Source organism: Kineococcus sp. R86509 (genome assembly GCF_042466365.1).
GTDB lineage: Bacteria > Actinomycetota > Actinomycetes > Actinomycetales > Kineococcaceae > Kineococcus.
In genome coordinates this window covers 228,418-343,208 of sequence record NZ_JAXHCE010000001.1, presented here as the reverse complement: position 1 = coordinate 343,208, position 114,791 = coordinate 228,418, and the positions used below count along the sequence as shown (strand labels likewise).

At 72.8% G+C, this 114,791-nt stretch carries 115 protein-coding genes (2 of these 115 only partly in view); 66 read left to right on the top strand and 49 right to left on the bottom strand.

Annotated elements, in window-relative coordinates; translation table 11 throughout:
* Positions 1-373 carry the 3' end of a dephospho-CoA kinase gene (gene coaE, locus SJY07_RS01675; protein ID WP_380156583.1) on the top strand. Its footprint begins 779 nt before the window's first position, so the window shows 373 of its 1,152 coding nt (coding positions 780-1,152); the start codon falls outside the window, past its left edge; it ends in the stop codon at positions 371-373.
* 36 nt (positions 374-409) lie between these two features.
* The gene (gene uvrB / locus SJY07_RS01670) at positions 410-2,539 is read left to right on the top strand and encodes an excinuclease ABC subunit UvrB (RefSeq protein WP_380156581.1); all 2,130 of its coding nucleotides are present in this window, start codon (positions 410-412) and stop codon (positions 2,537-2,539) included.
* On the opposite strand, the gene SJY07_RS01665 is transcribed toward uvrB, so the two are convergent.
* Positions 2,527-2,895, bottom strand: coding sequence for a DNA polymerase ligase N-terminal domain-containing protein (locus tag SJY07_RS01665; RefSeq protein WP_380156579.1), 369 nt, complete (start codon positions 2,893-2,895; stop codon positions 2,527-2,529). The genes uvrB and SJY07_RS01665 overlap by 13 nt on opposite strands.
* A gap of 25 nt (positions 2,896-2,920) precedes the next feature.
* Complete coding sequence (locus tag SJY07_RS01660) at positions 2,921-3,493, bottom strand: MarR family winged helix-turn-helix transcriptional regulator (protein ID WP_380156577.1); 573 nt, start codon at positions 3,491-3,493, stop codon at positions 2,921-2,923.
* Positions 3,494-3,716: 223 nt separating this feature from the next.
* Between SJY07_RS01660 and uvrA the strand changes: the two genes are divergently transcribed.
* The gene (gene uvrA, locus SJY07_RS01655) at positions 3,717-6,614 is read left to right on the top strand and encodes an excinuclease ABC subunit UvrA (protein WP_380156575.1); all 2,898 of its coding nucleotides are present in this window, start codon (positions 3,717-3,719) and stop codon (positions 6,612-6,614) included.
* A 352-nt stretch (positions 6,615-6,966) separates the two neighbouring features.
* Positions 6,967-8,316 (top strand): protoporphyrinogen/coproporphyrinogen oxidase, encoded by a 1,350-nt coding sequence (locus tag SJY07_RS01650; protein WP_380156573.1) that lies wholly within the window; start codon positions 6,967-6,969, stop codon positions 8,314-8,316.
* 27 nt (positions 8,317-8,343) lie between these two features.
* On the opposite strand, the gene SJY07_RS01645 is transcribed toward SJY07_RS01650, so the two are convergent.
* Positions 8,344-9,948, bottom strand: coding sequence for a methyl-accepting chemotaxis protein (locus tag SJY07_RS01645; protein WP_328295976.1), 1,605 nt, complete (start codon positions 9,946-9,948; stop codon positions 8,344-8,346).
* A gap of 192 nt (positions 9,949-10,140) precedes the next feature.
* Here SJY07_RS01645 and SJY07_RS01640 point away from each other — a divergent pair, with 192 nt between their 5' ends.
* From SJY07_RS01640 to SJY07_RS01625, 4 genes are read left to right on the top strand one after another with little or no spacing between them, the layout of a single operon-like run.
* The gene (locus SJY07_RS01640; RefSeq protein ID WP_380156571.1) at positions 10,141-11,010 is read left to right on the top strand and encodes an ABC transporter substrate-binding protein; all 870 of its coding nucleotides are present in this window, start codon (positions 10,141-10,143) and stop codon (positions 11,008-11,010) included.
* Positions 11,011-11,055: 45 nt separating this feature from the next.
* Complete coding sequence (locus SJY07_RS01635) at positions 11,056-11,415, top strand: hypothetical protein (protein WP_380156569.1); 360 nt, start codon at positions 11,056-11,058, stop codon at positions 11,413-11,415.
* Positions 11,416-11,418: 3 nt separating this feature from the next.
* Positions 11,419-11,904, top strand: coding sequence for an AAA family ATPase (locus SJY07_RS01630; RefSeq protein WP_380156567.1), 486 nt, complete (start codon positions 11,419-11,421; stop codon positions 11,902-11,904).
* Positions 11,905-11,921: 17 nt separating this feature from the next.
* A complete protein-coding gene (locus tag SJY07_RS01625) occupies positions 11,922-12,218 on the top strand; it encodes a Smr/MutS family protein (protein WP_328295980.1) in 297 nt (98 codons plus the stop codon).
* On the opposite strand, the gene wecB is transcribed toward SJY07_RS01625, so the two are convergent.
* Positions 12,196-13,377, bottom strand: a complete 1,182-nt coding sequence (gene wecB / locus SJY07_RS01620; RefSeq protein WP_380156565.1) for a non-hydrolyzing UDP-N-acetylglucosamine 2-epimerase — start codon at positions 13,375-13,377, stop codon at positions 12,196-12,198. The two genes, SJY07_RS01625 and wecB, sit on opposite strands and share 23 nt — an antisense overlap.
* A gap of 180 nt (positions 13,378-13,557) precedes the next feature.
* On the opposite strand from wecB, the gene uvrC reads away from it, so the two are divergent.
* The 9 genes from uvrC to SJY07_RS01575 all read left to right on the top strand — a co-directional run bounded on the left by uvrC (position 13,558) and on the right by SJY07_RS01575 (position 22,756).
* The gene (gene uvrC, locus SJY07_RS01615; protein WP_380156563.1) at positions 13,558-15,582 is read left to right on the top strand and encodes an excinuclease ABC subunit UvrC; all 2,025 of its coding nucleotides are present in this window, start codon (positions 13,558-13,560) and stop codon (positions 15,580-15,582) included.
* A 97-nt stretch (positions 15,583-15,679) separates the two neighbouring features.
* A complete protein-coding gene (gene rapZ, locus SJY07_RS01610) occupies positions 15,680-16,591 on the top strand; it encodes an RNase adapter RapZ (protein ID WP_328295983.1) in 912 nt (303 codons plus the stop codon).
* A gap of 53 nt (positions 16,592-16,644) precedes the next feature.
* Positions 16,645-17,670: a uridine diphosphate-N-acetylglucosamine-binding protein YvcK gene (gene yvcK / locus SJY07_RS01605; RefSeq protein WP_380162093.1), complete on the top strand. Its 1,026-nt coding sequence runs from the start codon at positions 16,645-16,647 to the stop codon at positions 17,668-17,670.
* Positions 17,671-17,773: 103 nt separating this feature from the next.
* Positions 17,774-18,754, top strand: a complete 981-nt coding sequence (whiA, locus tag SJY07_RS01600) for a DNA-binding protein WhiA (protein ID WP_328295985.1) — start codon at positions 17,774-17,776, stop codon at positions 18,752-18,754.
* A gap of 161 nt (positions 18,755-18,915) precedes the next feature.
* Complete coding sequence (gene gap / locus SJY07_RS01595; protein ID WP_380156560.1) at positions 18,916-19,920, top strand: type I glyceraldehyde-3-phosphate dehydrogenase; 1,005 nt, start codon at positions 18,916-18,918, stop codon at positions 19,918-19,920.
* Between the two features lie 89 nt (positions 19,921-20,009).
* Entirely contained in the window at positions 20,010-21,236 is a 1,227-nt protein-coding gene (locus SJY07_RS01590; protein WP_380156558.1) for a phosphoglycerate kinase, read from the top strand.
* A gap of 32 nt (positions 21,237-21,268) precedes the next feature.
* A complete protein-coding gene (gene tpiA / locus SJY07_RS01585; RefSeq protein WP_328295988.1) occupies positions 21,269-22,054 on the top strand; it encodes a triose-phosphate isomerase in 786 nt (261 codons plus the stop codon).
* A 44-nt stretch (positions 22,055-22,098) separates the two neighbouring features.
* Positions 22,099-22,350, top strand: coding sequence for a preprotein translocase subunit SecG (secG, locus tag SJY07_RS01580; RefSeq protein ID WP_328295989.1), 252 nt, complete (start codon positions 22,099-22,101; stop codon positions 22,348-22,350).
* Between the two features lie 55 nt (positions 22,351-22,405).
* Entirely contained in the window at positions 22,406-22,756 is a 351-nt protein-coding gene (locus SJY07_RS01575) for an RNA polymerase-binding protein RbpA (protein WP_328295990.1), read from the top strand.
* A 63-nt stretch (positions 22,757-22,819) separates the two neighbouring features.
* Here SJY07_RS01575 and pgl read toward each other — a convergent pair whose 3' ends face one another.
* From pgl to tkt, 5 genes are all read right to left on the bottom strand, one after another.
* The gene (gene pgl, locus SJY07_RS01570; RefSeq protein ID WP_380156555.1) at positions 22,820-23,563 is read right to left on the bottom strand and encodes a 6-phosphogluconolactonase; all 744 of its coding nucleotides are present in this window, start codon (positions 23,561-23,563) and stop codon (positions 22,820-22,822) included.
* Positions 23,560-24,714 (bottom strand): glucose-6-phosphate dehydrogenase assembly protein OpcA, encoded by a 1,155-nt coding sequence (gene opcA, locus SJY07_RS01565; protein WP_380156553.1) that lies wholly within the window; start codon positions 24,712-24,714, stop codon positions 23,560-23,562. The genes pgl and opcA overlap by 4 nt, the downstream gene beginning before the upstream one ends.
* A 22-nt stretch (positions 24,715-24,736) precedes the next feature.
* Positions 24,737-26,278 carry a glucose-6-phosphate dehydrogenase gene (gene zwf / locus SJY07_RS01560; protein ID WP_328295993.1) on the bottom strand — a complete coding sequence of 514 codons (1,542 nt, stop codon included), beginning with the start codon at positions 26,276-26,278 and terminating at the stop codon, positions 24,737-24,739.
* On the bottom strand, positions 26,275-27,396 hold the full coding sequence (gene tal, locus SJY07_RS01555) for a transaldolase (RefSeq protein ID WP_380156551.1): 1,122 nt from the start codon (positions 27,394-27,396) through the stop codon (positions 26,275-26,277). The genes zwf and tal overlap by 4 nt, the downstream gene beginning before the upstream one ends.
* 94 nt (positions 27,397-27,490) lie before the next feature.
* Positions 27,491-29,584, bottom strand: a complete 2,094-nt coding sequence (tkt, locus tag SJY07_RS01550) for a transketolase (RefSeq protein ID WP_380156549.1) — start codon at positions 29,582-29,584, stop codon at positions 27,491-27,493.
* 377 nt (positions 29,585-29,961) lie between these two features.
* Between tkt and SJY07_RS01545 the strand changes: the two genes are divergently transcribed.
* On the top strand, positions 29,962-30,960 hold the full coding sequence (locus SJY07_RS01545) for a heme o synthase (RefSeq protein ID WP_380162091.1): 999 nt from the start codon (positions 29,962-29,964) through the stop codon (positions 30,958-30,960).
* Between the two features lie 168 nt (positions 30,961-31,128).
* Here SJY07_RS01545 and SJY07_RS01540 read toward each other — a convergent pair whose 3' ends face one another.
* Both SJY07_RS01540 and SJY07_RS01535 read right to left on the bottom strand, forming a co-directional pair.
* Positions 31,129-31,893 carry an ABC transporter permease gene (locus SJY07_RS01540; protein ID WP_328295997.1) on the bottom strand — a complete coding sequence of 255 codons (765 nt, stop codon included), beginning with the start codon at positions 31,891-31,893 and terminating at the stop codon, positions 31,129-31,131.
* The gene (locus SJY07_RS01535) at positions 31,890-32,852 is read right to left on the bottom strand and encodes an ABC transporter ATP-binding protein (RefSeq protein ID WP_380156547.1); all 963 of its coding nucleotides are present in this window, start codon (positions 32,850-32,852) and stop codon (positions 31,890-31,892) included. The genes SJY07_RS01540 and SJY07_RS01535 overlap by 4 nt, the downstream gene beginning before the upstream one ends.
* Positions 32,853-33,041: 189 nt before the next feature.
* On the opposite strand from SJY07_RS01535, the gene SJY07_RS01530 reads away from it, so the two are divergent.
* The 6 genes from SJY07_RS01530 (at position 33,042) to SJY07_RS01505 (ending at position 38,477) form a co-directional block, all read left to right on the top strand.
* Positions 33,042-33,734: a helix-turn-helix transcriptional regulator gene (locus tag SJY07_RS01530; protein ID WP_380156545.1), complete on the top strand. Its 693-nt coding sequence runs from the start codon at positions 33,042-33,044 to the stop codon at positions 33,732-33,734.
* Positions 33,735-33,787: 53 nt separating this feature from the next.
* A complete protein-coding gene (gene sufB / locus SJY07_RS01525; protein ID WP_328296296.1) occupies positions 33,788-35,167 on the top strand; it encodes a Fe-S cluster assembly protein SufB in 1,380 nt (459 codons plus the stop codon).
* Entirely contained in the window at positions 35,167-36,387 is a 1,221-nt protein-coding gene (gene sufD / locus SJY07_RS01520) for a Fe-S cluster assembly protein SufD (protein ID WP_380156543.1), read from the top strand. Before sufB ends, sufD begins: the two co-directional genes overlap by 1 nt.
* Positions 36,388-37,146, top strand: a complete 759-nt coding sequence (gene sufC, locus SJY07_RS01515; RefSeq protein WP_328296001.1) for a Fe-S cluster assembly ATPase SufC — start codon at positions 36,388-36,390, stop codon at positions 37,144-37,146.
* Between the two features lie 10 nt (positions 37,147-37,156).
* Positions 37,157-37,516 (top strand): metal-sulfur cluster assembly factor, encoded by a 360-nt coding sequence (locus tag SJY07_RS01510; protein WP_380156540.1) that lies wholly within the window; start codon positions 37,157-37,159, stop codon positions 37,514-37,516.
* Positions 37,517-37,595: 79 nt separating this feature from the next.
* The gene (locus tag SJY07_RS01505) at positions 37,596-38,477 is read left to right on the top strand and encodes a patatin-like phospholipase family protein (RefSeq protein ID WP_380156538.1); all 882 of its coding nucleotides are present in this window, start codon (positions 37,596-37,598) and stop codon (positions 38,475-38,477) included.
* A 19-nt stretch (positions 38,478-38,496) separates the two neighbouring features.
* On the opposite strand, the gene SJY07_RS01500 is transcribed toward SJY07_RS01505, so the two are convergent.
* The 4 genes from SJY07_RS01500 to SJY07_RS01485 all read right to left on the bottom strand — a co-directional run bounded on the left by SJY07_RS01500 (position 38,497) and on the right by SJY07_RS01485 (position 42,178).
* The gene (locus tag SJY07_RS01500) at positions 38,497-40,080 is read right to left on the bottom strand and encodes a methyl-accepting chemotaxis protein (protein WP_380156536.1); all 1,584 of its coding nucleotides are present in this window, start codon (positions 40,078-40,080) and stop codon (positions 38,497-38,499) included.
* A 139-nt stretch (positions 40,081-40,219) separates the two neighbouring features.
* Positions 40,220-40,864, bottom strand: a complete 645-nt coding sequence (locus SJY07_RS01495) for a CbiQ family ECF transporter T component (protein WP_380156534.1) — start codon at positions 40,862-40,864, stop codon at positions 40,220-40,222.
* On the bottom strand, positions 40,861-41,553 hold the full coding sequence (locus SJY07_RS01490) for an energy-coupling factor ABC transporter ATP-binding protein (protein ID WP_380156532.1): 693 nt from the start codon (positions 41,551-41,553) through the stop codon (positions 40,861-40,863). The genes SJY07_RS01495 and SJY07_RS01490 overlap by 4 nt, the downstream gene beginning before the upstream one ends.
* A 13-nt stretch (positions 41,554-41,566) precedes the next feature.
* Positions 41,567-42,178 (bottom strand): biotin transporter BioY, encoded by a 612-nt coding sequence (locus SJY07_RS01485; protein WP_380156530.1) that lies wholly within the window; start codon positions 42,176-42,178, stop codon positions 41,567-41,569.
* A gap of 90 nt (positions 42,179-42,268) precedes the next feature.
* Here SJY07_RS01485 and SJY07_RS01480 point away from each other — a divergent pair, with 90 nt between their 5' ends.
* Positions 42,269-43,867: an ABC-F family ATP-binding cassette domain-containing protein gene (locus SJY07_RS01480; protein WP_328296008.1), complete on the top strand. Its 1,599-nt coding sequence runs from the start codon at positions 42,269-42,271 to the stop codon at positions 43,865-43,867.
* Positions 43,868-44,149: 282 nt separating this feature from the next.
* Here SJY07_RS01480 and SJY07_RS01475 read toward each other — a convergent pair whose 3' ends face one another.
* Entirely contained in the window at positions 44,150-44,296 is a 147-nt protein-coding gene (locus tag SJY07_RS01475; RefSeq protein WP_380156528.1) for a hypothetical protein, read from the bottom strand.
* Positions 44,297-44,391: 95 nt separating this feature from the next.
* Positions 44,392-44,532: a hypothetical protein gene (locus SJY07_RS01470; protein WP_380156526.1), complete on the bottom strand. Its 141-nt coding sequence runs from the start codon at positions 44,530-44,532 to the stop codon at positions 44,392-44,394.
* Between the two features lie 328 nt (positions 44,533-44,860).
* Here SJY07_RS01470 and SJY07_RS01465 point away from each other — a divergent pair, with 328 nt between their 5' ends.
* Complete coding sequence (locus tag SJY07_RS01465) at positions 44,861-45,079, top strand: helix-turn-helix domain-containing protein (protein ID WP_328296010.1); 219 nt, start codon at positions 44,861-44,863, stop codon at positions 45,077-45,079.
* Positions 45,080-45,108: 29 nt separating this feature from the next.
* Here SJY07_RS01465 and SJY07_RS01460 read toward each other — a convergent pair whose 3' ends face one another.
* From SJY07_RS01460 to SJY07_RS01445, 4 genes are all read right to left on the bottom strand, one after another.
* Complete coding sequence (locus SJY07_RS01460; protein WP_328296011.1) at positions 45,109-45,861, bottom strand: SDR family oxidoreductase; 753 nt, start codon at positions 45,859-45,861, stop codon at positions 45,109-45,111.
* Positions 45,862-45,960: 99 nt separating this feature from the next.
* Positions 45,961-46,869, bottom strand: a complete 909-nt coding sequence (locus tag SJY07_RS01455) for an SURF1 family protein (RefSeq protein WP_380156523.1) — start codon at positions 46,867-46,869, stop codon at positions 45,961-45,963.
* Positions 46,866-47,078, bottom strand: a complete 213-nt coding sequence (locus SJY07_RS01450) for a hypothetical protein (protein WP_328296013.1) — start codon at positions 47,076-47,078, stop codon at positions 46,866-46,868. Before SJY07_RS01450 ends, SJY07_RS01455 begins: the two co-directional genes overlap by 4 nt.
* Positions 47,079-47,230: 152 nt before the next feature.
* Positions 47,231-47,572 (bottom strand): DUF3099 domain-containing protein, encoded by a 342-nt coding sequence (locus SJY07_RS01445; RefSeq protein WP_380156521.1) that lies wholly within the window; start codon positions 47,570-47,572, stop codon positions 47,231-47,233.
* A 72-nt stretch (positions 47,573-47,644) separates the two neighbouring features.
* Between SJY07_RS01445 and SJY07_RS01440 the strand changes: the two genes are divergently transcribed.
* On the top strand, positions 47,645-48,376 hold the full coding sequence (locus SJY07_RS01440) for an SDR family oxidoreductase (RefSeq protein ID WP_380156519.1): 732 nt from the start codon (positions 47,645-47,647) through the stop codon (positions 48,374-48,376).
* A 101-nt stretch (positions 48,377-48,477) separates the two neighbouring features.
* On the opposite strand, the gene serB is transcribed toward SJY07_RS01440, so the two are convergent.
* Genes serB through glgC form a run of 3 tightly spaced genes read right to left on the bottom strand, consistent with a single transcriptional unit; the run spans position 48,478 to position 51,851 of the window.
* Entirely contained in the window at positions 48,478-49,728 is a 1,251-nt protein-coding gene (gene serB / locus SJY07_RS01435) for a phosphoserine phosphatase SerB (RefSeq protein ID WP_380156517.1), read from the bottom strand.
* A gap of 36 nt (positions 49,729-49,764) precedes the next feature.
* Positions 49,765-50,568 (bottom strand): LLM class F420-dependent oxidoreductase, encoded by an 804-nt coding sequence (locus SJY07_RS01430; RefSeq protein WP_328296017.1) that lies wholly within the window; start codon positions 50,566-50,568, stop codon positions 49,765-49,767.
* A 44-nt stretch (positions 50,569-50,612) separates the two neighbouring features.
* Positions 50,613-51,851: a glucose-1-phosphate adenylyltransferase gene (gene glgC / locus SJY07_RS01425; protein WP_380156514.1), complete on the bottom strand. Its 1,239-nt coding sequence runs from the start codon at positions 51,849-51,851 to the stop codon at positions 50,613-50,615.
* 59 nt (positions 51,852-51,910) lie between these two features.
* Here glgC and glgA point away from each other — a divergent pair, with 59 nt between their 5' ends.
* Positions 51,911-53,101: a glycogen synthase gene (glgA, locus tag SJY07_RS01420; RefSeq protein ID WP_328296019.1), complete on the top strand. Its 1,191-nt coding sequence runs from the start codon at positions 51,911-51,913 to the stop codon at positions 53,099-53,101.
* 13 nt (positions 53,102-53,114) lie between these two features.
* Here the strand turns inward: glgA and SJY07_RS01415 are convergent, their stop codons facing one another.
* The gene (locus tag SJY07_RS01415; RefSeq protein ID WP_380156512.1) at positions 53,115-54,053 is read right to left on the bottom strand and encodes a phosphotransferase; all 939 of its coding nucleotides are present in this window, start codon (positions 54,051-54,053) and stop codon (positions 53,115-53,117) included.
* Positions 54,054-54,106: 53 nt separating this feature from the next.
* Between SJY07_RS01415 and SJY07_RS01410 the strand changes: the two genes are divergently transcribed.
* A complete protein-coding gene (locus tag SJY07_RS01410) occupies positions 54,107-56,437 on the top strand; it encodes a DUF3376 domain-containing protein (protein ID WP_380156510.1) in 2,331 nt (776 codons plus the stop codon).
* On the opposite strand, the gene SJY07_RS01405 is transcribed toward SJY07_RS01410, so the two are convergent.
* Both SJY07_RS01405 and SJY07_RS01400 read right to left on the bottom strand, forming a co-directional pair.
* Positions 56,412-57,398, bottom strand: a complete 987-nt coding sequence (locus SJY07_RS01405) for an epimerase (protein WP_380156508.1) — start codon at positions 57,396-57,398, stop codon at positions 56,412-56,414. The two genes, SJY07_RS01410 and SJY07_RS01405, sit on opposite strands and share 26 nt — an antisense overlap.
* Positions 57,395-58,291 (bottom strand): hypothetical protein, encoded by an 897-nt coding sequence (locus tag SJY07_RS01400; RefSeq protein ID WP_380156506.1) that lies wholly within the window; start codon positions 58,289-58,291, stop codon positions 57,395-57,397. The genes SJY07_RS01405 and SJY07_RS01400 overlap by 4 nt, the downstream gene beginning before the upstream one ends.
* Before the next feature lie 71 nt (positions 58,292-58,362).
* Between SJY07_RS01400 and SJY07_RS01395 the strand changes: the two genes are divergently transcribed.
* Positions 58,363-59,442: a type III polyketide synthase gene (locus SJY07_RS01395; RefSeq protein ID WP_380156504.1), complete on the top strand. Its 1,080-nt coding sequence runs from the start codon at positions 58,363-58,365 to the stop codon at positions 59,440-59,442.
* Entirely contained in the window at positions 59,439-59,999 is a 561-nt protein-coding gene (locus SJY07_RS01390; protein WP_380156503.1) for an isoprenylcysteine carboxyl methyltransferase family protein, read from the top strand. The genes SJY07_RS01395 and SJY07_RS01390 overlap by 4 nt, the downstream gene beginning before the upstream one ends.
* Here the strand turns inward: SJY07_RS01390 and SJY07_RS01385 are convergent.
* A complete protein-coding gene (locus SJY07_RS01385; protein ID WP_380156501.1) occupies positions 59,890-61,203 on the bottom strand; it encodes an MFS transporter in 1,314 nt (437 codons plus the stop codon). The two genes, SJY07_RS01390 and SJY07_RS01385, sit on opposite strands and share 110 nt — an antisense overlap.
* A gap of 89 nt (positions 61,204-61,292) precedes the next feature.
* Complete coding sequence (locus SJY07_RS01380) at positions 61,293-62,123, bottom strand: hypothetical protein (protein WP_380156499.1); 831 nt, start codon at positions 62,121-62,123, stop codon at positions 61,293-61,295.
* A gap of 58 nt (positions 62,124-62,181) precedes the next feature.
* On the opposite strand from SJY07_RS01380, the gene SJY07_RS01375 reads away from it, so the two are divergent.
* Entirely contained in the window at positions 62,182-62,988 is an 807-nt protein-coding gene (locus SJY07_RS01375; protein ID WP_380156496.1) for an ABC transporter ATP-binding protein, read from the top strand.
* A gap of 10 nt (positions 62,989-62,998) precedes the next feature.
* On the opposite strand, the gene SJY07_RS01370 is transcribed toward SJY07_RS01375, so the two are convergent.
* Positions 62,999-63,670, bottom strand: a complete 672-nt coding sequence (locus SJY07_RS01370) for a pyridoxamine 5'-phosphate oxidase family protein (protein ID WP_328296029.1) — start codon at positions 63,668-63,670, stop codon at positions 62,999-63,001.
* A gap of 30 nt (positions 63,671-63,700) precedes the next feature.
* Positions 63,701-64,507: a phosphotransferase gene (locus SJY07_RS01365; protein WP_380156494.1), complete on the bottom strand. Its 807-nt coding sequence runs from the start codon at positions 64,505-64,507 to the stop codon at positions 63,701-63,703.
* 96 nt (positions 64,508-64,603) lie between these two features.
* Between SJY07_RS01365 and SJY07_RS01360 the strand changes: the two genes are divergently transcribed.
* Positions 64,604-65,110 carry a sigma-70 family RNA polymerase sigma factor gene (locus SJY07_RS01360; protein ID WP_328296031.1) on the top strand — a complete coding sequence of 169 codons (507 nt, stop codon included), beginning with the start codon at positions 64,604-64,606 and terminating at the stop codon, positions 65,108-65,110.
* On the top strand, positions 65,110-65,859 hold the full coding sequence (locus SJY07_RS01355) for a zf-HC2 domain-containing protein (RefSeq protein WP_380156492.1): 750 nt from the start codon (positions 65,110-65,112) through the stop codon (positions 65,857-65,859). The genes SJY07_RS01360 and SJY07_RS01355 overlap by 1 nt, the downstream gene beginning before the upstream one ends.
* On the opposite strand, the gene SJY07_RS01350 is transcribed toward SJY07_RS01355, so the two are convergent.
* The gene (locus SJY07_RS01350; RefSeq protein ID WP_380156490.1) at positions 65,846-66,961 is read right to left on the bottom strand and encodes a lytic murein transglycosylase; all 1,116 of its coding nucleotides are present in this window, start codon (positions 66,959-66,961) and stop codon (positions 65,846-65,848) included. The two genes, SJY07_RS01355 and SJY07_RS01350, sit on opposite strands and share 14 nt — an antisense overlap.
* 238 nt (positions 66,962-67,199) lie before the next feature.
* Here SJY07_RS01350 and SJY07_RS01345 point away from each other — a divergent pair, with 238 nt between their 5' ends.
* Together SJY07_RS01345 and SJY07_RS01340 are read left to right on the top strand one after the other, a co-directional pair.
* Positions 67,200-68,309 (top strand): EAL domain-containing protein, encoded by a 1,110-nt coding sequence (locus SJY07_RS01345; protein ID WP_380156489.1) that lies wholly within the window; start codon positions 67,200-67,202, stop codon positions 68,307-68,309.
* Positions 68,306-68,479: a DUF1059 domain-containing protein gene (locus SJY07_RS01340; protein ID WP_380156487.1), complete on the top strand. Its 174-nt coding sequence runs from the start codon at positions 68,306-68,308 to the stop codon at positions 68,477-68,479. Before SJY07_RS01345 ends, SJY07_RS01340 begins: the two co-directional genes overlap by 4 nt.
* Before the next feature lie 38 nt (positions 68,480-68,517).
* On the opposite strand, the gene SJY07_RS01335 is transcribed toward SJY07_RS01340, so the two are convergent.
* Positions 68,518-68,985 (bottom strand): PPOX class F420-dependent oxidoreductase, encoded by a 468-nt coding sequence (locus tag SJY07_RS01335; protein WP_328296036.1) that lies wholly within the window; start codon positions 68,983-68,985, stop codon positions 68,518-68,520.
* 132 nt (positions 68,986-69,117) lie between these two features.
* Here SJY07_RS01335 and SJY07_RS01330 point away from each other — a divergent pair, with 132 nt between their 5' ends.
* Both SJY07_RS01330 and SJY07_RS01325 read left to right on the top strand, forming a co-directional pair.
* A complete protein-coding gene (locus SJY07_RS01330) occupies positions 69,118-70,437 on the top strand; it encodes an amino acid permease (protein WP_380162088.1) in 1,320 nt (439 codons plus the stop codon).
* Complete coding sequence (locus SJY07_RS01325) at positions 70,434-70,976, top strand: hypothetical protein (protein ID WP_380156485.1); 543 nt, start codon at positions 70,434-70,436, stop codon at positions 70,974-70,976. Before SJY07_RS01330 ends, SJY07_RS01325 begins: the two co-directional genes overlap by 4 nt.
* On the opposite strand, the gene SJY07_RS01320 is transcribed toward SJY07_RS01325, so the two are convergent.
* Entirely contained in the window at positions 70,876-71,334 is a 459-nt protein-coding gene (locus tag SJY07_RS01320; protein ID WP_380156483.1) for a MarR family winged helix-turn-helix transcriptional regulator, read from the bottom strand. The genes SJY07_RS01325 and SJY07_RS01320 overlap by 101 nt on opposite strands.
* Before the next feature lie 158 nt (positions 71,335-71,492).
* Here SJY07_RS01320 and SJY07_RS01315 point away from each other — a divergent pair, with 158 nt between their 5' ends.
* Both SJY07_RS01315 and SJY07_RS01310 read left to right on the top strand, forming a co-directional pair.
* A complete protein-coding gene (locus SJY07_RS01315; protein ID WP_380162086.1) occupies positions 71,493-71,909 on the top strand; it encodes a VOC family protein in 417 nt (138 codons plus the stop codon).
* A 70-nt stretch (positions 71,910-71,979) separates the two neighbouring features.
* Positions 71,980-72,657, top strand: a complete 678-nt coding sequence (locus tag SJY07_RS01310; RefSeq protein WP_328296041.1) for a response regulator transcription factor — start codon at positions 71,980-71,982, stop codon at positions 72,655-72,657.
* Here SJY07_RS01310 and SJY07_RS01305 read toward each other — a convergent pair.
* A complete protein-coding gene (locus SJY07_RS01305; protein WP_380156480.1) occupies positions 72,630-74,036 on the bottom strand; it encodes a sensor histidine kinase in 1,407 nt (468 codons plus the stop codon). The two genes, SJY07_RS01310 and SJY07_RS01305, sit on opposite strands and share 28 nt — an antisense overlap.
* A gap of 56 nt (positions 74,037-74,092) precedes the next feature.
* Between SJY07_RS01305 and SJY07_RS01300 the strand changes: the two genes are divergently transcribed.
* Genes SJY07_RS01300 through SJY07_RS01290 form a run of 3 tightly spaced genes read left to right on the top strand, consistent with a single transcriptional unit; the run spans position 74,093 to position 77,635 of the window.
* Positions 74,093-75,229, top strand: coding sequence for an ATP-binding protein (locus SJY07_RS01300; protein ID WP_380156478.1), 1,137 nt, complete (start codon positions 74,093-74,095; stop codon positions 75,227-75,229).
* 3 nt (positions 75,230-75,232) lie between these two features.
* Complete coding sequence (locus SJY07_RS01295) at positions 75,233-77,410, top strand: VWA-like domain-containing protein (protein ID WP_380156476.1); 2,178 nt, start codon at positions 75,233-75,235, stop codon at positions 77,408-77,410.
* 51 nt (positions 77,411-77,461) lie between these two features.
* Positions 77,462-77,635, top strand: coding sequence for a hypothetical protein (locus tag SJY07_RS01290; protein WP_380156474.1), 174 nt, complete (start codon positions 77,462-77,464; stop codon positions 77,633-77,635).
* A 97-nt stretch (positions 77,636-77,732) separates the two neighbouring features.
* On the opposite strand, the gene SJY07_RS01285 is transcribed toward SJY07_RS01290, so the two are convergent.
* A complete protein-coding gene (locus SJY07_RS01285) occupies positions 77,733-78,350 on the bottom strand; it encodes a hypothetical protein (protein WP_380156472.1) in 618 nt (205 codons plus the stop codon).
* Positions 78,351-78,402: 52 nt separating this feature from the next.
* Between SJY07_RS01285 and SJY07_RS01280 the strand changes: the two genes are divergently transcribed.
* The 4 genes from SJY07_RS01280 to SJY07_RS01265 all read left to right on the top strand — a co-directional run bounded on the left by SJY07_RS01280 (position 78,403) and on the right by SJY07_RS01265 (position 83,161).
* On the top strand, positions 78,403-78,960 hold the full coding sequence (locus tag SJY07_RS01280) for a hypothetical protein (protein WP_380156471.1): 558 nt from the start codon (positions 78,403-78,405) through the stop codon (positions 78,958-78,960).
* A 22-nt stretch (positions 78,961-78,982) separates the two neighbouring features.
* Positions 78,983-80,296, top strand: coding sequence for a hypothetical protein (locus tag SJY07_RS01275; protein ID WP_380156469.1), 1,314 nt, complete (start codon positions 78,983-78,985; stop codon positions 80,294-80,296).
* A 75-nt stretch (positions 80,297-80,371) separates the two neighbouring features.
* Positions 80,372-82,255 carry an ABC transporter ATP-binding protein gene (locus SJY07_RS01270; protein WP_380156467.1) on the top strand — a complete coding sequence of 628 codons (1,884 nt, stop codon included), beginning with the start codon at positions 80,372-80,374 and terminating at the stop codon, positions 82,253-82,255.
* Between the two features lie 78 nt (positions 82,256-82,333).
* On the top strand, positions 82,334-83,161 hold the full coding sequence (locus SJY07_RS01265; protein WP_380156465.1) for a DUF4190 domain-containing protein: 828 nt from the start codon (positions 82,334-82,336) through the stop codon (positions 83,159-83,161).
* Here SJY07_RS01265 and SJY07_RS01260 read toward each other — a convergent pair.
* The 4 genes from SJY07_RS01260 to SJY07_RS01245 form a co-directional block, all read right to left on the bottom strand.
* Complete coding sequence (locus SJY07_RS01260; protein WP_328296053.1) at positions 83,127-83,570, bottom strand: MarR family winged helix-turn-helix transcriptional regulator; 444 nt, start codon at positions 83,568-83,570, stop codon at positions 83,127-83,129. The genes SJY07_RS01265 and SJY07_RS01260 overlap by 35 nt on opposite strands.
* Positions 83,554-84,657: an LLM class flavin-dependent oxidoreductase gene (locus tag SJY07_RS01255; RefSeq protein ID WP_380162084.1), complete on the bottom strand. Its 1,104-nt coding sequence runs from the start codon at positions 84,655-84,657 to the stop codon at positions 83,554-83,556. Before SJY07_RS01255 ends, SJY07_RS01260 begins: the two co-directional genes overlap by 17 nt.
* Positions 84,658-84,734: 77 nt before the next feature.
* The gene (locus SJY07_RS01250; RefSeq protein ID WP_380156463.1) at positions 84,735-86,201 is read right to left on the bottom strand and encodes an amino acid permease; all 1,467 of its coding nucleotides are present in this window, start codon (positions 86,199-86,201) and stop codon (positions 84,735-84,737) included.
* 20 nt (positions 86,202-86,221) lie between these two features.
* Positions 86,222-86,443, bottom strand: a complete 222-nt coding sequence (locus tag SJY07_RS01245) for a DUF5703 family protein (protein ID WP_328296056.1) — start codon at positions 86,441-86,443, stop codon at positions 86,222-86,224.
* Positions 86,444-86,515: 72 nt separating this feature from the next.
* Here SJY07_RS01245 and SJY07_RS01240 point away from each other — a divergent pair, with 72 nt between their 5' ends.
* From SJY07_RS01240 to SJY07_RS01200, 9 genes are all read left to right on the top strand, one after another.
* A complete protein-coding gene (locus tag SJY07_RS01240; protein WP_328296057.1) occupies positions 86,516-86,830 on the top strand; it encodes a primosomal protein in 315 nt (104 codons plus the stop codon).
* Between the two features lie 130 nt (positions 86,831-86,960).
* A complete protein-coding gene (locus tag SJY07_RS01235; RefSeq protein ID WP_380162082.1) occupies positions 86,961-87,803 on the top strand; it encodes an undecaprenyl-diphosphate phosphatase in 843 nt (280 codons plus the stop codon).
* A gap of 116 nt (positions 87,804-87,919) precedes the next feature.
* On the top strand, positions 87,920-89,251 hold the full coding sequence (locus tag SJY07_RS01230) for a glycosyltransferase family 4 protein (protein ID WP_380156460.1): 1,332 nt from the start codon (positions 87,920-87,922) through the stop codon (positions 89,249-89,251).
* Complete coding sequence (locus SJY07_RS01225; protein ID WP_328296059.1) at positions 89,242-89,916, top strand: hypothetical protein; 675 nt, start codon at positions 89,242-89,244, stop codon at positions 89,914-89,916. The genes SJY07_RS01230 and SJY07_RS01225 overlap by 10 nt, the downstream gene beginning before the upstream one ends.
* A gap of 7 nt (positions 89,917-89,923) precedes the next feature.
* The gene (locus SJY07_RS01220) at positions 89,924-90,976 is read left to right on the top strand and encodes a glycosyltransferase family 2 protein (RefSeq protein WP_380156458.1); all 1,053 of its coding nucleotides are present in this window, start codon (positions 89,924-89,926) and stop codon (positions 90,974-90,976) included.
* Positions 90,973-92,199: a hypothetical protein gene (locus tag SJY07_RS01215; protein WP_380156456.1), complete on the top strand. Its 1,227-nt coding sequence runs from the start codon at positions 90,973-90,975 to the stop codon at positions 92,197-92,199. Before SJY07_RS01220 ends, SJY07_RS01215 begins: the two co-directional genes overlap by 4 nt.
* Entirely contained in the window at positions 92,192-93,370 is a 1,179-nt protein-coding gene (locus tag SJY07_RS01210) for a CDP-alcohol phosphatidyltransferase family protein (protein WP_328296062.1), read from the top strand. Before SJY07_RS01215 ends, SJY07_RS01210 begins: the two co-directional genes overlap by 8 nt.
* On the top strand, positions 93,367-93,807 hold the full coding sequence (locus tag SJY07_RS01205) for an adenylyltransferase/cytidyltransferase family protein (protein ID WP_328296063.1): 441 nt from the start codon (positions 93,367-93,369) through the stop codon (positions 93,805-93,807). Before SJY07_RS01210 ends, SJY07_RS01205 begins: the two co-directional genes overlap by 4 nt.
* Before the next feature lie 26 nt (positions 93,808-93,833).
* On the top strand, positions 93,834-96,836 hold the full coding sequence (locus SJY07_RS01200; protein WP_380156453.1) for a LamG-like jellyroll fold domain-containing protein: 3,003 nt from the start codon (positions 93,834-93,836) through the stop codon (positions 96,834-96,836).
* Here SJY07_RS01200 and SJY07_RS01195 read toward each other — a convergent pair.
* Together SJY07_RS01195 and gmd are read right to left on the bottom strand one after the other, a co-directional pair.
* Positions 96,829-98,268 carry an oligosaccharide repeat unit polymerase gene (locus tag SJY07_RS01195; protein ID WP_380156451.1) on the bottom strand — a complete coding sequence of 480 codons (1,440 nt, stop codon included), beginning with the start codon at positions 98,266-98,268 and terminating at the stop codon, positions 96,829-96,831. The two genes, SJY07_RS01200 and SJY07_RS01195, sit on opposite strands and share 8 nt — an antisense overlap.
* A 15-nt stretch (positions 98,269-98,283) precedes the next feature.
* A complete protein-coding gene (gene gmd / locus SJY07_RS01190; RefSeq protein ID WP_380156449.1) occupies positions 98,284-99,276 on the bottom strand; it encodes a GDP-mannose 4,6-dehydratase in 993 nt (330 codons plus the stop codon).
* Positions 99,277-99,380: 104 nt separating this feature from the next.
* Between gmd and SJY07_RS01185 the strand changes: the two genes are divergently transcribed.
* The 4 genes from SJY07_RS01185 (at position 99,381) to SJY07_RS01170 (ending at position 104,387) form a co-directional block, all read left to right on the top strand.
* Positions 99,381-100,352, top strand: coding sequence for a GDP-L-fucose synthase family protein (locus SJY07_RS01185; RefSeq protein WP_380156447.1), 972 nt, complete (start codon positions 99,381-99,383; stop codon positions 100,350-100,352).
* On the top strand, positions 100,349-100,882 hold the full coding sequence (locus SJY07_RS01180) for a putative colanic acid biosynthesis acetyltransferase (protein ID WP_328296068.1): 534 nt from the start codon (positions 100,349-100,351) through the stop codon (positions 100,880-100,882). Before SJY07_RS01185 ends, SJY07_RS01180 begins: the two co-directional genes overlap by 4 nt.
* A 4-nt stretch (positions 100,883-100,886) precedes the next feature.
* Positions 100,887-102,002: a glycosyltransferase gene (locus tag SJY07_RS01175; protein WP_380156445.1), complete on the top strand. Its 1,116-nt coding sequence runs from the start codon at positions 100,887-100,889 to the stop codon at positions 102,000-102,002.
* Between the two features lie 207 nt (positions 102,003-102,209).
* On the top strand, positions 102,210-104,387 hold the full coding sequence (locus tag SJY07_RS01170) for an endo-1,3-alpha-glucanase family glycosylhydrolase (RefSeq protein WP_380156443.1): 2,178 nt from the start codon (positions 102,210-102,212) through the stop codon (positions 104,385-104,387).
* Between the two features lie 45 nt (positions 104,388-104,432).
* On the opposite strand, the gene corA is transcribed toward SJY07_RS01170, so the two are convergent.
* On the bottom strand, positions 104,433-105,428 hold the full coding sequence (gene corA / locus SJY07_RS01165; RefSeq protein ID WP_328296071.1) for a magnesium/cobalt transporter CorA: 996 nt from the start codon (positions 105,426-105,428) through the stop codon (positions 104,433-104,435).
* Positions 105,429-105,565: 137 nt separating this feature from the next.
* Between corA and SJY07_RS01160 the strand changes: the two genes are divergently transcribed.
* From SJY07_RS01160 to mshC, 4 genes are read left to right on the top strand one after another with little or no spacing between them, the layout of a single operon-like run.
* The gene (locus tag SJY07_RS01160) at positions 105,566-106,300 is read left to right on the top strand and encodes a histidine phosphatase family protein (protein ID WP_380156440.1); all 735 of its coding nucleotides are present in this window, start codon (positions 105,566-105,568) and stop codon (positions 106,298-106,300) included.
* A gap of 10 nt (positions 106,301-106,310) precedes the next feature.
* A complete protein-coding gene (locus SJY07_RS01155; RefSeq protein ID WP_328296073.1) occupies positions 106,311-106,859 on the top strand; it encodes a DUF3090 domain-containing protein in 549 nt (182 codons plus the stop codon).
* A complete protein-coding gene (locus SJY07_RS01150; RefSeq protein WP_380162080.1) occupies positions 106,856-107,704 on the top strand; it encodes an SCO1664 family protein in 849 nt (282 codons plus the stop codon). Before SJY07_RS01155 ends, SJY07_RS01150 begins: the two co-directional genes overlap by 4 nt.
* Positions 107,705-107,733: 29 nt before the next feature.
* A complete protein-coding gene (gene mshC, locus SJY07_RS01145) occupies positions 107,734-108,993 on the top strand; it encodes a cysteine--1-D-myo-inosityl 2-amino-2-deoxy-alpha-D-glucopyranoside ligase (RefSeq protein ID WP_380156438.1) in 1,260 nt (419 codons plus the stop codon).
* Between the two features lie 9 nt (positions 108,994-109,002).
* Here the strand turns inward: mshC and SJY07_RS01140 are convergent, their stop codons facing one another.
* The 6 genes from SJY07_RS01140 to SJY07_RS01115 form a co-directional block, all read right to left on the bottom strand.
* Positions 109,003-110,139, bottom strand: a complete 1,137-nt coding sequence (locus SJY07_RS01140; RefSeq protein WP_380156436.1) for a dipeptidase — start codon at positions 110,137-110,139, stop codon at positions 109,003-109,005.
* Positions 110,140-110,161: 22 nt separating this feature from the next.
* On the bottom strand, positions 110,162-110,926 hold the full coding sequence (locus SJY07_RS01135; RefSeq protein ID WP_380156434.1) for an AIM24 family protein: 765 nt from the start codon (positions 110,924-110,926) through the stop codon (positions 110,162-110,164).
* Positions 110,923-111,591, bottom strand: a complete 669-nt coding sequence (locus SJY07_RS01130; protein ID WP_380156432.1) for an AIM24 family protein — start codon at positions 111,589-111,591, stop codon at positions 110,923-110,925. The genes SJY07_RS01135 and SJY07_RS01130 overlap by 4 nt, the downstream gene beginning before the upstream one ends.
* Entirely contained in the window at positions 111,591-112,220 is a 630-nt protein-coding gene (locus SJY07_RS01125; protein ID WP_380156430.1) for an AIM24 family protein, read from the bottom strand. Before SJY07_RS01125 ends, SJY07_RS01130 begins: the two co-directional genes overlap by 1 nt.
* A gap of 111 nt (positions 112,221-112,331) precedes the next feature.
* The gene (locus tag SJY07_RS01120) at positions 112,332-112,844 is read right to left on the bottom strand and encodes a DUF805 domain-containing protein (protein WP_380156428.1); all 513 of its coding nucleotides are present in this window, start codon (positions 112,842-112,844) and stop codon (positions 112,332-112,334) included.
* Positions 112,845-112,967: 123 nt separating this feature from the next.
* Positions 112,968-113,819 (bottom strand): PAC2 family protein, encoded by an 852-nt coding sequence (locus tag SJY07_RS01115; RefSeq protein WP_328296081.1) that lies wholly within the window; start codon positions 113,817-113,819, stop codon positions 112,968-112,970.
* 37 nt (positions 113,820-113,856) lie between these two features.
* Here SJY07_RS01115 and SJY07_RS01110 point away from each other — a divergent pair, with 37 nt between their 5' ends.
* Entirely contained in the window at positions 113,857-114,549 is a 693-nt protein-coding gene (locus SJY07_RS01110) for an HAD family hydrolase (protein WP_380156426.1), read from the top strand.
* 21 nt (positions 114,550-114,570) lie between these two features.
* Positions 114,571-114,791 carry the 5' end (the start) of an alpha/beta fold hydrolase gene (locus tag SJY07_RS01105; RefSeq protein ID WP_380156424.1) on the top strand. Its footprint extends 598 nt past the window's final position, so the window shows 221 of its 819 coding nt (coding positions 1-221); the start codon lies at positions 114,571-114,573; its stop codon lies off the right edge, out of view.

The window sequence follows — 114,791 nt, the reverse complement described above, 5'->3', positions numbered from 1 at the left end:
GAAGGACGTGATCGACGTGCAGGTCGTGGTCGCCGACCTCGAGACGGCGGCCGCGGTGGCCGAGGACCTGCTCGCCGTCGGGCTGGTCCGCGAGCCCGGGCGCTGGTGGGACCGGTTGCCCGGCGGGGGCGAGGTGGACAAGGCCCTGGCCTCCAACGCCGATCCCGGCCGGGCCGTCAACTGCCACGTCCGCCCGGTCTCCTCGCCCGCCGTCGCGCACGCGCTGGCCTTCCGGGACGCGCTCCGGGCCGACGCCGGGCTGCGCGAGCGCTACGTCGCGCTCAAACGGGCCCTCGCGGCGTCCACCGGCGACACCGAGGCGTACGCCGCCGGCAAGTCCGCCTTCGTCGACGAGGTGCTCGCGCAGCGCTGAGGGGCTCGTGTCGGAGGTCCCGCCTAGGCTTCCCCCATGCGGCCGACGACAGACATCGAGCGCCGGGTGGCGCCCTTCGAGGTGGTCTCCGAGTTCTCACCCTCGGGCGACCAGCCCGCGGCCATCGCGGAGCTCGCGAAGCGGGTGAACGCGGGGGAGCAGGACGTCGTGCTCCTCGGCGCGACGGGTACCGGCAAGTCGGCGACGACGGCCTGGCTCATCGAGCAGGTCCAGCGGCCCACCCTGGTGATGGCCCCGAACAAGACCCTCGCGGCGCAGCTGGCCAACGAGTTCCGCGAACTCCTGCCCAACAACGCGGTCGAGTACTTCGTCTCCTACTACGACTACTACCAGCCCGAGGCCTACGTCCCGCAGTCGGACACCTACATCGAGAAGGACTCCTCGGTCAACGACGAGGTCGAACGGCTGCGGCACTCGGCCACCAACTCGCTGCTGACGCGGCGCGACGTCATCGTCGTGGCGTCGGTGTCGTGCATCTACGGCCTGGGCACGCCGCAGGAGTACGTCGACCGCATGGTCCCGCTCAAGGTCGGCGACACCATCGAGCGCGACGACCTGCTGCGCAAGTTCATCGTCGAGCAGTACACCCGCAACGACCTCGCCTTCACCCGGGGCACCTTCCGCGTCCGCGGGGACACCGTGGAGATCATCCCGGTGTACGAGGAGCACGCGATCCGCATCGAGTTCTTCGGCGACGAGATCGACAAGCTCTACACGCTGAACCCCCTCACCGGGGAGGTCCTGCGCGAGGAGGAGCACGTCTACATCTTCCCCGCCTCGCACTACGTGGCCGGTCCCGAACGGCTGGAACGCGCCATCGGGACGATCGAGGCCGAACTCACCGAACGCCTCGCCGAACTCGAGCAGCAGGGCAAGCTGCTCGAGGCGCAGCGGCTGCGCATGCGCACCACCTACGACATCGAGATGCTGCGCCAGGTCGGTTCCTGCTCCGGGGTGGAGAACTACTCCCGCCACTTCGACAACCGGGCCCCCGGGTCGGCGTCGAACACCCTGCTGGACTACTTCCCCGAGGACTTCCTCCTCGTCATCGACGAGTCGCACGTCACCGTCCCCCAGATCGGGGGGATGTTCGAGGGGGACATGTCCCGCAAGCGGACCCTCGTCGACTTCGGGTTCCGCCTGCCCAGCGCCATGGACAACCGGCCGTTGCGCTGGGAGGAGTTCCTCGAGCGCACCGGGCAGACGGTCTACCTCTCGGCCACCCCGGGGCAGTACGAACTCTCCCGCGGGAAGGGCGTCGTCGAGCAGATCATCCGCCCGACGGGACTCATCGACCCGCAGGTCGTGGTCAAACCCACCAAGGGCCAGATCGACGACCTGTTGCACGAGATCCGGCTGCGCACCGACAAGGACGAGCGCGTCCTCGTGACGACGCTGACGAAGAAGATGGCCGAGGACCTCACCGACTACTTCCTCGACCAGGGCGTCCGGGTCCGCTACCTGCACTCCGACATCGACACCCTGCGCCGGGTGGAACTGCTGCGGGAGCTGCGTCAGGGCGAGTACGACGTCCTCGTCGGGATCAACCTGCTGCGCGAGGGCCTCGACCTGCCCGAGGTGTCGCTGGTGGCGATCCTCGACGCCGACAAGGAGGGTTTCCTCCGCTCGGCCACCTCGCTGATCCAGACGATCGGCCGCGCCGCCCGCAACGTCTCGGGCGAGGTCCACATGTACGCCGACCGCATCACCGCCTCGATGGAGCAGGCGATCGAGGAGACGAACCGGCGCCGGGAGAAGCAGGTCGCCTACAACCTCGAACGCGGGGTCGACCCGCAGCCGCTGCGCAAGCGCATCGCCGACATCACCGACCTCATCGCCCGCGAGGACGCCGACACCGCCGACCTCCTCGCCGCTGCGAGCCAGGGCGGCAGCGGACGGTCGCAGTCGCGCGGGAAGGCCCCGACCCCGGCGAAGGGCAAGGGTCGCAAGACCGCGCAGGGCGAGACGGCGGCCCCGCGCCCGGGCATGGCCCAGGCCGACCTCGCCCAGCTCATCCAGGAACTCTCCGACCAGATGCACGGTGCCGCCGCGGAACTGCAGTTCGAGCTCGCGGCCCGGCTGCGGGACGAGGTCGGGGACCTGAAGAAGGAACTGCGGGGGATGCAGGCGGCTCAGGGCGCCTGATCCTGGTCCTTCGTGAGGTGCAGCAGGAGGTTCCTCGCCTGTGGCCCGCCGGTGCGGATCAGCGCGTATCGGCGGGTCCCCCCGCGCCCGTGCAGGGCGAAGAGGGTGCGGCGCCCGGTGCGGTCCAGCAGTTCCCACCAGCCGGTGTCGGCGATGGCCTTGTCCTCGTCGGTGTAGGTGAGGTGGGCCAGGTCGTGGTCGGGAACGGCGATCGCCAGCCGGTCGGCGGCCGGCGACGTCGGCAGCCCCTTCGGCAGCGCCCACGAGCGCAGCACCCCGTCCTCCTCCAGGCGGAGGTCGTGGTGGCGACGGGGTCTGCGGTGCTCGTGCAGGACGAAGGCCGGCCGCGGCGTCACCTCCTGCGCCACCGCGAGCGCCGCGTCAGGGCGCGCCGGGCAGGCCCGGGACGGGGGAGACGCTGCCGGTCTCGGTGAGGTGGGCCATCAGCGTCTCGCCGATCCCGCGCAACTGCTCGAGCTGGGTCGGGGAGAGCTGGTCGAAGAGATCACGCCGCACGGTCTCCACGTGGCCCGGAGCGGCCTGGGCGAGGGCGGCGAAACCCTCGTCGGTGAGGACGGCGAGGTATCCCCGGCCGTCGGTGGGGCAGGCTTCGCGACGGACCCAGCCCCGTTCCTCCATCCGGGCCACGGCGTGCGAGACGCGGCTGCGGGAGGACAACGAGGACTCCGCGAGCTCGCTCATGCGCAGCGAGCGGTCCGGGGCCTCCGAGAGGCGCACGAGCATCTCGTAGTACGTGAGGACGATCCCGGAGTCCTGCTGCAGCTGCCGGTCGAAGCGGTCCAGCAGCAGCTGCATGGTCGACAGGAACGTCCGCCAGGTCACCTGCTCGTCGTCGTCCAGCCACCGGGTGCCCTCGCCCGCCACCGGGCCCGGTTCGGCGTCCTGCGACGCGGTGGTGCTCTGGACCTCGATCAGCGTGCCGGATGGTGCCATGTCCCCAGCTTATGCAGCGCTTTCAACTACCGCGTCCGCCGATCGGTTGACCCCGAGGTGGGCGTTCGGCACGGACCGGGCCCCCGAACGCCGTCCGAACACCGCGGAGGCTCGTGTCGGAGGTGACGCCTAGGGTTGCCCCGTGGCCACTCGCTCTCCCTCTTCCAGCCCTCGTTCTCCGGGTACCCGCGCGAAGACCGCCGCCAGCGCGGCGACACGATCGGTGACCTCCGCCCGGGTGGCCAACGACCGTCTCGTCGTGCGCGGTGCCCGTGAGCACAACCTGAAGAACGTCTCCGTCGACCTGCCCCGGGACAGCCTCGTCGTCTTCACGGGCCTCTCGGGTTCGGGCAAGTCCTCGTTGGCCTTCGACACGATCTTCGCCGAGGGGCAGCGCCGCTACGTCGAGTCGCTCTCGGCCTACGCCCGCCAGTTCCTGGGCCAGATGGACAAGCCCGACGTCGACTTCATCGAGGGGCTCTCCCCGGCCGTCTCGATCGACCAGAAGTCGACCTCGCGCAACCCCCGCTCCACCGTCGGCACGATCACCGAGGTCTACGACTACCTCCGTCTGCTCTACGCCCGCGCCGGACGTCCGCACTGCCCCGTCTGCGGGGAGCCGATCGGACGCCAGACCCCGCAGCAGATCGTCGACCAGCTGCTGGAGATGGCCGAGGGCACCCGCTTCCAGGTCCTCGCCCCGATGGTGCGCGACCGCAAGGGCGAGTACGCCGACCTCTTCCGCGAGCTGCAGACCAAGGGCTTCGCCCGCGCCCGCGTCGACGGCGAGGTCGTGGCCCTCGACAACCCGCCGACGCTGCAGAAGAAGCTCAAGCACACCATCGAGGTCATCGTCGACCGCCTCGTCCTCAAGGACGGTGTGAAGCGGCGCCTCACCGACTCCGTCGAGACGGCCCTCGTCCTCTCCGCCGGACTACTGGTCGTGGACCTCGTCGACGTCGAGGGCCCCGAGGGGGAGCGTCGCTTCTCCGAGAAGATGGCCTGCCCCAACGAGCACCCGCTGGACATCGACGACATCGAACCGCGGAGCTTCTCCTTCAACGCCCCCTTCGGCGCCTGCCCGGAGTGCACCGGCATCGGCACCCAGCTCGAGGTCGACCCCGAGCTCGTCGTCCCCGACGAGGACCTCTCGCTCAACGAGGGCGCCATCGCGCCCTGGGCCAGCAGTTCCGCCGACTACTTCCAGCGGCTCATGACGGCGCTCGCGGCCGACCTCACCTTCTCGATGGACGTCCCGTGGCGGGCCCTGCCCAAGCGCGCCAAGGACGCGTTGCTGCGCGGCAAGGACCACGAGGTCCACGTCCGCTACAAGAACCGCTGGGGGCGCGAACGTTCGTACTCCACCGGCTTCGAGGGCGTCGTCGACTTCATCAAGCGCCGCCACGGCGAGACCGAGTCGGACATGAGCAAGGAGCGCTACGAGGGCTACATGCGCGAGACGCCGTGCCCGGTGTGCCACGGGGCCCGGCTCAAGCCCTCGATCCTCGCGGTGAAGGTCGGCGACCGCTCGATCTCCGAGGTCTGCGCGATGCCGCTCGACGAGTGCTCGACGTTCCTCAACGCCCTGCAGCTCTCGACGCGGGAGAAGCGGATCGCCGCGCAGGTCCTCAAGGAGATCCAGGCCCGGTTGGGGTTCCTCCTCGACGTCGGCCTCGACTACCTCTCGCTCGACCGCCCGGCGGGCACGCTCTCGGGCGGGGAGGCCCAGCGCATCCGGCTCGCGACGCAGATCGGTTCCGGCCTCGTGGGCGTCCTCTACGTCCTCGACGAGCCGAGCATCGGGCTGCACCAGCGCGACAACCGCCGCCTCATCGACACCCTGACCCGGCTGCGCGACCTGGGCAACACCCTCATCGTCGTCGAGCACGACGAGGACACCGTCCGGGTGGCCGACTGGATCGTGGACTTCGGTCCGGGGGCGGGGGAGCGCGGTGGGGAGGTCGTGCACTCGGGCGACTTCAAGGGCCTGCTGGAGAACCCGCGCTCGCTCACCGGGCAGTACCTCTCCGGGGCCCGGGCCATCGAGGTCCCCGAGCAGCGCCGCCCGATCGACCCGGGCCGCAAGCTCGTGGTCACGGGGGCACGGCAGAACAACCTGCAGGACGTCACGGTCGAGTTCCCGCTGGGCTGCCTGGTCGGTGTGACGGGGGTGTCGGGGTCGGGGAAGTCGACCCTGGTCAACGACATCCTCTACACGGTCCTGGCCAACCAGCTCAACGGTGCCCGCCGGGTCCCCGGGCGGCACAAGGCCGTCAAGGGACTCGAGCACCTCGACAAGGTCGTGCACGTCGACCAGAGCCCGATCGGGCGCACGCCGCGCTCCAACCCGGCCACCTACACCGGTGTCTTCGACCACATCCGCAAGTTGTTCGCCTCCGCCCCGGAGGCCAAGCTGCGCGGCTACCAGGCCGGCCGGTTCTCCTTCAACGTCAAGGGCGGCCGCTGCGAGGCGTGCTCCGGCGACGGGACGCTGAAGATCGAGATGAACTTCCTCCCCGACGTCTACGTCCCGTGCGAGGTCTGCCACGGTGCGCGCTACAACCGCGAGACCCTCGAGGTGCACTTCAAGGGCAAGACCATCGCCGAGGTCCTCGACATGCCCATCGAGGAGGCCAAGGACTTCTTCGCGGCCGTCCCGGCGATCTCGCGGTTCATGACGACCCTCACCGAGGTCGGTCTCGGCTACGTCCGTCTCGGGCAGCCGGCGACGACGCTGTCGGGGGGCGAGGCCCAGCGGGTGAAGCTCGCCTCGGAGCTGCAGAAGCGCTCCAACGGCCGGACGATCTACGTCCTCGACGAACCCACCACGGGTCTGCACTTCGAGGACATCCGCCGTCTGCTCGGTGTCGTGCAGGGTCTCGTCGACAAGGGCAACAGCGTCCTGGTCATCGAGCACAACCTCGACGTCATCAAGTCCGCCGACTGGCTGGTGGACATGGGCCCCGAGGGCGGCAGCGGCGGCGGCAAGGTCGTGGCCGAGGGCACTCCCGAGGACGTCGCGGCGAACCCGGACAGCTACACCGGCCAGTTCCTCGCCGAGGTGCTCAAGACCCCGACGGCAGCGACCACGACGTCGCGTCGGCGAGCCCGCGCGAGCTGAGCCCCGCCTGTGGGCGGCGGGTGATCGGGGCTGCTGAGTGCCCCGATCACCTACTCTCCGTGAAGGTCCGGTGCCCTCCTCGGCAACTGCCGGTCACCGTCGAGAACGCTTCGTGTTTCTCGCGCGCAGATCGGGGGTTTGCCGTCCCGACGGTCGTCCCGCCTGCCACACTCCTCGTGATCACGCACGGATTCCGGGGGGTCTCCGCGCGGCACCGACCTGGGGGGGGGACGTTGAACGACACCGTGACCACGAGCACCGCACCGCCGCGGGGAGCCGCGGTCGAGGGACTCCTCACCGCGGGGACCACGGATCGTCTCGGGGAGAAGCACATGGGGCAGAGGAGTACGACGTGAGCGCGCTCGTCGTGGAGGGTGTGACCGGCCGCGCCGGCACCGACCAGCCGGTCGTCGTCATCGGGGCCGGTCCCGCGGGGCTGGCCGCCGCCGAGCACCTGCTGGACGCCGGGGCCCAGGTCGTGGTCGTGGACGGCGCCCCCGAGGCCGGTGGTCTGTCCCGCTCGATCGAGTTGTGGGGCCACCGCTTCGACCTCGGCCCGCACAGCTTCCGCTCCGACGCCCACCCGGAGTCGGTGACCCGGTGGCTGGACCTCGCCGGCGCCGTCGGCGGGGTGGAACGCACCCGGGCGCGGCGATCCGCCGTCTGGCGCGGACGCGTCGTGGGTTTCCCGCCCCGTCCCGGTCAGGTCCTGCGCACCGTCGGCGCCGGAGCCGCGGCCCGCACCGCCGGTGCCCGCCTCGCCGCGACGCTGAACCGCCGCGAACCCCGCACCCCCGTCGACGCCTACCAGGCGCTCGTCGCGAGCCACGGCCGCGCCGTCGTCGAGGAACTCCTCGTCCCCCACACCCGCAAGTACCTCGGGGCCCACCCCCGCGACCTGTCCCCGGCCTTCGCCGACGAGCTGCAGGGCACCCGCCGCGGCGGGGAGCGACCCGTCGAACTCCTCACCCCGAGCGAGGGGACCGGCGCCGTCTGGGACGAGCTGGCCCGTCGGCTGCGCGCCCGCGGCGCCCGGATCCTGCTCGGCACCACCGTGACCGGACTGAGCGCCACCGACGGCCGGGTCACCGCCGTCCGGGTGCGTGACACCTCGGCCAAGTTCTCGATCGCCGCCCGTGCCGTGGTCTCCAGCGTCCCCGCGCCCGTGCTGGTGCGGTGGCTCCCCGGTACCACCGCCCCGAGCGGCCCGTCGCTGCGCAGCCGCGACACCTACCTCGTCCACCTGCTCCTCGACGGTGACGTCGGCCAGGACAGCCACCACGTCACCGCCTGCGACGAGTCGCTGCGCGTCGGGCGCCTCTCCAACACCCGGGTCTGGCGTCCCGCCGCGTTCCGCGACGAACCCCGGACCGTCCTCTGCGCGGAGTTCTGGAGCTCCGGCGACGACGACCTGTCGGCCCGGACCGACCACGAGCTCGCCCAGCTCGCCATCGCGGAACTCCCCGCCTTCGGGGTGGACCGCGGTGTCCGCGTCCTCGACCACGACGTGCTCCGCCTGCCGCGCAGCGTGCCCGTGCCGACCCGCGGCGCCGAAGCGGCTCGCGCGCAGCTCGACGTCCAGCTCGACGCGTTCTCCAACCTCGCCCGGGTCGGACGCCACGGGCGCCACGACGGGATCGGGCCGGAGGACGCGCTGCTCGCGGGCCGCAGCATCGGCGCGCACGTCCTCACCACCGTCTGACGCACCCACGCGGCAGCGGTCGGGGACTCAGACCTGGAAGCTGCGGACCGCCTCGTCGAGGCGGGCGGCCGAGCGTGCGACCTGCTCGGCCGCGTCCGCCGTGCGCTGGGCATCACCCGTCGTGCGGTTCACGTCCTGCGCCATCCCCGTGATGGACCGGGTGACGTCGCTGGACCCGGCCGCGATCTCCTCGACGTTGCGGACCATCTCCCGCGTCGTCGCGGTCTGCTCCTCCACGGCGCTCGCGATCGTCGACTGGATCGCGCTGATGCGTTCCACGACCTCGTCGATGCGCCCGATCGCGACGCTGGCCGCAGCCGCGTCCTGCTGCGCCGCAGCGATCTTCGCGACGATCGTCTCCGACGTGCGCGCCGACTCGGTGGCGAGCTCCTTCACCTCGCTGGCGACGACGGCGAACCCCTTGCCGTACTCCCCGGCGCGAGCGGCCTCGATGGTCGCGTTCAGGGCCAGCAGGTTCGTCTGCTCGGCGATGGAGGTGATGACCTTCACGATGTCGCCGATCTCCGCCGACGACCGGGCCAGGCCCTGGACCGTGCGGGCCGCGTCCCCGGACGCCGCGACGGCGTCGTGGGCGACCTGGCTGGCCTCCGTGGTCGCCGCCGCGATCTGGGCGATGGCCTGTTCCATCTCCGCGCTGGAGTCGGCGACGGAACGGATCGTCACCGAGATCTCCTCCGACGCCGCCGATCCGGCGTCGGCCTGGGACGCCGTCCCCGCGGCCCGGTCGCGCAGGTCACCGGAGACGCCGGTCAGGTCCGCCGCGGACGCCGTCAGCTCGTCGCTGGAGCGCGCGACCTGGGACAGCAGGCCCGACATCCGGTCCAGGGCGGTGTTCAACGCCAGGGTCATCCGCCCGATCTCGTCGTGACGACCCACCTCGCCGCGCTGGTCCAGGCGCCCGTCGGCCAGCGCTTCCAGCACCGTCACCGTCGCGCGCAACCGACGGCGCAACGACGTCACGACCGTGAGCGCGACCACCGCCAGCAGAGCGGCGACGACGGCGGCCGTGACCAGCGTCAGCAGCTGCGCCTTGCGCCGGGCGCCGTCCGCCGCGGTGATGGCCCCGGCGCGGGCGGTGGACGCCTGCTCGCGGATCTGCGGCAGTGCCGCGGCGACCTTCGTGGCCTGCGCGGTGAACGCGGGCACGGCCTCGCGGGCCGCGACCTGACCGGGGTCGGTGACGTCGTGGTTGGCGAGGGAGACGACCCGCTGGCCCAGCGTGACGAGCTGCTCGGACTCGGTCAGCAGCTGCTCGGCGGCTGCGCGCGTCTGCGGGTTGCCCGCCGCGGCCAGCTCGCGCAACGCGGCCCGGAGCGCGACGGCGTCGTCGCCCAGCGCGGACATCGCCGCCTGCCGGTCGGCGGCGTTCGCGGCCACCACCGACACCAGCACGTCCGCGCGCAGGGCGGCCTGCTGCGCGTCGACGGTCTCGGCCAGGGTGGCGGCCCGCTCGGCCCGCACCAGCGTGGTCCGGGCGGAGTCCTGGCCCGCGGAACCGACGAGGCCGATGGTGCCCACGGCAGCGACACCCACCAGGCCGGTGACCGCGAGCAGCGCGACCCGGGTGGCGAGACTCGTCGAACGGCGGGGGGCAGCGGTCGTGCTGGACATGCGGGGGCTCCTGACCGGTCGGTGGGGACCAGACCCCACGAGGTTCGGCATCGGCGTCCCGTCGCGGTGACTGAACCGGTTGCGCCGAGGAAGCGACACCCGAACGGGTGAACGGGCCCACCGCCCCAGCTGCCGATGGACACAGCGGGGGCCCCACCGGGCCCCTTCGTCGCCGGAGTCCGAGGAGCCACCGTGCCCGCACCGCTGTCCCGATCCCGGGCGCTCACCGCCACGCTCGTCCTCGCGGCGACCCTGCCGGTCCTGGCCGGCTGCGGGGGAGACGCCTCCGCCACCGCCCCCGCGTCGACGGTCGCGGTCGACCTCCCCCTGCTCACGCCCGGGACGCTCACGGTGGCCACCGACGCCACCTACGCCCCGATGGAGTCGATGAACGGCACCGCGTTCACCGGCGCCGACATCGACGTGGTCACCGACCTGGCCCAGCGGATGGGCCTGAAGGTGACCTTCGTCCAGACCGGCTTCGACGACCTCATCGACACCGTCGGCGCGCACCGGGCCGACCTCGTCGTCTCCTCGATGACCGACCGCGCCGCCCGCCAGGAGAAGGTGGACTTCGTCGACTACTTCATCGCCGGCAGCCAGGCCATCGCCGCGGCCGGGAACCCCCTCGGCCTGGCCGCGCCCGACACGTGGTGCGGGCACACCGCGGCCGTCAACTCCGGTACCACCAACGGCGACCTCGTCGCCGCGCAGTCCGCACTCTGCACCGCCGCCGGGAAACCCGCCGTCGCCATCGTGGACGTCCCCAACGGCAAGAGCGCGGACCGGGTCGCGGCGGGTGCCGCCGACTTCGGCGTCGAGGACTACCCCTCGGCCGCCGACCTCGTCACCACCTCGAGCGGGGCGCTCTCCCTGGCCGGGGACCCGTTGCAGGCGGCGCCCTACGGCCTGGGGTTCGCCAAGGACCGCAGCGACCTGCGCGACGCCGTCCAGGTCGCCCTTCAGCAGTCCATCGCCGCCGGCCGCTACGACGAGATCCTCAAGGCCCACGGCCTCGAGGCCGCCGCCCTGCGCACCACCGCGATCAACGGCGGCGCCTGAGGTCCGGGGCTCCGGGGCCCCGGGGGTGAGGCCTAGGCTGGGCCCGTGAACACGACGTGGTGGCGCACCCATCCGGTGGGGCAGCGGCTCCTGGCGGTCCTGGTCTGCGAGGTCCTCTACCTGGGTCTCCCGGGCCGCGGGGTCCTCGCCCTGGTCTGGTTCGCGCTGGACCTGTGGCTGCTGCACCGCATCCGGCGCAGCAGCGGTCTGGCCTGGGTCGTGCTCCTCGCCCTCTCGGTCCTCGCCGGCGGCCTGGGGGTCGCCTCGCTCGTGGTGGTGGGGTTCGGGGTCGTGGCCCTGGCCGCCGTCGTGCTGAACGTCGCCGTCGCGGTCCTGCTCCTCACCCGTCCCGTCCGCGGCTGGGTCGCCCGTTCGGGGCTGATGTCGCTCCCGGGTGAGCACTGAGCGGTGGGTGTCCGCAACGTCCTCGTCGAAGGGGTCTCCGGCAGCGGCAAGACCTCGGTCTGCCGGGAGTTGCAGCGGCGCGGTCACCACGCCGTCAACGGCGACACCGAACTCGCGTACCAGGGGGACCCGGTAACCGGTGAGCCCACGACCGGTCACACTCACGACCACCACCTGTGGCGGGTGGACGCCGTACGGGCGCTGGTCGCGGACCGGAGTACCCCGGCCACCTTCTTCTGCGGGGGCTCGCGCAACCACGCGACGTTCCTCGACCTCTTCGACGCCGTCGTCGTACTCGACCTCGACCGCGCGACCCTGATCGCCCGCCTCGCCGCGCGCGACGACGAGTTCGGCGGGCGGCCCGAGGAGCGCGAGCTCGTCCTGCGGGTGCACGCCACCGGGGAGGATCTGCCGCGCGACGCCGTCCGGATCGACGCGACGGCCCCGCTGTCGCGGGTCGTCGACGAGATCCTCCGCCACGCCGGCTGAGGCCTCATCCTGGTGGGGTGCTCTCCCTCGACCTGCACCCCGTCTTCCGCAGCGGCCGCGACATCGACAACGCCCTGCGCACGTTCCTGCTGCGGGCCGCCGCGAGCGGCGGACCGCAGGCGGAGATCGTGTGTGGCAAGGGGTCCGGGCAGCTGCGTGAGCGGGTGCTGACGTTCCTGACCCAGCCCCACGTCCGCCGGTTGCACGCGGGCGCGGCGCCCGACCCGCACAACCCGGGTCGGGTCCTGGTGCGCTTCGAGCGCGCGGTCGGTCGTCCGGTCAGTCGTCCGGTCAGTAGGGAGCGACCAGCTTGACGATCGACTCGACGATGACCCGGCTGGCCGACCCGTCGCCGTAGGGTGAGGGAACGTCCAGCAGCGCGCGCGGGTCCTCGGCCAGCGCGGAACGCACCGCGGCACCCAGGCGCAACCCGCCCGGGACCAGCGTGGCGAAGGTCCCCAGCACCTCCTGACGTTCGGTGGACCGGCGCAGCACGAGCAGCCGCTTCTTCAGGACGCTGACCTCCTCCTGCACGCCGCCGGAGTCGGAGACCACGAGGCGCGCCCGGTCCAGCAGCGTCAGGAACTCCGCCGGCGGCTGCGGCGCGATGGTCGTGAAGGCCTCGAGGAGGTCACCGAGGCCGTTGCCGCGCAGGCGGTCCAGCGTTCGCGGGTGGGCCGGGAAGACGACCTGCAGGCCCTCGGCGACGACGCCGCGCAGTTCGGCGAGGACCTGACGCAGGACGGCCGGGTTGTCGACGTTCTCCGGCTGGTGGAGCGTCAGGAGGAGGTGGTCGCCGCGGATCCCGAGGCCGGCGAGGATCCGGTCCTGCTCCTCCTGCGCCGGCAGCAGCTGCTGGACGGACTCCACCACGGTGTTCCCGGTCAGCAGGATCCGTTCGTCGGAGATCCCCTCGGCGCGCAGGTGCGCGACGGCGGCCGGGGTCGGGGCGCAGCAGAGGTCGGCCAGGTGGTCGATGGTGACGCGGTGGTGCTCCTCGGGCGTCCGCCGGTCGAAGCTGCGCAGACCGGCCTCGACGTGCACGAGCGGCAGGTCGGCGGCGTTCGCGGCCAGCGCGCCCGCCAGGGCGGCCGTCGTGTCGCCCTGCACGACGACGCAGGAGGGCCGGTGCCGCGCGAAGGTGGCGTCGAGCGCGGCCACCGCCGCCCCCAGCTGGTGACCGCGCGAGGTCCCGCCCACGCCCAGACCGAGCGGGGTGGTGGCGAAGCCGAGCTGGGCCGTGACGTCGGACCACATCGCGGCGTCGTGGTGCTGGCCGGTGTGCACGAGCAGTCCGGCCCCGCCGAGCCGGCGCACCACGTCAGCGAGCTTGATGGCCTCCGGGCGGGTGCCGAGCACGACGGCGACCGGGCCGGGAGCGTCCTCGCCGACGGGGAACCCGAGCGGTCGCCGCAGGCCCCGCGGACGCTCGGGCGCGGGGAGGTCGGCGGAGCTCATCGTCGGGGTGGCCACGTACGGACGGTAGGCCGGTGGACACCCCCGGCGAGGTGCTTCCACCGCGATCCAGCGAGAGTTCACACCAACTGCGCACCCGTTGTCGCAGAAAGTGTTCGGTCAGGAACGAAGCGTGCGTGAGGGACCACGAGGGACCACGAGGGGCCCGTGTCGGACCCGCGACCTAACCTCGTACCCGTGCCCGACCCCGCCACCTACCGCCCCAAGCCGGGGGAGATCCCGCTCGATCCCGGGGTGTACCGCTTCCGCGACCCCCAGGGCCGCGTGATCTACGTCGGCAAGGCCAAGAACCTGCGCGCCCGGCTCTCCAACTACTTCCAGGACCTCTCGGCCCTGCACCCGCGCACGATGACGATGGTCACCACCGCCGCCAGCGTCGAGTGGACCGTGGTCACCACCGAGGTCGAGGCCCTGCAGCTGGAGTACTCCTGGATCAAGGAGTTCGACCCGCGCTTCAACGTCAAGTACCGCGACGACAAGTCCTACCCCTACCTCGCCGTCACCATGGGCGAGGACGTCCCCCGGGTCCAGGTCATGCGCGGGGCCAAGCGCAAGGGCACCCGCTACTTCGGCCCCTACACCCACGCCTGGGCCATCCGCGAGACGGTCGACCTGCTGCTGCGCGTCTTCCCCGTCCGCACCTGCTCCACCGGCGTCTACAAGCGCGCCGGTCAGGTCGGACGCCCCTGCCTGCTCGGCTACATCGACAAGTGCTCCGCCCCCTGCGTCGGCAAGATCAGCCCCGAGGACCACCAGGCCCTCGCCCAGGACTTCTGCGACTTCATGGCCGGCAACACCCAGAAGTTCGTCCGCCGCACCGAACGCGAGATGAAGGTCGCCGCCGCCGACCTCGACTACGAACGCGCCGCCCGGCTGCGCGACGACCTCGGCGCCCTCGACAAGGCCCTGGAGAAGTCCGCCGTCGTCCTGCCCGACGCCACCGACGCCGACGTCTTCGCCATCGCCGACGACGAGCTCGAAGCCGCCGTCCAGGTCTTCCACGTCCGCGGCGGCCGGGTCCGGGGCCAGCGCGGCTGGATCTCCGAGAAGGTCGAGGACGTCGGCACCCCCGAACTCGTCGAACAGCTCCTGCTCCAGGTCTACGGCGGTGAGACCGGCGACGGCGTCCCCCGCGAGGTCCTCGTCCCCGAACTGCCCGCCACCGTCGAGAGCGACGTCGAGGACTGGCTCTCCGAACTGCGCGGCTCCCGGGTGGACCTGCGGGTGCCCCAGCGCGGGGACAAGCGCGCCCTGATGGAGACGGTGCAGCGCAACGCCTCCCAGGCCCTCGTCCTGCACAAGACCCGCCGCGGCGGGGACCTCACCACCCGCAGCCAGGCGCTGCAGGAGCTCCAGGAGGCCCTCGGCCTCGACGAGGCCCCGCTGCGCATCGAGTGCTACGACGTCTCCCACACCCAGGAGACCAACGTCGTCGCCTCGATGGTCGTCTTCGAGGACGGCCTGCCCAAGAAGTCCGACTACCGCCGCTTCGCCGTCCGCGGCGACGAGGGCGGCGTCGACGACACCCGCGCCATGCGCGAGGTCCTCACCCGCCGCTTCCGCCGGCTGCGCAGCGACGAGGCCGACGACGCCCGCATCACCGAGACCGACGACGGCGCCGAGATCGAGACCTCCGCCCCGGTCAGCGGGGAGGTCCTCGCCGGCATCGACCCCGACACCGGCCGCCCCCGCCGCTTCTCCTACGCCCCCAACCTCGTCGTCGTCGACGGCGGCCAGCCCCAGGTCGAGGCCGCCGCCCGGGCGCTCGCGGACGTCGGGATCGTCGACGTCGCGCTCTGCGGCCTGGCCAAGCGCCTCGAGGAGGTCTGGCTGCCGGGGGAGGCGCACCCGATCGTGCTGCCCCGCACCAGTCCCGGGTTGTTCCTGCTGCAACGGGTCCGCGACGAGGCGCACCGCTTCGCCATCACCTACCACCGCTCCAAGCGCAGCAAGGCGATGACGACCAGCGCCCTCGACGGCGTCCCCGGCCTCGGTCAGGCCCGCAAGACGGCGCTGCTGCGCCACTTCGGGTCGGTGAAGAAGCTCCGTGCCGCCTCCGCCGAGGAGGTCGCGGCCGTCCCCGGCATGGGACCGCGCACGGCGCAGGCCGTCGTCGAGGCGTTGCAGGGCGGCGGGACCCCGGTGGTCGACACCGCGGCGCAGCCCGCGGTCAACACGGCCACGGGGGAGCTCCTCGACTGACGGCCGGACCGCCTCGCTGGAACGCAGGGTGATCGGACGACAGCGACGAGTGCCAGGCTCGTCGCGGGCGACACGCCCGGGATGACAGGATGGGCGAGTGCAGGACGCGGCGGACAGTACGAGCGACGCAGGGGACGGGGAACGGCCACGCCGTCCCGAACTCCTGATCATCACCGGCATGTCGGGGGCCGGACGCTCGACCACCGGCAAGGCGCTGGAGGACCTCGGCTGGTACGTCGTCGACAACCTCCCGCCGCAGATGCTGGAACCGCTCGCGGAACTCGCCGCCCGGGCCGGGCTGACCATCCCGCGCCTCGCCGTCGTCGTCGACGTCCGCGGGCGCACGTTCTTCGCCGAGCTCACCGGGGCGCTGGCCGCCCTCGACACCCGGCACGTGTCCCCGCGGGTGCTGTTCCTCGACGCCACCGACGACGTCCTGGTGCGCCGCTTCGAATCCGTGCGCCGTCCGCACCCGCTGCAGGGCGACGACCGCATCGTCGACGGGATCGCCCGCGAACGCGCCCTCACCGGCGAACTGCGCGCCCGGGCCGACGTCGTCGTGGACTCCAGCTCCTTCAACGTCCACCAGCTCGGCGCGCTGGTCGCCTCGCTCTTCGAGGCCGACCGCGCGGAGGACCTGCGGGTCACGGTCATGAGCTTCGGGTTCAAGTACGGGACCCCCGCCGACGCCGAGCACGTCGCCGACGTCCGGTTCATCCCGAACCCGCACTGGGAACCCGAACTGCGCCCGCTCACCGGTCAGGACGCCCCCGTCTCCGAGTTCGTCCTCGCCGCCGACGGGGCCGCGACGTTCCTCGACCGCTACGAGGCCGCGCTCGCGCCGGTCTTCGACGGTTACCGGCGGGAGAACAAGCGCTACGCGACGATCGCCTTCGGCTGCACCGGCGGGAAGCACCGATCGGTCGCGATGACCGAGGAACTGGGCAAGCGGCTGCGCCGCGACGGAGTGCCGGTGCGCGTCCTGCACCGCGACCTGGGCCGGGAGTGAGCACGCTGCCCGAGCACTCGCACCCCTCGTCCACGAGCTTCCCGACCGGCCTGATCCCCACCGTCGGGGCCGTGCCGGCGACGGGTTCCCCGCCCCTCACCCCGCCCGGGGTCGGCGCGTCCGGTGCGCCCGCCGTGGTCGCCCTCGGCGGCGGCCACGGACTCTCGGCCTCGCTCTCGGCCCTGCGTCACCTCACCGACCGCCTGACCGCGGTCGTGACCGTCGCCGACGACGGCGGTTCCTCCGGGCGGTTGCGCCGGGAGCTCGGCGGCCTGCCGCCGGGTGACCTGCGGATGGCCCTCTCCGCCCTCTGCGACGACTCCGAGTGGGGCCGGACCTGGCGCGACGTGCTGCAGCACCGCTTCTCCAGCGAGGGGTCGCTGCACGGTCACGCCACCGGCAACCTGCTCATCTCGACGCTGTGGGAACTGCTCGGCGACGAGGTCGCCGGCCTGGACTGGGTGGGGCGCCTGCTCGGGGCCCGGGGCCGGGTGCTGCCGATGGCCGCGGTCCCGCTCGACATCGAGGCCGACGTCCTCGGTCTCGTCGAGGGCGCCCCGGAGGAGACGACCGCGGTCCGCGGACAGGTCGCGGTGGCCTCCACGACGGGTCGCGTCGCGAACGTCCGGCTCGTCCCCTCCGACCCGCCGGTGCGCCCCGAGGTCGTCGAGGCCATCGGGTCGGCCGACTGGGTCGTGCTCGGGCCGGGGTCGTGGTTCACCAGCGTCCTGCCGCACCTCATGGTGCCGGGGCTGCTCGCGGCCCTGACCAGCACCCGGGCCCGGACGTGCGTCACGCTGAACCTCGCCGTCCAGCCGGGGGAGACCGACGGCTTCAGCGCCGAGGCCTACCTCGAGGTCCTCGCGGCCCACGCCCCGGCGTTGGTGATCGACGCGGTCCTGGCGGACCCGGTGGCCGTCGGTGACGTGGACTCGCTGGTGCGGGTCGCGGAGGCCCTCGGTGCGGAGGTGTTGCTGCGCAGCGTGTCGATGGGTGACGGAACGCCGCGCCACGACGCGCTGCGGTTGGCCGCGGCCTACCGTGACGTCTTCTCCTCGCCCCGGTTCGCGGCGCGGTGAGGGCTGCGGTGGTAGTCGTGGAACCAGACGTGTGGACAGACGTGCGGACAGAGCAGGAACGAGGAGACTCACGCGTGGTGCGGGTGTCGGGGGAGGTCCAGTCATGGCGATGACGGCAGCGGTCAAGGACGAGCTGAGCCGGTTGCCGGTGACGACGACGGCGGCGCGCAAGGCCGAGGTGTCGGTGATGCTGCGCTTCGCCGGCGGGTTGCACATCGTGTCCGGTCGCATCGTCATCGAGGCCGAGCTCGACTCGGCCTCGATCGCGCGGCGCCTGCGACGCGACATCGCCGACGTGTTCGGGCACCCCAGCGACCTGCTGGTCGTCCAGGCGGGGGGGCTGCGCCGGGGGACCCGCTACGTGCTGCGCGTCGCGCGCGACGGGGAGTCGCTGGCCCGCCAGACGGGACTGCTCGACACCCGGGGTCGCCCGGTCCGCGGGTTGCCCTCGCACATCGTCTCCAGCTCCGCCCAGATCGCCGAGGCCGCCTGGCGTGGGGCGTTCCTGGCCCGCGGTTCGCTCACGGAACCCGGCCGCTCCGCCGCGCTCGAGGTGACCTGCCCCGGTCCGGAGGCGGCGTTGGCCCTCGTCGGTGCGGCCCGCCGCCTCGAACTGTCGGCGAAGGCCCGCGAGGTCCGCGGCGTCGACCGCGTCGTGCTGCGCGACGGCGACGCCATCAGCGCGCTGCTCACCCGCCTCGGGGCCCACGACGCGATGATGACCTGGGAGGAGCGCCGGATGCGGCGCGAGGTCCGCGCCACCGCCAACCGCCTCGCGAACTTCGACGACGCCAACCTGCGCCGCTCCGCGCGGGCCGCGGTCGCCGCGGGGGCCCGGGTGGAACGGGCGCTGGAACTGCTCGGTGACGAGATCCCCGACCACCTGCTGCAGGCCGGTCGGCTGCGCCTGGAGCACAAGCAGGCCAGCCTCGAGGAGCTGGGTCAGCTCGCCGACCCGCCCATGACCAAGGACGCGATCGCCGGCCGGATCCGGCGGCTGCTCGGCATGGCGGACAAGAAGGCCATCGAACTCGGGATCCCGGGTACGGAGTCCGGGCTCACGGCGGACATGCTCGACGCCTGAGCGCGGACCCCCGTTCACGGGGAACGTGACGCAGGCCATAAGGTCGGGGCGACGCCGCGGGGCCGCGGCGCAGCACCCGTAGGACCAGACACAGGACCGGTACCGCAAGCACGAGACGCACCAGGCCCGCCCGGTCGAGGGTGCGTCAAGGAGGAGAGCGCATGACCACTCGCGTCGGCATCAACGGATTCGGTCGCATCGGCCGCAACTTCTTCCGCGCGGCACTCGCGCAGAACGCGGACTTCGAGATCGTCGCGGTCAACGACCTCACCGACGCGAAGGCCCTGGCCCACCTGCTCAAGCACGACTCGATCCTCGGCAAGCTCGCCGAGGACGTCCGGGTCGAGGGTGACTCCATCGTCGTCGGCTCGAAGACGATCAAGGTCCTCGCCGACCGCGACCCCGCCAACCTCGGCTGGGGCGCGCTGGGCGTCGACGTCGTCGTGGAGTCCACCGGGTTCTTCACCGACGGTGAGAAGGCCAAGGCGCACCTCACCGCCGGCGCCAAGAAGGTCGTCATCTCCGCCCCGGCGACCAACAACGACGTCACCCTGGTCATGGGGGTCAACGACTCCGACTACGACGGCGCGAAGCACTCGATCATCTCGAACGCGTCCTGCACCACGAACTGCCTGGCCCCGCTGGCGAAGGTCCTCGAGGACTCCTTCGGCATCGAACGCGGTCTGATGACCACGATCCACGCCTACACCGCGGACCAGAACCTCCAGGACGGCCCGCACAAGGACCTTCGTCGCGCCCGCGCCGCGGCCCTCAACATCGTGCCGACCTCGACCGGTGCGGCCAAGGCGATCGGCCTGGTCCTGCCGCAGCTCAAGGGCAAGCTCGACGGCTACGCGCTGCGCGTCCCGGTCCCGACCGGCTCGGCGACCGACCTCACCGTCACGCTGGCCCGCGAGGTCACCGTCGACGAGGTCAACGCCGCCTACCAGGCCGCCGCGGACGGCCCGCTCAAGGGCTACCTCGTCTACTCCGACGAGCCGCTGGTCTCCACCGACATCGTCACCGACCCCGCGTCGTGCATCTACGACTCGGGCCTCACCAAGGTCAACGGCAACCAGGTCAAGGTCGTCGGCTGGTACGACAACGAGTGGGGCTACTCCAACCGCCTCGTCGACCTCGTCAAGCTCGTCGGCTCCTCGCTCTGAGGTCCTGACGCGTCGGCCCGGGCACTCGCGTCACGAGTGCCCGGGCCGTCGTCCGTCCGGACCCGGGCAGTCACGCGAAAGGAACACCCGTGAAGACGATCGACGACCTCGAGGCCCAGATCGGCGGCCTGGCCGGCAAGCGCGTCCTCGTGCGCAGCGACCTCAACGTCCCCCTCGACCAGTCCGGTGACGCTCCCGTCATCACCGACGACGGCCGCATCCGCGCCTCGGTGCCGACGCTGCGTCGTCTGCTCGACGCCGGTGCCCGCGTCGTGGTGACCGCGCACCTCGGCCGCCCGAAGGGCGCCCCCGAGGCCAAGTACTCCCTGGCGCCCGTGCACGCCCGCCTCGCCGAGCTGCTCGAGGGCGTCTCCGTCGGCTTCAGCCCCGTCACCGTGGGCCCGGAGGCCAAGGCCGCGGTCGACGCGCTCGCCGACGGCGAGCTCCTCCTCCTCGAGAACATCCGCTTCAACGCGGGCGAGACCAGCAAGGACGACGGGGAGCGCGGCGCCTTCGCCGACGAGCTCGCCGCCCTCGCCGACGCCTTCGTCTCCGACGGCTTCGGTGCGGTGCACCGCAAGCACGCCAGCGTCTACGACGTCGCGCGCCGGTTGCCGCACGCCGCCGGTGGCCTCGTCGCCACCGAGGTCGAGGTGCTGAAGCGGCTCACGACCTCCCCGGAACGGCCCTACGCCGTCGTCCTGGGCGGCTCGAAGGTCTCCGACAAGCTCGGCGTCATCGACAACCTGCTCGGGTCGCTGCTGAGCGAGGGCGATCGCCTCCTCGTCGGCGGCGGGATGGTCTTCACCTTCCTCAAGGCCCAGGGGTACGAGGTCGGGACCTCGCTGCTCGAGGCCGACCAGCTCGACCGCGTCGCGCAGTACGTGCGGACCGCGAAGGACAAGGGCGTCGAGCTCGTCCTGCCCACCGACGTCGTCGCCGCGACGGCCTTCGCCGCGGACGCCGAGCACGACGTGGTCGCGGCGGACGCCATCCCCGCCGACCGCCTGGGCCTCGACATCGGCCCCGACTCCGGCGCCGCGTTCGCCGCCCGCCTCGCCGACGCGCGCACGGTGTTCTGGAACGGCCCGATGGGCGTCTTCGAGATGGAGCCCTACGCCCACGGCACCCGCGCCGTCGCGCAGGGCATCGTCGACTCCGGCGCCTTCAGCGTCGTCGGCGGCGGGGACTCCGCGGCCGCGGTGCGCAGCCTCGGCTTCGCCGACGAGCAGTTCGGGCACATCTCCACCGGTGGTGGAGCGAGCCTGGAGTACCTGGAGGGCAAGCACCTGCCCGGCCTCGACGTCCTCGACTGACCCGCCTGAACCGACGAGACGAAGGATCGACGATGACCCGCACCCCGCTGATCGCCGGGAACTGGAAGATGACCCTGGACCACCAGCAGGGCACCCTGCTGGTCCAGAAGCTGGACTGGACGCTGAAGGACGCCAGGCACGACTACTCGGCCGTCGAGGTCGCCGTGCTGCCCTCCCACACCAGCCTGCGCACGGTGCAGACGCTGATCGAGGGGGACAAGCTGTCCCTCAAGCTCGGCGCGCAGGACGTCTCCGAGCACGACTCCGGGGCGTACACCGGTGAGGTCTCGGGCGCGATGCTCGCCAAGCTCGGCGTCGCCTACGTGGCCGTCGGGCACTCCGAGCGTCGCCAGTACCACGGCGAGGACGACGCGGTCGTGCGGACGAAGACGGCGAAGGCGCTGGCCAGCGGGCTGACCCCGATCGTCTGCGTCGGCGAGGCCCTGGAGATCCGCAAGGCCGCGCAGCACGTCGAGTTCACGGTCGGGCAGGTCACCCAGGCGCTCACCGGGCTCACCGCGGAGCAGGTCGCCGGTCTCGTGCTGGCCTACGAACCGGTCTGGGCGATCGGCACCGGCGAGGTCGCGACGCCCGAGGACGCCCAGGAGGTCTGCGCCGCGCTGCGCGCCGCCGTGGCCGAGCAGTTCGACCAGGCCACCGCGGACGCCGTGCGGGTCCTCTACGGCGGCAGCGTGAAGCCCGCGAGCATCGCGGCCATCATGAAGCAGCCCGACGTGGACGGTGCGCTGGTCGGCGGGGCCAGCACCGACGCCGGGGACTTCGCCGCGATCGTCCGCTTCCGCGACCACCCCGCGTGACGAATCTGCGGGAACACCGCCAGTGATGGCTTAGGCTGACCGGTGTGAGCGTGCTCCGCATCGTGCTGCAGGTCATCCTGGGGATCTCCAGCTTCCTCCTGACGCTGTTGATCCTCCTGCACAAGGGCAAGGGGGGTGGGCTGTCCGACATGTTCGGTGGCGGCGTGACGACGAGTCTCTCCGGCTCGAGCATGGCCGAACGGAACCTCAACCGCTTCACGGTCGGTCTGGGACTGGTCTGGTTCGCCACGATCGTCACCCTCGGCCTCGTCGAGCGGTTCACCAACGAGTTCTGACCAACCGGCACCGCAGCACGGCATCCACCGAGACTGAAGCAGGAAGAGGACCGACGTGGCAGGTGGCAACGCCATCCGGGGCAGCAGGGTCGGCGCCGGCCCCATGGGCGAAGCGGAACGCGGGGACACCGCGCCCCGCATCCGCATCTCCTACTGGTGCGCCAACGGGCACGAGACGAAGCCCAGCTTCGCCGAGGAGTCCGGGGTCGAACCGCCCGAGACCTGGGACTGCCCGCGGTGCGGGTTCCCCGCCGGCACGGACCGGGCCAACCCGCCCGCTCCGTTGAAGAACGAGCCGTACAAGACGCACCTGGCCTACGTGAAGGAACGTCGCTCCGACGCGGACGGCGAGGCCATCCTCAACGAAGCGCTCGACTCCCTGCGGGCCCGCGGTCTCATCCGCTGACCTGTCGAACGAGAGAAGGCCCCCTGCGGTTCCCGCAGGGGGCCTTCTCTCGTCCTCGGTGGTTCAGAGGTCGGAGGCTGCGGCCTCGTCGACGAGCCAGAGCGTCCGCTCGCTCCCGAAGACCCCCGCCGCGGGGGTCTCGGAGACGTCGCCGGCCGCGACCCCCCGGGCCACGGCAGCCGCCTTCTCGGCCCCGGCCGCCACGAGCCAGACCTGGCGGGCGCGGGCGATGGCCCCGAAGGTGAACGACACCCGCAACGGCGGCGGCTTCGGGGAATCCCGGACCCCGACGACGCTGGAGTCGTCGCGACCCAGCCCCGGGTGGTGCGGGAACAACGAGGCGACGTGACCGTCGGGCCCCATCCCCAGGAGCAGGACGTCGAACGCGGGCACCTCGGCCCCGCCCCCGAAGGCCAGCAGCTCGGCCGCGTAGCGGGCCGCGGCCGCGTCGAGGTCGTCCCCGTCCGGACCGTCGGTGGCCGGCGGCAGGTGCACCGTGGCCGGGTCCAGCGGCAGCGCGTCGAGCAGTGCGTCGGCGGCCTGGGTCGCGTTGCGCTCGGGGTCGCCGGCGGCGAGGAACCGTTCGTCGCTCCACCACAGGTGGACGCGGGACCAGTCGACGCTGTCGCGCGCGGGGGAGGACCCCACCGCGGCGAGCGTCTTGCCCCCGATGGTGCCGCCCGTGAGCGACACGTGCGCGATCCCGCGTTCGGCCTGGGCGTCCGCGATGGCCGCGAGCAACCGGCCGGCCGTCGCGGCGGCCAACAGGTCCGGCGTCGCGTGCCGGACGACGAGCGCCCGGGTCACGTCGTGGCCTTCTTCGCGACGGCCCGCTTGCGCGGAGCCGCCTTCCTGGCCGCCGGGGTGGGGCTGACCGGTGCCGCGAGCGTGAGGTCCCCGCTGCGTTCCGGCTCCGGCGGGGCGCCCTTCATGCTGCGCGAGACCTTGGCCGACTGCTGCTCGGCGGCGGCCTGGCGCTTCGCGGCGGCCGCCGGGGTCGAGAGCTTGCCGGCGGTCTGCGCGTCGCGGACGGACATGACCTTCTTGTTGACCTGGGGCAGGCCGTCGGCCAGGACCTCGCCGTAGACGTCGTCCGGGTCGAGACGACGCAGCTCCTCGGACAGGCAGTCCTTCACCAGTCGACGCGCCAGCGACAGCCGGCGGTCGGGCTGGCCGGGCTGGGTGAGGGTGGCGACGCTCTGCTCCGGACGGATGAGTTCCACCGCACCGGACTTGCGCTCCAACCGGACGCTCTGCACCCCGGTCCCACGCTTGGTGCGGGCCCGCACGACGGGCGCCTTGAGCTTCGCCGCGAGCCACGCCGCGAGGAGTTCGGTGCTGGGGCTGTCCGGGGCACCGGCCACCGTGATCGAGGTGACCGGCTCGTAGGGCGGCTGGTCCAGCGCGGCGGCGAGCAGCGCACGCCAGTTGGTCAGCCGCGTCCACGCCAGGTCGGTGTCACCGGCCCGGTAGCTGGTGCGGCGGGAGTCCAGCGCCTTGGCCGGGTCCCTCGCCTCCGCCGAGTCGGTGATGCGGCGCTGCGCGATGGCCCCGATGGGGTCGGTGCGCAGGTCGTCGGGCGCGGTCCCGGGCCAGTACGCCACGATCGGCGCGTCGGGCAGCAGCAGGGAGACGATGGTCGTCTCCCCGTGCTCGACGAGCGGGCCGTAGGCACGCAGCACGATGACCTCGCTCGCGCCGGCGTCGCCGCCGACGCGGATCTGGGCGTCGAGGCGGGCCGCACCGCGCTTGTTGCCGCGGGCCAGCACGAGCACCCGGCACGGGTGCTCGCGGCTGGCCTCGTTGGCCGCCGAGATGGCGTCCTCGGCGTGGGCGTCGTCGGTGATGACGACGAGGGTCAGGACCCGGCCGAGCGCGACGGCCCCGCCGGAGTCCCGCAGGTCGACCATCGCCTTGTTGATGGCGCTGGTCGACGTGCTGGGCAGGTCGATGATCACATCAGCTCCTGGTGGGTCTGGCTCACGGGCGCCGCCACTGCCGGCCGGACCGTTCGAGCATGGCGTCGGCCGAGGCGGGACCCCAGTTGCCCGACGCGTAGGGCTCGGGCTTGCCGTTCTTGGCCCAGAACTGCGTGATCGGGTCCAGGACCTTCCACGACAGTTCGACCTCGGTGTGGCTGGGGAAGAGCGGCGGGTCACCCAGCAGCACGTCGAGGATGAGGCGTTCGTAGGCCTCGGGGCTGGACTCGGTGAAGGCGTGGCCGTACCCGAAGTCCATGGTCACGTCGCGCACCTCCATGGCCGTCCCGGGGACCTTCGACCCGAACCGCATGGTGATGCCCTCGTCGGGCTGCACCCGGATCACCAGGGCGTTCTGCCCGAGTTCCTCGGTGGCGGTCTTCTCGAAGGGCAGGTGCGGGGCGCGTTTGAAGACGACCGCGATCTCGGTCACCCGGCGCCCGAGCCGCTTGCCGGCCCGCAGGTAGAACGGGACCCCCGCCCAGCGGCGGGTGTCGATCTCGAGCTCGATCGCCGCGAACGTCTCCGTCGTCGAGGTCGAGGGGATCCCGTCCTCGTCGAGGTAGCCCTTGACGAACTCCGAACCCTGCCAGCCTGAGGCGTACTGGCCCCGGGCCGTCGACTTCGCGATGTCCTTGGCCGGACGCACGGCGGAGAGGACCTTGGCCTTCTCCGCGCGCAGGTCGGCGGCGTCGAAGGAGACGGGCTCCTCCATCGCGGTCAGCGCCAGCAGCTGCAGGAGGTGGTTCTGGATGACGTCGCGGGCGGCGCCGATCCCGTCGTAGTACCCCGCGCGGCCACCGATGCCGATGTCCTCGGCCATGGTGATCTGCACGTGATCGACGTGGTTGGCGTTCCAGAGCGGCTCGAACATCTGATTGGCGAAACGCAGCGCCAGGATGTTCTGGACCGTCTCCTTGCCGAGGTAGTGGTCGATGCGGAACACCGAGTCCGGCGGGAACACGTTCTCGACGACGGCGTTCAGCTCGCGCGCCGACTTGAGGTCGTGCCCGAAGGGCTTCTCGATGACGACGCGTCGCCACTGGTCGCCGTGCTGGGCGCTCAACCCGCTGCGCGCCAACTGCTTGGCGACGACGGGGAAGAACCGCGGCGGGATCGACATGTAGAACGCGTGGTTCCCGCCGGTACCGCGGACCCGGTCGAGGTCGGCGACGGTCGTGGCGAGCTGGTCGAACGCCTCGTCGTCGTCGAACTCACCGGGGACGAACCGGAAGCCCTCGGCGAGCTGGGCCCACACGGACTCCCGGAAGGGGGTCCGGGCGTGCTGGCGCACCGAGTCGTAGACGATCTTGCCGAAGTCCTGGTCGACCCAGTCGCGACGGGCGAAACCCGTCAGCGCGAAACCGGGGGGCAGCAGGCCCCGGTTCGCCAGGTCGTAGATCGCGGGCATGAGCTTCTTGCGCGCGAGGTCACCCGTCACGCCGAACATCACCATGCCGCACGGACCGGCGATCCGCGGGAGCCGACGGTCCCGCGGATCGCGCAGCGGGTTCTCCGCGTGCGTCACCCGCGTCGGACTCACTGGGCGTCGACCTGCGTCTTCACTCGCTCCAGCTCGTCGGTGACGGTGGTGAGCAGCTCGCCCCAGCTCTTCTCGAACTTGTCGAGACCGTCGGTCTCGAGGAACTCGACGACGTCGGTGTAGGAGACGCCGAGACGCTCGAGGTCGTCGAGGACGGCCTGGGACTCGCCGTAGGAACCGCGGATGGTGTCCCCGGTGACCTCGGCGTGGTCGATGGTCGCCTCGAGCGTCTTGCCCGGCATCGTGTTCACGGTGTTCGGGGCGACGAGCCCGGTGACGTAGAGGGTGTCGGGGAGGTCGGGGTTCTTGACCCCGGTCGAGGCCCACAGCGGACGCTGCGCGCGGGCGCCGGACTCCTTGAGGACCTGCCAGCGCGGGGTCGAGAAGACCTCCTCGTAGGCCTGGTAGGCCAGGCGCGCGTTGGCGAGACCGGCCTTGGACCGCAGGGCCTTGGCCTCGTCGGTCCCGATCTCCTCGAGACGCTTGTCGATCTCGGTGTCGACGCGGGAGACGAAGAAGGAGGCGACCGACTCGATCTTGGAGATGTCGTGGCCGTTCTGCTTGGCCTGCTCGAGCCCGGTGAGGAACGCCTGCATGACGGCGCGGTAGCGGTCGAGGGAGAAGATCAGGGTCACGTTGACGCTGATGCCCTCGGAGATCGCGGTGGTGATCGCGGCGAGACCTTCGACGGTCGCGGGGATCTTGATGTAGAGGTTCTCGCGGTCGACGGCCTTCCACAGCTTGCGCGCGGAGACCTCGGTGCCGGCGGTGTCGCGCGCCTGGCGCGGGTCGACCTCGAGGGAGACGCGGCCGTCGAGCCCGTCGGTGCGGTCGAAGACCGGCTTGAGCACGTCGCACGCCTTGCGGACGTCCTCGGTGGTGATCTGGAAGACGGCTTCCTCGGTGTCGGCGCCGGCGGCGACGAGCTCCTTCACCTGGTCGGTGTAGCGGTCGCCCTTGCTCAGCGCGCTCGCGAAGATCGTCGGGTTCGAGGTGACGCCGAGGACGCCGGCCTCGACGAGGCGGCCGAGTTCACCGCCGTCGGTCAGCTCGCGGGAGAGGTCGTCCAGCCAGACCGACACGCCGTGTTCGTGCAGGGTCTCGAGGTTGTTGCTCATGAGGTGCTCCGTTCCATCGTCCACTGGGTGGGTGGGCGCCGGGACGGCGCCCGCAGAACCCCGGGGGTCGCAGGTCGCAACCCCCGGGGGTGGATCACTGCAGTCCGGCGAGGGATTCCTGCGCCGCCGAGAACACGACGTCGTCGGTCAGGCCGAACTCGCGGTAGAGCACGCCGGCGGCCGCGGAGGCGCCGTAGTGCTCGATGCTCACGATGCGACCGGCGTCGCCGGTCAGGTCGTGCCAACCCTGAGCGATGCCGGCCTCGACCGCGACGCGGGCCTTGACCTGCGGCAGCAGGACGGTGTCGCGGTAGGACTGCGGCTGCGCGTCGAACCACTCGCGGCAGGGCATCGAGACGACGCGCGTCGGGACGCCCGCCTCCTCCAGCTTGGCGCGGGCGCCGACGGCGATCTCGACCTCGGAACCGGTGGCGATGAGGATCACCGACGGCGTCGCGGTGGAGGACTCGACCAGGACGTAGGCGCCCTTGGCGGTGCCTTCGGCGCCGCCCCAGCCCTCCTGAGACCGGTCGAACGTCGGCAGGTTCTGGCGCGAGAGCGCCAGGCCGGCCGGACGGTTCGTCGTCTCGAGGATCGTCTTCCAGGCCCAGGCGGTCTCGTTGGCGTCACCGGGGCGGACGACGTCGAGGCCGGGGATGGCGCGCAGCGAGGCGAGGTGCTCGATCGGCTGGTGCGTCGGACCGTCCTCGCCGACCCCGATGGAGTCGTGCGTCCAGACGAAGGTCACCGGCAGCTGCATGATCGCGGCCAGACGCACCGGGGGGCGCATGTAGTCGCTGAAGACCATGAACGTGCCGCCGTAGGGGCGGGTGCCGCCGTGCAGCGCGATGCCGTTGAGGATCGAGCCCATGGCGTGCTCACGGATGCCGAAGTGCAGCGTGCGCCCGTAGGGGTTGCCGTCCCAGGTCTTCGTGGTGCGGTTGAGCGGCAGGAAGCTCGGCTCGCCCTTCATGGCGGTGAGGTTGGACTCGGCCAGGTCGGCCGAACCGCCCCAGAGCTCGGGGAGGGCGCTCGCGAGGGCGCTCAGTGTGTCGCCCGAGGCCTTGCGGGTCGCGACGGACTTGCCGGCCTCGAAGACGGGCAGCGCCTTCTCCCAACCGGCGGGAAGGGTGCGGGTCCGCATCCGCTCGAAGAGCTCGACGCGGTCGCCGGCGCCCTTGCGCCAGGTGTCGAACGCGCCCTGCCACTCCTCGTGCAGCGTCTTGCCGCGCTCACGGGCGGCGCGGGTGTGCGCGAGAACGTCCTCGTCGACCTGGAAGGTCTGCTCGGGATCGAAGCCGAGGACCTCCTTGGTCGCCTTGACCTCGGCCTCGCCGAGCGCGGAACCGTGGGCCTTGCCGGTGTTCTGCGCGTTGGGCGCGGGCCACGCGATCAGGGTGCGCAGCACGATGATCGAGGGCTTGGAGGTCTCGGCCTTGGCGGCCTCGATCGCGGCGTGCAGGCCGGCGACGTCCTCGGTGTAGGGACCTTCGCCGCCGTTGGTCCAGTCGATGGTCTGGACGTGCCAGCCGTAGGCCTCGTAGCGCTTGCCGGTGTCCTCGCCGAGCGCGATCGTGGTGTCGTCCTCGATGGAGATGTGGTTCGCGTCGTAGATGACGACGAGGTTGCCCAGTTCCTGGACGCCGGCGATCGCCGAGGCCTCGGAGGTGACGCCCTCCTGGATGTCACCGTCGGAGGCCAGGACGAAGATGTTGTGGTCGAACGGGCTCGTGCCCGGTGCGGCCTCGGGGTCGAACAGACCACGCTCACGACGGGCGGCCATGGCCATCCCGACGGCCGAGGCCAGACCCTGACCCAGCGGGCCGGTCGTCATCTCGACACCGGCGGTGTGCCCGTGCTCGGGGTGCGCGGGGGTCTTCGAACCCCAGGTGCGCAGCGCCTTGAGGTCGTCGATCTCCAGGCCGTAGCCGGCCAGGTACAGCTGGATGTACAGCGTCAGGCTGGAGTGCCCGCAGGACAGCACGAAGCGGTCACGACCGACCCAGTCCGGGTCGGTGGGGTCGTTCTGCAGCAGTTTCTGGAACAGCAGGTAGGCCACCGGCGCGAGGCTCATGGCGGTACCCGGGTGTCCGTTGCCGACGCGCTGCACGGCGTCCATCGCCAGGACGCGGACGGTGTCTACCGCCTTGTCGTCGAGGTCGCTCCACTCGAGGCTGGGCTGGCTCACGTGTCTCCTCCCGTGCGAACCAGCTGACCGACCAGCGCCGGGATGGCGGTGGAGGACCGGCCGTGGTCCGCTCTCTGTCTCCGTCGTTCGTCGCCACCGCGTGCGGTGCGACGTCCCGAGGCGTTCGTCTGTGTGCGGCTCCTCCGTCCCGACACGACGGGCGCGGCGGGAGGATCACCGAGAGCGAGCCTACTCGTACGGGACTCTGGCGCAGCTCGTGAGGGTGGCGCACCGGGAGTGCTCAGGGGCCTCGTGCGAGGCACCGTCGCCGACACGGGAGGCGGCGCCGCGTACGACACTGCGTAGCAGCGGCGTAAGCTCGTGCTCGCCCGTTGTCGCCTCGCCCTGAGGACACTGTGACCGTCGCCGACCCGCGTCTGACCGACGCCCCCGCGCACTCCCGGACTAGCTTGCTGGGCCGGCGCCGCAAGGGGCGTCCTCCGCGTTACCCCCGGGTGGCCGCCTACGTGGCGCTCACCAAGCCGCGCATCGTCGAGCTGCTGCTCATCACGACCATCCCGGTCATGCTCTTCGCCGCGGGTGGCCTGCCCTCCGGCTGGCTCATCCTGACGACGTTCGTCGGGGGAGCGCTGTCCGCGGGCTGCGCGAACACGCTCAACTGCTACTTCGACCGCGACATCGACGCGTTGATGAAACGCACCGAGAACCGACCGCTGGTGACGGGTCTGATCTCGCCGAACCAGGCGCTCGTCTTCGCGACGGTCCTGGGGCTCGCCTCGACGGCGATCTTCGTCGCGTTCGTCAACGTCCTCTCCGCGGCGCTGGCGCTGCTCGCGATCCTGCTCTACGTCGTGGGCTACACGCTGCTGCTGAAGCGCCGGACCTCCCAGAACATCGTCTGGGGCGGGGTCGCGGGGTGCATGCAGGTGCTCATCGGCTGGACCGCGGTGCGCGACTCCCTGGACTGGGCGCCCTTCGTGCTGTTCGGCGTGATCTTCCTCTGGACCCCGCCGCACTACTGGCCGCTCTCGGTGCGCTACCGCGAGGACTACGCCAACGCCGGTGTCCCGATGCTCCCCGTCGTCGCGAAACCCACGACGGTCTCGCGCCAGATCGTGCTCTACACGATCGCGATGGTGCTCTGCTCGTTGCTGCTGGTGCCGCTCGGGAACGCCGGTGTCGTCTACGGGGTGGCCGCGCTCGTGCTGGGCGTCGGGTTCCTGGTGCAGACGATCGGGTTGCACCGCAGGGCGACCCGCTTCGAGCGGGAGACCGGGGGGCGTGACGCCGGAACGCTGGAGCAGCTGAAGCAGATCTCCCCGATGGGGGTCTTCCACGGTTCGATCACCTACCTGACGCTGCTGTCGATCGCCGTCGCGGTCGACCCGTTCGTGAGCGTCGGCTGGCCGTTCTGAGGGCCTGACCGGACGAACGACGAGAGCCGCCGTGGACACGTCCACGGCGGCTTCGTCCGTTCTGGCGCCGCGGCTGCGGTGGGCCGGGCGGGGTGGGATCGTTGCCTCCCCGAGGACGCCTGGTGACGTCGGGGAGGCAACGATCCCGCGGGCGGGCGGGGGCCCGTCTCACTCCCAGCGGAACCAGCGCGCGCAGGCCAGGCCCGCGACGAGGCCCCACGCGGCGAGGACGAGCAGCGGGACGACGGCGACCGTGCCGGTGGCGAGAGCCTGCCGGACGGCGGTCCCCAGGGCTCCCGAGGGCAGCACCCCGGCGAACGCGCCGAGCGGGGACGGCAGCACCAGCCCGCCCCCCGCGAGCAGCAGCACCCAGACGAAGTTGGCGACGGCGAGGGTGCCTTCGGCGCGGACCGTCCCGGCCAGCAGCAGACCCAGCGACGTGAACGCCGCGACGCCGAGGAGCACGGCCGGGACGGCCGCGGCGAGGGCGGCGGCGTCGGGGGACCAGCCGAGGAACAGCGCGATGACGCCGAGCACGACGACCTGGACGACCACGACGGCCAGCACCGAGAGGACCTTCCCCACGAGCAGGCCCGAGCGCGCCAGCGGACTGGCCGCCAGCAGGCGCAGCACGCCGTTGCGCCGGTCGAACCCCGTTCCGATGGCCTGCCCGGTGAAGGCGGTGGAGACCACCGCGAGGGCCACGACACCCCCCAGGGCCAGCGCCGGGCGGTCGCCGGAGCCGAGGTCGAGGGAGGTGACGCGGGTGACCCCGACGAGCACCAGGGCCGGCAGGAGGAGGGTCAGCAGCAACTGCTCGCCGTTGCGCAACGAGACCTTGGTCTCGAACGCGGCCTGGCGCAGCACCCGGCGGGCCAGCGGCGCCGCGGTCCCGGCGGGCGTGAAGTCGAGGGTCGTGGCACCGGACGTCATCGCAGGGTCCTTCCGGTCAGGTCGAGGAAGACGTCCTCGAGCGTCCGGCGCACCGGTCCGACCCCCTCGGCGAGGACGTCGTGGGTGGCGCACCAGTTGGTCACGGTCGCCACGACCCGCGGGTCGACGTCGATGCCGCTGACCAGGTACCGGCCGGTGTCGACCTCGGAGACGTCCGCGCCGACCGGCAGCGCGCGGGCCAGGGACTCGGTGGGCAGTCCCGGCCGCGAGCGGAAGGCCAGCGAGGCGGGACCGCGGGTGAGCTCGTCGGGGGAGCCGGTGGCGACGGCCCGGCCGTGGTCGACGACGACGACGGAGTCGGCGAGGCGTTCGGCCTCCTCCATGAGGTGGGTGGTGAGCACGACCGCCACCCCCGCGGCCCGCACCTCGCGCACGACGTCCCAGACGGCGAGCCGCGCCTGCGGGTCGAGGCCGGCGCTGGGTTCGTCGAGGAAGACCAGCTCGGGCCGGCCCACGAGCGCGCAGGCCGTCGCGAGCCGCTGGCGCTGGCCGCCGGAGAGCCGGCGCACCCGAGTCCTCGCGAAGGAGGTGAGCCCGAGCCGTTCGGCGAGGGCGTCGACGTCGAGGGGGTCGGTGTGCAGCTCGGCGAGGTGGCGCAGCGCCTCCAGGGCCCCGACGCCGCTGGGCAGCCCGCCGTCCTGCAGCATCACCCCGACCCGCGGCCGCAGGGTGGCCGCGTCCGCGACCGGGTCCAGTCCGAGGACGCGGACGGTGCCGGAGTCGGCGCGCTGCAGCCCCTCGCAGATGCCGACCGTCGTCGTCTTGCCCGCCCCGTTCGGGCCGAGCAGGGCCGTCACGCGACCGCGTTCGGCGCGGAAGGACAGGCCGTCGAGCACGGCGGGGCCGCCGGGGTAGGTCTTGCGCAGGTCGCTCACCTCGACGGCCGCGTCCTTGCGGAAGTCGCCCAGGGTCAGGGGTGAGGGGGAGCCGATCGCCACGAGGGTTGAGTCTACGAGCCCGGGTAGTAGCCGCCCGACCACGTGGGCCAGGTCACCCGGTGGGGTGGTTGGGCGAGCGGCAGCCAATTAGGTAACATGGGTGTTGTGCAAATGGTGAGGCCGACCTTAGTAGGCGGTCAGAGTGGTGGCGGTCCAGGGACTGGTGAGGACGCACGGACCCGTACCCGGGTGCGGGCGACCGTCGCCGAGTTCGGTCCCGTCACCGCCGCCCGCATCGCCGAACTGCTGGGCCTCACGGTCGCCGCCGTCCGGCGCCACCTCGACCCGATGGTGGCCGAAGGGGTGCTCGAGACCCGGGAGCCGCGTGCGGACGCCCGCCGCGGCCGGGGCCGGCCCGCCAAGGACTACGTGGTCGGCTCGGCCGGGCACGACGCCCTGCCGGCCGGTTACGACGACCTCGCGCTCTCGGCCCTGGCCTACCTCGCCGAGGTCCAGGGGCCGCAGGCCGTCGAGGACTTCGCGAACCGGCGCTTCGCCGCGCTGGAGCACTCCCTCGCCGGTCTGGAGGGGACGGTGCCCGAGCGGGCGCAGGCCCTCGTCGAGGCGCTGGCCGCCCAGGGCTACTCGGCCAGTTCACGCCCGGCGGCGCGGGGAACAGCGGTCGAAGGGCTCCAGTTGTGCCAGGGGCACTGCCCCGTGCAGCGGGTGGCCGAGTCGTTCCCGCAGCTGTGCGAGGCCGAGCGGCGCACGTTCGAACGGATCCTCGGCACCCGTGTCCAGCGGTTGGCCACGCTCGCGCACGGCGACCACGTCTGCACCTCGTTCGTACCGCTCGAGGCGCTGACCCAGAACCAGCACGACCCGCAAGACGACACCGTGGCCACCGCCACGGGGGACCAGACGGAAGGACGACGCTCGTGACCGACACCGTGTCCGACACCCAGACCACCGCGGGCCCGCCCGAACTCGAGGGCATGGGCAAGTACGCCTACGGCTGGGCGGACTCCGACGTCGCCGGCTCGACCGCCCGCCGCGGGCTCTCCGAGGACGTCGTGCGCAACATCTCCTCGCTCAAGAACGAGCCCGAGTGGATGCTCGCCCTGCGCCTCAAGGCCCTGCGCCTCTTCGGCCGCAAGCCGATGCCGAACTGGGGTTCCGACCTCAGCGGCATCGACTTCGACAACATCAAGTACTTCGTCCGCTCGACGGAGAAGCAGGCCACCAGCTGGGACGAGCTCCCCGAGGACATCAAGGCGACCTACGACCGCCTGGGCATCCCCGAGGCCGAGAAGCAGCGCCTCATCGCCGGCGTCGCCGCGCAGTACGAGTCCGAGGTCGTCTACCACCAGATCCGCGAGGACCTGGAGGAGAAGGGTGTCATCTTCGTCGACACCGACACCGGTCTGCGCGAGCACGAGGAACTCTTCCGCGAGTACTTCGGCACCGTCATCCCGGTGGGCGACAACAAGTTCGCGTCGCTGAACACCGCGGTGTGGTCCGGCGGCTCGTTCATCTACGTGCCCAAGGGCGTCCACGTCGACATCCCGCTGCAGGCCTACTTCCGGATCAACACCGAGAACATGGGCCAGTTCGAGCGCACGCTGATCATCGCCGACGAGGACTCCTACGTGCACTACGTGGAGGGCTGCACGGCGCCGATCTACCAGAGCGACTCGCTGCACTCCGCGGTCGTCGAGATCATCGTGAAGAAGAACGCCCGTGTGCGCTACACGACGATCCAGAACTGGTCGAACAACGTCTACAACCTGGTCACCAAGCGCGCCACGGCCGCCGAGGGCGCGACCATGGAGTGGGTCGACGGGAACATCGGGTCCAAGGTCACGATGAAGTACCCCGCGATCTACCTCATGGGCGAGCACGCCAAGGGCGAGACGCTGTCCATCGCCATGGCCGGTGAGGGTCAGCACCAGGACGCCGGCGCCAAGATGGTCCACGCGGCTCCCTACACCGCGAGCTCCATCATCTCGAAGTCGATCGCCCGCGGCGGTGGCCGCACGTCCTACCGAGGGCTCATCCAGGTCCTCGAGGGCGCGCACCACTCGGCCTCCACGGTGCGCTGCGACGCGCTGCTGGTCGACACCATCTCCCGCTCGGACACCTACCCCTACAACGACATCCGCGAGGACGACGTCGTCATGGGGCACGAGGCCACGGTCTCGAAGGTCTCCGACGACCAGCTCTTCTACCTCATGAGCCGCGGCATGGCCGAGGACGAGGCCATGGCGATGATCGTGCGCGGGTTCATCGAACCCGTCGCGCGGGAACTGCCCATGGAGTACGCGCTGGAACTCAACCGCCTCATCGAACTGCAGATGGAAGGGGCCGTCGGCTGATGACCCTGCTCAACGAAGCCCTCGACGAGAGTCGCGCCGCTCAGCAGGGCGACACCACCGGGGCCCACAGCCACGGTGGCGGGACCGTCCCCGAGGCGTCCCGCGCCGAGCGCAGGACCTCCTTCGACGTGGCCGACTTCGTCGTGCCCACGGGTCGCGAGGAGGAGTGGAAGTTCTCGCCGTTGCGCGAGTTCAGTCCGCTCTTCGAGGCCGCGGACGCGGTCGCCGGGAACGCCGCGAGCGTCGAGGTCTCCGGCCCCGCCGTCGTCGAGCACCGCACCGGCACCCTCGCCGAGGTCGGCGCGGGGACGGCGTTCGTGCCGGGTGACCGCGCCGCGGCCGCCGGCTGGAGCTCCACCGAGGTCGCGCACCTGGTGAAGGTGCCGGCGGAGGTTGAACTTGACGAACCCGTCCTCGTCACCATCCGCGGGGAGGCCGGTCGCACCACCGCCGGTCACGTCGTGGTCGAGACGGGGCACCACGCCAAGGCGCTCGTCGTGCTCTCGCACCTGGGCGGTGGCGCGCACCGCGGCAACGTCGAGGTCCGCGCGGGCGACGCCTCCGAGGTCACGGTCGTGTCGCTGCAGGAGTGGGACGCTGACGCGGTCCACATCGGCCAGCACGACGTGCGGGCCGGTCGCGACGCCCGCGTCCGCCACATCAGCGTCTCGCTGGGCGGCAAGGCCGTCCGGATCTCGGTGAACCTCAGCTACGCGGGCCCCGGCGGCGACGCCACCGCGCTCGGCGTCTACTTCGCCGGTGCCGGTCAGCACACCGAGCACCGCCAGTTCGTCGACCACGAGGCCGTCAACTGCAAGAGCTACGTGGAGTACAAGGGCGCGCTGCAGGGCCAGGGCGCGCACGCCGTCTGGATCGGTGACGTCCTCATCCGCGCCGCGGCCGAGGGCACCGAGACCTACGAGCTGAACCGCAACCTCGTCCTGACCGAGGGGGCGCGCGCCGACTCCGTGCCGAACCTCGAGATCGAGACCGGCCAGATCGTCGGCGCCGGCCACGCGTCCGCGACGGGTCGCTTCGACGACGAGCAGCTGTTCTACCTGCAGTCGCGCGGCATCACCGAGGACGAGGCCCGTCGACTGGTGGTCCGCGGGTTCTTCGCGAGCATCGTCGACAAGATCGGGATCCCGGACGTCTCGTCGCGTCTCATGACCACCATCGAACGCCAGCTCGCCGAGCGAGAAACCGTTGAGGAGAACTGAATGTCCACCCTGGAGATCCGCGACCTGCACGTGACGGTCGACGAAGCCGACGGCTCCGTGAAGGAGATCCTGCGCGGGGTCGACCTCACCATCAACTCCGGTGAGGTCCACGCCGTGATGGGGCCCAACGGTTCCGGAAAGTCGACGCTGGCCTACTCGATCGCGGGCCACCCCAAGTACACCGTCACCGGCGGCAGCGTCACGCTCGACGGCGAGGACGTCCTCGCGATGACCGTCGACGAGCGCGCCCGCGCCGGGATGTTCCTCGCGATGCAGTACCCCGTCGAGGTCCCCGGGGTCACCGTGTCGAACTTCCTGCGGACCGCGAAGACCGCGATCGACGGCGAGGCGCCCAAGCTGCGCACGTGGGTCAAGGACGTCAAGCAGGCGATGGACGACCTGAAGATGGACCCCACCTTCGCCGAGCGCAACGTCAACGAGCACTTCTCCGGCGGCGAGAAGAAGCGCCACGAGATCCTCCAGATGGAGCTGCTCAAGCCCAAGATCGCGATCCTCGACGAGACCGACTCCGGCCTCGACGTCGACGCGCTGAAGATCGTCTCCGAGGGCGTGAACCGCTCGCTCTCGACCGTGAACCCGGGCGTCCTGCTCATCACGCACTACACGCGGATCCTGCGCTACATCACGCCGCAGTTCGTGCACGTGTTCGTCAACGGCCGGGTGGCCGAACAGGGTGGTCCGGAACTGGCCGACGCCCTCGAGGAATCCGGTTACGACCGCTTCCTCACCCACGCCTGAGGAGGCCCTGGTGAGCGAGACAGAAACTCCGGCGACCACCACGTCGGCCAGCGGGCCGACGCCGGCGGCCATCGCCGACATCGAGGAAGCCCTCAAGGACGTCATGGACCCCGAGCTGGGGATCAACGTCGTCGACCTGGGCCTCATCTACGGGTTGACGGTCTCCGACGACAACGTCGCGACCATCGACATGACGTTGACCAGCGCGGCCTGCCCGCTGACCGACGTCATCGAGGACCAGACGCAGCAGGCCCTCGTCGACGTGGTGGCCGACCACCGCATCAACTGGGTGTGGATGCCGCCGTGGGGTCCCGAGAAGATCACCGACGACGGCAAGGACCAGTTGCGGGCGCTCGGCTTCAACGTCTGAGCAGGCACGCAGCACCCCAGGGGCGCGGCACCGGGAAACCCGGTGTCGCGCCCCTCGTGCGTCTGATTCGCTGACCCTCGTGACCGCCCACCCCGCCCCGTCCACCGCCCTCGTCCTCGGGGGCGGCGGCTCGACCGGCAACGCCTGGCTGATCGGCGTCGTGGCGGGGCTGTTCGAGGCGGGTCTCGACGTCAGCGACGCCGACCTGACGGTCGGCACCTCGGCCGGGGCCACGGTTGCGGCACAGCTGGCCGGGGCGACCCCCACGGAACTGCTGGCCGCCGCGCTCGTCCCCCCGCCCACCCGCACCGGGGGCGGACCGGGCCGCCCGGTGAGCGACCACCTGCAGCGCCTCCGTGACCTCATCGCCGGGTCGCAGGACGCGGCCGACATGCGTCGGCGGCTCGGGGCCGCGGCGTTGGCGACGGACTCCGACGCCTCCTGGTCGGTGCAGTGGCGCGACAGCGTGGCGGCCCGGTTGCCCCGCCCGGACTGGCCGCAGCGCAGACTCCTCCTCACCGCGCTCGACGCCCGCACCGGCGAGGGTTTCACCTTCGACCGGAACTCCGGGGCGGACCTCGTCGACGCCGTCGCGGCCAGTTGTTCCAGCCGTCTCCCGTACCGGATCGGGGAGGACCGCTACCTCGACGGCGGCTACCGCCGCAACGAGAACGCCGACCTCGCCGCCGGGTACGACCGGGTCCTCGTGCTCTCACCGCTCGGCGGCAGCACCCTGCACCCGCCGGCCTGGGGGATGCAGCTCGCGGCCCAGGTCGAGGAGCTCGAGGCGGGCGGGAGCCACGTCGAGACGGTCGTCCCCGACGTCGAGCACGAGCACCTCTTCGGCGCGAACGCGATGGACCTCTCGCTGCGCCCGGCCGCGGCGCGGGCCGGTGCCGCACGGGGCCGCGATCTCGTCCACCGCCTCGGCGCCTCCTGGGCGCAGCGCGGGACCCGCTGAGCCCGCGGGCCCGGGGGTCTCAGAAGCGGAAGGTCGAGACGAGGCTCTGCAGGTCGCTCGCGACCCGGGAGACGTCCTGGCTGGTCGTCGCGGTGTGCCCGGCGGAGTTGGCGGACTCCACGGCGCCCTGGGCGATGCCGGACATGGTGGCGGAGATCTCGCCGGCGCCGGCGGAGACCTCGGTGACGTTGCGGACCATCTCCGACGTCGTGGCGGACTGCTCCTCGACGGCCGCCGTGATGGTCGACTGCAGCGCGTCGATGCGGGCGATGACCTCGGAGATCTCCGCGATCGCCGCCCCGGCGGCGGTCGCGTCGGCCTGCGTCGAACCGACCTTGGCGACGATCTCCTCGGTCGCGCGGGCCGTCTGCTGCGCGAGTTCCTTGACCTCCTCGGCGACCACGGCGAAGCCCTTGCCCATCTCCCCGGCGCGGGCGGCCTCGATGGTGGCGTTCAGGGCCAGCAGGTTCGTCTGCCCGGCGATGGAGGTGATGAGCTTGACGACCTCGCCGATCTCGCGGCTGGAGACCGCGAGGCGGGTGAGGGTCTCGTCCGCGGCCTGGGCGGCGACGACGGCGGTGCCGGCGACCTGGCTGGCGTCGGCGGTGGAGGCCGAGATCTCGCGGATCGCGGCGGTCATCTCCTCGCCGGCGGCGGCGACGGTCCCGATGTTCGCGGAGATCTGCTCGGTGGCCGCGGAGACGACCTGGCTCTGGTGCGAGCTCTCCTCGGCGCCGGCGGACATCTGGGTGGCGACGGTGGTGAGTTCCTCGGCGGAGGCGGCCAACGTGGAGGAGTTCGCGACGATCTGGGCCATGACCGAGCCGAGACGCTCGGTGGAGGCGTCGAGGGCCTGAGCCATGACGCCGATCTCGTCCTTGCTGGTGAGGCCGACGCGCTCGTCGAGGTGCCCCTCGGCGAGGCCCCGCACGACCGCCACCACCCGGTGCAGGGGACGGGCGATGCTGCGGGCGATCACGGTGGCCATGACCAGCGAGGCCACGACGGCGACGGCGATGGTCGCGACCATGAGGACGGCGGCGCGGGCGTAGGCCGTGGCCCCGGCTTGCCGGGAGGCCTGCGCTGCGGCGAGCTCGCGGTCGTCCATCTCCCGCAGCTGCTGCTCCAGGGAGGCCTCCAGGGGCTTCACCGTCGCGTCGAACCGACCGCTGAAGGCGCTGGAGTCGAACGACTGGGCGATCCCCTCCAGGTCCTTGCGCGCCGTGAGGTACTGGGCGAGGGCCGTCTCGAAGGCGTCGAGCTGCGCCGGGGTCTGCACCGGGTCGGTGGCCAGGTAGGCCTTCCAGTCCGCGTCCAGGGCGGCGTCGGCGGCCCGCAGGTCGCCGGCCGCCGCCGTGGTGTGCGTGTCGTCGGAGGCGATGACGAGGTCGTCGAGGCTCTTCAGGCTCTGCACGAAGTCGGTCTGGACCTGCTGCAGGGTGCTGACCGAGACCACGCTGTTGGAGTACATGTCCTCGAGCCGGTGCTGGGCCGAGCGCAGGCCGAGGAACCCGACGGCCCCGACGGTGACGATCAGGACCACCACGACGGTGAAGCCGGCGAACAGCTTCGAGGCGACCCTCAGGTCCCGCAGACGCGACATGGCACAACTCTCCGCTCATGGGTCCCGCCGGAGGAGTCCGCAGGCTCTCCACCACCTGTCGGCAGTCGTCACCCTCGGTCCTGAGCCCCACAACACCGCGACCACCCGGTCGGCCCAGCGGTGACCGTCCCTCGTGGGGTCAGTCGAGTCCCCGGGCGGCCAGCGCCTCACCCAGCGCCTCCGCGTGCGCGACCGTGCGGACCAGCGTCGGCACGAGCAGCGCCCGCGGGTCGCCACCGAGTCCGCGGGCGGCCGCGGCCTCGCGCGACTCCGCGAGCAGGCGACCGACGACGGGGATGCTGGTGATCGTCAGGGTCAGCCCGAGCGCCAGCCGGTCGGGGTCCACCCCGAAGCGGCGCAGCGGCGTGGCGGCCCGCACGACGGTGTCCAGCACCGCCGGGACGGGCGTCGTGGCGGTCACGACCGTCGCCGCCCACAGGCACGCGAGCAGACCCGCGACGGTGGCGACCGCGCGCAGCGGCCCCGCGCTCCACAGCTGCACCAGCGCCAGCGCGATGAGCAGCACCCACACCCGGCGCACCGGCACGAGCAGCAGCCGCACCCGCAGCCCGCCACCGCGGGCGAGGACGACGACCAGCACGCCGAGACCGACCGGGACCGCGGCGGCGACCACGTCCGGGGCCACCAGCCGCACCACCCCGACCACCGTGCCCAGGACGAGCAGGACGGCCAGCTTGACCCCCGGAGCGGTCCGGTGCAGCCAGGAGTCACCCGGTTCCACCACCCCCAGCAGCGGCGGCGCCCCGAGCAGGCCGCGCCTCACCCGGCGGCCCGGCGGTAGGCGGCGACGACCTCGGCGGGACCCCCGTCGCCCCGCACCCGGCCGTCCTCGATCCACAGCACCCGGTCGGCGCGCCCGGCGAGGTCCAGGTCGTGGGTGGCGACGACGACCTGGGCGACGGGGGCCGGCGGGTCCCGCAGGACGTCGCCGACGCGACGGGCGGTGCGCAGGTCCAGCAGGGTCGTCGGCTCGTCGCAGAGCAGCACCCGCGGACCCGTCGCCAGCACGGAGGTCAACGCCAGCAGCTGCCGCTGCCCGCTGGAGGCCTCCCGCACCGACCGGTCGGCCAGGGCGCCCAGCCCCGCGGCGGCCAGCAGCTCCCGGGCCCGGACGTCGTGGTGACGGCGGGGGACCTCCGTGCGGCGCAACGACAGGGCCACGTCCTCGACCGCCGTCGGCATGACGAGCTGCGCGTCGGGGTCGGTGAAGACGAAACCGACCCGCCGCCGCAGCGCCTTCAGCTCGCGTTCGGGATCGAGCCCGTCGACGGTGATCCGACCGGTGTTGGCCAGGACGAGACCGTCCAGCAACCGCAGCAGCGTGGACTTCCCGGAACCGTTGGGCCCGATCAGCGCCGTCATCGGGCTGCTCGCCGGATCGATCTCGAGGTCGAGGTGGTGCAGCACGGTCCGTTCACCGGCCTCCACACGCACCCCCGCCAGGCGGATCACGGGACGTGCGACCTCAGCGGGCGCTCAGGCGGGGGAAGGCGCGGTGCACCGGGGCGGCGACGAGCACGGCGAGGACGACCTTGACGAGGTCGGCGGGCACGTAACCGAGGCAGAGCGCAGCGGCCTTCGCCCAGGTCAGGCCGCCGCCCCAGGCCATCCCGGGGATGCCGAAGGCGTAGACGACGACGAGCCCGCCCACCACCGTCCCGGCGACCAGCCCGAGGACGGCGCGCCCGCGACGCACCCCCGCGCGGGTGATCAGCCCGGTGACGAAGGCGGCGAAGGGGTAGGAGAGCAGGAACCCGGCGCTCGCGCCCGCGAACACGCCGAGCCCGGCGCCCCCGTTGGCGAAGACCGGGACACCGGCCGCTCCGACCACGAGGTACAGCGCCGCAGCCGCCGCCCCGCGCCACGGGCCGAGCAGGGCGCCGCAGAGCACGATCCCCAACGTCTGCAGCGTGATCGGGATGGCCAGCAGCCCGATCGGGATGCCCGGGGTGAGGGCCAGCGCGCACACCAGGGCGGCGAAGACGGCGACGAGGGCCAGGTCCCGGGAGGGTTCGGCGGGACGGCGCAGACCGGCGTCGGGGGCGGTCGCCGGGCGCCGGCGGGTGGGCGAGGTCACGGGCCGAAACCTAGCGGACGGTGCACCGGTACCGAGGGCCGTAGAATCGTCGTCGACCCCCGTCGTTCGAAACCCTTGAGAGCTGCCCTCGTGATCGTCGCGTCCGACATCGAACTGCGTGCAGGGGCCCGTCTCCTCATGGAGGGCGTGAACTTCCGTGTCGCCGCCGGCGACCGCATCGGACTGGTGGGCCGCAACGGCGCCGGGAAGACGACCCTGACCAAGGTCCTCGCCGGGGAGGGGCAGCCCGCCTCGGGCACCGTGACCCGCTCCGGGGAGATCGGGTACCTGCCCCAGGACCCGCGCGCCGGCGACCCCGAGATGCTGGCCCGCGACCGCATCCTGGCCGCCCGCGGCCTCGACGACGTCATCGCCAAGCTGCGCAAGGCCGAGGTCGACATGGCCAGCGAGGACGACAAGGTCCGCGACAAGGCCATGGACCGCTACACCAAGCTCGACGCCCGCTTCGTGGCCCTCGGCGGCTACACCGCCGAGAGCGAGGCCGCCCGGATCTGCGCGAACCTCAACCTGCCCGAGCGCATCCTCGAGCAGCAGCTGAAGACGCTCTCCGGGGGTCAGCGCCGCCGCGTCGAGCTCGCCCGCATCCTGTTCTCCGCCAGCGAGACGCTGCTGCTGGACGAGCCGACCAACCACCTCGACGCCGACTCCATCGCCTGGCTGCGCGACCACCTCAAGAACTACGCCGGTGGGCTCATCGTCATCAGCCACGACGTCGAACTGCTCGAGGTCGTCGTCAACCGGGTGTTCCACCTCGACGCCAACCGCGCCACCATCGACCTCTACAACGTCGGCTGGAAGAACTACCTCAAGCAGCGCGAGACCGACGAGAAGCGCCGCATCCGCGAACGCGCCAACGCCGAGAAGAAGGCCGGGACGCTGCTGCTGCAGGCCGCCAAGATGGGGGCCAAGGCGACCAAGGCGGTGGCGGCGCAGAACATGGCCAAGCGCGCCGAGCGGCTGCTGGGCAGCCTCGAGGAGGTCCGTGTCCAGGACAAGGTCGCCAAGCTGCGCTTCCCCAAGCCCGCCCCCTGCGGCAAGACCCCGCTGATGGCGGAAGGGCTGTCGAAGTCCTACGGCTCGCTGGAGATCTTCATGGGCGTCGACCTGGCCATCGACCGCGGCTCGCGCGTCGTCATCCTGGGGCTCAACGGTGCCGGGAAGACCACGCTGCTGCGGATGCTCGGTGGGGTCGAGCAGCCCGACACCGGTGAGATCATCGGCGGCCACGGCGTCAAGATCGGGTACTACGCCCAGGAGCACGAGACGCTCGACGTCAACCGCTCCGTGCTGGAGAACATGCGCTCCGCCTCCCCGGACCTCGACGACACCCGGGTCCGCACCGTCCTCGGCTCGTTCCTCTTCTCCGGAGACGACGTCGACAAGCCGGCGGGCGTGCTCTCCGGCGGGGAGAAGACCCGCCTGGCCCTGGCCACCCTCGTCGTCTCCAGCGCCAACGTGCTGCTGCTGGACGAGCCGACGAACAACCTCGACCCCGCCTCGCGCGCCGAGATCCTCGACGCGCTCAAGCACTACGAGGGTGCCGTCGTGCTCGTCACCCACGACGAGGGCGCCGTCGAGGCGCTCGGCCCCGAGCGGGTGGTGCTGCTGCCCGACGGGGTGGAGGACCTGTGGAACGCGGGCTACCAGGAGCTCGTCTCGCTGGCCTGAGGTCGAGGTGGCTCGAGGAAGTCCCGCACCACGGCGGTGAACTCCTCGGTGCGCTCCACCCACGGGTGGTGGCCGGCGCCTTCCAGGAGGCGCGGTCCCACGCGGGGCAGCAGCCCGGGATCCCGACCAGCTCGGCGACCGGTGCCAGGTGGTCCCAGCGTCCCGGGCCGCCGGGCACGATCACCACGGGCCGGGCGCCCGGACGGGTGCGCGACGCCGTCCTCGACCGGGCGTCGTCGCGCAGCTGCACCGTCTCGATCACGTCCCTCCCCACGGGGGCCGTCAGCCCCAGCCGCAGTCGGGGAGGACCGTGGCCAGGGCCTGTTGCGCCGTGAACGCCGCGTCGAGGGTGCGCTCGTCGACTCCCGTGCGCGGGTCCCGGTCCCGCCACCAGGAACTCATCTCGGCCTCTCCGAACTCGTGCGCCACGTCCCCCTTCGTCGCGTGCCGGCGCAGCGTCTCCTCGAAGGGGACCTCGTAGCGGTAGCAGCGACTCGTCCCGACGTGCTCGGCGACCAGGTGTACTAGGCCGCGCCGTTGCCGTGGATCTCCTCCTGGAGGATCCCCTCGACGACCACGTGGAGTCCGTGGTCCCGGGCGGAGCGTGCCGTGAGGTCGAGGAGCCCGACGGACAACGCGCCCGGCCGGTCCTCGACGTGCAGCACCTGACGCCGCAGGACGTCCTGACCCAGGACCGCGACGCCGCGGGGACGCGCCGCCCGGAGCGCGGCGGCCAGCGTCGACCCCCCCGCTGCCGGAGTTCCCCCGGACCACGATCAGCCGGGTTTCCAAGGTCGCGCACCTCCCCGTCCGCGTCACTACGCCGGTCTGGCGGGTCGACCCTCCCAGGATGAAACGTTTGTGCAGGTCGGAGCGGGAGTCCGAAGATCACGTACGGAGCAGTGATCTCCCCGTTCGAGTGGCCGGAACCGCCGGTGGTGGTGACCATGGAGGGGGTCCTGGGGTCTGCGACGACGTTGAGGAGAGGTCGGGATGACCGAAACGATCAAGCGGGGAACCCGGTTGAGCGGTTCCGAACGGGAGCAGCTCGCCGGCGAGCTGTCGAAGGGTTACGCCGAAGGGAAGAGCATCCGCGCACTCGCCGAGGAGACAGGTCGTTCCTACGGTTTCGTGCACCGGTTGCTCAGCGAGAACGAGGTGACCCTGCGCAGTCGTGGCGGGGCGACCCGCGGCAAGGCCCGGCAGGGCTGAGAGGCCGCTGCCGAGCGGGGGCCGGCCGTTCACAGCGAGCGGTCGGTTCCTCCGTCCACGGTGAGCGACGCCCCCGTGATGTAGGACGCCGCGGGGGAGAGCAGGAACACCGCCGCGCGCGCGAACTCGTCGGGGAGTCCGGCCCGGCGCAGCGGGATGTCCTCCAGCACGTCGGGGGCCAGTTCGGCGGAGTCCTCGAACTCCAACGGCGAACTGGCGTCGACGTGCCCGGCGAGCAGGTTGTTGATCCGCACCCCGCGCGGGCCGAGTTCGTCGGCCAGGGCCTTCGCGGCCATCGCCAGGCCCGGACGCAGCCCGTTCGCGACGCCGGCGTCCATGACGGGCGTGCGGACGGTGCTGGAGAGCAGCAGCACCATCGAGGCACCCTCCCCGGTCGCGGCCTTGCCGACCGAACGGGCCAGGCGCAGCGGGCCGAGCAGGCTCGACTCGAACGCCTCGCGCCACGCCCCGTCGGAGGCCTCCAGGACGGTGGAGGTGGGTGGAGCCCCGCAGGAGATGATCGCGCCGTCCAGGCGCCCGAACCGGGCGTGGGCCGCGGCGACGAGACGGGTCTCGGTGCCGGGGTCGGAGATGTCGCCCGGGACGGGCAGCAGACGGGACGGTTCGCCGATGCTGGGCATCACCGTGCGCAGTTCGTCCTCGTCTCCCGCGTGCAGCACGAGGAGTGCACCTTCGTCGGCGAGCACCCTGGCGCAGGAGAGCCCGAGCCCGGTGGACGCACCGGAGACGATGTACACGCGGTCACTCAGGCCCAGGTCCATGGGTCCATTGTTGCGCAGAGTGGCCGTTGGTACACACAGCATGATCGTTTGCCCCCGAACGGGCGAACCTCGGTGGGGTCCGCGGACACCCGGGATCTTCTAGAACCGCTGGTCAGCGGCGTCCAGTTCGGCGTCCTCCGCCTGCTCGTCCACCCCGGACCGCACCGTGCGCCGGGCCCCCCGGCGTGGCGCGGGAGCCGCCTCGACCGCCTCGACGGTCTCCTCGATCCGCTCACCCTCCGTGGTCTCCCCGGCCTCCTCGGACTCACCGGTCTCGCCGGCCCGCAGGTCCAGCTCCCGCCGGCCCGCGACGACCCAGACGACCAGCGCCGTCAGGGCGAACCCGAACCACTGCACCGTGTAGGCCAGGTGCGGCCCCTCGTCGACGTCGGGCCGCAGCGCCGGAGCGGGGGCGGTGGCCGCGGACGGGTCCTCGGTGGCGAGCACGGCGTACCCGTCGAGCAGTCTCAGCCCCGGCACGGCCGCCGCCACCTGCGCACGTCCGATGGAGCCGACCTGGCCGGGCGGGACGGTCCCGCGCTTGGCCTCCTCCCACTGACGCAGGCGCGCCACGACGGTGACCTCGCCCTGCGCCGGGGCGGGCAGCGTGTCCGGGCGGTCGGTGTCGTCACCGGCCGCCAGCCACCCGCGGTCCACGACCAGGGCGGTGCCGTCGCCGAGCACCAGCGGTACGAGCACCTCGTAGCCGGCGGTGTCGTCGCGCGGCCGGTTGCGCACCAGCAGGGTGTCGGCCACGTCGTAGGTACCGGTGACCCGCACCGGCGTCCACACGTCGGCCTTCGCCAGTTCGGAGCCCGCGGGCAGCACTCGGGTGACGTCGACGGGTCGCGCGTCGTAGTTCTGGACCAGGGGGGCGTTCGCGGCCAGGCGCTCTTCACGGCGGTGCCACTGCCAGCGACCCAGGAGGAGGCAGACGAACGCGATCAGGACGGCGACCGCCAGTCCACGCAGCCACCGTGGTTCCCGCAGCAGTCGCAGAACGCTCACGCCCGCAACTGTGCCACTTCGAGAACCTCGCGCAGGAAGCCCCTCGCCCCGAGGAACTCCGACAGGTGGTCACGGTGCTCGGCACAGGCCAGCCACGTCTTGCGGCGTTCGGGGGTGTGCAGGCTCGGGTTGTTCCACAGCAGGCCGAAGTCGGCGTGGTGGGTGCACCCCCGAGCGCTGCAGACGGGGTCCGAGGGTGGCTCGTGCATCGAGACCACGGTCGGGGGGGAGTAGCGCGGCGAGGCATCGCCATGAGTCGTACCGGGCTGTGCACCAGGTTCCACGTCAGCAGTCTCGCACCGAGCGACGTCCCGTCCAACCCTGTGTGAACGCCGGATGTCGCGTGTCCGGGCCGAGCGGTTCAGCGGGCGTCGTCCCGCGGGGAGCGCACGGACGTGATCGTGGCCTCGATCGCCGGCAGCTGCTCCGGGGGCCGCGGGGCCGGCGCGGTGATGTCGAAGGAGTCCGGGGCGGGCCCACGGGACTCCCGGCCGGCGTTCGCGAGCACCACGGCGATGTAGGGCAGCACGAGCGCACCACCGACGAAGACCCAGCGGATGGGGTGGTCGATGAACGCGAAGCACAGGAAGCAGACCGTGCGGATGATCATCGAGATGACGTACTTGCGGTACCGCACCCCCATGTCGTCGGTCTGGGACGTCGGGGCGGCGGTGATCTGGTAGCTCGGTTCCTGCTCCTGCACACGTTCACGCTATGCCTGCCCGACGACCCCCACCCGTCCAGTTCACAGCCGGATGCGTTATTTTCGCCCATCGTGTCGCAGCTCACTGCCCCCACCGGCGAACGAACTCCCCGCAGCGTCCTCGTGACCGGCGGGAACCGGGGGATCGGCCTCGCCGTCGCCCGGGCCTTCGCGGCCGCCGGGGACCGGGTGGCGATCACCTACCGCTCCGGGGAGCCGCCCGCAGGGTTGTTCGGGGTCCGCGCCGACGTGACCGATCCCGCCTCCCTCGACGCGGCCTTCGCCGCCGTGGAGGCCGAGCAGGGCGCCGTCGAGGTCCTGGTGGCCAACGCCGGCACCACCCGCGACCAGCTCCTGATGCGCATGAGCGACGAGGAGTTCGACTCCGTCCTCGACGCCAACCTCGCGGGGGCCTGGCGGGTGGCGCGCCGTGCGGTGCGCGGGATGGTGCGGGCCAAGAAGGGGCGCCTCATCTTCATGTCCAGCGTCGTGGGGCTCTACGGCTCCCCGGGCCAGACCAACTACGCGGCGTCCAAGTCCGGTCTCATCGGCCTGGCCCGCTCCATCGCCCGCGAGCTGGGCAGCCGCGGCATCACCGCCAACGTCATCGCCCCCGGGTTCATCGACACCGACATGACCCGTGCCCTGCCCGAGGCGACCGCCACCCAGTACAAGGGCAGCATCCCGGCGGGGCGCTTCGGTGACGTCGCCGAGATCGCGCAGGCCGCGTTGTTCCTCGCCGACGCCGGCTACGTCAACGGGGCCGTGCTGCCCGTCGACGGCGGCCTCGGGATGGGGCACTGAGGTGGCGGACCCGAAACCCTCCGGGGGCCGGCGCCTGGCCCTCTACGGCGTCGTGATGATCGTGGTCATCCTCGGGCTGGCCGGGCTCTCCACCTGGGCGCTCAACCGCGGCTGAGCGCCGCGTCCCCGGGACCGCTCCGTCCGGCCTGGTCGAGCAGGTCGGCCTCCTCGACGTCGTCGCGCGTGATGCCCAGCAGCGGCAGGACGGCGTCGAGGTAGGGGACGTTGAGGGCCGCGTCGGCCTGTTCGCGCACGACGGGTTTGGCGTTGAAGGCGATCCCCAGCCCGGCCGCGGCGAGCATGTCGAGGTCGTTCGCGCCGTCGCCGACGGCGACGGTGCGGTGCAGCGGGAGTCCCTCCGCGGCGGCGAAGTCGCGCAGGGCCACGGCCTTCGCCGCGCGGTCGACGACGGGTCCCGTGACCCGCCCGGTGAGCGTGCCGTGCACCACCTGCAGCCGGTTCGCCCGCACGTGGGCGATCCCGAGTTCCGCGGCGAGGGGGCCGACGACCTCCAGGAACCCCCCGGACACCAGGGCCAGGGTGAAACCCAGCCGGTGCAGCGTCCGGCACAGGGTCCGCGCCCCCGGGGTGAGGACGACGGCCGCCCGGACGGCGTCGATGACCGAGACGTCGAGACCCTCCAGACAGGCCACGCGTTCGCGCAACGAGGCGGCGAAGTCGATCTCCCCGCGCATGGCGCGTTCGGTGACGGCCGCCACCTCGGCCTCGCGTCCGGCGTGCGCGGCGAGGAGTTCGATGACCTCCTGCTGGATGAGGGTCGAGTCGACGTCCATGACGACGAGGCGTCGACCCATCCGGGCCAGGCCGGCGGGGGAGACGGCCGCGTCGAGTCCGTGCCGGCCGGCCTCGACGGAGAGCGTGCGGCGCAGGGCGAGGAGTTCCTCGGGACCGCCGTGGGTGGAGACGTCGAGTTCCACGCTGGTCACCGGGTGGACCGACATCCGCCGGATCCGGTCGACGTTGGCGCCGGCCTCGGCCAGCACCGTGGTGATGCGCGCGATCGCGGCCGGCATCAACGGCGCTCCCAGCAGCGTCACGTGCAACCGTCGCGGCCGGGCCGTGACGAGCACCTCTTCCGGTGCGGCGCAGGTCACCTCGAGCCCCTGCAGGCCGGCGACGGTTCCGGGGGAGACGGCGAGGGCCACCGCCCCGGGAACCGGGTCGGTGACCAGCGCCGACAACGTCAGGATCCCGCCGACGACGACCTGCTCCACGTCCAGCACGTGGGCCGCCGTCCCGGCGAGGGCGGCGAACAGCGCCGACGTCACCCCAGGCCGGTCGGGTCCGGTGACGGTCACCAGCACCGTGGTCGGGGAGGGGGTGTCAGGCACGCCCGGAACCCTACCGGGCGTGCCCTGCGGTGACGGTCAGGCGTTCTTGCTGTCGCGCCAGGCGATGAGCTCGGCGAGGAAACCCATGTCGTAGTCGGGTCCACCGGTACCGAAGGTGAACAGCCGGCCGCCGGCGGCGTGCAGCGCCTCCGCCGCCTCGACCCCGTCCTTGGGCTCGACCCCGACGGAGCGCTCGATCTCCAGGGGGTCCCGGCCGATCTCGGCGCAGCGTTCGTCGAGGATCCCGCTCTTGCGGGTGAACGTCTCGACGTCGCCGAAGGAGTGCCAGATGTCCGCGTGCTTCGCGACGATGCGCAGCGTCTTCTGCTCCCCGCCGCCGCCGATGAGGACGGGAACCTTGCGGGTGGGCGCCGGGTTCAGCTTCGCCAGCCGGCTCTCGATGCGCGGCATGTCGTCACGGAGCTTGTTCAGCCGCCCGCCGGCGGTGCCGAACTCGTAGCCGTACTCGTCGTAGTCCTTCTCGAACCACCCGGACCCGATGCCCAGGATCAGGCGGCCCGATCCCGTGTCGTGGGCGGAGACGTGGTCGACGGTGCGGGCCATGTCGGCGAGCAGTTCGGGGTTGCGGTAGGAGTTGCAGGACACCAGCGCACCGATCTCGATGCGCGACGTCGCCTCCGCCCACGCGGCCAGCATCGTCCAGGCCTCGAAGTGCAGGCCCTCGGGCTCGCCGTAGAGCGGGTAGAAGTGGTCCCAGTTGAAGGCGATGTCGGCGCCCATCTCCTCCGCCCGCGCCGCGGCGGCGCGGATCGCGGGGTACTGCGCGTGCTGGGGCTGGATCTGGATGCCGATGCGCACCGGGCGCGGATCTGCGGTCATGTGCTGACCCTAGGTCCCGCCCGGCGCTGCCACCAGGTCCGGGTTCAGGTCGGGATCGTCTGGCCCTTGCCGACGACCGTGATGCCCGAGTCGGTCACGTGGAAACCCCGGGCGCGGTCCTCGTCGGGGTCGACGCCGATCCGCGCGTCCTCGGGGATGGTGACGAACTTGTCGACGATGGCCCGCTGCACGACGGCGTGGCGCCCGACCTGCACCCCGTCCATGAGGACGGACTCGCTGACGTGGGCCCAGGAGTCGAGGCGCACGTTGGGCGAGACCACCGACTTCTCCACCAGCGCACCGGAGACGACGGTGCCCTGGGAGATGATGGAGTTCACCGCGTGGCCGTAGGTGCCCTGCCAGCCGTGGACGAACTTCGCCGGCGGGTAGTAGTCCTGCGCGGTGATGATGGGCCACTCGTAGTTGTAGAGGTTGAACACCGGCAGCACCGAGATGAGGTCCATCTGGGCCTCGAAGTAGGAGTCCATCGTTCCCACGTCGCGCCAGTAGGCGCGGTCGCGGTCGGTGGCCCCGGGGACCTCGTTGTCCTTGAAGTCGTAGACCGAGGCCTGCCCGCGCGAGACGAAGTCGGGGACGATATCGCCGCCCATGTCGTGCTTGGAGTCCTCGTCCTCGGAGTCGCGGGTCACCGCGTCCACGAGCGCGTCGGCCGTGAAGACGTAGTTGCCCATCGAGGCCAGGACCTCGTGCGGGGAGTCCTCCAGACCCTGCGGGTCCTTCGGCTTCTCCAGGAAATCGGCGATCTTGTTCGAACCCGGTTCGGTCTGGATGACCCCGAACTGGTCGGCGAGGGAGATGGGCTGGCGGATCGCCGCGACGCTGCACGGCGAACCGGAGGCGATGTGCGCCTCGACCATCTGCGAGAAGTCCATCCGGTAGACGTGGTCGGCCCCGACCACGACCACGTAGTCGGGCCGCTCGTCCGAGACCAGGTTCAGCGACTGGTAGATCGCGTCGGCCGAACCCAGGTACCAGCGCTGCCCGACCCGCTGCTGTGCGGGCACCGAGGCGATGTAGGACCCGAAGAGGTTCGACATCCGCCAGCCCTGGGAGATGTGGCGGTCCAGGGAGTGGGACTTGTACTGCGTCAGGACGACGATCTTGCGGTACCCGGCGTTCACCAGGTTGGAGAGGGCGAAGTCGATGAGCCGGTACGTCCCCCCGAACGGAACGGCGGGTTTGGCCCGGTCGGCGGTGAGCGGCATGAGCCGCTTCCCCTCCCCGCCGGCGAGGACGATCGCGAGGACGTTCGGTGTGGCCACGAGGGGCACCATAGGCCCCGCTACGGTGGCGTGCCCACCATGTACGGGAAGGAAGTTCGATGCGTGTCGACCTGCTGACGAAGGAGTACCCGCCGGAGATCTACGGCGGAGCGGGAGTTCACGTCGAGGAACTGGTGAAAGCACTGCGTTCCGTGCCCGGCGGACCCGAGGTGGCCGTCCGCTGCTTCGGCGCGCCCCGCACCGAGCCCGGCGCGACCGCCTACCCCGAACCGACGACGCTGGAGGGGGCCAACGCGGCCCTGCGGACCCTCGGCGTCGACCTCGCGATGGCCCAGGACGTCGCCGGCGCCGACGTCGTGCACTCCCACACCTGGTACGCCAACATGGCCGGACACCTGGCCTCCCTGCTGCACGGCGTCCCGCACGTCGTCTCCGCCCACAGCCTGGAACCGTTGCGGCCGTGGAAGGCCGAGCAGCTGGGCGGCGGTTACCGCGTGTCCAGCTGGGCCGAGAAGACCGCCTTCGAGGCCGCCGCGGCCGTCATCGCCGTCAGCGCCGGCATGCGCGCCGACATCCTGCGCAGCTACCCGGCCCTGGACCCCGCCCGCGTCCACGTCGTCCACAACGGCATCGACGCCTCCGAGTGGGTCCCGGTGCCGGGCCGTGACCTGGTGCGGGCCAACGGGGTCGACCCCGACCGCCCCAGCGTGGTCTTCGTCGGCCGCATCACCCGTCAGAAGGGGCTGCCGCACCTGCTGCGGGCCTGCGCCCAGCTCCCGCCGGAGGTTCAGCTCGTCCTGTGCGCCGGGGCCCCCGACACCCCCGAGATCGCCGCCGAGGTGGCCGGGCTCGTCGCCGAACTGCAGAAGACCCGCGAGGGCGTCGTCTGGCTCGACCGCCACCTGAGCCGTCCCGAACTCCTCGAGCACCTCTCGCAGGCGACGGTGTTCGTCTGCCCCTCCGTCTACGAGCCGCTGGGCATCGTCAACCTCGAGGCGATGGCGTGCGGCGCAGCCGTCGTCGGCACCGCCACCGGCGGCATCCCCGAGGTCGTCGACGACGGCGTGACCGGCTGGCTGGTCCCCATCGAGCAGGTCACCGACGGCACCGGCGCCCCCGTCGATCCCGAGAAGTTCGTCGCCGACCTCGCCGCGACCCTCACCGACGCCGTCTCCGACCCCGACCGGGCCCGTGCCCGCGGGGCCGCCGGCCGGGCCCGTGCGGTGGAGCACTTCTCCTGGGACGCCATCGCGGCCCGGACCCTGGAGGTCTACCGCTCCGTCCTCTGAGCACACCTCACACTCACACCGCCGCCGCCCAGCCGCCCGGGTCCTCGGGACCGGGGACGGCCATCAGCGCTTGCCAGAGCACGAGGACCTCGAGCCAGTGCGCCTCCCCGGGGCTCAGGGGGCGCACCGACTCGTAGCCCTCGCGCAACGCCGTCCGCACCGTGGGGGGCGTGGGACGCCAGTCGGTGAAGCGGGTCCCGAGGTAGACGCAGGCCTTGGCGAGGTCGCCGACCCGGTGGTCCACGGCGACCTCGTCGAAGTCGAGCACGCCCACGACCTCGGAGTCCCGCGTCAGCAGGTTCGCGGCCCGGAAGTCGTTGTGGACGAACTGCGGTGCGTCCTCCAGCGGCGGAACCCGGGTCAGGAGCGCGGACAGGCGCGCCGACGCAGTCGGGACGAGGCCGCGGTCCGAGGTCTCCAGCCACGTCTCCAGGCGCGGGCGCAGCGGGCTCGTGGACCCGCCGGGGGCAGCTGGGAACGCCGCGTGCAGCTTCGCCAGCCACGCCCCGGCCGAGTGCACGGCGGCGAGGTCGCCCACGTCCAGCCAGTCGCCGTGCAGTTCCGGGAGGACGGTGACGGAGAGGTCGCCGAGCGGCCCCGCCAGCACGACCCGCTCACGTCCGTCCCGGGTCGCCAACGGCGCCGCGACCGGGACCCCGCGGCGGTCCAGGGTGCGCAGCATCGATGTCGAGGTGTCCAACCGGGCGAAGCGCGCGGTGTCCCGGGACCACTTCACGACCAGGTCTCCCCGGTCCGAGGCGGCCCAGGCGATGACGTTCTGGTCGCTGATGGCCAACCGCGGGCACTCGCGGACCGTGACGTCCCAGGTCCCCGCGAGGGCGGCCGTCACCCACTCCGCCGCCGCGTCCAAACCGTCGAACCCGAACCGTTCGCGCAGAGCGGGTTCCGGGTCGCACGACTCCCACAGCATGGACACCCCGCTCGGCAGCACGGCTCGCACCGTAGTGCGTTGTCAGCCCCTGCGGGCGGTGCCAGGATCCGACGGTGACCACGACGGGTCGGGAGTTGCGCATCGCGCTGGTGATGAACGGCGGGGTCAGCCTCGCCGTCTGGATGGGCGGGGTGACCCACGAACTCGACCTCCTGCGCCGCGCTGGTGACCCGGACTGCTCGGCGCAGGACGTGCCCGACCACGACCGCGAGGTCTGGCGGCGCTGGCGGGAGGCCCTGCAGGGTGCGCGCGTCGTGGTCGACGTCCTCGCCGGTTCCAGCGCCGGGGGGTTGAACGCGGCGTTCCTGGCCCGGGCGATCGCGAGCGACGGGGCGACCGACTGGGCCGACCCCGACCGTGAGCACCCCTACCTGCGCCACCTCTGGGAACACGGCGCCGCCCTCGACACCGCGACGCTGCTGCGAGCGCAGCACCCCGAGACCTGGCGGTCGCTGTTCAGCGGCGACTACTTCGAGCAGATGATCGGACGCACCCTGCGCGACCTCGCGGCCCAGCGTGACGGTGCGAGCCCGGGGGATCGCCGCGCACCCCGACCAGAGGGCTCCGCGCTGCGGCGCGCGGTGACGCTGTTCACCACCGGGACCGCGCTCGGACCCGCGGCCGGCTCCTACGCCGACGGTTTCGGTCAGGAGTTCGCCGTCCCCGACCACCGCAGGCTCTACCGGTTCCGGCACGACCCCGACCACGTCGTCTACGACCCCGGGGAGGGGTTCCGGCGGGCGGTGCTGGACGAGTTCGACGACCACCCGGTGGAACTCACCCGCGCCGTCCGGGCGTCGGCCTCGTTCCCGGCCGCGTTCGTCCCCGTCGCGGAGGTCGGCGCGATGACCGCCCCGCCGGTGCGGATCCGACCGGCGACGGGGGGCGGTGCCGCGCTGCTGATGGACGGAGGTGTCCTCGACAACGCCCCGTTCGGCCCCGTGCTGGACAGCATCACCCGCACCCCGCCCGACGCGAGCCTGCGCCGGTTGCTGGTCTACGTCGTCCCCTCCGCCGGTCGACCCGTCAGCGAGCCGCCACCCGAGCAGGACCCGGACTGGGTCCACGTCGTCGCGGCCGCGCTCGGGTTGCCCCGGGAGGCCGACCTCCGCTCCGACGTCGAGGACCTGCAGGCGCTCGTCGACGTCGCGGACGCGGGGGCGCAGGTGCAGGCCCTCCTCGAGGCCGTGCTGGACCCCGGGCGGCAGGACGGACCGGGTGCGGCGCAGATCGTCGCCGCCGCGGAGAGCCTGCTGCCCCTCTACCGCGACGGTCGACGCCTCGGGGGGATCGACGAGGCCAGGTCGCTGGCGGCCGCGGGGGAACGCACCCGTCCACACCGGCTGAACGGCCCGGCCCCCTCCACCGGGCCGGCGGAAGGCCCCGCCCCGGCGTGGACGGTCGGGGCGGGACCGGCCGACCTCGTCGCCGTCCCGTGGGGCTGGGGGCCGGCGACCGCGGAACGGTGTGCCCGGCTGCTGGCCCGCGACCTGCGGCACCGCCTCGAACGCGGCGAGCCGGTCGAGGCCGCGGCCGTTGCGGTGTCGGCGTTGCTCGGGGACGTCGAGGCGGTCAACGACGCCCTGGAACGCCACCTCGCGGACCTGCCGGCCGAGGTCGCCGCCGCGTCCGACGCCGTCGTGGTCGGCCACGTCAACGAGGCGTTCACCCGGCTGCGGATCCCCGACGTCCTCGGGGACCTGCTGCAGCGGATCGCGACGGTCCACGCCGGGACCCGGGACGGGGCGGGGGCCGCGGACGTCCTGCGGGCCGCCTTCGCCGTCGAGGTGACCTCCCGGGCGCTGACGGCCCGCACCCCGTTCGCCCGGGGCGCCTCCTTCGAGTTCCTCCGGCTGGGTCCCGACGTCACGACCCCCCTGCTCCCCGACCTCGGCGTCGATCCCGAGGTGCTGGGCCGGCGCAAGCTGTTCGGGACCCGCGCCGGCCACTTCGGTGCGTTCGGCCCGTCCGGGTGGCGGACCTGGGACTGGCGGTGGGGTCGCCTGGACGCGGTCGCCCACCTGGGGCGGGCCCTCGGGATGGACGACGGCTGGGTGGCCGGGACCCAGCGGGCGGTGCTGCGCAGCGAGGGCGCCGCGGGAACCGCGCCGGAGGTCCTCACCGCCGGGCTCGAGCGCGAACTCCTGGACCTGCTGGCCGTGGACGACCAGGAGTTCCTGCGTGACGTCCGCGACGGGTTGCGCGAGCACCGGCCGGAGCTGGCCGGGCTCGGCGACAGCGTCGAGGGTGTCCTGCAGCGTGCGGCGGGGGTCCTCGCCGACGCGGTCACCGTCCCTCACGTCCCCGTTCCGGACTGGATCGAACGCGCTGTGCTGGAACGGGTCCTGCGGGTGGTGCTCAACCGCTACGTGTCGGGGTCCTGAGTTCCCGGGCGCGGGACGCGAGGTCCGCCGCCGCGGGTCGCCACCGCGGGTGCGCGAAGGTGAAACCCGCGTCCAGCAACCGGCCCGGGACCACCCGCCGGCTCTTCAGCAGCAGTTCCGCGTCGGTGCCGAGCACGAACGCGCCGAGCCGGGCCATCGACGCGGTCGCCGGGACCGCGACGCGGGAACCCCACGCCGCGCGCAGGTCCCGCATCAGCTCCCGCTGCGGCACGGGGTGCGGGGCGCAGAGGTTCACCGGTCCGTCGAGGTCGTCGCGCGCGAGCAGGAACTCCACGGCCCGCACCACGTCGTCGCCGTGGATCCAGGAGACGTACTGGTGACCACCGGCGACGGCCCCGCCCACCCCGAGGCGGGCCATCCCCGAGAGGTAGTCGAAGACCCCGCCGCGGTCGGGGGTCATGACCATCGCGGCCCGCAACGCGACCTGGCGGGTGCGTGGGGTGGGGGAGTCGGCCTGGGCCTGTTCCCAGCGGCGGGCGATGCGCACGCTGTACTCCCAGTAGAGCGGGACGTCGGGTTCCTCACCGCCGATGATCCCGTTTGCCTCGTCGTGCGCGAGGTCGTCGGGCCGGGACCGCGCGTCGGCGTAGATGGTGGCCGTGCTCATCTGCAACCAGACCCGCGGGGGTTCTCGGGTTTCCGCGATCGCCGCACCGACGACCCGGGTCGAGTCGATCCGGGAGTTCATCATCTCGCGCAGGTTCGCGTCGGTGTAGCGGCAGCTGACGGTGCGCCCCGCGAGGTTCACGACGGCGTCGGCCCCCTCGAACTCACGCGTCCAGGGACCGAGGGTCCGCCCGTCCCAGAGCACGTGCCGCACCCCGGGTTCCAGGACCTCCGGGCGTCGGCTGAGCACCACCACCTCGGCGCCGCGGGAGACGAAGGCCCGGCGCAGCAGCGCGCCGACCTGACCGGTACCGCCCGGGAGAACGATCTTCACCCCGACGAACCTAGCCGCCGCACCACCTCGGGTCCGAGCGGGGCGCCGAGGCGGCGCAGGGCCAGGAACCCGGCCCCGGCCAAGGGGCCCAGCGCGGGTGGCACCACGCGCACGGGGGTGGCACCGGGGACGTCGAGCGCGACGGCGAGGCGTGTCGAGAACGCCGGGTCGAGGGCGAGGGAGCCGGCGAGACTCACCGGGACGGGGGTGCGCTGCAGGAGCGGGGCGAGCAGCAGCACACCGTCGGCGGTGATCTCGGCCAGCCTCCGCAGGGCGCGGTCCGCCAGCGGTGAGGTGTCGGCGAGTTCCGTGACGACGGGCGCGACGTTCCCGAACGCGCGTTTGACGTCGTGGGGGGAGGCATCCTCCCGTTGCCGGAGCGCGCGGCGCAGGGCGTCGACGTCCGCGGCGCCCCAGTGCCCCAGGATCCGCGTGACGAGTTCTCCGTCGGCCGGTTCCGCCCTCCCGGCGAGGACCTGGTGCACGACGTCGAAGGCGACGTGGCGGGCCGCGCCGGCGTAGTGCTGGAACTGCCCGCTCTCGACCTCGGCGCCGTTCTTGTCGATCGCCAGGACCATCGATCCCGTTCCGGCCACCACGACGATCCCGGCCTGGCCGAGCAACGCGCCGCGGTGCGCCACGACGGCGTCGTTGACGAACGTCCGGGGACAGTCCAGGAGGTCCAGCGGGTAGAACGACGCGGCCCACGCCCCGTCGCGACCGACCCCCTGGTTGGACCCGGGCCGACCGATCCCGGCCACCCCGGCGGTGAGCCCCCGGGCCGCGTCGTCGTCGTGGTGCGCCGCACCCGCCGCGCCGGTGGCGCAGGACAGCAGCGTTCCGTCGAGGGTGTAGCAGCCGACCCGGGGCGCGGTCCCTCCGGCGTCCACCACCACGACGACGTCCCGGCCACCGCCGGACCCCAGGTCCTGCGACCGGGCGGTGCGGGTGCGAGCATCGCCGCGTGACGTCGCGCCCCCGGAACCCCTCCCGCGTGCTGGCCACCGAGCCGGTCCTGCCGGCCCACCGCCACACCCAGGCCGAGATCACCGACACCCTGGCCCCGCTGCTGTCCCGCCCCGGCCGGCACCGGGAACTGATGCGGCGCCTGCACGGCGCTGCGGGCGTCGACTTCCGGCACCTGGCGTTGCCGCTGTCGGACTACCCCGAGCTGGTCACCCGGCCCGACGCCTTCGACGCCACCAACGCCGCCTTCGCCCAGATCGCCCTCGACCTCGCCGAACGCGCGGTCAAGGGAGCCCTCGCCACCGCGGGTCTGCAGCCGGAGGACGTCGACGTCCTGCTCTTCACCACCGTCACCGGCGTCGCCGCGCCCTCCGTCGACGCCCTGCTGGTCGAGCGCGTCGGCCTGCGCCCCGACGTCGTGCGCTGGCCCGGGTTCGGGCTCGGCTGCGCCGGGGGAGCGGCCGGGCTGGCCCGCCTCGACGACCACCTGACCGGCCACCCCGACGCCGTCGGCCTGCTCGTCAGCGTCGAACTGTGCTCCCTCACCCTGCAGCCGGACGACCCCTCCACGGCGAACCTCGTCGCCAGCGGGTTGTTCGGCGACGGAGCCACCGCCGTCGTCCTCGCCGGCGCCGAGCGCGCGGCGGGGCGCCCCGGCTGGGACGTGCTGGAGCACACCTCGCGGCTGCTGCCGGGCAGCGCCGACGCCCTCGGCTGGCAGATCGGCTCGAAGGGGTTCCGGATCGTCCTCTCCGCCGGGCTCCCGCAGGTCCTGCGCGCCCACGTCGGCGACGACGTCCGCGCCTTCCTGCACCCCCACGGCGGGGTCGCCGACGTCGACGAGTGGGTGGTGCACCCCGGTGGCCCGAAGGTCCTCGACGCCGTCGTGGCGGCCCTGGACCTGCCCGTCGACGCCCTCGACGCGAGCCGGGCGGCGTTGCGCGCCAGCGGGAACCTCTCCAGCTCCGCGGTGCTGCACGTCCTCGCCGGCACCGAGCGTGTCCCCGGGCGACGGGCCCTCGTCCTGGGCGTCGGACCCGGCGTCAGCACCGAGACCCTGCTGCTGGAGGCCCGGTGAGCACCTGGCTCTTCGCCGCCCTCGTCCTGGCGACGGGGTTCGAGCGCATCGCGGAACTCGTCGTGTCCACCCGCCACGCCCGGTGGTCCTTCGCACGGGGCGGCGTCGAGTCCGGCCGCGGCCACTTCCCGCCCATGGTGGTCCTGCACACCGGGCTGCTGCTGGCCTGCCTGGTCGAGGTCCTCGCCGCCGACCGGCCCTTCGTCCCCGCCCTCGGCTGGCCGATGCTGGTCCTCGTCCTGGCCGCGCAGGGCCTGCGCTGGTGGTGCATCACGGCGCTGGGGCCGCAGTGGAACACCCGGGTCATCGTCGTCCCCGGTCTCACCCTGGTCGCCCGGGGTCCCTACCGGTGGCTGCGCCACCCCAACTACGTCGTCGTCGTGCTCGAGGGGTTCGCGCTGCCGCTGGTGCACACGGCGTGGGTCACGGCGCTCGCCTTCACCGTCCTCAACGCGGTGCTGCTGCTGGGGTTCCGGCTGCCGGCCGAGAACCGCGCGCTCGCGGCCCTGTCACGGCCGTCGACGCCACCGCAGCGATCAGGCACAGCGCCCCGCTGACCAGGAACGCGCCGCGGTAGTCGCCGGTCTCGTCACGCACCACACCCGCGACGAAGGCCATGACCGCCGCGCCGAGCTGGTGGGAGGCGAAGACCCAGCCGAAGACGACCGGACCCGCGTCACCGAAGTGCTTGCGCGCCAACGCGATCGTCGGCGGTACGGTGGCGATCCAGTCGAGTCCGTAGAACACCACGAACACCCACGTCGCCGGCTGCACCCCCGGCGAGAGCACGCTCGGCAGCAGCAGCAGCGACACCCCGCGCAGCGCGTAGTAGGCCAGCAGCAGGAACCGGGGGTCGACCCGGTCGGTCAGCCACCCCGACGCGATCGTCCCCGCCACGTCGAAGAGCCCGACGAGGGCCAGCAGCGACGCGGCCGTCGTCGCCGGCATCCCGTGGTCGTGGGCGGCGGAGACGAAGTGCGTCCCGATGAGGCCGTTCGTCGACGCCCCGCAGATCGCGAAACCCAGCGCGAGGAACCAGAACGCCCGGGAACGCACCGCGACCCGCAGCGCACCCAGCGCCCCCAGCGGCCGTACCGGGACGTCGACCGCGCTCGTCCCGCCGTAGGGCAGGCCGCCCCGGTCAGCGGGGAACTCGTGCAGGCGCAGCACCACCAGCGGGACCACGACCAGCGCCACCGCCGCGATGACCAGGCACGGGGTGCGCCAGCCGTGGGCCTGCGCCAGGCGCGCCACCAGCGGCAGGAACACCAGCTGACCCGCCGAGGCCGCCGCGGCGAGCAACCCCGTCACCAGACCCCGGCGCAGCACGAACCAGCGCCCCACGACCGTCGCCGCCAACGACATGGCCATCGCCCCCGTGCCGACGCCGACGAGGACACCCCACGTCGCCACCAGCTGCCAGCGGGCCTCGACGAAGGCCGACCCCGCCGATCCGGCCGCGACCAGCAGCAACGCGACCGCGACGACGCGCTGCACCCCGAAGCGCTGCATCAGCGCCGCCGCGAACGGGGCGATGAGGCCGTAGAGGACGAGGTTCACGCTGACCGCGGCCGAGATCGACGCCGTCGACCAGCCGAACTCCGCGGAGATCGGGTCGATGAGGGTCGCCGGGACGGAGCGGAAGGCACCGGCGGCCAGCAGCGTCGCGAAGGTGACGGCGGCGACGGTCCACGCCGGGTGGACGCGGCGTCGCGACGACTTCCCGGGGGAGGACGCGGAGGAGGTGGTGCGGGTGCTCACGGCGCCATCGTGGCGCACCCCGCGACCCGCCGGGAGCGCTCCGAGGGACACCTCCCGTCGAGATCCGGCCAGCCCGGGTCGAGGGCGGGTCAGGGACGCGCGGGCTCCGTGTGGGCGTTCACGGCCGCGACCAGGGCGCGGCGGGCGACCCCGGCGACCTCGCGCAGCGCCTGCGCCCGTGACGTCGCCTCCAGGCTGGTGATGGCGGCCCCGTCGTCCTCGGTGGCCAGGTCGACGATCGCGAGGACCCGCGCGGCGGTCTGCAGGACCCGCATCGCCCGCGGGGAGGTGTCGGCGGGGACGGCGTCGCGGGCCAGGCCCCCGTCGCGCACCGCGGCGATCCGGTCCGCGGCGTCCTCGCGCCAGCGCGCCACGTCCAGGGTCGCCAGCGCCTGGGTCGCGGTGGCCAACGCGACCCGCAGCTCGCGTTCGGACTCCGCGACGCTGGAACTCTCCGGGGCCCGGCGCGGGGCGGCACCGAGCACGGTCCAGGTGACCAGGGCCCCCGGCTCCCAGACCGACCCGAACTCGGTGACCTCCGGGACCAGGGCCCAGCGCGTGTCGTGCCCGCCGAGCTCGGCGACGACGCACTCACCGACCTCGAGGGCGGTGACGTTCACGGCGGCCGGCCCGGGCAGACCGCGGGGGTCCCCGGGCACGGGCAGCGCCAGCAGCAACCGGCCCCCGCCCGGTGCGGCGTGGGCGCACTCGGCCAGCGCCGCCAGCAGGGTCGTCATGTCGTCGGGGGTCCCGCCCGCGCCGGGCAGACCGGGCAGGGTGGGCGCGGACTCCGCGAAGGAGACCGTGTGGGGTTCGTCGTCGCGCACGACCGCGGCGACCGCGGACTCCAGCGAGGCGTTCGCGCTCAGCACACCCGTTCCCCAGGCGGCCAACCGCGCGGAGCGGGGCAGGTCCAGCACGCCGGAAGCCTACGACCCGCGCGGGCCCGCTCCCACCTGGGTCGTTAGGGTCGCCCGCATGACCAGCGACACCAGCCGAGTCCCAGCGTCGGTGCTGGACCTGTCCGCGGTGACCGTCCGGCGCGGGACCAGCGTCCTGCTGGACGCCGTCGACCTCGCCGTGGAGGAGGGTGAGCGCTGGGTCGTCCTGGGCCCCAACGGTGCGGGGAAGTCGACCCTGCTCTCCATCGCCGCCGGTCGGTTGTTCCCCACCTCGGGGACCGTCGGCATCCTCGGTGAGACCCTCGGCCGCGTCGACGTCTTCGAGCTGCGCCCGCGCATCGGCCTGGCCAGCACGGCGCTCGGCAACTCCGTCCCCGGACAGGAACGCGTCCGCGACGTCGTCGTCACCGCCGCCTACGGCGTCACCGGCCGCTGGCGCGAGGAGTACGACCCCGACGACGAGGCCCGCGCGCAGGAACTCCTCGCCCTGCTCGGCGTCGCCCACCTCGCCGACCGCGCCTTCGCCACCCTCAGCGACGGTGAACGCAAGCGCACCCAGATCGCCCGCGCCCTCATGACCGACCCCGAGCTGCTGCTGCTCGACGAACCGGCCGGCGGGCTCGACCTCGGCGGCCGGGAGGACCTGCTGCGCCGCCTCACCGCCCTCGCCGGTGACCCCGCGGCCCCCACGACGGTGCTGGTCACCCACCACGTCGAGGAGATCCCCGTCGGGACCACCCACGCGCTGCTGCTGCGCGAGGGGGCCCGGGTCGCGGGCGGTCCCGTCGAGGACGTCCTCACCTCCGCGACGCTGTCGCAGACCTTCGGGCTCGCCCTCGACGTCGAGCACCGCGACGGCAGGTTCTCCGCCCGGGCGCTGTGAGACCGCCCGCTCAGGGGCGCAGGAGTTCCGTGGCGTAGCCGGACTCGTCGCGGGAGTAGCGCAGACGGACGTGGTGACCGTCGCGGGCGGCCTGGAAGAACTCCATCCGACCCGCGTCGACCCCCCACAACCGCCACGTCGGGGCCGCGACCGGACCGGCGCCCTCGAGCTCCAGCAGCTCCGTCGGGTCACCCAGGGCGTTGGAGAGCCACTCCTCGTCGTGCAGCGGTCCGCTCTGACGGTCCACCAGCAGCTCGGCGCGTTCGTGGGCGCTGAGCCGTTCGAACGCCGCCGCCGTGCGCGCCTCCCCGGCGGGGCGGACCGTGCCGCGCACCCGCACCTGACGACCCTGCAGCGGCCAGTGGAAGACCAGCGCCGCCACCGGGACCCGGCCCAGCTGCTTGCCCTTGGGACTCGACTCGCTCGCCGCGACCCAGAACGCCGCGTCGTCGACGTCCTCCAGGACGGTGACCCGCGCGTCGGGGCGGCCCGCCGCGTCGACCGTCGCCAGCGTCATCACGTGCGGCGCGGGCGCACCGGAGTCCACCGCCTCGCGCAGCCACCGCACGAACAGCTCGACGGGATCCGCCGGAGCGGTGTCCGGGTCGAAGACCGGTCCCTGCGGTTCCGGCCAGGCCAACCCGGCCAGGAAGTGTCGAAGGTCCGCGCCACCCGAGCTCACCCCGCGACGGTACCCGCACCCCGGGGCCCTTCACGGACCCACGTCCCACAACGCCTGGTAGTAGTCGCTGCGCACCGGGTCCGGGTCCACCCCGTAGGCCGCCAGGAACGTCGCGTCCCACCCCGGCCCGTAGTTCCAGCCCAGGCTCATCGTCGCCACCGCCAGGTCCGCCCACCGGTCCGCCACCCCCAGTCCACCCAGGTCCACGTGCGCCACCGCCTCCCCGGAGTCCTCGGCCAGCAACGTGTTCGGCGCGCACGCGTCGCCGTGGCAGACCACGAGGCGGTCCACCGGCGGCGGATGCTGCAACCCGCTGACGTCTCCCACCGCGCGCGCCAGCCGGTGGGGGACACCCCAGTCGAAGGGGCACTGCGCCACCGGCAGGGCCTCGTGGAGTCGACGCAGACCCCGCCCCAGCGAGACCACCGCCACCTCCGGGCGCGCCCGCCAGTCCGGGTCGACCGCCGTGCGCCCCGGCAGCCCCCGCGTCACCAGCCACTCCCCGTCCGCGCACGAACCGTGCTCCAGCACCTCCGGCACCGCCAGCCACCGGATCGCCCACCGCGCCCGCTGCGCCTCCGCCGCCAGGTGCCCGCCCATCTGCGCGGGTGCCCACTTGCAGAACACCGCCGACCCCTGCAGCGGGAAGGTGATGCCGCCCGCCGCGTTCACCCACACCGCCGGCAGTTCCCGCGCCCCCGCCGGCGCCCCCCAGCGGCCCACCACCTCCCGCAACGGCTCCGGCACCGGAACCGGCCCGACCGGCACCTGGACCCCGCGCCACGACTCCCGAGACGATTCCTCGCACGACTCCCGAGACGGTTCCCGCTCACCCACACGCCCACCCTAGGAACCCCGTCGAACCGTTTCCGGTGCTGTCTCGTGGTGTCCTCGGAGAGAGCACGGAAGGAGAGCACGAGGAGGAGAGCAGCGATGACCGATGCCGACGAGGAGCTCGTGCGGGCCCTGCACGACGAGCACGCCGGCGCCCTGTGGGGTTACGTCGTCTCCCTCACCGGCGACCGCGTCAGCGCCCACGACGTCGTCCAGGAGACCCTCCTGCGCGCCTGGCGGCACCCCGAGTCCCTCGACCCCGAACGCGGCTCCACCCGCGCCTGGCTCTTCACCGTCGCCCGCCGTCTCGTCATCGACGACTGGCGCTCGGCCCGCAACCGCCGCGAGAGCGTCCACGCCGAGGTCCCCGACCGCGTCGTCGTCGACGAGTCCGAACAGGTCCTCCAGCAGTGGGTCGTCGCCCAGGCCCTCACCCGCCTCTCCGCCGAGCACCGCGCCGTCCTGCGCGAGTGCTACTTCCAGGGCCGCTCCGTCGCCGAGGCCTCCCGCGCCCTCGGCATCCCCGAGGGAACCGTGAAGTCACGCACCCACTACGCCCTGATGAACCTCAGACTGGCCCTGCAGGAGATGGGGGTGAGCCGCTGATGACCGGCCACCCCGCCTACGACGACGACGACTTCACCACCACCGCGGGTCCCTACGTCATCGGCGCCCTCTCCCCGGGCGAGCGCGCCGGGTTCGAGGCCCACCTGCGCACCTGCCCCGACTGCCGGCGCGCCGTCGAGGAACTCGCCGGACTCCCCGGACTGCTCTCCCGCACCCCCCGCGAGGTCGTCGACGCCCTCGGCGAGGACGACCCCGTCGCCGCCCTGCGCGAGCGCGGCCACGGCGAGGAAGCCGTCCCCGACACCGTCCTGCCCGCGCTGCTGCGCGCCGTGCGCCGGCACCGCACCACCCGCCGGGCGGCGCTCGCGGGCGGACTCGCCGCGGCCGCGGCCCTCGTCTCCGCGCTCGTCTGGCGCGACGGCGACGAGGCCGGCCCGTCCACCCCCGTCGCGGGGGCTGCCCCCAGCGCCACCCGTGGCGACGTGCAGCAGATGGACCCGTTGCTGCCCGTGCCGATCACCGCCACCGTCCAGCTCACCGAGGTCGGCTGGGGCACCCGGGTCGACCTGGTGTGCGCCTACGCCCAGGCCGCGGCCGAGGACCCCTTCCCCTACGCGCTGGTCATCGCCGACGCCGCGGGCACCACCCAGCAGGTCGGGACCTGGACCGCCGTCCCGGGCCGCGACGCCAGGCTGAGCGGCGCGACGTCGTGGACGCGGGCCCAGATCGCCCGGGTCGAGGTGCAGACGCTCAGCGGGACGGCCGTGCTGCGGCTCACGGAGACGTGAGGGAGGCGCTCCCGGTGAGCTCGTCGGCGATCCGCTGGACCATGGCGACGTACCAGTCGGCGTGGTTGTAGCGAAACAACGCGCCGGCCTCACCGTCGCGTCCCTGCCCACCGCCGTTGGCGCACAGGTACTTCGCGGCGCTGAACACCGCGTCGGCGGGGTCCTGGACGTCGATGCTCCCGTCGTCGTCACCGTCCACGCCGTAGCTGGCGAAGGTGGCGGGCATGAACTGCATGGGGCCCTGCGCACCGGCGGAACTCGGGCCGACGTTCACCCCGTGACCGCTCTCCACCTGACCCACCGCCGCCAGCAGTTCCGGGCGCATCCCCGCGCAGGTCGCCGCCGCGTGGCGGTAGAGGTCGTCGTAGTCGGCCGGGACGGTGCGCGCGTGCACCCCCTCGGCCGAGCTGGTGGCGGCGGCGTTCAGCGCCGCCGCGCGGGCCTGGGCGGCGGCCAGTGCGGCGGCCGCGTCCTCGGCGGCCTGCAGGGAGGCGGCCTCCGCGGTCAGGGCCTCCAGCCGCTGCTGCGCGCCGGTGAGGGCGTCGGTCATCGCGCTCACCTGCGCGGCGACGTCGCGCAGACCGGCGACCGCTGCGACGGCACCCCCGTCGGCCTGCTGGGCGTCCTCGCGGGCGGAGGCGGCCCGTGTCCGCGCCGCCGCGTCGACCGCGTCGTCGACGCGGCGGGCCGCGCTCAGGCCGGCCAGCGCCACCGTCGGGTCCGCCCCGTGGGTGAGCGACGTCAACAGCGCGAGCCCGCGACCGGCCCCGCCCACGACCCCGCCGTCGATGTAGATGGAGCGCACCCGCTGGGCGGTGCGAGTGCGGGCCGAGGCGGCGGCGCGCTCCTCGTGGTCGGCCTGCACCTGAGCCCCGATGCTCGAGCTCACCGCGCTCGCGACGTCGCTCCGCTGCCGGACGAGGGCCTCCTGGGCCGCGGTGACCCGCTCGCCGGCCCGCTGGACGGCCTGGGCGGCCGCAGCGGCCTCCTGACGCGCCTGCGCCGCCGTGCCGGGGTCGGCCAGGGCGGGGGCGGCGCCGGCGAGTCCACCGGCGCCGAGGCCGAGGACCAGCACCAGCGCGGGGAGCGATCGACGGTTCACCCGGAGGTGATCGACGGCCCCCGGGTGGTTCTTGAGACACGGACTTCATGAGCAACGTGTAGTCGAGCGGTCACCGCTATATGCTCCCTCGACGCTGCGACGGATCTGCACCATTCCCTCACGGAGAGGATTCGTTCACAGCGCGATGGGGTATCTGCCACCGAGAGTGATGGTCCAGGGAGGCGGCGCAATGGGTGGCGTGACGCACCGCGCGCGGTGGAACCGGAGACTCGACGCCGTGTGCGGGGACCCGAGCCTGTTCCGGCTGGTCCTGCACCCCGTCGTCGACGTCGCCGCGGGCCGCATCGCCGGCTACGAGGTGCTCAGCCGGTTCCCCTCCACCATCCCCACCGAGGACTGGTTCGTCGCGGCGCGCACCCTCGGTCGCGACGCCGACCTCGACAAGGTCGTCCTGCGCGGCGCGCTGCGCCTGCTGGACCGCCTCCCGCACGGGGCCTTCCTCACCGTCAACGCCAGCCCGACCTCCCTCTCCGACCCCGAGGTGATGTCGATCCTGCGCGCGCAGGACCTCACCGGCGTCGTGCTGGAACTCACCGAGCACGCGGCCTGCGACCCCCGCGACCTCGTCGAGCCGCTCGCGGTGCTGCGGGCCCGGGGGGCCATCGTCGCCCTGGACGACGTCGGGACCGGGCACTCGGGGCTGCTGCGGATGGCCGTGGTGCGCCCGGAGATCCTCAAGATCGACCTGCAACTGGTCCGGGGCCTCGAGGGAGACCTCGTGAAGCGGTCGCTGGTGCAGTTCCTCGGCGAGTGCGCCGGCCGCCTCGACGCCTGGATCATCGCCGAGGGCGTGGAGACCGTCGCCGAGCTCGACGTGCTGCGGGGGATGGGCGTCCCCCTGGTCCAGGGGTTCCTGCTGGCCCGCCCGGGCGACGACTTCGCCGGTCTGGGGACGGAGGCGATGCGGATGCTGCACCGCCCCGAACGCCCCGCTCTCGACCCCGTCCGCCGCAGCGGTGACCTCGCCCGGCGCACCAAGACCTCCCGCAGCGTCTCCGCCGCGGTGCGGGTCGCCGTCGAGGACTGCGCCCCCGTCGTCGTCGTCGACGTCGAGGACGTGCCCCGGGTCATCGTCCTGCCCGGTCACCGCCCGGGGGAGCGGCCCCGCGTCGAACCCGTGGACATCCGCCTCGCGCCGGAGACGCCGGTGTCCGAGGCCGCGGGACGGGCCCTGGCCCGGGGCGCCGGGGTCCGCTTCGACCCACTGGTCTGCACGGACTCCACCGGCCGCTACGTCGGGGTCGTCGGCGTCGAGGACGTGGTCCTCGACCTCGCCGCCGACCCGGCGGCCGGCTACCGGCGCCAGCCGTGGAGGATGGGCGCGTGAAGGCCTTCCGCTGCGGTGACGTCGTTCCGGGGTGCAACCGCGAGTTCCTCGGGGTCGACCGCGCCGACATCCTGGCCCAGGTCGCCGCGCACGCCCGTGAGGACCACCACGTCGACGTGGACGACGTCCTGGTGCGCGCCGTCGAGGCGAACCTGCGCGACGAGGGCTGAGCCCCGGCCCCCGCGACTCAGCCGCTCAGCCGCGCCGCTCACTCCGCCAGGCGCGCCGGGAAACCACCCGTCGCGATCGGGCCCCACCGCCGGATCGTCATCCGCAGCAGCGACTTCCCCTGATCGCGCATGGCCTGGCGGTACTCCTCCCAGTCGGGGTGCTCGCCGGAGATGCAGCGGAAGTAGTCCACCAGCGGCTCGATCGCGTCCTCACCGTCGAGGACCTCGAACTCGCCGTCCAGCTGGACCCAGGCGTCGCCGAAGTCGTCGGAGAGGACCAGCGCCGAACCCCGCGGGTCGCGGCGGGCGTTGCCGGCCTTCGCGCGGTCGGGGTAGGTGGAGACGACCAGGCGTCCCTGCTCGTCGATCCCCGCGGTCACCGGCGACATCTGCGGTGAACCGTCGGATCGGGTGGTGGTGAGGACCACGTGGTGGCGGGTGCGGACGAAGTCCAGCAGTTCGGGCAGTTCGACACGACGGGACGTGGCGATGGTTCGCGGACTCATGGGTCGGGACGCTACCGTGAGCCGCCGTTTCGCACAGCCGAGGAGCAGCTCCGCACTCGAGAGGTCGACACCGTGACAACCACGCAGGAACAACCCGGTCTGGGTACCGGGCTCAAACCCCGTCACATCACGATGATCTCCATCGCCGGAGTCATCGGGGCGGGCCTCTTCGTCGGGTCCAAGTCGGCCATCGCCGAAGCGGGCCCGGGGGTGCTCCTCTCCTACGCCCTCGCCGGGACGCTCGTCGTGCTGGTGATGCGCATGCTCGGGGAGATGGCCACCGCCAACCCCGACACCGGGTCCTTCTCCACCTACGCCGACCGGGCGATGGGACGCTGGGCCGGGTTCAGCGTCGGCTGGCTGTACTGGTGGTTCTGGGTGCTCGTCATCCCCGTCGAGGCGACCGCGGCCGCGAACATCCTCAGCGACTGGATCGGTGCCCCGCAATGGGTCTGGGCGTTGCTGGTGACGCTCGCCCTCACCGCCTCCAACCTGGCCAGCGTCGGCAACTACGGCGAGTTCGAGTTCTGGTTCGCCGGGGTGAAGGTCGTCGCGATCGTCGGGTTCATCGTCGTCGGCCTGCTGGCCATCTTCGGGGTGCTGCCCGGCACCGACGTCAGCGGGACACCCGGGTTCTCCCTCACCGGGGACGCGGGCGGTTTCCTGCCCAAGGGCTTCTCCGCCGTCCTCGCCGGGATGCTCTTGACGATGTTCAGCTTCATGGGCACCGAGATCGTCACCATCGCCGCCGCGGAATCCCCCGACCCGCAGAAGGGGGTCCGGCGCGCGGTGAACTCCGTGATCGGGCGGATCGGGTTGTTCTACCTGGGCTCCATCTTCATCGTCGTCGCCCTGGTCCCGTGGAACTCCAGCCAGCTCGAGGAGGGCGGCTCCTTCCAGACCACCCTGGAGACCATCGGCATCCCCGGCGCCGGCGCCATCATGGACGTCGTCATCCTCACCGCCGTCGCCAGCTGCCTCAACTCCGCCCTCTACACCGCCTCCCGGATGGTCTTCTCCCTCTCCCGGCGTGGGGACGCACCCGGGTGGTTGTCGCACGTCTCCCGCCGCGGCGTGCCCTACCCGGCGATCCTCATCTCCACCGTCGTGGGTTTCGTCGCCGTCATCGGCAACTACGTCCTGCCGGACAAGATCTTCAACTACCTCCTCGCCACCAGCGGTGCCCTCGCCCTGGTCATCTACGCCTTCATCGCGCTGAGCCAGGTCGTCGTGCGCCGTCGCCTCGACGCCGCGGGGGAGCGCCCCGTGGTGCGGATGTGGCTCTTCCCCTGGCTGACCTACGCCACCATCGCCTTCATCGCCGTCGTCCTGATCCTCATGGTCGTGCTCCCCGGGCAGCGGGTGCAGCTCGGCCTCTCGCTGGTGCTGACCGCGGGGGTCGTCGCCGTCGGGGTGCGCCACCAGCGCAAGGCCGCCCCGGTCCGGGAGTGAACGCGGCGGGCGGGACAGGTCGGGAGCTGGACACCACCGGCCTCCAGCCGCTCTACCTGCTGCGCCCGCCGCTCCTGGCCTGGCGGGTCCTGGCCGGGGTGCTGGGCGCCCTCACCGGGTCCACCGTGTTCCGCCTGCTCGACGACCCCCGCGACCCCGGGGTCCAGGGGGTCGCGATCGCCCTCCTCGCCGTGGTGGCGGCCGTGCTGGTGCTGCGCAGGCGCTTCCCCGCCGCGGTCCTCGTCGCGGCGGAAGGTGTCCGCCTGCGCACCGGGTGGCGCTTCGGCCCGCTCGTCCCGTGGTCGCAGGTCGCCGACGTCCGCCCCGCCGGGCGGTGGGACGAGGAACCCTCGATCCGCCTGCCCCAGGGCGGACACCTGCGTCGCCGATCGCTCGCGGGGATGCCCGACGAGGACGTGCAGCGCCTCGCCGCGGCCTTCAGGAGTTCTGTCCGGGTTCCGTCAGGGACCGGACCATGCTCCGCAGGGCGCGCGACGCCGCCGCCTGTTCCGCCCCGGTCATCCCACCCAGCATCCTGACCTCCACCGCGCGCACGGCGGCGCTCGCCGTCGCCAACCGCTGCCGTCCCAGGGGGGTGAGCCGCGTGGGGAGGGCCTTGCCGACCGGGGCCTGCGTCGCCCGGCTCACCGAGCCGTCGCGTTCCAGCGCGTGGAGCAGGACGTTCATCGACTGCCGGGTCACGAACGTGCCGCGGGCGAGATCGGAGTTGGACAGGTCCGGACGCTGGGCCAGCAGCTCCAGGCAGGAGTAGTGCGTCACCGTCATGCCGAGCGGTCGCAGCACCGCCTCCAGGGCCGTGCGCAGGGCGCTGGCGGCCTCCTTCAGCAGGTAGCCCAGGGACGTGTCCAGGTCGATGCCGACGTCACCCTCATCCATGTCAGCATCCTGACACACGGGGGTTCTGCCGGGCCCGGGCCGCCTCGCGGTCGACCCCGCCGATGAGTCGCCGATGAGTCGCCGATGAGTCGCCGATGAGTCGCCCCGCCCCACCCGGTCACCACGACACCACCCGCACCCGCGACTGGAGACCCGCCATGACCACCCCCGCGCACCCCGGCCGCACCTTCTTCGTCACCCTGCCCGTCGCCGACGTGGCCCGCAGCCAGGACTTCTTCTCCCGACTGGGCTTCACGTTCGACCCCGACTTCGCCGACGGACACGGCGCCTGCCTGCTCGTCGGCGACCACGCCCGCGTCATGCTCGCCGACCACGCCCGGTTCGCGGAGCTCTCCACGCTCCCCGCGGGTGACCCCACCACCCACGCCCTGGCGCTGTACTGCTTCACCGTCGCCACCCGCGAGGACGTCGACACCGTCGCCGACGCCGCCCTCGCCGCCGGCGGCGTCGAGGCCGACGGGCTCGAGGACTTCGGCTTCATGCTCACCCGCAGCTTCTTCGACCTCGACGGCCACGGCTGGCAGGTGATGTGGACGAAGCCCACGGCCGGGTGAGTCCGCCGCGTCGTCAGTCCTGAACGTCGTGAGCCCGAACGTCGAGGCTCACCGCGGCTACCCTGCAGACGTGCGGGTGCTCCTGGTCGAGGACGAGACCCTCCTCGCCGACACCGTCCGCCGCGGCCTCAGCGCCGAGGGCATCACCGTCGACGTCGCCCACGACGGCACCAGCGGCTACCACCGCGCCGCCACCGCCGGCTACGACGTCCTCGTCCTCGACCTCATGCTCCCCGGCCGCAACGGCTACGAGATCTGCCGCGACCTGCGCACCGCCGGCGTCTGGACCCCCGTCCTGATCCTCACCGCCAAGGACGGCGAGTACGACCAGGTCGACGCCTTCGACCTCGGCGCCGACGACTACCTCACCAAACCCTTCTCCTTCCCCGTCCTGCTCGCCCACCTGCGCGCCCTGCACCGCCGCGGCGCCCCCGAACGCCCCGCCGTCCTCACCGCCGGCGACCTCTCCCTCGACCCCGCCACCCGCCGCGTCGTCCGCGGCACGACCCCCCTCACCCTCACCCCCCGCGAGTTCGCCCTCCTGGAGTTCCTGCTCCGCCACCGCGACCAGGTCGTCGCCAAACCCGACATCCTCCGCGCCGTCTGGGACCCCGACGTCACCACCGACCCCAACGTCGTCGAGGTCTACGTCCGCTACCTCCGCCTCAAGATCGACCTCCCCTTCCAGCGCCACGCCCTGCAGACCGTCCGCGGCGCCGGCTACCGCCTCGCCGCCGACGGCGGCTGAGGACCACCCGCGGGCAGGCGCACCTCCACCACGCACCCCCCACCCCGGCGCTCGCGGACGCTCACGGAACCGCCGTGGGCGGCGGCGGTCTCCGCGACGATCGCCAGGCCCAGACCCGTTCCGCCCGAACCTCGTCCGCGGCTCCCGTCGAGGCGCACGAACCGTTCGAAGACGCGGGCCCGGTCCCCCGCGGGGATGCCGGGCCCGTCGTCGCCCACCCGCAGGACGGCGACGTCGCCCTCCTGCGCCACCTCCAGCTCCACGCGGGAGGTGGCGTGGCGCACGGCGTTGTCGGTGAGGTTGCGCAGGGTGCGGGCCAGGGCGAGCGGATCGCCGAGGACCCGCACGGGCACGATGGTGGCCTGAACCGTGCGGCCGCTGACGCTGCGCAGGCGGGTCGTCTCGACCTCGACCACCTCGTCGAGGTCGACCTCCTGCGGGACGAGCAGGAGGCGGCCCTCGTCGGCGCGGGCCAGGGCGAGGAGGTCGGCGACCAGCGTCTCCAGCCGTCCGCTCTCCGAGGCCACCAGGGTCGTGAACTCCGCCAGGCTGCCCCCGGACCCCGCCCACACCTCCGCGGCGGCGCGCAGGGTGGCGACGGGGCTGCGCAGTTCGTGGCTGGCGTCGGCGACGAAGCGCCGCTGGCCGGCCTGGGCCGCCTCCAGCCGGGCCAGCATCTCGTTCATCGTCACCGCGAGCCGGCTCACCTCGTCCTCGCCCGCGGGGACCGGGACCCGCCCGTCCAGGCCCCGGGCGCTGATGCCCTCGACCCTCGCCCGGATCGCCTCCACCGGACGCAGCGAACGGCCCACGAAGGTCCAGGTCGCGACGCCGATCGCGGCCAGCAGCAGCGGGGACCCGACACCCAGCAGGACCCCCGCCCACCGCAGCACCCGGTCGGCGTCGGCGGTCGACTCGGCGACGATGACGTGGAAGTCGCGGTCCTCCACGTCCGCGCCGAGCACGGTCACGACCCAGCGGTGGTCCTCGCCCAGGGCGGGGAGGCGTACGACCTCGTACTCGAGGCGTGCTGAGGCCGGGCGCAACGCCGTCAGCGCGGGCAGACCCGCGAGACGGGCGCTGCGGGCCACGACGTCGCCGTCGGCGTCGAGGACCTGGATGTGCGACCCGCGGTCGGCCTGCGCGCCGACGGCGGTGTCCAGGGCCTGTCGGGCGGCGGCGTCCGATCCGCTCAGCGCGGCTGCCGTGACCGAGAGCCGCACCAGCCGCGCCTGGACGGACCCGGTCTCCTGCTCGCCGGAGTACAGCGTCGAGCGCAGCAGCACCAGACCCGTGACGGCCCCGGCGAGCACGAGGACCGCGAGCAGCGCCGTCGCCGCCACCGTCGAGCGGACGCGGACCCCTGCGCTTCGCCACACCCGGCCAGTCTCACCCGCCGGGAGGAGGCCCGGGGAGCTCCCACGACAATGGCGGCATGAGCCAGCGCCACACCGACACCTGCAACGCCCTCGGTGTTGCCCTGCTCGCCGACGTGCCCGTCATCCTCTGGGGCCCACCCGGTCAGGGGAAGTCCTCGGTGATCCAGGAGCTGGCGAGCGGGATGGGCGCCCACCTGGAGACCGTCATCGCCTCCATCCGCGAGCCCAGCGACTTCGCGGGTCTGCCCGTCGTCGACCCCGCCACCCGCACGGCCTCGCTCGCCGCGCCGTCGTGGGCGGTGCGCCTGCGCGACGCCGTGCTCGAGGAGGGCCGCACCGGGATCCAGTTCTACGACGAGGTCTCCACCGCCCCGCCCGCCACCCAGGCGGCGCTCCTGCGCCCGATCCTCGAGGGCGTCGTGGGGGACCTGCGCCTGCCCGACGGGGTCCGCACGATCGCCGCGGCGAACCCACCGGACGTCGCCGCCGACGGCTGGGACCTCGCCCCGCCCGTCGCGAACCGGTTCGTGCACCTCACGTGGGAACTCGACGCCGACACCGTCCGCGAGGGGTTCACCACGGGCTGGCCGCGCGTCGCCGTGCCGGCGCTCGAGGAGAACGCGGTGGAGGCCCTGCTCGTGCAGACCCTCGCCGTCGTCGGGGTGTTCCTGGGGTCGAAACCCGAGCTGGTCACCCAGATGCCCCGCACCTCCGAGGAGGCCGGCCGCGCCTTCCCGACACCGCGGTCGTGGGAGATGGCGGCCCGACTGCACGCCTACGCCACCGCGGCGGGGATGAACAGCACCGTGGTCACGATGCTGATGGCCGGGACCGTGGGCATCACCGCCGGCGGGATGTTCCTGAACTACCTGCGTGAACTCGACCTGCCCGACCCCGAGACCCTGCTCGCCGACCCCGACGTCTACGTCGTGGACCGCCGCCGCACCGACCAGACCTACGCGGTCGCGGCGTCGGTGTGGTCGGCGACCGCCGCGCGCAACACCGCGCAACGCTGGGTCAACTGCGGGGTCGTCCTCGCGGTGATCGCCGAGAGCGGCAGCGCCGACATCGCCTTCTCCTACGGCCGGGCCTGGGCCGCGGCCCGCCCCACCGGTGCGCTGCCGAACGAGCGCATCATCAAGGGCCTGGCGCCCATCCTGACCGAGCTGAACCTGCTCACCACGAAAGGCTGAGCCGTGGAGGAGACCCTGCTGCACCAGGCGAACCTGCGCCTGGCCGCCGGCCGCGCCAAGGCCACCGACCTCATGCCCTACCTGGCCGACGCCCTCTACGCGGTGAAGGCGATCCCCAACGGGGACCTCCCGACGCTGGCCATCGACGGTCGCTGGCGCATGTACTACAACCCCGAGTTCGTCCTCACCACCACCGTCGAGGAGGTCGCCGGCGCGTGGCTGCACGAGATCGGCCACCCCCTGCGCGAGCACGGCGAACGCTTCGCCGCCCTGCGCGAACCCCCCGAGCGGGTACCGCTGTGGAACCGGGCCGCCGACAGCGCCATCAACGCCGACCTGCGCCTCGCCGGGGTCCGCCTGCCCGCCGTGAAGGCCTGGTACCCCGAGCGCGTCCCCGGAGCGCGGGAGGGCATGACCGCGGAGGAGGTGTACCGGCTGCTGCTGGCCGGACCGCTCGGCCGCCGCCTCGCCCAGCGTGACCCGGCCCTCGTCCTGCTGCCGGACACGCTGCGGGAGAACGAGATCCCCGCGACACTCCTGTGCCTGACCCGCGACCCGGTGCTGGCGGGGTCCAGCACGGTCGAGGTGCTGGGCGCCGACGGTGAACCCGTCGCCGGCGCGGCCGGACGCTTCGAGGTGCGCGACCCCCGGGGCGGGACCCTCCTCCTGAACCCGCCGCTGCCGGCGGGCCGCTACGAGGTCGTGCTCACCCACGGGACGGAACGGAGCTCGGCCCACCTGACGGTCACCGCACCCAGCCTCACCTTCCGCCCCGACCACCTCACCCGCGCCCGGGAACCCGCGGAGAAGATCGTGGTCGTGGGGGAGGACACCCACTTCGGTCCCTCCTCGCGCGTCCACGTCCTGCGCCCCGACGGCCGCGCCCTGGACGTCGTCTCGGCTCTCACCCCCATCAGCGCGACCCGTCTGACCTTCGAGCTGGGGCCGCTCCCCGACGGCGCCTACCGGATCCGGGTGCGCAGCGGCGACGAGGTCGTCCAGGCCGTCCTCCCTATCGGCCTGCCCCACCTCGACCTGCAACCGTCGAACCTCCCGAGCGGTTTCGTGGTCCCCGTCGAACTCTCCGGACAGGTCGACGACCTCACCCTCGACGACACCACGGCGCTCGCGGTCGTGGACGACCTGGGGACCGAGGTCGACGGCGCCGCGGGTCCCCCGAGGTTGCGGGGCGGTTCCCTCGTGGACGTCTCGGTCGAACGCCCGCTGGAGGACGGGACCTACGTCGTGGTCCTCACCACCGGCGACGCCCGGGCGTCGGCGCCGTTGACGGTGGTTGGGGAGAGTTCCCCGGACGGCGAGGGTTCCTCGGACCCCGAGGACGAACCCGAGCAGGAGCAGCCCTCCGAGGACGGTCCCCAGGCCGGTCCCGGTGAGGGGACCGGCCGGGAGGAGACGACCGACGACTGCGGATCGGGGGCCGGTGGGACCCGGCGACCCTGGGAACAGGACGAGACCGGCACCGACGAGGACGGTCGCGACGACGGCAGCGTCGACGCCGGACGGGGCGAACTCATCCGCCAGCAGACCGCCCGCAACGTCCTCGAGCACGCCCGCAGCCGGGGTTCCGTCCCCGCCGGGTGGGAACGCTGGGCCACCCTCGTCCTCGAACCCCGGGTCGACTGGCGCAAGGAGATGAACAGCATCACCCGCCGGGTCAGCGCCAACGTCGCCGGGATGCGGGACTACACCTACGCCCGACCCTCCCGCCGCGCCGCCTCGGTACCCCACGTCGTGCTGCCCTCGATGCGCCAACCCCGCCCCCCGCGCGTCGCCGAGGTCGTCGACACCTCCGGCTCCATCAGCGACGAGATGCTCTCCCGCGTCCACGCCGAGACCGAAGCCATCGTCAAACGCTCCCGCGGCGAGGGGGTCACCGTCATCGCCTGCGACGCAGCCGCCTCCCGCCCCCGCACCGTCCGGACGATGAGCGACGTCACCATGCTCGGCGGCGGGGGCACCGACATGCGCGTCGGTCTGCAGGTCGCCGCGCAGGTCCGTCCCCGCTTCGACCTCGTCATCACGATGACCGACGGCGACACCCCCTGGCCGGAAGCTCCACCGGCCGAGAACCCCGACGCGCGCTACGTCGCCCTGCTGCTCGACGGGGACCGCACGACCGTCCCGCCGTGGATGCACAAGATCGTCGTCGGGGACGACTGATCGAGCGGAGGTCGCCTGCGGGAGCAACCGGTCGTAGCTCAGAGCTGGCTGATGAGGGCCTCGAGGTCGATCTCGCTCTCACGGGTCATGGCCGCCCTGGGGTACCTCATGGTGGCCTTCGACGCGTGGATCGAGGGCGGCGTGACGCAGCCGCTGGACGCGCTGACCGACGGCGCCTTCGCCGCCCTCGCCCCGAGCGGAGGAGAGCCGCCGCGATCCCGGTGAGGTCTTCGGATCGGCTCCCTGCTCGAGGTCCAGCGCGGGGAGGTCGGCCCGGCGGACGCCTCGTCCCCGCCCTGAAGCTGCCCACCCTCCGGTCACCTCACCGCGAGGCCGACCCCGAGAACGCCACCATCGTCCGCACGACCTCCCACCCGTCCTCTCGCCCCGCCAGCGCCAGCGCCTCCTCCGCCCCGAACCCCGCCTCCTGCACCGCGACCATCCACTCCTCGCTCCACCCCTCCCGCAGACCCACCACCAGCACCCCGACGTCGCCCACGGCCAACGCCAGCTCCACGCTCATCTCCCGCACCGTCCCCGTCACCACCTCCGGCGACACCCCCGGGTGCTGCGCCCGCAACCACGCCCGCACCGCCACCGAGCGGTGGCGACGCACCCACGACCGCAACCACATCTCCGTCACGAACGCGTCGTTGTCCCCGAACTCCTCCGCCGACATCGCCGCCACCCCCGACAACGACCGCAACCGCCCGTAGTCCGGCAACAACGACACGTCCACCTCCGGCGCCACCCGCCGCGAGGGGACACGACGCCCCACCTGACGACGCGGGGCACCCACCACCCCCGCGGTAGGACGCACCGGCGGGCGCACCGCCCACACCAGCACCGTCAACAACGCCGCCGGCGTCGGCCGCGGCCACGCCAGCTCGTCCCAGTGCGCAGGCAACGCCTCCGCACGACCCCCAGGCAACGACTCCACGCCCAGCACCCTGACAGCCACCCCCGACACAGCCCCGACATACCCTCGGGACGTGCCCGCCCGCAGGCGTCACCGCCGCCCCCGACCCGGGCCACCCCCACCACGGTTCGTCCTCGACGCCACCGACCTCCTCGCCCCACCCCCCGGCCGCCCCGACCCCGACTGGGGCCTGCCCCGCGTCCTGTGGAACGGCAAGGACCAACCCCCCTTCGACTGGCCCGCGGCGCTCGCCGACCTGCACCGCCACCTCCTGCTGCCCGACCTCGCCCGCGACACCGGCCACCACGTCGAGGTCACCGCCCTCGGCACCCGCGTCGTCGCCACCCACCTCGACGGTCGGCCCCTCCAGCGCGGCGAACCCACCAGCGTCCTGCGCGCCCACCACGTCCTCGCCGGCCACCGCCGCACCCTGGACCCCGCCCACGTCCTCGCCTACGCCCGCCTGCACGCCGACCTCGCTCCCCACCTGCCGGGGATGGACCTCACCCTCGTCCTCGCCGCCGCCCACGCCGGCCTCAGCGCCGCCGAGATCGTCGCGGCCCACCGCGACGGGACCCTGACCCTCGAGAAGGTCGAGCTCCTCGCCGCGCTCCTCCCCGGCTGGGCGTGACCCAGCGACTACCGTGCCGCGCGTGCCACCCCGCCTCGTCGTCCCCACCGACGACCTCTTCGCCTGGACGCTGAGCGGGCGGGACGCACTCCTCACCCACCCCGACGACGACCCCCGCACCGCCGTCTCCCCCGAGCGCTACGCCCTCCACCACCTCCTGGCCCGGGGCCGTCACGTCATGGCCTTCGGTCCCACCGTCGTCGCCGACCTCCTCGGCGTCCTGCCCACTGACCTGCCCACTGACCTGCCCGCCGACCTCGAGGACCACCCCGACCTGCACCGCCACGTCGAGGACCGCTGGGAGGCCACCGCGGAGCACCGGGCCTCCCTGGGCCCGAGACCCGTCCCGGACGACGAGTGCGACCGGCGTGCCGTGCACACCGTCCTCGACGTCGTCCCCCTGCCCGTGCTGGCGCACCTGCTGCACTGGGCGCGCGAGGACTGGCCGGCCCGCCGCACCGGCTGGCCCACCCACCTCACCTGGCCGGGCGGGGACACCCGCGGCCGCTTCGCGGACCGTCCCCACCTCCTCCGCGTCCTCACCCCCACCACGAGCCTCAGCACGGCCCAGCGCGCGAACGTCCACGCCTGCCAGGACGCCGGGCTGGAGGTCGTCCTGCTCCGGGTGAACTCCCTCGGCGACCTGCCCGACCCCGGCCCGCAGGCGCTCGGACTGCCGACCACCCCGCCGCAGGGGTGCGCGGCGTGCCGGCCCGCCCTCGACGTCGAACCGCCGCACGACCTGCTCCCGGGCGAGTGGCCGTTGCCGCGCTTCCTCAGCCCCAGAGTCCCCGAGCAACGTCACGACCACCACCTGCGGGCCCACCTCGAGCGCACCCGCCCGGCCCACACCGTCAGCGCGGAGGTCGCCGCCCTCCCGTTCGACGTCCTCACCGCGGAGGCGCTGACCCTCCTCGTGCACCCGGGCGCCTGGCGCACCTCTCGCGACCACGGCCGCCGCCACCTCGCCCCCGCGCAACGACGCCACCGCGACCTCGTGGAAGACCCGCACCTCGCCCACGAGGCGCAGCACCGGGCCGACGCCTTCCGCGACGCCCTCACCAGCCGGCGTGACGGGGGGAGCCTGCGCGAGGCCGCCGTCGCGGCCGGCTGGTTCCTCGCCCTGCAGGGTTTCGACGTCCTCGCCGTCCGCGACGCCGCCCGCGAGGTCGAGCGCGTCCTCCGCGACGACACGGCCGGGCCCACCGCGTCAGCACTGCGGTCGCTGCGGTTGCTGTCCCTGGGCTTCACCGGTGCGGAACTGCTCGAGATGCACGCCACGGGGAACTACCCCGACGAGGTCACCCTGGACTTCCTCGGCGTGCTCCGCGGCTGACGTCGCAGTCGATCGGCGCGGTCGTCGCCGGTACCGGGTGGAGCTGCAGCGCGCTGCACCCCCTAGCGTCGAGCCATGAGCATGGAGAACGTCGCCAGGACCTCGATGTGGCGGGCCATGGCCGCTCCCGACCAGAAACCCTTCCGCCCCGGCACCGTCCGTCGCGTCCTCGCGATGGCCCGCGAACGTTCCCGCCGCCTCACCCTCTTCGTCAGCGGCAGCGTCGTGCTGGCCGTGCTCGCCGTCGCCACCCCCGTCCTCGCGGGCCGGGCCATCGACGCCGTGGGAGCCGGCGACCGCGGCCGGGTCGTCACCATCGCCCTCCTCATCGCCGCGGTGGCCCTGGCCGAGTCCGGCCTCGGCCTGGTCGTGCGCTGGCTCTCCTCCACCCTGGGCGAGGACCTGATCCTCGACCTGCGCACCCGCGTCTACGACCACGTCCAGCGGATGCCCGTCGCGTTCTTCACCCGCACCCACACCGGTGCCCTGGTCAGCCGCCTCAACAACGACGTCCTCGGCGCGCAACGCGCCTTCAGCGACACCCTCTCCGGCATCGTCAGCAACGTCGTGGCCGTCGTCCTCACCGCCGTCGTCATGATCGGCATCTCCTGGCAGATCACGCTCATCGCCCTGGTCCTGCTGCCCATCTTCGTCCTCCCCGCCCGGCGCATGGGCCGTCACCTCGCCCAGCTCTCCCGGCAGGCCGCCATCCTCAACGCGGCCATGATCAACCAGACCACCGAACGCTTCTCCGCCCCCGGGGCGACCCTCGTCAAGCTCTTCGGCCGACCCGACGAGGAGTCCCGCTCCTTCGCCGGCGCGGCCCGCTCCGTCCGCGACATCGGGGTCAAGAGCTCCATCCGCCAGGCCGTCTTCGTCACCGCCCTCACCACCGTCTCCGCACTGGCGCTCGCGGTCGTCTACGGGGTCGGCGGGCTCGCGGCGATCGCGGGCACCCTGAACGCCGGCAACATCGTCGCGCTGGCCCTGCTGCTGACCAGGCTCTACGCGCCGCTGACGGCGCTGGCCAGCGCGCGGATCGACGTCATGAGCGCGCTGGTCAGCTTCGACCGGGTGTTCGAGGTCCTCGACCTCGTGCCCCTGGTGCAGGAGAAGCCGACGGCGACCACGGTGCCCGCCGGTCCGGCGGGGGTGGAGTTCGAGAACGTCCGCTTCGCCTACCCCGCCGCCTCGGAGGTGTCGCTGGCGTCGCTGGAGGAGGTCGCGACCCTGGACACCCGGGGCGGGGTGGAGGTCATCCACGACGTGTCGTTCCGGGTCGAGCCGGGTCAGGTCGTGGCCATCGTGGGGTCCTCCGGCGCGGGCAAGTCGACGCTGGCCCAGCTCCTCGCGCGCCTCTACGACGTCGACCACGGCACCGTGCGGGTGGGGGGTCGCGACGTCCGCGACCTGACGTTCGCCTCGGTGCGCGAGACCGTGGGGGTCGTGACCCAGGACGGGCACCTGTTCCACGAGTCGCTGCGCTCGAACCTGCGCCTCGCCGCTCCGGGGGCGAGCGACCAGGAGTTGTTCGAGGCGCTGGGCCGGGCCCGGCTGGGGGAGCTGGTGGCCGCGCTCCCGGACGGTCTGGACACGGTCGTGGGGGAGCGGGGGTACCGCTTCTCCGGCGGGGAGCGGCAACGGCTCACGATCGCGCGGTTGCTGCTGGCCCAGCCCCGGGTCGTGGTGCTCGACGAGGCGACGGCGTCGCTGGACACCACCTCCGAGGTCGCCGTCCAGGCCGCGTTGGACGAGGCGCTGGAGGGCCGGACGGCGATCGTCATCGCCCACCGGCTCTCCACCGTGCGCAACGCCGACCTGATCCTGGTGCTCGAGGCCGGGCGGGTGGTGGAGCGGGGAACCCACCACGAGCTGCTGGCGCGCGGGGGTCGCTACGCCGAGCTGCACCGCCACAGCTCCTTCGCCCCGGCGCCGCCGCAAGGGGGCCCCGTCGACTGATCCGACCGACTGATCCGACCGGGCGAGACGGACGCACGCCCGGCCACCGGGCGAGGTCCGCGGTGCTCCACTGGAGGGATGTCCTCGCCGTACCCCGCGCCCCCGCCGTACCCCTCGTACCCCTCGTACCCCTCGTACCCCTCGTACCCCTCGTACCCCTCGTACCCGCAGCAGCAGCCGTCCGCCCTGGCGGTCGTGTCCCTGGTCGCGGGGATCCTCTCGGTGGTCCTGGCGCCGGTGATCGGCCTGCTGGCCCTGGGCCTGGGCGTGGCGGGGATCGTGACGGGCGCGATCACGCTGACGAAGCGCACGCCGGGGCGTGGTCTGGCGATCGCGGGGCTCGTCACCGGCGGGGTGGGGGCCCTGGTCGGTGTCGTCGTCACGGTCGTGCTGTTCGTGGTCTACGGCTCGTTCCTGCTGCTGGGGATCAGCGGCGCCTTCGACCAGGAGTGGGCGGAGGGGGAGTACGACCCGGCGCCGCAGCCCTACGGCGACTCCGCCGGGACGTCGGTGGGGGAGTTCGGCTACGGGGAGTCCGCGGTCCTCGACCAGTACGTCGTCAGCGTGGACTCCGTCCACACCGAGGGCGACGTGCTCTACGCCGACCTCAGCGCGCAGTACACGGGACCCGACACCGGCAGCGCGTACTACGACCTGTACGGCTACCTCGACTCCGCCGACGGCGAGGAGTTCTCGGCGACGGACTGCGGTGAGGCGGTGAGCCCCGACGCCTACGACCTCCCGGACCTCGCACCGGGTGAGACGGTGACGTTCCAGGTGTGCTTCGCGGGCGTCGAGGACCCGGCCGGGGCCGCCGTCGAGGTCGTCGACGGCGAGGGGCTGGGCTCCTACGGCAGCTGGAGCGACGCGCTCACGCCGGGAGGACCTTCGCACACAGGTGTGTGAGTTCCGCGAGTTCGTCGCGGTCGAGGACGGACAGCTCCCGGGCGATGCTCGCCGCGTGCCGCCCGCCCACCTCGCGCCGCAGCGCGGCGCCGTCAGCGGTGAGCGCGACGACGACGCCGCGCCCGTCGGTGGGGTCGGCCTCGCGGGTCAGCAACCCCTGCCGGGCGAGGCGGTCCACCAGCCGGCTCAGCGAGGGTTGCGGGAGGTAGACGTCCTCGCTGAGCTCGCCGAGGCGGCACCGGCTCTGCGGGGAGCGGGAGAGCGTGTAGAGCACGTCGTACTCGCGCACGCTCAACCCACCCCACACGTCCTGCTCGGCGAACCGGCGCAGCAACGTCGACTGGACCCGGAACAACGCCTCCCAGGCCTCGACGGCCGCGCCGGTCCGGCCCTCAGACGACGGCGGCACCGGCGGCCTCCGCGTCGCGCGCCGCGACCCGCGCGGCGTGCGAGGGCGGGTCGCTGGGGACACCGGCGGGGCGCCGCGCCTCGAACTCCTTGCGCAGCACGGGGACGACGTGCTCCCCGAGCAGGTCGAGCTGCTCGAGCACCGTCTTCAGCGGCAGCCCCGCGTGGTCCATGAGGAACATCTGGCGCTGGTAGTCGCCGAAGAACTCCTGGAAGGTCAGCGTCTTCTCGATCACCTGCTGGGGGGAGCCGACGGTCAGCGGGGTCTGCGCGCTGAACTCCTCCAGCGACGGCCCGTGCCCGTAGACGGGGGCGTTGTCGAAGTAGGGGCGGAACTCGCGCACCGCGTCCTGGGAGTTGGCCCGCATGAACACCTGGCCGCCGAGGCCGACGATCGCCTGCTCGGGGGTGCCGTGGCCGTAGTGGGCGTAGCGCTCCCGGTAGAGGTCGATGAGGCGGATGTAGTGCTCCTTGGGCCAGAAGATGTTGTTGGCGAAGTACCCGTCGCCGAAGTAGGCGGCGATCTCCGCGATCTGCGGGGTCCGGATCGATCCGTGCCAGACGAAGGGCGCGATCCCGTCCAGGGGGCGGGGGGTGGAGGTGAAGCCCTGCAGCGGGGTGCGGAACTCCCCCTCCCAGTCGACGACGTCCTCGTCCCAGAGCCGGCGCAGCAGCTGGTAGTTCTCCACCGTGAGCTCGACGCCGCGGCGGGGGTCCTGCCCGAACCAGGGGTAGATGCGCCCGTCGTTGCCCCGGCCCAGGACGAGGTCGACGCGGCCGTCGCTGAGGTGCTGCAGCATCGCGTAGTCCTCGGCCATGCGCACCGGGTCGTTGGTGGTGATGTGCGCGATGGACGTCGAGACGGTCAGCCGGGTGGTGCGGGCGGCGATCCACCCCAGCAGGGTGGTCATGGCGGACGGCACGAACGGGGGGTTGTGGTGCTCGCCGACGGCGAAGACGTCCAGGCCCACCTGCTCGGCGTGCTCGGCCATGGTCACCAGCGCCTTGATGCGCTCGTGCTCGGTCGGCTCGCGACCGGTGGTGGGGTCGGGCGTGATGTCGCCGACGCTGAAGATCCCGAACTGCATGACCCGCTCCTCCTGGAAGTCCATGCGTTTGCATGTACTTGGTTGAAGGCTACATCACTCGCGGTTGTTCCCGGGCGTCAGGCCCGGGCGAGCCGGGAGTGGCGGTACCCGTAGGCGGCGTAGACGAGCAGCCCCAGCACCATCCAGATCCCCAGCCGGACCCAGCTGATCCCGGGCAGGAAGCCCATCAGCACCACCGCGGCCACCGCCGAGACCACCGGCAGGACGGGCACCCCCGGCATCCGGAACGCCCGCGGCAGGTCGGGGCGGGTGCGGCGCAGCACGATCACCCCGATCGAGACGAGCACGAAGGCGAACAGGGTGCCGATGTTGACCATCTCGGCCAGGTCGGAGATGGGCGTCAGCGCCGCGACGACCGCGACGACGACCCCGGTCACGACGGTGGTGCGCACCGGGACGCCCCGGCGTGGCGACACCTGCGAGAACCACGCCGGGATGAGCCGGTCGCGCGCCATCGCGAAGAGCACCCGGTTCTGCCCCAGCATGAGGATCATCATGACCGTCAGCAGCCCCGCGACCGTGCCGACGCTGATGAGCGTCGCGACGAGGTCGGCCCCGACGTCGCGGAAGGCGTTCGCCAACGGCGCCTCCACGCTGATCCGGTCGTAGCGGACCATCCCCGTGATGACCAGGGACACCAGCACGTAGAGCACGGTGCAGATCGCCAGCGACCCGAAGATGCCCCGGGGCACGTCGCGCTGGGGGTTCTTCGTCTCCTCCGCCGCGGTCGCGACGATGTCGAACCCGATGAAGGCGAAGAAGACCAGGGCCGAGGCGGTGAACACCCCGCCGATCCCGAACGTGCCCAGGGGCACCCCCAGGTCCGCCCAGAGCGAGGGGGCCACCGGCGCGGCCGAGGCACCCGCGGACCCCGTCGGCGGCACGAACGGCGACCAGTTCGAGGTCTTCACGAAGAACAACCCGGCCACGATCACGACCGCGACGACGGCGAGCTTGACGCACACGACGACGGCGTTGAAGCGGGCCGACGTCTTCGAGCCCACGCAGAGCACCGCCGTCAGCGCCAGGATCACGGCGGCCGCGATGAGGTTCGGCTGCGTCGGGCCGGGGGAGTCGGAGTACAGCCAGCCCGGCACGTCCAGACCGAGGGTCTGGTCCAGGAGGTCGGCGGCGTAGCCGGACCAGCCGACGGCGACGGTCGCCGCGCCGAGCGCCAGCTCGAGCACGAGGTCCCAGCCGATGATCCACGCCACCACCTCACCGAGGCTGGCGTAGGAGAACGTGTACGCCGACCCGGCCACCGGGACGGTCGAGGCGAACTCCGCATAGCACAACGCCGCCAGCGCGCAGACGATGCCGGAGACCACGAAGGAGAGCGACACCGCCGGCCCGGCGCGCGTCCCGGCCGCCTCCCCGGTCAGCACGAAGATGCCCGTGCCGATGATGACCCCGACCCCGAAGACGGTCAGGTCCCAGGCCCCCAGCGTCTTCTTCAGCCGTTGGCCCGGTTCGTCCGTGCTCGCGATCGCGTCCTCGACGCTCTTCGTCCGGAAGATTCCCACGGCGTCGCAGCGTAGGACGCTCAGGCCGTCCTGGCGACGCGGATGATCTTGCGACGCAGCCAGACCTTGCGGCTGCCGCCCATGTAGAGGCGCACCCGGGCCAGCTCCCAGTGCCCGTACTCGGCGTGCTCGGTGAGCAGTCGCCGCGCGTCGGAACGGGTGGTCTCGCGGGACAGGGTGAGGACGCGGTACTCGTACTGCTCCGCCGCGGAGGTGCCGGAACGCCCGGTGTGATCAGACATCCCCACCATGATGCACCCGACGCGGTGCACCCGACGCGCTACCCGGGGGCGGATCTCCGATACGGTCACGGCATGACGGACGACCCGCGCGCGGCCCTCGCACGACTCGTGGCCACGCTCGAGGACCACCTCGCAGCCTCGGCCAACCGACGCGGGGAGACCGACCCTGCCGTCGCCGACGCCTACCAACGGGTCGCCGACGCCTTCGAGGCCTACGAGGAGGCGCTCTACGACGCCTACGACGAGGTCACCCCGTTCGTCCTCTACGACGACGTCGAGGACGACCGCGAGGACGACGACGACGAGGATGACGACCCCGAGGACGACGAGGACTCCGACGACGAGTCCGACGACGAGGACTCCGAGGACACCCCCACCCCCTTGTGAGGGTTCGGTGCCCTGCGCGTGAGCGCGCACGGGAGCGAGGCGGGGGAGCCGCTAGCGTTCCCGTCGTGCTCACCGCCGTCCCGACCACCGCCCCCACCCACCGACCCGGCGGGGGTGCCCGCGCGTGAGCATGGGCATCGTCGAGGGCGCCTTCCTCGGTCTCGTGCAGGGACTCACCGAGTTCCTGCCCATCTCCTCCAGCGCCCACCTCGCCATCGTCGGGACCCTCATCGGGGCCGACGACCCCGGCGCGGCGTTCACCGCCATCTGCCAGCTCGGCACCGAGGCCGCGGTCATCGGCTACTTCCGCAAGGACATCGCCCGCATCATCAGCCGCTGGGTGCAGTCCCTGCTCGGCCGCGTCCCGCGCACCGACCCCGACGCCCGGATGGGCTGGCTGGTCATCCTCGGCACCGTCCCCATCGGGGTGCTCGGCCTGCTCTTCCAGGACTCCATCGAGACCGTCCTGCGCGGGTTCGTCGTCATCGCCACCACGCTGTGGCTCTTCGCCCTCGTCCTCGGCGCGGCGGACCGCTTCGGGGCCAAGGAACGGACCCTGGACCAGCTCACCTGGAAGCACGGCGTGCTGTTCGGCCTCGCCCAGGCCCTCGCGCTGATCCCCGGGGTCTCCCGCTCCGGCGGCACGATCTCCATGGGGCTGCTGCTCGGCTACACCCGCGAGGCCGCCGCCCGCTACTCCTTCCTGCTCGCGATCCCCGCCGTCGTCCTCTCCGGCTTCTTCCAGCTCTTCAGCGAGGTCCACGACGGGGCCGCGGTGGCCTGGGGCCCGACGATCGCCGCCACGATCGTCGCCTTCGTCGTCGGCTACGTCGTCATCGCCTGGCTCATGCGCTTCATCTCCACCCACAGCTACCGCGCGTTCGTGCTCTACCGCCTCGCCGCCGCCGTGGTGGTGTACGTCCTCGTGCTCACCCACGTGCTCCCGGCCTTCAACGGCACGAACTTCGGATGATTCGTGACACTCCGCGTTCGAAAACCTAGAAACGGGACCTGATCGGCCTACACAACCGCTACGGTGCGTTCACGGAAGTCACGGAACCGCCGGGGGGGCCGACTGTGGAACGCCGCATGGGGACGACACGCCCACGCACAGGACGAACGAGCGACCTGCGCATCGAACGCACGCCCGAACTCGTCCACACCAGCCGCGCCGCCGACGGCCTCGACGTCACCCTCGTCGGGTTGAACTACCTGCCCGAACCCACCGGCATCGCGCCCTACACCACCGGCGTCGCCCGTGGCCTCGCCGCCCGCGGCCACCGCGTCCACGTCGTCACGGGCATGCCTCACTACCCCGCCTGGCGCCGCGACCCCGACTACCCCGGGGTCGTGCGCCGCGAGAACGACGGCGACGTCGACGTCACCCGCGTCTGGCATCCCGTGCCCAGCGCCCCGCTCGGCGCCGGCCGCGTCGGCCTCGAAGCAGGGTTCGCCCTCGCCGCCGGCGCCGCGCTCACCCACCACCGCCTCACCCGCACCCCCACCGACGTCGTCGTCGCCGTCAGCCCCGCCCTGCTCTCCGTCGCCGCCGCCCTCGCCCACGGCCACGCCGCCCACGCCCCCGTCGGCGTCGTCGTCCAGGACGTCTACAGCCGCACCGCCGTGGACACCACCAGCGCCGGAGGAGCCGCCCTGCGCATCGCGGCCCGCCTCGAAGGACGCCTCCTGCGACGCGCCACCGGCGTCGCCCTCGCCCACGAACGCTTCCGACCCGCCGTCACCGCCCTCGGCGTCCCCGCCGACAACCTCACCGTCCTGCCCAACTGGACCCACGTCACCCGCGCCGACGCCGCCGCCGGAACCGCCGTCCGCACCCGCCACGGCTGGGACCCCCGCACCCCCGTCGTCCTGCACGCCGGGAACATGGGCGCCAAGCAGCACCTCGAGAACGTCCTCGACACCGCCCGCCTCGCCCTCGCCGACGGCGACCCCCACCACTTCGTCCTCCTCGGCGACGGCGCCCGCCGCCGCGCCCTGCAGGCCCTCGCCGCCGACCTGCCCAACGTCCAGTTCATCGACCCCGTCCCCGACGCCGACTTCACCGCCCACCTCGCCGCCGCCGACGTCCTGCTCCTCAACGAACTACCCGGCCTGCACGACATGTGCGCACCCAGCAAACTCACCTCCTACTTCGCCGCCGGCCGCCCCGTCCTCGCCGCCACCCACGACGACTCCGCCGCCGCAGCCGAACTCGACAACGCCCGCGCCGGCCTCCGCGTCGACCCCGGCGACCCCGCCGCGGCCCTCGCCGGTCTGCGCCGCCTCGCCGAACGACCCGACCTCGCCGGCCGCTTCGCCGCGGCCGGCCCCGCCTACGCCGCCAGCCGCCTCGGCGCCGGGGCCGCCATCGACGCCTACGACCACTGGATCCGGGATCTCGGGGAGACGCCGTGGAACTGATCGACCACCTCCGCCTCGTCGGCCGCCGCTGGACCTGGATCGTCGCCGGCCTCCTGCTCGGCGCGCTCGCCGCCGGCGGCTGGGCCTACCTCTCGCCCCGCAGCTACGCCTCCAGCACCGAACTGTTCGTGGGCAGCGTCCTCAACGGCCAGAACGACTCCGGTGGCGGCTCCTACTCCGCCTCCCAGTTCGTCCTGGGCCGCATGAGCACCTACGCCCAGCTCGTCGACTCGCCCGACATCGCGACCAGCGTCGACACCCGCGTCGGCCTCGGGCTCAGCGCCGCGCAGTTCGCCGACTCCGTCACCGCCACCGTCCCGCCGGGCACCGTCCTGCTCCGCGTCACCGCCCACGCGGCCACCCCCGAACACGCCCAGGACCTCGCCGGCGCCACCGCCGACGCCCTCGCCACCACCATCGAGACCCTCGAGCAGGACACCTCCGGTGGCAAGCAGATCGTCGACGCCACGGTCACCAGCCCCGCCACCGCGCCCACCACCCCCTCCTCACCGGACGTCCCCACCGGCATCGGGATCGGTCTCGCCGGCGGCCTCGTGCTCGGCGTCCTCGCCGCGACCGCCCGCGACCAGGCCGTCCGCCGCCGCGCGCTCACCCTCGAGGACCGTGACGTCGACGACCCGGAACACCTGCTGGCCCGCAGGTGATCTCCCGATGACCCCTCCCCGCGTCGGCATCGTCCTCGCGGTCCACAACGGCGAGCACCACCTCGCCGCCGCCCGCACCCAGGTCGAGGCCCTCACCGACCCCGACCTGCAGCTCCTCCTCGTCGACGACGCCTCCACCGACTCCACCTCCGAGATCCTGCGCACCTGGGCCCGCGACGATCCCCGCGCCACCCTGCTGCGCAACAGCACCCGCACCGGGGTCGCCGGCGCCCGCAACCGCGCCCTCGACCACGTCACCGCCGACTACGTCTGGTTCACCGACTGCGACGACGAGTGGTCGCCCGACATCACCGCACGGCTGAGCGAGCGCGCCCGGCGCACCGACGCCGACGTCGTCGTCTGCGACGCCTGGACCCGCCGGGCCGACCGCGCCACCCGGACGCCGCTGGGAGAACCGCTGCAGGAGAACGCGACCGAGCCCGTCGACGCGTTCCGCCGGCTGCTGCGCGGGGAGCTGCAGGGCCACCTGTGGAACAAGCTCTTCCGCCGCGAGCTCTTCGAGGCCCGCGGTCACCGCCCCGCCGTCCGCTTCCCCGCCACCCGCGCCCACTCCGACCTCGCCGGCGTCGCCACCCTGCTCGCCCGCTCGCAGCGCACCGAACTGCTCGACGAACGCCTCTACACCTACGTCCTGCGCGAGGGGTCCATCCTCAACAGCCGCGAGACCCGCACCCGCGACCTGCTCGACGTCCGCGACCACGTCCGCGCGCAGGTCGAGGGCCTGCGCAGCGAGCACCCCGGCCACCGCGACGAGCTGCGCGACGACCTCCTCCTCTTCGAGTACCGCTTCGTCTACCTCGCCCTGCTCAACGACGCCATCCGTCGCGACCGCCGCGAGCACGCGGGCCGTGGCCCCTGCGCCAGCCGCGACGCCCGCAGCGCCATCACCCTCGGCGGCCTCCTCCGGCTCAGCCGGCACGGCCGCCTCGGGGTCGCCGCCCCCGCCGCGGCGGTCAAGTTCGCCTACCCGCTCTACGCCGCCGCCTACACCGCCTACCGCCGCCGCAAGTGGGGCACCGTTGGGTTCGGTGCCTCGTGAAGCGTTCGCTGAACGCCCTCCTCGACCAGGCCGCCTCCAGCGCCTCCAACGTCCTCGCCCTCGTCCTGCTCGCCCGGGCCCTCGACGCCGACACCTTCGGGCGCTTCTCCCTCGGCTACGCCGTCCTGGTCCTCGTCCTCTCCCTCACGCGCGCGGCCCTGGGCACGCGGATCACCCTCACACCCGACCACGACCAGGCGCACCGGGTCACCGCCGGGGTCCTCGGCGCGCTCACCCTGCTCGCCGTGCTCACGGCCGCGGTCGTGACCGGAGCCGGACTGCTGCTCACCAGCGGACACGACCCCGCGCTGCAACTCCTCGTCGGCCTCGCGACCCCGGTGGTCTGCGCCCAGGACGTCCTGCGCTTCGGCGCCGTCGCCGCCGGGCGACCCGGCGTCGCCCTCATCTCCGACCTCAGCTGGCTGGCCCTGGTCGGCGTCGCCCTGCTCCTGCGCACCGACAGCCGCACGACGCTGCTCGTCTGGGCCGGTGGCGCCGCGCTCGCCCTCGTCGTGGCCCTGCTCGGCCTGCGCACCCGCCCCGACGTCCGCGCCGGCCGGGACCTGCTGGTGCGCCTCGCGCGACGCGAGGACCCCCTCGCCGCGTCGCTGGCCGCCAACAGCGTCATCGCCTCCCTCGGGCTGCTCGCCGTGCTCACCGTCGCGGCCCACCTCATCGACCCCGCCGCGGCCGGCAGCCTGCGGGCCGCCGCCACCGCGATGGGTCCCGTCAACGTCGCCTTCGCCTACGTCTCCCTCAGCCTCGCCCCGACCCTCGTGCGCCGCGCCCGCGACGGCGACCGCCGCTTCTGCGCGCGCGCCGCCCTCGTCCTCGGCGTCGGCACCGCGCTCTGGGGGACGTGCCTCCTGCTGCTGCCGGACAGCTGGGGACGCACCGCGTTCGGCGAGACCTGGACCGGGGCCGCGACCGTCCTGCCCCTCACCGTCACCGAGTACGTCCTCACCGCGCTCGGGACCGCCGCCGTCCTGGGTCTGAAGGTCCGCGAACACGCCGGTGACCTGCTGCGCCAGCGCGTCGTCGCCACCGTGCTGTCCGTCGTCGCCGGCAGCGCGCTCGCCGCGACGACCGGCGACGTCCGGGCCGTGGCCGCCGCCGTGGCCCTCGCCGCCGGGGTCCAGACCGGCCTCGGCTGGCACAGCCTGCTCACCCGGCCGGCGCCCGAGCCGGCGCCCGCCCGAACCCTGCGGAACGCCGATGCCTGACGACGAGACGACCCGCCTGTCCACCCCCGGTTCCGTCCGCCCCGGTCATCCCGGTCATCCCGGTCACCGTCTCGCCGACGGGCGCGTGGGGTTCGCCGCCGGCGCCTTCGACCTCTTCGACGCCACCCAGCTGCACCTGCTGGAGGACGCCCGGACCCGCTGCGACCTGCTCTGCGTCGGCGTCGCCACCGACGAGCTCGCCGAGCTCCTGCACGGCCGGCGGCCCGTCGTCCCGTTCACCGAACGCCTCCTCATCGTCTCCGAACTGCGCTGCGTCGACGTGGCCCTCGCCCTGGACCACCCCGACACCCTGGAGGTCTGGGAGTCCGTCCGCTTCGACGAGCTGTTCGTCGACGACCGCTCCCCGGCCGACGACCGCACCCAGGACCGACTGCACGAGATCGGGGTAGACGTGACCCACCTGCACGCCGAGGGGACCCCCGCGCCCGAGGCCGGGGACGCGTCGGTGCGCAGCCACCACGAACGACTGCGCACCGCCCAGAAGCCGTCCCGCGGCGTGTCCCTCTACTCCTCCCGCGTCAACCGCCCCGCCGGTCGCTGGCTCGCGGCCCTGGCCGCGACCCTGCGGCTGACCCCGGACCAGATCACCTGGGCCAGCGCGTTCGTGTCCCTGCTCGGCGCGGCCCTCATCGCCCTGCCGACGCCGGGGCCGCTGACGGGGGCCCTCGCGGGGCTCGCGCTGGTCTTCGCCTTCGCCCTCGACTCCGCCGACGGGCAGCTCGCACGGTTGACCGGCGGCGGTTCGCCCGCGGGGGAGTGGCTCGACCACGTCGTCGACTGCGGGGTGAAGGTCTGCCTGCACTCGGCGGTGCTCATCGCCTGGTACCGGAACGGGGTGAGCGGTGGGTGGCTCCTCGTCCCGCTGCTCTTCGTCCTCGTCTCGCTGGTGATGTTCCAGGGCGGGACCCTGGCGGCCAAGCTGCACGAGGCCCGGGGCGGCGGCCGGTCCGAGGCGACCGGAGCCAGCCGGCTGTCCCCGGTGCTGCTGCTGCCGGTCGACCACGGCGTGATCAGCGTCGCGTTCCTGCTGTGGGGCTTCCCGCAGGTGTTCGGGTTCGTCTACCTGGCCCTGGCCCTGGCCCACACCGCGATGCTCGTCGCCCTCTCGCGGCACTGGTACGCCCAGCTCGCCTCCGACGGTGCGCGGTGACCGGCCGCTCGCGCGGGACCCTCGGCCACCGCGCCGTCACCGGCTACGTCCCCGGGGTGTTCGACATGTTCCACATCGGCCACCTCAACATCCTGCGCCGCGCGCGGATCCACTGCGACCACCTCATCGCCGGGGTCGTCTCCGACGACGTCGCGTTCGCCCAGAAGGGCCGTCGGCCCGTCATCGGCGAACGGGAACGGCTGGAGATCGTGGCCGCCATGCGGGTCGTCGACGCGGTGCACCTCGAGACCACCACCGACAAGCTCGCGACGTGGACCGACGTCGGGTTCGACGTCGTCTTCAAGGGCGACGACTGGAAGGGAAGCCCCAAGTGGATGCACCTCGAGAAGGAGTTCGCTGCCCGCGGCGTCAGAGTCGTCTACCTCCCGTACACGCCGGTGACCTCCAGCAGCGAACGGCGCGAACTCACCCGCTGAGGAGGGTCCTGCCGGCGCTCGCGGTCGTGGCGGCCGTCCTGGTCGCGACGGTGACCCCGGCCTCCGCGATCCAGGCGCCCGTGGCCTTCGGCGCCGCGGCCCTGCCCAGCTGGCAGGCCAACGGGGTGGCCTGGGCCGTCGCCAACGCGGGGGGTCAGGTGTTCGTCGGCGGGACGTTCACCTCGATCCGCCCACCCGGGTCCCCGGCCGGGACGGGGGAGCAACCCCGCACGAACCTCGCCGTGTTCGACGCCGCCACCGGTGAGCCCACGGCCTGCGCCCCCACGTTCACCCTGAAGAACGGCATCGCCACCGTCCGCGCGCTGGCCGTCTCCCCGGACGGCGCGACCCTCTACGTGGGCGGCAGCTTCGACACCGTCTCCGGCACGCCCCGCCAGCAGCTCGCCGCCATCGACATCCCCAGCTGCACCCTGATCACGGCGTTCGCCCCGCTGCCCGACGGTCCCGTCCGCAGCATCGTCACCGACGCCCGGACCGTCTGGTTCGGGGGCTCGTTCACGAAGGTGGGCGCCGCCGTGCGCTCGAAGGCGGCCGCCGTCACCGCTGTCACCGCCGCCGTCGGAACCACCGCCCCCGGAACGCTCACGGCCTGGGACCCTGCGCTGGACAACGACGTGCTGGCCCTCGCCCTGCGTCCCTCCGGTGGCCAGGTGGTGCTCGGGGGGCTCTTCGACAACGTGACCGGGGCGGCCTCGCACGGGCTCGTCGTGGTGGACGCCACGACGGGGGCGGCGGTCCGCCGCTTCACGCCCGCCTACGTCCCCGCCTCCTCACGGGTCAAGGCGATCGCGGTGGACGCCACCGGGTTCTACGTCGCCAACGAGGGGTACGGAACGGGGTCCTTCGACGGCCGCTTCGCCGTCGACTGGGACACCTGGACGCAACGCTGGCGCGACGGCTGCCTCGGCGCGACCCAGGCCGTCGCGGTCTACCAGGGTGTCCTCTACAGCGCCTCGCACGCGCACGACTGCCGCCCGATCAGCGCCTACCCGGACGAGCAGCGCTACCACTTCCTCGCGGAGACCACCCAGACCGGGGACAAACCCAGTCTGCTGTCGTGGTTCCCCAACACCGACGACGGCATCGGCGAGCACATCGGGCCGCGCGCCATCACCATCGCCCAGACCGCCTCCCGCGGAGCGGTCCTGTGGGGGGTCGGGGAGTTCACCAACGTCAACGGGGTGGCCCAGCAGAGCATCACGCGGTTCGGCAGCGGTCCCGAACAGGCCGCGCCCTCGGCGACCCCGTTCCTGCTGACGTCCCCCGCGCCGGGGCAGGTGCGCGTCGCCTGGCGACGATCCCTCGACCTCGACGACTCCACCCTCACCTACCGCGTCTACCGCGAGGGGACCACCGCCCCGATCGCCACCACCAGTGCCACCTCGTGGTTCTGGAACCGGCCGCAGTCCACCGTGCTCGACTCCGGGTTGACGGTGGGTTCCACCCCGAGGTACCGGGTGGAGGTCAGCGACGGCAACACCACGAGGACGACCGACTGGCGCGGGATCACCGTGCGCGGCACCACGTCGGCCTACGCGGAGCAGGTCCGCGCCGACGGTGCGGTGTTCCTCTGGCGCTACGACGAAGCGGGTGACGTCCTCGTCTCCGACAGCATCGCCAACCAGAGCGGTGCCCTCAACGGTGGCGCCACGTTCCGCGTTCCCGGGGCCGTCGGCGACGACCCGAGCACGGCGCGCACGCTGAACGGTGGGGGCAGCACCATCTTCTCCGAGGTCCGCTACGCGGCCCCGAAGTCCTTCACCGAGGAGACGTGGTTCAAGACGACGACCACGGCCGGCGGGAAGATCATGGGGTTCGGCGACCGCCGCACGCTGAACTCCAGCAGCAACGACAAGCACGTGTACATGACGAACTCCGGGCGGCTCGTCTTCGGCGTCCTCGCCGGCGGCAAGGTCGTCACCCTCTCCACCACCGGGTCCTACAACGACGGTCAGTGGCACCACGTGGCCGCGACCCAGGGCTCGTCCGGGATGGTCCTCTACGTCGACGGGGCCAAGGTCTCCTCGAACTCGACGACGACCAACCAGAACGTCTCCGGGTACTGGCGGGTGGGGGGCGACACGATCTCGACGGCCTGGCCCGACAAGCCGACGAACACGAGCTTCGTGGGGTCCCTCGACGAGACGGCCTACTACGCCAAGGCGCTGTCCGCGGCGCAGGTCGCCCGTCACGTGGAGATCGCCCGGGGTGCGGCCCCGACCGACACCACCCCGCCCACGGTGCCGGGCACGCCCACGGCGACCGTCGAGGGGGACCAGGTGCGACTGACCTGGACGCCGAGCACGGACGCCGTCGGCGTGACGAGCTACGTCGTGCACCGTTCCGGAACGTCGGGCTTCACCCCCTCCGCCGCTACGGCGGTCGCGAACCCCACGACCACGACGGCGACCGACGACCCGGCGACGGGGACCTGGTACTACCGCGTCACGGCGAAGGACGCCGCGGGGAACACCTCGCCCGCCTCCCCGGAGGTCGCGGTGACCCTGCAGCAGGGCGCTCCGACGGTCAACCTCGTCCCGACCGCCGACGCCTTCGCCAACGAGGGTTCGCCGGGGACCGACTACGGGACCAGCACCCAGATGACGTCGCGGGGGGACCAGGGGGCGATCGCCTACCTCCGCTTCGACGTCCCGGCGGCTCCGGCGGGGACCACGCTGACCGGGGCCACCCTGCGCCTGCGGACCTCCAGCGACAAGCTGGCCGGTTCGACCGACACCGCGTCGGTGCGGCTGGCGACGGGGAACTGGGGGGAGAGCACGCTGACCTGGAGGAACAAGCCGGTGTCGGGTTCCGTCGTGCTCGGCACCGTTCCGGGCGGCACGACCCCCGAGCAGTCGTTCGCGGTGGTGCTGACCCCCGGGGCGCTGACCCCCGGGACCACGGTGACGTTGGCGATCCGGGGTTCGGGCACCGACAACCTGACGCTGTGGACCCGGGAGCAGAGCCGGGTCGACGCCCGGCCGGTCCTCGACCTGCAGTTCAGCTGACCGGTCGGTCGAGCAGCAGCACGTGACGACCCGCCGGGCCGGTCGGCCCGGCCCGGCGGGTCGACTCGACGAAGAGTCCGCAGGCCAGGATGACGAGGAACCCGGCCATGGCCTGCAACAGCGAACCCCGCAGCAGGATGACGAAGTAGAACGGCATCACGACCGCCAGCACGGGCCGGCGCCCGGTGCGGAAGCCGAGGTCGGCGCCGGCGTCGGCGCGGGCCACGACGTAACCGACGAGCAGCATCCCCACGACCAGCAGCAGGAACCCGCCGTTGACGAGGAACTCCGCCCACAACGGCGCCGAGAGGTTGCTGAAGCGGTACTCGCGGGCGTTGGCGAGCAGGATCCCGGTGTCGGTCGGTTTGTCCGGCCAGAAGGCCCGCGGGACCCAGAACAGCACGGTGCCGAGGAGTTGCCGTCCGTCGGTCGACCCGAGGTCGCGGACGTACCAGACGGCGTTGGTGATCTGCTCGAACGCGTCGAAGTCGCCCGAGGTCATGACGTCCAGGGTCGGCGGCAGCGCGCCGCGGGTGTTCACCTCGGCGACGACCCGCCGGGCGGCGTCGGCCACCGGGTAGAGCAGCAGCAGCGCGGCGACGAAACCCAGACCGAAGGCGCGGGCCCGGGCTCTGGTCGCCATGGCCCCCAGCGCCACGACGACCGAGAGCCCGGCCGTCCCCGCGACGTAGCGCGGGCTCGAGATCGGGTTCATGGAGACGACGATCGCGGCCCCCACCACCAGCAGCAGGCCGCGGCGGGCCGGGATCCGCACGAGCGCCACGAACGCGACGACGAGCGGGAACGTCGCCAACGAGCGGACGACGGCGTTGACAGCCGGGTCCGGCCAGGCCGCCAGGGCGGCCGCGCTGCGGGTGTCCCGGGCCGCGAACATCGCCGGCAACCCGGTCTTCCACGTGTAGTAGCCGAACAGCAGCAGCGCGAGCACCGCGAGCACGACGGCCCGCCGTCGCGGGACCTCACCGAGGCGCGCAGCCACCCGCCGTCGCCGGCCGACGGCGATCCCGAGCGCGACGGCCGCGGTACCCACGACGACGGCGAGCAGCGCCTGAGCGTGCAGTTCGACGTGCGGACGCGGGGTCGTCCCGGGGTGCTGTCCCGACCGCAGTTGGACCACCGGGGCCAGGGCGAGGAAGACGTACACGAAGATCCAGAACACGACCTCGAACAGGCGTCGCGGGGCGGTCACCACGACCCAGCCGAGCCGCGCCCCCACGAGGACGGTGAACGCGATCGCCCAGCGCCACAACGTGTCCGCCGGTGCCGGGTCGGGGGTGAAGCGCACCACGAGCAGCGGGACGACGACGCCCAGGACGACCGCGGCGCCCAAGGCCAGCGCCGCGCTCGAGGAGTCGTGCTCCGGTTCCGCGGTCCCCACCAGTTCCCGGGTGCGCTGCGTGCTGCCGGGCATCGGCGGGGTTCCTCCTCAGCGGGCGACGGGCGACACCAGGGCGCGCCGTTCGGCCTCGGTCATCAACTGCGCGAGTTCCGTGGCCTGCACGGTAGCGCTCCAGCCGAGTTCGCGACGGGCCTTGGACGGGTCACCGATGAGCGCGTCGACCTCGGCGGGCCGTTCGTAGCGCTCGTCGTGCGCGACGTGGTCGCGCCAGTCCAGGCCCACCGACTCGAAGCAGTTCTGCGCGAACTCCCGGACCGAGGTGCCGACCCCGGTGGCGAGGACGTAGTCGCTCGGTCGGTCCTGCTGCAGCATCCGCCACATGCCCTCGACGTACTCCTTGGCGTAACCCCAGTCGCGGACGGCGTCGAGGTTGCCGAGGTAGAGGGTGTCCTGCTTGCCGGCGGCGATCCGGGCGGCCGCGGAGGCGATCTTCCGGGTGACGAACGTCTCACCGCGCCGGGGGGACTCGTGGTTGAAGAGGATGCCGTTCACCGCGAACATCCCGTACGCCTCGCGGTAGTTGCGCGTCATCCAGTACCCGTAGACCTTCGCCGCGCCGTAGGGGCTGCGCGGGTGGAACGGGGTGACCTCGGACTGCGGAGGTGGCGTGGCGCCGAACATCTCCGAGCTGGAGGCCTGGTAGAACCGGCACTGCAGGCCGATCATGCGGATGGCCTCGAGGATGCGCGTGGTGCCGAGCCCGGTGGTGTCGCCGGTGAACTCCGGTTCCTCGAAACTCACGCGCACGTGCGACTGCGCGGCGAGGTGGTACACCTCGTCGGGACGGATGTCGTCGAGCAGGGTCACCATCCGGGAGCCGTCGGTCAGTTCCCCGAAGTGCAGGAAGAACCGCGCGTGCGGGTCGTGCGGGTCCTGGTACAGGTGGTCGATCCTGGCGGTGTTGAACGACGACGACCGCCGCACCAGCCCGTGGACCGCGTAACCCTTCTCCAGCAACAGTTCGGCCAGGTAGGAGCCGTCCTGACCCGTGATGCCCGTGATGAGCGCAATCTTGCGCATCCGTCGCCCCCCGTGGACTGCCTGGTCACTCGTAGTGAGCATACAATCATCCAGGAGGGACATCTGTCTGCCGAACGGGTCACCGGACCTGTACCTTTCGAGCCATGGACGCCCCCACTGGTCACGGACGGTGGCCCCTCGACCCGGAGTCGACGGTCTACGTCGCCGGTCACCGCGGACTGGTCGGGTCGGCCGTGCTGCGCAGGCTGGAGGCCGAGGGGTTCCGCAACCTCGTCGTGCGGACCTCCGGCGAACTCGACCTGCGCGAACGCCCCGCCGTCGACCGGTTCTTCGACGAGGTGCGGCCCGACGTCGTGGTGCTCGCCGCCGCCAAGGTCGGCGGCATCGGCGCGAACTCGACGTTCCCGGCCCAGTTCCTCTCCGACAACCTCCGGATCCAGGTGAACGTCCTCGACGCGGCCGTCGCGGTCGGGACGCCGCGGTTGCTGCTGATGGGTTCCTCCTGCATCTACCCGAAGTTCGCCGAGCAGCCCATCCGCGAGGACTCGTTGCTCACCGGGCCGCTGGAACCCACCAACGACGCCTACGCGATCGCCAAGATCGCCGGTGTCCTGCAGGTGCAGGCGGTCCGTCGCCAGTACGGGTTGCCGTGGATCTCCGCGATGCCCACCAACCTCTACGGCCCCCACGACAACTTCGACCCCGAGGCCTCCCACGTCCTGCCCGCGATGCTGCGCCGGTTCCACGAGGCCGCACGCGACGACGTCCCCGTGGTCACGTGCTGGGGGAGCGGCACCCCGCGCCGGGAGTTCCTGCACGTCGACGACCTGGCGCAGGCGTGCCTCTTCCTGTTGCGCCACTACGACGACCCCGACCCGGTCAACGTCGGGACCGGGTCCGACGTCACGGTCGCCGAACTCGCCGGGATGGTCGCCGGGGTCGCCGGGTACCGCGGCCGGATCGAGTGGGACGCGTCGAAGCCCGACGGCACCCCGCGCAAGCTGCTCGACGTGTCGAAGCTGCGCGCCCTCGGCTGGAGCGCGTCCACCCCCCTGGCCGACGGCGTCGCGGCGACCTACGACTGGTACCGGCGTGCCCTGGAGCCGGTGGCGTGATCCGGCGGCTGTCCGGTTTCACCGGCGCCGGCTACGACAAGGGCCGGGGCCCGCTGTGGCAGATCGCCTGGCAGCTCGTCTCGGGTCTCGTCGTGGTGCGGTGGTGGTGCCCCGCCGCCCTGCGGGTCGCGCTGCTGCGGGCGTTCGGGGCCCGCATCGGTGCGGGGGTCCTCATCCGGCACGGGGTGCGCGTGCACTGGCCCTGGAAGCTGACCGTCGGGGCCGACAGCTGGATCGGTCAGGGCGCCTGGGTGCTCAACCTGGAACCCGTCGTCCTCGGGCACGACGTCTGCATCTCCCAGGACGTGCTGCTCTGCACGGGCAGCCACGACCACCGTTCGCCCACCTTCGAGTTCGACAACGCGCCCATCGAGGTCGGCGACGGCGCCTGGATCGCCGCCCGGGCCACCGTCCTGCGGGGGGTCGTCGTGGGCAGCGGGGCCGTCGTGGGGGCCTGCGCCCTCGTCGTGCGCGACGTGCCGGCCGGCGCCACCGTCCTCGCCCCGCAGGCGATCGAACCGGGGCGCTGAGCCGGTGCGCGTCCTGCACGTGCTGACGCTGGTCTCACCGGACGGGGCGTTCGGGGGACCGGTCGCGGTCGCGACCCACCAGACGTCCGCCCTGCGGGCCCGGGGCCACGACGTCCGCGTCCTCGCCGGCGCCCGCGGCTACCCCGGCGCCCCGCCCACCGAGCTCGGCGGCACCCCGCTGCGGGCCCACCGCCTCCACGGCGTGCTGCCCGGGGCCGGGTTCAGCGGTCTGACCTCGCCCGCGCTGGTCGCCGACGCCCGGCGGGCGCTGCGCTGGGCCGACGTCGTGCACGTCCACCTCGCCCGTGACCTCGTCACCCTGCCGGTGGCCCGGCTCGCCCTGGCCGTCGGCACCCCGCTGGTGCTGCAGCCCCACGGCATGGTCGTCCCGAGCGCGCACCCGCTGGCCGGCCCGCTCGACGCCCTGGCCACCCGCACCGTCCTGCGCCGCGCCGCCGCCGTCCTGCACCTGACCCCCGCCGAGGAGGCGGGGCTGCGCGCCCTCGTCCCCGCGGGTCCGGGGTGGCAGCGCCTCACCAACGGCATCCCGGACGTCGACCCGGTGCCGCCCCTGCCGGCCCGGCCCGGTGTCCTCTTCCTCGGCCGGCTCGTGGCCCGCAAACGTCCGGCGCTCTTCGCCTCGACGGCGGCCGCGTTGCTGGGGGAGGGGATCGACGCCGACTTCGCTCTCGTGGGACCCGACGAGGGGGAGGGGCCGGCCGTCCGCCGCGTCGTGGCGGCCGCCGCCGACCCCCGGCTGCGGTGGGAGGGGGCGCTGGCGCCGTCCGCCGTCGCCGACCGGCTGGCCGCCGCCTCGCTCGTGGTGCTGCCCTCGGTGGCCGAACCGTTCCCCGTCGCCGTGCTCGAGGCGATGGCCGCGGGCCGTGGCGTCGTGGTCGTGGACGACTGCGGGCTCGCCCCCGCGATCGCGGCCGCCGGGGCCGGCGCCGTCGTCGGTCCCGACCCCGCCGACCTGCTCGACGCGGTGCGCGACCTGCTGACCCGACCCGGGGCACTGGCCGCCGCGGGCAGCGCCGCGTGGCGCACATCACACTCGCAGTTCTCGATGGCGGCGGTCACCACCCGCCTCGAGACGATCTACGCGACCGCCGTTTCCTGACGCAGAGCGAGATCCTTCACCCGTTCGGCCCAGCAGAGGCCGGGGGCACCCGGAACCGGAAACGCCGGACGTGGGAGATCGTCACGCGCAGTCGCACCGCGCCGACCAGCTAAAGGGGCCCGTGGGGGGACCCGAAGTTCTGAGTAGTTCACCGCACATCGAAACCGGTCAGAGATTCGTTACACCCCCACCTCGGAGGAACCCCCGATGCGTCTGTCCCCCCAGCTCCGCACCGGCACCACCCGCACCAAGCGCGTCCTCACCGCGCTGCTGGGTGCGACCGCCGTCACCACCGCGACGCTCGTCCCGCTCGTCACCGCCACCACGGCGACCGCGGCGACCGGCGACCGCACCAGCGCCAGCGCGTTCACCACGAACGACGTCCTCCCGTTCGACATGCCGTCGGCCTCCGCGGCCGCCGCTCACGGGAAGCTCGTCTTCGCCCACTACATGCCGTCGCTGCCGCTCTCGCTGGACAACGCCGACCCGGCCAACGACTACTACGCCCGGAACTACCTGACGCCGACCGGTGAGAGCGGCAAGCACGCCGCCTACGGCGGGTTCCTGCGCGACCGTCCCCTCCCGGTCGCCAAGCAGTCCGGTTCCGACTGGAAGCTCAAGAACTTCGAACTCGAGGTGCGCCAGGCGAAGTCGGCCGGCATCGACGGTTTCAGCGTGGACCTGCTGTCGATCAACAAGACCAGCCCGCTGTACGCGAACCAGCAGCTGCTGCTCCAGGCCGCCGCCAACGTCGGCGGTTTCACCATCCTGCTGATGCCGGACATGACCGCCGGTGGATCCTCCGCCACCCCGGACACCCTGGCCGCCGCGATGGCCGACCTGGCCGGTAGTCCCGCCGCGCACCGCCTCGCCGACGGTCGCCTGGTCGTCGCCCCGTTCCACGCCGACAGCCGGAACGCCGCCTGGTGGAGCGACTTCATGTCCACCATGAAGACCAAGTACCAGAAGCCGGTCGCGTTCTTCCCGCTGTCGCTGGACGAGCGCAGCAGCCTGAGCTCCTTCAAGTCGATCGCGTACGGCGTCTCGAACTGGGGCTCGCGCAACCCCGCCTGGAACTCCACCGACGCCGCCGCCGCCCCGACCACCCGCGCGAAGGCCGTCGAGAACCTGGGCCTGAAGTGGATGCAGCCCGTCTCGGTGCAGGACGAGCGTCCGAACCAGGGCATCTACGACGAAGCGGCGAACACCCAGAACCTCCGCAACACCTGGGCGATCGCCCGCAACACCGGTGCCGACTGGGTGCAGATCCCGACCTGGAACGACTACACCGAGGGCAGCCAGATCGCCCCGTCGGTGGACCAGGGCTGGTCGTTCCTGGACATGAACGCCTACTACGTGTCCTGGTTCAAGACGGGTTCCGCCCCGGCCGTGAAGCGCGACACCGTCTACGTCACCCACCGCACCCAGTCCGTGTCGGCCAAGCAGACCACCGCGCAGAGCAAGACGATGCGGCTGCGCGGTGGGACCGGCGCCCAGGACACCGTCGAGGCGACGACCTTCCTCACCGCCCCCGGCACCGTGACCGTCACCGTCGGCGGCACCAAGCACTCCTGCCAGGTCGACGCGGGGGTGGACACCTGCGTGGTCCCGCTCACCACCGGCACCGTCTCGGCCGTCGTGACCCGCGGCGCCAGCACCGTCGCCGCCGTCACCTCGCCGAAGGCCGTCACCAGCTCGCCCTCGGTGCAGGACCTGCACTACGTCGCGGCCTCCAGCCGGCGCGAGGGTTCGACCGTCGCCGTCGGCAGCCCGGCCCCGTCCACGACCCCGACCGTTCCCGCGTCGCCCCGTCCCACGACCCCGGCCCCCACGGTTCCGGCCCCGACGACCCCGGCCCCCGTCACGACCGCCCCCGCCGCACCCGCGTCGAAGCCCACCACCACGACCCTCGCTCCGATCGCCGACACCTACGCCAACGAGGGTGCCCCCGGCACCGAGTACGGCAGCGACCCGCTGCTGGTCTCGCGCCCCGGTGCCCGCGCCTACCTGCGCTTCGACCTGCCGACCGCCCCGGCCGGCAAGAAGCTCACCGGAGCCACCCTGCGCGTCCACACCGCCTCCGACCCGCTGTCGGCCTCGGCCAACGCCCACCAGGTCCGCCTCGCCTCCAACAGCTGGAAGGAGCAGAGCATGAACTGGAACAACAAGGTTCCCGCCTCCGGTGTCCTGCTCGGCCAGGTCGCGGCCGGCGCGAAGGTGAACTCCGCCTACGACGTCGCGTTGGACGTCGCACCGCTGACCCCCGTCCTCGGCAAGACCCAGAGCCTGGCCGTCGACGCCCTGGGCGTCGACAGCCTGTGGCTGTGGTCGAGGGAGAACAAGGACGCGAACCTGCGCCCCCAGCTGGTCCTCACCTGGAGCTGACGCCCGGCGGCTCCTGACGCACGATCCCGACGGTCGGGCTGGTTCCTACAACCAGCCCGACCGTTTGAACACCCGGAACAGACCGAAGCAGACGGCCACCATGAACAGCACGCAGCCGGGGTAGCCGTAGCGCCAGGAGAGCTCCGGCATGTGCTGGAAGTTCATGCCGTACACGCCGGCCACCAACGTCGGGACCGCGGCGATGGCCGCCCACGCCGAGATCTTGCGCATGTCGTCGTTCTGGCGCACCGAGACCTGTGCGAGGTGGGCGTTGAGGATGTCGGTGAGCAGGCGGTCGTAGCTCTCCACGTGCTCGACGGTCCGGGTCAGGTTGTCCAGCACGTCGCGCAGGACGAACCGCGCCTGCTGGTCGAGCACGTGGTGCCCGGTCTCGTGCTCGGGCTCGTGGTCGTCGCTGACCAGGGCCTTGAGCGGGGCGACGAGGGGCACCGCAGCGCGGCGGACCTCCAGGACCTCCCGTTTGAGGGAGTAGATCCGCTGGGCGTCGGAGGAACGGTCGGGGGAGAAGACCTGCTCCTCCATCTGCTCGACGTCGCGTTCGAGCTCGTCGTCGATGCGGGTGTACTCGCCGACGACGTGTTCCATCACGGCGTGCATGACGGCCTTGGGACCGAGCTTCAGCCGGTGCGGGTCCCGCTGGACGGTGTCCCGGACGTCGTAGGCCGGCCCGGTGTCGCCGCGGCGGACGGTGACGACGAAGCGCTCCGCGACGAACATCATGAGTTCGCTGGTCTCGACGCTGGAGGTCTCGTCGAAGTAGGAGAGGACCTTCAGGACCACGAAGACCGTGTCCCCGTACCGCTCGACCTTCGGGCGCTGGTGCCCGGTCACGGCGTCCTGGACGGCGAGGCGGTGCAGGTGCAGCTCCCTGCCGACCTCTGACAGCTCTTCCGCGGTGGGGTCCTGGAGCACGACCCAGAGGAACCCGTCGTCGGTGTCCCGACAGGAGTCCAGGCCGGCGGTGAGACCGCCCACCTCTGAGCGCTTGCCGTCCTGGTAGGTGGCCACGTCCACGATCACGAGCACATCGTGCCCCCGTCACGGTCTTTTGGCTCGACCAACAGCTTGGGAAATTCAGTTACCGGAGCCAATGCGCACGCCCGACTGGCCCGCATCGCCGTGACTGACACACACGGCGAAGCCCATAAGCTGGGGGGGTGCCGACCCTCCTGCTCGTCCGCCACGGCCGCAGCACCGCCAACACCGCCGGCGTCCTCGCCGGTTGGACCCCCGACGTGCACCTCGACGACGTCGGCCGGGGGCAGGCGCAGGCGCTGGCGCGACGGTTGGCCCCGGTCACGGTGGCCTCCTTCGTCGTCTCACCGCTGGAACGCTGCCAGGAGACCGCCGGCGAGCTCCGCTCCCTCGACGGGCCGTCCGGCCCGCGGCCCGACGTGCTCACCGAGGACCGGCTGGGGGAGTGCAAGTACGGCGACTGGACCGGGAAGGCGATCAAGGACCTGGCCAAGGAGCCGTTGTGGCGCACGGTGCAGTCGCACCCGTCCGCCGCGGTGTTCCCCGGTCCCGAGGGCGAAGGACTGGCGACGATGCAGCACCGGGCCGTGGCGGCGATCCGTGAACACGACGCCCGTGTCGCGGCCGAGCACGGTGACGACGCGGTCTGGGTCGCGGTGACCCACGGGGACGTCATCAAGGCGATCCTGGCCGACGCCCTCGGCATGCACCTCGACCTCTTCCAGCGGATCTCCGCCGACCCGTGCTCGGTGTCGGTCATCCGCTACGCACCACTGCGACCGTTCGTGATCCGCATGAACGACTCCGGCGGCGACCTGGCCGGCTTCGCCCCGGCCAAGAAGCGCACCCGACGTGCGGGCAAGCGTGCCGAGGCGTCCTCGGACGCGGTCGTCGGTGGCAGCACCGGCGCGGCGTAGGGTCGCCACCATGCCCGTGTACGAGTACGACCCGCCCGAACGCTTCGTGGCGGGCACCGTCGGCGAGCCCGGGGCCCGGACGTTCTTCCTGCAGGCCCGGGGCGGGAAGCGCCTCACGTCGGTCTCGCTGGAGAAGACGCAGGTGTCCGCCCTGGCCGAACGTGTCGGCGAACTCCTCGACGAGATCGTGCGCCGTTCCGGCGGTCAGGCTCCCGTTCCCGCGATGCCGGCCGCGGGGTCGGAGGACACCGCCCCGCTCGACGTCCCCATCGACGAGGAGTTCCGGGTCGGCACGATGAGCCTGGCCTGGGACGGCGAACGCGACGTCGTGGTCATCGAGTGCTTCGAGGCGTCGGAGGAGGACGTGGACCCGGAGGTTCCGGACCTGACCCCGGACCGGAACCTGCTGCGGGTCTCGCTCGACGGGACGACGGCACGGGCCTTCGCCACCCGGGCCCTGGCCCTCGTCGCGGCCGGTCGTCCGCCGTGCCCGTTCTGCGCGGGTCCGCTGGATCCCGTCGGGCACATCTGCCCGCGCGCGAACGGGTACCGACGCTGAACGGGACGTTCGCGGGCGTCGCCGAGCAGGACGCCCTGGCCCGGCTGGTGGCGGGGGAGATCGAGGTGCGCGGCCGGCTCGTGGACGCCTCGAACGCGACGCTCTACGCCGTCGTCGACGGCGCAGAGGGCGAACTCGCGTGCGTCTACAAACCGGTCGCGGGGGAGCGTCCGCTGTGGGACTTCCCGGACGAGACACTGGCGCGACGTGAGGTCGCGTCGTACGCGGTGTCCGCGGCGACGGGCTGGAACGTGGTGCCCCCCACCGTGTTCCGCGACGGACCGCTCGGTCCGGGCTCCGTCCAGCTCTGGTTGCAGCAGGACGGGGCAGAACCCGCCGACCCCGATGAGGTGGTGCTGCCGTCGGCCGGGGCGGGCCTCATCGACATCGTCGCGCCGCGCCGGGTGGCGGACGGCTGGCACACCGTGCTGCAGGCCGAGGACGGTGCGGGCCGCCCGGTGGCGCTGGTCCACGCCGACGACCTGCGACTGCGGCACATCGCCGTCCTGGACGTCGTGCTCAACAACGCCGACCGCAAGGGCGGGCACGTGCTGCCCGGCTGGTCGGGGGCCGTCCACGGGGTGGACCACGGTCTGACCTTCCACGAGGAACCCAAACTGCGGACCGTCCTCTGGGGGTTCGGCGGGAGCCACCTGCTGGCCGAGGAGCGCGAGGTCCTCGCCGGCCTGCTGGCCGACCTGAACGGCTCCCTCGGAGCGCTGCTGGGTGAGCTCCTGAGCGTCGAGGAGGTCGTCGCGACCCTCGAGCGCATCGAGCAGCTGCTGCAGGCGGACCGGTTGCCCCGGGCGCGGGGTCACCGCACGATCCCGTGGCCGCCGTTCTGAGCGTTTCCCGGGCCAGGTAGGTTCGGACCGTGCGTTCCTGGCCCGTCCCCGAAGTCCCGACCCTCCCCGGTCGGGGCCCCCGCGTCCTCCTGCACGACACCTCGAGCGGCGGCCTCGTGCCCGTCGGCCCGGAGTCGGGGACGGCGACGCTCTACGTCTGCGGGATCACGCCCTACGACGCGACGCACCTGGGGCACGCCAACACCTACGTGGCCTTCGACCTGCTGGGCCGGGCCTGGCGGGACGCGGGCCTGCAGGTCCGCTACGTGCAGAACGTGACCGACGTCGACGACCCGCTGCTCGAGCGGGCCGAGGCGACGGGCGTCGACTGGCGCGACCTGGCCTTGTCCCAGATCGAGTTGTTCCGCGGGGACATGACGGCCCTGTCGGTCGTCCCGCCGCAGGAGTACCTCGGTGTCGTGGAAGCCGTCGACCTGGTCTCGGCCGCGGTGCGCGACCTCCTCGCCGCCGGCGCGGCCTACCGGGTGGCGGGCGTGGACGGCGGCCCCGACGGCGACGTGTACTTCCCGGTGGACTCCGACGTGGCGTTCGGCACCGTGGGCGGCTACGACCTCGAGACCATGCTGGAACTCTCCGCCGAACGGGGCGGCGACCCGCGGCGTCCGGGCAAGCGGAACGCGCTGGACCCGTTGCTCTGGCGCGTCGAACGTCCCGGTGAACCCGCCTGGGACGGGGGTGTCCTCGGACGCGGCCGTCCCGGCTGGCACATCGAGTGCACCGCGATCGCCCTGCAGCACCTGGGGATGCCGATCGACGTCCAGGGCGGGGGCAGCGACCTCGTCTTCCCGCACCACGAGATGGGCGCGGCCCACGCGCACCTGCTGCGGCCGGAGTCACGTCCCTTCGCCCGCGCGTACGCGCACTCGGGGATGGTGGCCCTCGACGGCGAGAAGATGAGCAAGTCCAAGGGGAACCTGGTGCTCGTCTCGAAGCTCGTCGCCGCGGGGGTACCGGCGGCGGTCGTGCGGTTGGCCATCGTCGCCCACCACTGGCGCGCCGAGTGGGAGTGGACCGACGAGGTCCTGGCCGAGGCCCAGGCGCGGTACGCCCGCTGGAACTCCGCCGTCTCCGCGGCGAGCGGACCCGCGGCCGAGGAACTCCTCGCCACGGTCCGTGCGCGCTTGGCCGACGACCTCGACGCGCCGGGTGCGGTCGCGGCCGTCGACGCGTGGGTCGAGGCCGCGACGGCGGAGCCGGGTGACGACGCCGAGGCGCCGGACCTGGTGCGTCGCACCGTCTCCGCCCTGCTCGGTGTCGTCCTGCCCTGACGTCGGGGCTCAGTCGACGCTGGTGCCGTCCTGCGCCTCCTCCAGGACGCGCAGCGCGTTGGCGCTGGTGAGACCAGCGAGTTCCGCTGCGGACCAGCCGCGGTCGGCCAGTTCCCGCAGCAGGTTCGGGTACCCGGAGACGTCCTCGAGGCCGACGGGGAGTTCGTCGGTGCCGTCGTAGTCGCCGCCGAGTCCGACGTGCCCGGCGCCCATGACCTCGCGGGCGTGGTCGACGTGGTCCGCCACGTCGGCCACGGTCGCCCGCGGACGGGGGTTGCGCTCCAGCCAGGAGGCGAAGTCCGCGACGGGTTCCTGCGCACCGACGGGGCCGTAGGGGGCGCCGCTCAGGGCGAGGCGTGCCTGTTCCGCGGCGGCCGCGGCGCGGTGGTCGGCGCAGGACGCGTTCACGAACGCGGGGACGAACGTGACCATGAGGACGCCACCGTTGTCCCGCAACCGTTCCAGGACGGCGTCGGGGGCGTTGCGCGGGACGTCGGTGACGGCCCGGGTGGAGGAGTGCGAGAAGATCACCGGGCGGGTGGTGACGTCCAGAGCGTCGTGCATGGTCCGTTCGTGCACGTGGGAGAGGTCGACGAGGACCCCGGTGCGGTTCATCTCGCGCACGACGTCCCGTCCGAAGTCCGTGAGGCCGAAGTCGACCGGTTCTCCCGTGGCGGAGGCCGCCCACGCGGTGTTGTCGTTGTGCGTCAACGTCAGGTAGGCGAGCCCGGCCCGGCGCAGTTCACGCAGCACCCCCAGGGAACCGGCGATGCTCTGCCCACCTTCGGCGCCGATCAACGAGGCGATGCGTCCCGCGGAGATCGCGGTGCGCACGTCGGCGGCGGTCGGGGTCCACGCGAAGACGTCGGGGTGGGTGGTCACCATCCGCCGCACGACGTCGATCTGCTCGAACGTCGCCGTCACCGCGGCGGGGTGTTCCCAGTCCGAGGGGACGAACACCGACCAGAACTGCGCGCCGAGCCCGCCGGCGCGCATCCGGGGGATGTCGGTGTGCAGGACCGGCCGGCCCGCCGCGAGTCCCGCGGCGGCGGGGTCGGAGCCGAACTCCTCGCGGATCCGCCAGGGCAGGTCGTTGTGCCCGTCGAGGACGGGGTGCGTGCGCAGCAGTTCCGGCAGGTCGATCACCCGGTCGAACCTACCCGCGGGCTCACTGCCGCTGTTGCTGGATCTGGGACTGGATGACCCCGGAGAGGTGTTGCAGCTGGTTCGGGCCGAGCTGACGCACCTCGGCCTCGAGTCGGCGCACGACCTGCGGGTCCTCGAGCATCCGCTCGGAACTCTGCAGCAGGACCGTCCCGGAGCCGGTGAAGTCGTACTGGCGTTCCTCGCCCGACCGCGTCCCGAACAGCGCTCCCCGTGCGGCGCCGAGGAAGTGCCCCATCCAGCCGGCGTCGAAGTGCTGCGAGGGGGCGGGGCAGTCGGCCCACCCCACGAGGGCTTCGGGATCCACCCGGACGGGCGGTTCCACGAAGATGACCGGTCCCGAGGAACTGGCCAGGAACTTGCCCGTCCCGAGCAGGGTGAGGAACCCGGGGATGATGGACTCCTTGAGTTCCAGCCCGGCGTCGAAGGCGAGCAGGTTCGCGGCGCGGACGGTGAGGTTCCCCTCGTCGAGGTCGTAGGAGTTGATGTCGTACCCGCGGTCGCCCAGGATCACGTGCCCCTGACCGTTGGCCACGACCCAGTCCCGGCTGTAGAGGGGTGAGGAGAAGTGGCTGGCGACCATGGCCGTCATCGACGTCGCGGTCAGCGGTTCGAAGCGGATCGTCCCGCCGCCCACGGGGTAGTAGGCGATCATCGTGCCGGTCTGCATGAACAACGGACCGGTGAGCTTCACGCAGTAGGCGTAGGGGTTGTCCGGGAGGTTGTCGTGGTCCGGCAGCGTCTGCGGGTCCAGCGGGGTCGGGTTCACAGCTTCTCCTCGCTCGCCTGGACGTAGACGGTTCCTTCGCCGGACACCTTCAGCTGCACGCCTTCACCCGACCCGCGTCCGACGGCGTCGCGCCAGGACACCGCCGCCGCGACGTCGAGGCGGAGGTTGCCGACGTGGGCGACGTAGGCCTGCGGGTCGACGACGACCTGGCGACTCCCGCCGACCTTCAGCGCGAACGTCCCGCCGTGGGAGAGGACGGCGACGGAACCCCGTCCGGAGAGCTGCGTCGTGAACAACCCCTGGCCCGTCACGGCCCCGCGGACGGCACCGCGCAGGCCGCCCTGCTGGCCGAGGAACACGACCGAGCTCGACATGCCGGCGTCGTGGGCGAGCAACCGGTCCGCCTCGACGGACATCGACTGCGACCCGTCGAGGTCGACGACCGTGACGTGGTGGCCGTGGTAGCCGTAGTGGACGGAGCCGTTGCCCTCGGCCACCATCAGCGGGACGGCCTCGCCCTGCATGCCGCGGGCGAGCGCCGAGGCGATCCCGCCGCCGTAGGCGCCGCCGCCGGGTCCGCCGACGACGGGGGAGAAGGCGATGGTGCCGGTGGTGGCGAGCATGGCGCCGCGGCGGGCGAGGACCTCCTGGCCGGGGCGGACCTCGGCGAGGACGACCTTGGAGGTGACCTTGGTGAAGCCCATCAGCGCTCCTCGGGCTGGATGTAGACGATGCCCTGGCCTTCGAAGCGCAGGGAGAACGCTTCGCCGGAGCTCTCGCCGACGAGGTTGCGCCAGGAGACGTCGGTGACGAAGGACTGGGTGACGTTGCCGACGGCGCCGATGTAGGCGTCGGGGTCGACGACGAGGGGGAACTGGGGGCTGACGCGCAGCGCGATGGGTGGGCCGCCGAGGGAGAGCAGGGCGACCTGGCCGTGGCCGGTGACGGTGGTGGTGAAGAGGCCCTGGCCGCTGGAGGCGCCTTGGAGGCCGGTGAAGGTGACGTCGGTCTTGAGGCTGTCGGAGAGGCAGAGGAGGCCTTCGGACTCGGCCTTGAGGACGTCGCCGGCGAGGTCGAGGAGGAGGAGGTAGCCGGCGTTCACGGCGAAGTGGACGGTGCCGCGGCCGGTGACCTCCATGAGGGAGAGGTGTTCGCCGGTGACGCGTTGCTTGAGGGCGGCGCGGAGTCCGCCGCCGCCGCCCATGCCGGCGTTCTTGAACTGGACGTCTCCTTCGTAGGCGACCATCGAGCCGGTCTGGGCGCGCACGGCGCTGCCCTTGGACCCGTCGAGGTCGACGACGAGGACGCGTGGGGTCTCCAACCGCCAGGGCACGGGGCCTCCTCGGTGCTTCGGTGCGTTCAGGTCGAACTCATCATGGCGTGCCCTGGGGACGTGGGAGAGGGTGACCACGCCGACGTGGTCACCCCCTGCGCCGTGCTCAGGTCAGAACTGGCCGGGCTGACCGTACTGGCCGGGCTGTCCGTACTGCCCCGGGCCACCGGGCTGGCCGGGGTAGGGGGGGTAGCCGCCGCCGATCCCCTTGGGGTTGGGGCCGAAGGCGTTCTGGCCCGGGATGGAGTCCAGGCAGGCGAAGACGAGCAGCACGATGTTGCCGGCGGGGACGAAGGTCAGCAGGATCCACCAGGCCGAGCGACCGACGTCGTGGAGGCGTCGTGCCTCGACGGCGAGGGAGGGGATGAAGAGGCCGAGGGCGACGACGAGGATGAGGATGTAGACGAGGATGATCGCGATGCCTCCGCCGGCGCCGACGGAGTCCGAGCCGGTGGCTCCGGCGATGCCCCCGGCGACCCCGGCGACGACGAGCAGCACGATGAAGAGGGCGATGAAGACCAGGGCGTAGAAGAGCCGGAAGAACCAGTACTCGGAGCGGCGAGCCCGGCCGGAGAACGTCGCGTACTGGCGGAGGCAGGACTTGACGGCGTCCACGAAACCCACGGGGAGCCCTTTCACGATGGTGTGCGGCTCTTCCGCACAGCTCCCGTCATGGTGCCGCACTTGATCACGCTGAGTACGCGGATCGCCTCGGTTCACCCGTTCTGCTCACGTTGTGCGACGCGCTCAGCCCCGGCGGGGCGGGTCGTCGCGTCGGCGGAGGTAGCGCTCGAACTCGCGGGCGATGGCTTCGCCGGAGGCTTCCGGGAGGTCGGCGGTGTCCTTGGCCTCTTCGAGCTGCTGGACGTACTCGGCGATCTCGCTGTCCTCGGCGGCGAGTTCGTCGACGCCGCGTTCCCAGGCGCGGGAGTCCTCGACGAGGTCGCCGAGGGGGACGGCGAGGTCGAGGAGTTCTTCGACGCGTCGCAGCAGGGCGAGGGTGCCCTTGGGCGAGGGTGGCTGCCCGACGTAGTGGGGGACGGCCGCCCAGAGGGAGATGGAGGGGATGCCGGCGGTGGCGACGGCGTCCTGGACGACGCCGACGATGCCGGTGGGGCCTTCGTAGCGGGCGGGTTCGATGTCGAGCTTCTCGACGAGGTCGGGGTCTTCGCTGCTGGAGGTGACGGGCAGCGGGCGGGTGTGGGGCACGTCGGCGAGGAGCGCGCCGAGGGTGACGACGAGGGAGGCGCCGTGGGCCTGGGCCTGCTCGACGACCTCGCGGGCGTAGGTCTTCCAGCGCATCGACGGTTCGATGCCGCGGACGAGGAGGACGTCGCGGGGGGCGTCGGGCAGCAGGGCGTAGGAGACGCGGGTGGTGGGCCAGGTGAGCTGGCGTCGGCCGTTCTCGTCGTAGTGGACGGTCGGCCGGTTGACCTGGAAGTCGTGGTAGAGCTCGGTGTCGAACTCCATGACGTCGACGGCGTTCCACACCTCGTGCAGGTGGGCGACGGCTTCGCTGGCGGCCTCGCCGGCGTCGTTCCACCCCTCGAAGGCCGCGATCACGACGGGATCGCGCAGGACCACACGCTGCTCTGGCACGGGTCAACCCTAGACTCCGGTACCGATGGAGCCCGACATGACGACACCCGCGCCCGTTCCCGCCGCTGTCCTGTGGGACATGGACGGGACCCTCGTGGACACCGAACCGCACTGGATCGCGGCCGAGACGGCGCTGGTGGGTCGGTACGGCGCGACCTGGACGCACGAGCAGGCGTTGCAGCTGGTGGGGAGTGCGCTGCCCGATTCGGGGCGCGTCCTGGCCGAGCACGTCGAGCGCGCGACGGGGGTCCGGCTGGATCCGGTCGTGGTCGTGGACGAGCTGATCGAGGCGGTCATCGCGCAGGTGAGCGCCGCGGTGGTGTGGCGGCCGGGCGCGGTGGAGCTGCTGGGGGCGTTGTCGGCGGCGGGGGTGCCGTGCGCGTTGGTGACGATGTCGTACCGCAGCCTGGCCGAGACGGTGGCGCGGATGCTGCCGGGCGCGTTCGCGGTCGTCGTGGCGGGTGACGAGGTGGAGCGGGGCAAACCGGCGCCGGACCCGTACCTGCGGGCGGCGGAGCTGCTGGGGGTGGCGCCGGGGGACTGCGTGGCCATCGAGGACTCCCCGACGGGTGTCGCGTCGGGGGAGGCGGCCGGGGCGCACGTGCTGGCGTGCCCGCACATGGTGCCCATCCCCGCGGCGGCGGGGCGGAGCCGGGTGGCGTCGCTGGCCGAGGTGGACGTCGCGGCCCTGGGGGCGATCGCTGCGGGGCGGGTCCTCGACACCCTGTAGCCCGGTCGAGGGGGACGACCGATGAGTTCCCGCGGCGCGGCGGGTCGCAGTGGCATGAGCGACCTCACCACGGACCGCGGCGACCTCGTCTGCTTCGACCGGTACGGGAGCGGGCCGGCGATCGTCTTCGTCGCCGGCGCCGGGCCGTACCGCGCCATGGATCCGCAGACGACCGCGACCGCCCGGGGTCTGGCGGAGGTGGGGTTCACCACCGTCGTGCACGACCGCGTCGGGCGCGGTGA

Coding starts and splice junctions, on each gene's coding strand:
- uvrB (WP_380156581.1), top strand. CDS start 410: ATGCGGCCGACGACAGACATCGAGCGCCGGGTGGCGCCCTTCGAGGTG.
- SJY07_RS01660 (WP_380156577.1), bottom strand. CDS start 3,493: ATGGCACCATCCGGCACGCTGATCGAGGTCCAGAGCACCACCGCGTCG.
- SJY07_RS01645 (WP_328295976.1), bottom strand. CDS start 9,948: ATGTCCAGCACGACCGCTGCCCCCCGCCGTTCGACGAGTCTCGCCACC.
- whiA (WP_328295985.1), top strand. CDS start 17,774: ATGGCGATGACGGCAGCGGTCAAGGACGAGCTGAGCCGGTTGCCGGTG.
- gap (WP_380156560.1), top strand. CDS start 18,916: ATGACCACTCGCGTCGGCATCAACGGATTCGGTCGCATCGGCCGCAAC.
- tpiA (WP_328295988.1), top strand. CDS start 21,269: ATGACCCGCACCCCGCTGATCGCCGGGAACTGGAAGATGACCCTGGAC.
- tal (WP_380156551.1), bottom strand. CDS start 27,396: ATGAGCAACAACCTCGAGACCCTGCACGAACACGGCGTGTCGGTCTGG.
- SJY07_RS01540 (WP_328295997.1), bottom strand. CDS start 31,893: ATGACGTCCGGTGCCACGACCCTCGACTTCACGCCCGCCGGGACCGCG.
- sufB (WP_328296296.1), top strand. CDS start 33,788: ATGGGCAAGTACGCCTACGGCTGGGCGGACTCCGACGTCGCCGGCTCG.
- sufD (WP_380156543.1), top strand. CDS start 35,167: ATGACCCTGCTCAACGAAGCCCTCGACGAGAGTCGCGCCGCTCAGCAG.
- sufC (WP_328296001.1), top strand. CDS start 36,388: ATGTCCACCCTGGAGATCCGCGACCTGCACGTGACGGTCGACGAAGCC.
- SJY07_RS01500 (WP_380156536.1), bottom strand. CDS start 40,080: ATGTCGCGTCTGCGGGACCTGAGGGTCGCCTCGAAGCTGTTCGCCGGC.
- SJY07_RS01465 (WP_328296010.1), top strand. CDS start 44,861: ATGACCGAAACGATCAAGCGGGGAACCCGGTTGAGCGGTTCCGAACGG.
- SJY07_RS01460 (WP_328296011.1), bottom strand. CDS start 45,861: ATGGACCTGGGCCTGAGTGACCGCGTGTACATCGTCTCCGGTGCGTCC.
- SJY07_RS01450 (WP_328296013.1), bottom strand. CDS start 47,078: ATGCACGAGCCACCCTCGGACCCCGTCTGCAGCGCTCGGGGGTGCACC.
- SJY07_RS01430 (WP_328296017.1), bottom strand. CDS start 50,568: ATGACCGCAGATCCGCGCCCGGTGCGCATCGGCATCCAGATCCAGCCC.
- glgA (WP_328296019.1), top strand. CDS start 51,911: ATGCGTGTCGACCTGCTGACGAAGGAGTACCCGCCGGAGATCTACGGC.
- SJY07_RS01375 (WP_380156496.1), top strand. CDS start 62,182: ATGACCAGCGACACCAGCCGAGTCCCAGCGTCGGTGCTGGACCTGTCC.
- SJY07_RS01360 (WP_328296031.1), top strand. CDS start 64,604: ATGACCGATGCCGACGAGGAGCTCGTGCGGGCCCTGCACGACGAGCAC.
- SJY07_RS01355 (WP_380156492.1), top strand. CDS start 65,110: ATGACCGGCCACCCCGCCTACGACGACGACGACTTCACCACCACCGCG.
- SJY07_RS01335 (WP_328296036.1), bottom strand. CDS start 68,985: ATGAGTCCGCGAACCATCGCCACGTCCCGTCGTGTCGAACTGCCCGAA.
- SJY07_RS01330 (WP_380162088.1), top strand. CDS start 69,118: ATGATCTCCATCGCCGGAGTCATCGGGGCGGGCCTCTTCGTCGGGTCC.
- SJY07_RS01320 (WP_380156483.1), bottom strand. CDS start 71,334: ATGGATGAGGGTGACGTCGGCATCGACCTGGACACGTCCCTGGGCTAC.
- SJY07_RS01315 (WP_380162086.1), top strand. CDS start 71,493: ATGACCACCCCCGCGCACCCCGGCCGCACCTTCTTCGTCACCCTGCCC.
- SJY07_RS01300 (WP_380156478.1), top strand. CDS start 74,093: ATGAGCCAGCGCCACACCGACACCTGCAACGCCCTCGGTGTTGCCCTG.
- SJY07_RS01290 (WP_380156474.1), top strand. CDS start 77,462: ATGAGGGCCTCGAGGTCGATCTCGCTCTCACGGGTCATGGCCGCCCTG.
- SJY07_RS01270 (WP_380156467.1), top strand. CDS start 80,372: ATGAGCATGGAGAACGTCGCCAGGACCTCGATGTGGCGGGCCATGGCC.
- SJY07_RS01265 (WP_380156465.1), top strand. CDS start 82,334: ATGTCCTCGCCGTACCCCGCGCCCCCGCCGTACCCCTCGTACCCCTCG.
- SJY07_RS01255 (WP_380162084.1), bottom strand. CDS start 84,657: ATGCAGTTCGGGATCTTCAGCGTCGGCGACATCACGCCCGACCCCACC.
- SJY07_RS01245 (WP_328296056.1), bottom strand. CDS start 86,443: ATGTCTGATCACACCGGGCGTTCCGGCACCTCCGCGGCGGAGCAGTAC.
- SJY07_RS01240 (WP_328296057.1), top strand. CDS start 86,516: ATGACGGACGACCCGCGCGCGGCCCTCGCACGACTCGTGGCCACGCTC.
- SJY07_RS01235 (WP_380162082.1), top strand. CDS start 86,961: ATGGGCATCGTCGAGGGCGCCTTCCTCGGTCTCGTGCAGGGACTCACC.
- SJY07_RS01230 (WP_380156460.1), top strand. CDS start 87,920: ATGGGGACGACACGCCCACGCACAGGACGAACGAGCGACCTGCGCATC.
- SJY07_RS01220 (WP_380156458.1), top strand. CDS start 89,924: ATGACCCCTCCCCGCGTCGGCATCGTCCTCGCGGTCCACAACGGCGAG.
- SJY07_RS01210 (WP_328296062.1), top strand. CDS start 92,192: ATGCCTGACGACGAGACGACCCGCCTGTCCACCCCCGGTTCCGTCCGC.
- SJY07_RS01195 (WP_380156451.1), bottom strand. CDS start 98,268: ATGCCCGGCAGCACGCAGCGCACCCGGGAACTGGTGGGGACCGCGGAA.
- gmd (WP_380156449.1), bottom strand. CDS start 99,276: ATGCGCAAGATTGCGCTCATCACGGGCATCACGGGTCAGGACGGCTCC.
- SJY07_RS01185 (WP_380156447.1), top strand. CDS start 99,381: ATGGACGCCCCCACTGGTCACGGACGGTGGCCCCTCGACCCGGAGTCG.
- SJY07_RS01170 (WP_380156443.1), top strand. CDS start 102,210: ATGCGTCTGTCCCCCCAGCTCCGCACCGGCACCACCCGCACCAAGCGC.
- SJY07_RS01155 (WP_328296073.1), top strand. CDS start 106,311: ATGCCCGTGTACGAGTACGACCCGCCCGAACGCTTCGTGGCGGGCACC.
- SJY07_RS01130 (WP_380156432.1), bottom strand. CDS start 111,591: ATGGGCTTCACCAAGGTCACCTCCAAGGTCGTCCTCGCCGAGGTCCGC.
- SJY07_RS01110 (WP_380156426.1), top strand. CDS start 113,857: ATGACGACACCCGCGCCCGTTCCCGCCGCTGTCCTGTGGGACATGGAC.